104 protein-coding genes and 6 pseudogenes (2 of these 110 only partly in view) are annotated in these 115343 nt (G+C 37.0%); 92 read left to right on the top strand and 18 right to left on the bottom strand.

Annotation, left to right across the window (positions count from 1 at the left end):
• Both mnmE and EJF26_RS02985 read right to left on the bottom strand, forming a co-directional pair.
• On the bottom strand, positions 1–780 hold the 5' portion of the coding sequence (gene mnmE / locus EJF26_RS02990) for a tRNA uridine-5-carboxymethylaminomethyl(34) synthesis GTPase MnmE (protein WP_000632743.1). Its footprint begins 594 nt before the window's first position; the window shows 780 of its 1374 coding nt (coding positions 1–780); the start codon lies at positions 778–780; the stop codon falls past the left edge of the window.
• A 134-nt stretch (positions 781–914) separates the two neighbouring features.
• On the bottom strand, positions 915–1097 hold the full coding sequence (locus EJF26_RS02985; protein WP_001117394.1) for a 4-oxalocrotonate tautomerase: 183 nt from the start codon (positions 1095–1097) through the stop codon (positions 915–917).
• Between the two features lie 122 nt (positions 1098–1219).
• Between EJF26_RS02985 and EJF26_RS02980 the strand changes: the two genes are divergently transcribed.
• The 26 genes and pseudogenes from EJF26_RS02980 to EJF26_RS02855 all read left to right on the top strand — a co-directional run bounded on the left by EJF26_RS02980 (position 1220) and on the right by EJF26_RS02855 (position 24550).
• Positions 1220–1819: a thymidine kinase gene (locus EJF26_RS02980; protein WP_000068126.1), complete on the top strand. Its 600-nt coding sequence runs from the start codon at positions 1220–1222 to the stop codon at positions 1817–1819.
• On the top strand, positions 1809–2288 hold the full coding sequence (locus EJF26_RS02975) for a GNAT family N-acetyltransferase (protein ID WP_000151326.1): 480 nt from the start codon (positions 1809–1811) through the stop codon (positions 2286–2288). The genes EJF26_RS02980 and EJF26_RS02975 overlap by 11 nt, the downstream gene beginning before the upstream one ends.
• 9 nt (positions 2289–2297) lie before the next feature.
• The gene (gene prfA / locus EJF26_RS02970; RefSeq protein ID WP_001028815.1) at positions 2298–3377 is read left to right on the top strand and encodes a peptide chain release factor 1; all 1080 of its coding nucleotides are present in this window, start codon (positions 2298–2300) and stop codon (positions 3375–3377) included.
• Positions 3377–4213 carry a peptide chain release factor N(5)-glutamine methyltransferase gene (prmC, locus tag EJF26_RS02965; RefSeq protein WP_000761876.1) on the top strand — a complete coding sequence of 279 codons (837 nt, stop codon included), beginning with the start codon at positions 3377–3379 and terminating at the stop codon, positions 4211–4213. The genes prfA and prmC overlap by 1 nt, the downstream gene beginning before the upstream one ends.
• Positions 4197–4799 (top strand): L-threonylcarbamoyladenylate synthase, encoded by a 603-nt coding sequence (locus tag EJF26_RS02960; protein WP_000969281.1) that lies wholly within the window; start codon positions 4197–4199, stop codon positions 4797–4799. The genes prmC and EJF26_RS02960 overlap by 17 nt, the downstream gene beginning before the upstream one ends.
• A gap of 1 nt (position 4800) precedes the next feature.
• On the top strand, positions 4801–5232 hold the full coding sequence (locus EJF26_RS02955) for a GNAT family N-acetyltransferase (protein ID WP_000942940.1): 432 nt from the start codon (positions 4801–4803) through the stop codon (positions 5230–5232).
• Positions 5233–5286: 54 nt separating this feature from the next.
• On the top strand, positions 5287–6543 hold the full coding sequence (gene glyA / locus EJF26_RS02950) for a serine hydroxymethyltransferase (protein WP_000575551.1): 1257 nt from the start codon (positions 5287–5289) through the stop codon (positions 6541–6543).
• Between the two features lie 7 nt (positions 6544–6550).
• Complete coding sequence (locus tag EJF26_RS02945) at positions 6551–7525, top strand: nucleoid-associated protein (protein WP_000356109.1); 975 nt, start codon at positions 6551–6553, stop codon at positions 7523–7525.
• Positions 7525–8127 (top strand): lysozyme family protein, encoded by a 603-nt coding sequence (locus EJF26_RS02940; protein WP_000475526.1) that lies wholly within the window; start codon positions 7525–7527, stop codon positions 8125–8127. Before EJF26_RS02945 ends, EJF26_RS02940 begins: the two co-directional genes overlap by 1 nt.
• An 86-nt stretch (positions 8128–8213) precedes the next feature.
• The gene (locus EJF26_RS02935) at positions 8214–9188 is read left to right on the top strand and encodes a DUF1002 domain-containing protein (RefSeq protein ID WP_001227378.1); all 975 of its coding nucleotides are present in this window, start codon (positions 8214–8216) and stop codon (positions 9186–9188) included.
• 74 nt (positions 9189–9262) lie between these two features.
• Positions 9263–10624: a 23S rRNA (uracil(1939)-C(5))-methyltransferase RlmD gene (rlmD, locus tag EJF26_RS02930; protein WP_000914609.1), complete on the top strand. Its 1362-nt coding sequence runs from the start codon at positions 9263–9265 to the stop codon at positions 10622–10624.
• 208 nt (positions 10625–10832) lie between these two features.
• Positions 10833–11006: a hypothetical protein gene (locus EJF26_RS02925; RefSeq protein WP_000159609.1), complete on the top strand. Its 174-nt coding sequence runs from the start codon at positions 10833–10835 to the stop codon at positions 11004–11006.
• Positions 11003–11782, top strand: a complete 780-nt coding sequence (locus tag EJF26_RS02920) for a replication initiator protein A (RefSeq protein WP_000822773.1) — start codon at positions 11003–11005, stop codon at positions 11780–11782. The genes EJF26_RS02925 and EJF26_RS02920 overlap by 4 nt, the downstream gene beginning before the upstream one ends.
• Before the next feature lie 99 nt (positions 11783–11881).
• Positions 11882–13240 (top strand): DNA (cytosine-5-)-methyltransferase, encoded by a 1359-nt coding sequence (gene dcm / locus EJF26_RS02915; RefSeq protein ID WP_000668586.1) that lies wholly within the window; start codon positions 11882–11884, stop codon positions 13238–13240.
• Entirely contained in the window at positions 13224–13673 is a 450-nt protein-coding gene (locus EJF26_RS02910; RefSeq protein ID WP_000645895.1) for a hypothetical protein, read from the top strand. Before dcm ends, EJF26_RS02910 begins: the two co-directional genes overlap by 17 nt.
• On the top strand, positions 13666–14046 hold the full coding sequence (locus EJF26_RS02905) for a thioredoxin domain-containing protein (protein ID WP_000566547.1): 381 nt from the start codon (positions 13666–13668) through the stop codon (positions 14044–14046). The genes EJF26_RS02910 and EJF26_RS02905 overlap by 8 nt, the downstream gene beginning before the upstream one ends.
• A 12-nt stretch (positions 14047–14058) precedes the next feature.
• The gene (locus tag EJF26_RS02900) at positions 14059–14292 is read left to right on the top strand and encodes a hypothetical protein (RefSeq protein ID WP_000840776.1); all 234 of its coding nucleotides are present in this window, start codon (positions 14059–14061) and stop codon (positions 14290–14292) included.
• A gap of 2 nt (positions 14293–14294) precedes the next feature.
• Positions 14295–14882, top strand: coding sequence for a CPBP family intramembrane glutamic endopeptidase (locus EJF26_RS02895; protein ID WP_000821297.1), 588 nt, complete (start codon positions 14295–14297; stop codon positions 14880–14882).
• 333 nt (positions 14883–15215) lie between these two features.
• Entirely contained in the window at positions 15216–15515 is a 300-nt protein-coding gene (locus EJF26_RS02890) for a hypothetical protein (RefSeq protein WP_000869753.1), read from the top strand.
• The gene (locus EJF26_RS02885) at positions 15505–15993 is read left to right on the top strand and encodes a hypothetical protein (protein ID WP_000093677.1); all 489 of its coding nucleotides are present in this window, start codon (positions 15505–15507) and stop codon (positions 15991–15993) included. Before EJF26_RS02890 ends, EJF26_RS02885 begins: the two co-directional genes overlap by 11 nt.
• The gene (locus tag EJF26_RS02880) at positions 15993–17870 is read left to right on the top strand and encodes a VirD4-like conjugal transfer protein, CD1115 family (protein WP_004246150.1); all 1878 of its coding nucleotides are present in this window, start codon (positions 15993–15995) and stop codon (positions 17868–17870) included. The genes EJF26_RS02885 and EJF26_RS02880 overlap by 1 nt, the downstream gene beginning before the upstream one ends.
• Positions 17871–17890: 20 nt before the next feature.
• Complete coding sequence (locus tag EJF26_RS02875; protein WP_000627866.1) at positions 17891–18133, top strand: hypothetical protein; 243 nt, start codon at positions 17891–17893, stop codon at positions 18131–18133.
• 16 nt (positions 18134–18149) lie between these two features.
• On the top strand, positions 18150–19004 hold the full coding sequence (locus EJF26_RS02870; protein ID WP_001054258.1) for a VirB6/TrbL-like conjugal transfer protein, CD1112 family: 855 nt from the start codon (positions 18150–18152) through the stop codon (positions 19002–19004).
• A gap of 53 nt (positions 19005–19057) precedes the next feature.
• Positions 19058–19417 carry a PrgI family protein gene (locus EJF26_RS02865; RefSeq protein WP_001097585.1) on the top strand — a complete coding sequence of 120 codons (360 nt, stop codon included), beginning with the start codon at positions 19058–19060 and terminating at the stop codon, positions 19415–19417.
• A pseudogene (locus EJF26_RS02860) lies at positions 19368–21725 on the top strand (VirB4-like conjugal transfer ATPase, CD1110 family). Before EJF26_RS02865 ends, EJF26_RS02860 begins: the two are co-directional and overlap by 50 nt.
• Positions 21726–21736: 11 nt before the next feature.
• The gene (locus EJF26_RS02855; protein ID WP_000653452.1) at positions 21737–24550 is read left to right on the top strand and encodes a phage tail tip lysozyme; all 2814 of its coding nucleotides are present in this window, start codon (positions 21737–21739) and stop codon (positions 24548–24550) included.
• On the opposite strand, the gene EJF26_RS09755 is transcribed toward EJF26_RS02855, so the two are convergent.
• Positions 24535–24768: a hypothetical protein gene (locus EJF26_RS09755; protein WP_176605670.1), complete on the bottom strand. Its 234-nt coding sequence runs from the start codon at positions 24766–24768 to the stop codon at positions 24535–24537. The genes EJF26_RS02855 and EJF26_RS09755 overlap by 16 nt on opposite strands.
• A gap of 128 nt (positions 24769–24896) precedes the next feature.
• Between EJF26_RS09755 and EJF26_RS02845 the strand changes: the two are divergent.
• The 7 genes and pseudogenes from EJF26_RS02845 to EJF26_RS02815 form a co-directional block, all read left to right on the top strand.
• Positions 24897–25922, top strand: a pseudogene (locus tag EJF26_RS02845) (IS256 family transposase); the annotation flags it as partial.
• A pseudogene (locus EJF26_RS02840) lies at positions 25921–26397 on the top strand (transposase family protein); the annotation flags it as partial. The pseudogenes EJF26_RS02845 and EJF26_RS02840, both read left to right, overlap by 2 nt.
• Before the next feature lie 476 nt (positions 26398–26873).
• The gene (locus EJF26_RS02835; protein ID WP_143888987.1) at positions 26874–32933 is read left to right on the top strand and encodes a leucine-rich repeat protein; all 6060 of its coding nucleotides are present in this window, start codon (positions 26874–26876) and stop codon (positions 32931–32933) included.
• 192 nt (positions 32934–33125) lie between these two features.
• Positions 33126–33536: a thrombospondin type 3 repeat-containing protein gene (locus tag EJF26_RS02830; protein ID WP_000387506.1), complete on the top strand. Its 411-nt coding sequence runs from the start codon at positions 33126–33128 to the stop codon at positions 33534–33536.
• Positions 33537–33583: 47 nt separating this feature from the next.
• Positions 33584–39508, top strand: a pseudogene (locus EJF26_RS02825) (SNF2-related protein).
• A gap of 74 nt (positions 39509–39582) precedes the next feature.
• Positions 39583–39867: a DUF5962 family protein gene (locus tag EJF26_RS02820; protein ID WP_000969635.1), complete on the top strand. Its 285-nt coding sequence runs from the start codon at positions 39583–39585 to the stop codon at positions 39865–39867.
• Between the two features lie 13 nt (positions 39868–39880).
• The gene (locus EJF26_RS02815; RefSeq protein WP_000998892.1) at positions 39881–40177 is read left to right on the top strand and encodes a DUF5966 family protein; all 297 of its coding nucleotides are present in this window, start codon (positions 39881–39883) and stop codon (positions 40175–40177) included.
• 13 nt (positions 40178–40190) lie between these two features.
• On the opposite strand, the gene EJF26_RS02810 is transcribed toward EJF26_RS02815, so the two are convergent.
• Positions 40191–40388 carry a hypothetical protein gene (locus EJF26_RS02810; RefSeq protein ID WP_004246112.1) on the bottom strand — a complete coding sequence of 66 codons (198 nt, stop codon included), beginning with the start codon at positions 40386–40388 and terminating at the stop codon, positions 40191–40193.
• 159 nt (positions 40389–40547) lie between these two features.
• On the opposite strand from EJF26_RS02810, the gene EJF26_RS02805 reads away from it, so the two are divergent.
• The 12 genes from EJF26_RS02805 to EJF26_RS02750 all read left to right on the top strand — a co-directional run bounded on the left by EJF26_RS02805 (position 40548) and on the right by EJF26_RS02750 (position 50598).
• Positions 40548–41189, top strand: coding sequence for a hypothetical protein (locus tag EJF26_RS02805; RefSeq protein WP_000933089.1), 642 nt, complete (start codon positions 40548–40550; stop codon positions 41187–41189).
• Between the two features lie 9 nt (positions 41190–41198).
• The gene (locus EJF26_RS02800) at positions 41199–42284 is read left to right on the top strand and encodes a toprim domain-containing protein (protein ID WP_000401894.1); all 1086 of its coding nucleotides are present in this window, start codon (positions 41199–41201) and stop codon (positions 42282–42284) included.
• 50 nt (positions 42285–42334) lie between these two features.
• Positions 42335–42568, top strand: a complete 234-nt coding sequence (locus EJF26_RS02795) for a DUF5965 family protein (RefSeq protein WP_000152426.1) — start codon at positions 42335–42337, stop codon at positions 42566–42568.
• Positions 42565–42948 carry a DUF5945 family protein gene (locus tag EJF26_RS02790; protein WP_000159218.1) on the top strand — a complete coding sequence of 128 codons (384 nt, stop codon included), beginning with the start codon at positions 42565–42567 and terminating at the stop codon, positions 42946–42948. The genes EJF26_RS02795 and EJF26_RS02790 overlap by 4 nt, the downstream gene beginning before the upstream one ends.
• 36 nt (positions 42949–42984) lie before the next feature.
• Positions 42985–43257, top strand: a complete 273-nt coding sequence (locus EJF26_RS02785; protein ID WP_000495447.1) for a hypothetical protein — start codon at positions 42985–42987, stop codon at positions 43255–43257.
• Positions 43258–43326: 69 nt separating this feature from the next.
• The gene (pezA, locus tag EJF26_RS02780) at positions 43327–43803 is read left to right on the top strand and encodes a type II toxin-antitoxin system antitoxin PezA (protein ID WP_000579595.1); all 477 of its coding nucleotides are present in this window, start codon (positions 43327–43329) and stop codon (positions 43801–43803) included.
• On the top strand, positions 43803–44564 hold the full coding sequence (gene pezT, locus EJF26_RS02775) for a type II toxin-antitoxin system toxin PezT (protein WP_000512671.1): 762 nt from the start codon (positions 43803–43805) through the stop codon (positions 44562–44564). The genes pezA and pezT overlap by 1 nt, the downstream gene beginning before the upstream one ends.
• A 27-nt stretch (positions 44565–44591) precedes the next feature.
• The gene (locus tag EJF26_RS09885) at positions 44592–45683 is read left to right on the top strand and encodes a PHP domain-containing protein (protein WP_004245933.1); all 1092 of its coding nucleotides are present in this window, start codon (positions 44592–44594) and stop codon (positions 45681–45683) included.
• A 1-nt stretch (position 45684) separates the two neighbouring features.
• Positions 45685–47091 (top strand): Spaf_1101 family AAA-like ATPase, encoded by a 1407-nt coding sequence (locus EJF26_RS10010; RefSeq protein ID WP_260678631.1) that lies wholly within the window; start codon positions 45685–45687, stop codon positions 47089–47091.
• Positions 47092–48014: 923 nt separating this feature from the next.
• Positions 48015–48374: an SAG1252 family conjugative relaxosome accessory protein gene (locus EJF26_RS02760; RefSeq protein ID WP_000529548.1), complete on the top strand. Its 360-nt coding sequence runs from the start codon at positions 48015–48017 to the stop codon at positions 48372–48374.
• A gap of 9 nt (positions 48375–48383) precedes the next feature.
• Positions 48384–48749 carry a MobC family plasmid mobilization relaxosome protein gene (locus tag EJF26_RS02755; RefSeq protein WP_000263057.1) on the top strand — a complete coding sequence of 122 codons (366 nt, stop codon included), beginning with the start codon at positions 48384–48386 and terminating at the stop codon, positions 48747–48749.
• A complete protein-coding gene (locus EJF26_RS02750; RefSeq protein WP_000261789.1) occupies positions 48736–50598 on the top strand; it encodes an SAG1250 family conjugative relaxase in 1863 nt (620 codons plus the stop codon). Before EJF26_RS02755 ends, EJF26_RS02750 begins: the two co-directional genes overlap by 14 nt.
• 43 nt (positions 50599–50641) lie before the next feature.
• Here the strand turns inward: EJF26_RS02750 and EJF26_RS02745 are convergent, their stop codons facing one another.
• Positions 50642–51490, bottom strand: coding sequence for a helix-turn-helix domain-containing protein (locus tag EJF26_RS02745; RefSeq protein WP_000837481.1), 849 nt, complete (start codon positions 51488–51490; stop codon positions 50642–50644).
• Between the two features lie 383 nt (positions 51491–51873).
• On the opposite strand from EJF26_RS02745, the gene EJF26_RS02735 reads away from it, so the two are divergent.
• From EJF26_RS02735 to EJF26_RS02620, 22 genes and pseudogenes are all read left to right on the top strand, one after another.
• Complete coding sequence (locus EJF26_RS02735; RefSeq protein ID WP_000383001.1) at positions 51874–53064, top strand: MFS transporter; 1191 nt, start codon at positions 51874–51876, stop codon at positions 53062–53064.
• Between the two features lie 321 nt (positions 53065–53385).
• The gene (locus EJF26_RS02725) at positions 53386–54345 is read left to right on the top strand and encodes a D-alanine--D-alanine ligase family protein (protein ID WP_001028643.1); all 960 of its coding nucleotides are present in this window, start codon (positions 53386–53388) and stop codon (positions 54343–54345) included.
• Between the two features lie 551 nt (positions 54346–54896).
• Entirely contained in the window at positions 54897–55118 is a 222-nt protein-coding gene (locus tag EJF26_RS02720; RefSeq protein WP_000286247.1) for a helix-turn-helix domain-containing protein, read from the top strand.
• 490 nt (positions 55119–55608) lie between these two features.
• A complete protein-coding gene (locus tag EJF26_RS02710; protein ID WP_000069903.1) occupies positions 55609–57348 on the top strand; it encodes a recombinase family protein in 1740 nt (579 codons plus the stop codon).
• Positions 57332–57635 (top strand): annotated as a pseudogene (locus EJF26_RS10005) (hypothetical protein); the annotation flags it as partial. The gene EJF26_RS02710 and the pseudogene EJF26_RS10005, both read left to right, overlap by 17 nt.
• Positions 57636–57664: 29 nt before the next feature.
• A complete protein-coding gene (locus EJF26_RS02700) occupies positions 57665–61399 on the top strand; it encodes an nSTAND3 domain-containing NTPase (protein ID WP_143888986.1) in 3735 nt (1244 codons plus the stop codon).
• A gap of 298 nt (positions 61400–61697) precedes the next feature.
• Positions 61698–62306, top strand: a complete 609-nt coding sequence (locus tag EJF26_RS02695; RefSeq protein WP_000662943.1) for a Type 1 glutamine amidotransferase-like domain-containing protein — start codon at positions 61698–61700, stop codon at positions 62304–62306.
• A 177-nt stretch (positions 62307–62483) separates the two neighbouring features.
• The gene (locus EJF26_RS02690) at positions 62484–63227 is read left to right on the top strand and encodes a CPBP family intramembrane glutamic endopeptidase (protein ID WP_000134974.1); all 744 of its coding nucleotides are present in this window, start codon (positions 62484–62486) and stop codon (positions 63225–63227) included.
• Positions 63228–63380: 153 nt separating this feature from the next.
• The gene (locus EJF26_RS02685) at positions 63381–64187 is read left to right on the top strand and encodes an alpha/beta hydrolase (protein ID WP_000668459.1); all 807 of its coding nucleotides are present in this window, start codon (positions 63381–63383) and stop codon (positions 64185–64187) included.
• Between the two features lie 11 nt (positions 64188–64198).
• The gene (locus tag EJF26_RS02680) at positions 64199–64327 is read left to right on the top strand and encodes a hypothetical protein (protein WP_000900000.1); all 129 of its coding nucleotides are present in this window, start codon (positions 64199–64201) and stop codon (positions 64325–64327) included.
• 104 nt (positions 64328–64431) lie between these two features.
• Entirely contained in the window at positions 64432–65049 is a 618-nt protein-coding gene (locus EJF26_RS02675) for an SAP domain-containing protein (protein ID WP_000573125.1), read from the top strand.
• Positions 65050–65199: 150 nt separating this feature from the next.
• Positions 65200–65445 (top strand): annotated as a pseudogene (locus tag EJF26_RS10200) (phosphotransferase family protein); the annotation flags it as partial.
• Positions 65446–65630: 185 nt separating this feature from the next.
• Positions 65631–66059, top strand: a complete 429-nt coding sequence (locus EJF26_RS02665; protein WP_000923163.1) for a hypothetical protein — start codon at positions 65631–65633, stop codon at positions 66057–66059.
• Positions 66060–66189: 130 nt separating this feature from the next.
• A complete protein-coding gene (locus EJF26_RS02660; RefSeq protein WP_001071733.1) occupies positions 66190–66759 on the top strand; it encodes a hypothetical protein in 570 nt (189 codons plus the stop codon).
• 402 nt (positions 66760–67161) lie between these two features.
• Entirely contained in the window at positions 67162–67659 is a 498-nt protein-coding gene (locus EJF26_RS02655) for a hypothetical protein (protein ID WP_000054542.1), read from the top strand.
• 88 nt (positions 67660–67747) lie between these two features.
• Positions 67748–68593, top strand: a complete 846-nt coding sequence (locus EJF26_RS02650; protein WP_000639778.1) for a hypothetical protein — start codon at positions 67748–67750, stop codon at positions 68591–68593.
• Positions 68594–68844: 251 nt separating this feature from the next.
• Positions 68845–69273 carry a DUF6707 family protein gene (locus tag EJF26_RS02645; protein WP_000895892.1) on the top strand — a complete coding sequence of 143 codons (429 nt, stop codon included), beginning with the start codon at positions 68845–68847 and terminating at the stop codon, positions 69271–69273.
• 244 nt (positions 69274–69517) lie between these two features.
• Complete coding sequence (locus EJF26_RS02640) at positions 69518–71257, top strand: glycoside hydrolase family 13 protein (RefSeq protein WP_000423948.1); 1740 nt, start codon at positions 69518–69520, stop codon at positions 71255–71257.
• Positions 71258–71371: 114 nt separating this feature from the next.
• Positions 71372–71638, top strand: coding sequence for a hypothetical protein (locus EJF26_RS02635; RefSeq protein ID WP_001016252.1), 267 nt, complete (start codon positions 71372–71374; stop codon positions 71636–71638).
• 12 nt (positions 71639–71650) lie between these two features.
• Complete coding sequence (locus EJF26_RS02630; protein ID WP_000481652.1) at positions 71651–72205, top strand: DUF6892 domain-containing protein; 555 nt, start codon at positions 71651–71653, stop codon at positions 72203–72205.
• Between the two features lie 69 nt (positions 72206–72274).
• Positions 72275–72601: a hypothetical protein gene (locus EJF26_RS02625; RefSeq protein WP_000339852.1), complete on the top strand. Its 327-nt coding sequence runs from the start codon at positions 72275–72277 to the stop codon at positions 72599–72601.
• A 263-nt stretch (positions 72602–72864) separates the two neighbouring features.
• Positions 72865–74019, top strand: a complete 1155-nt coding sequence (locus EJF26_RS02620) for a hypothetical protein (protein ID WP_000765206.1) — start codon at positions 72865–72867, stop codon at positions 74017–74019.
• Positions 74020–74027: 8 nt separating this feature from the next.
• On the opposite strand, the gene EJF26_RS02615 is transcribed toward EJF26_RS02620, so the two are convergent.
• Entirely contained in the window at positions 74028–75050 is a 1023-nt protein-coding gene (locus EJF26_RS02615; protein ID WP_000505399.1) for a hypothetical protein, read from the bottom strand.
• A gap of 168 nt (positions 75051–75218) precedes the next feature.
• Here EJF26_RS02615 and EJF26_RS02610 point away from each other — a divergent pair, with 168 nt between their 5' ends.
• The 5 genes from EJF26_RS02610 (at position 75219) to EJF26_RS02585 (ending at position 78420) form a co-directional block, all read left to right on the top strand.
• Positions 75219–75713: a YfbM family protein gene (locus EJF26_RS02610; protein WP_000525335.1), complete on the top strand. Its 495-nt coding sequence runs from the start codon at positions 75219–75221 to the stop codon at positions 75711–75713.
• Between the two features lie 48 nt (positions 75714–75761).
• Positions 75762–76490 (top strand): HEAT repeat domain-containing protein, encoded by a 729-nt coding sequence (locus EJF26_RS02605; protein ID WP_000356610.1) that lies wholly within the window; start codon positions 75762–75764, stop codon positions 76488–76490.
• A gap of 379 nt (positions 76491–76869) precedes the next feature.
• Positions 76870–77328 (top strand): hypothetical protein, encoded by a 459-nt coding sequence (locus EJF26_RS02595; RefSeq protein WP_001162799.1) that lies wholly within the window; start codon positions 76870–76872, stop codon positions 77326–77328.
• 28 nt (positions 77329–77356) lie between these two features.
• Positions 77357–77917, top strand: coding sequence for a hypothetical protein (locus EJF26_RS02590; protein WP_000682109.1), 561 nt, complete (start codon positions 77357–77359; stop codon positions 77915–77917).
• A 74-nt stretch (positions 77918–77991) separates the two neighbouring features.
• Complete coding sequence (locus EJF26_RS02585; protein ID WP_260678630.1) at positions 77992–78420, top strand: hypothetical protein; 429 nt, start codon at positions 77992–77994, stop codon at positions 78418–78420.
• 147 nt (positions 78421–78567) lie between these two features.
• Here the strand turns inward: EJF26_RS02585 and EJF26_RS09750 are convergent, their stop codons facing one another.
• On the bottom strand, positions 78568–78753 hold the full coding sequence (locus tag EJF26_RS09750) for a hypothetical protein (RefSeq protein WP_185962789.1): 186 nt from the start codon (positions 78751–78753) through the stop codon (positions 78568–78570).
• 235 nt (positions 78754–78988) lie between these two features.
• Between EJF26_RS09750 and EJF26_RS02575 the strand changes: the two genes are divergently transcribed.
• From EJF26_RS02575 to EJF26_RS02525, 11 genes are all read left to right on the top strand, one after another.
• Entirely contained in the window at positions 78989–80008 is a 1020-nt protein-coding gene (locus EJF26_RS02575) for a hypothetical protein (protein ID WP_000532629.1), read from the top strand.
• A 105-nt stretch (positions 80009–80113) separates the two neighbouring features.
• Complete coding sequence (locus tag EJF26_RS02570) at positions 80114–80425, top strand: hypothetical protein (protein ID WP_025168934.1); 312 nt, start codon at positions 80114–80116, stop codon at positions 80423–80425.
• Between the two features lie 546 nt (positions 80426–80971).
• Positions 80972–82432, top strand: a complete 1461-nt coding sequence (locus tag EJF26_RS02565; RefSeq protein WP_000732154.1) for an aminotransferase class I/II-fold pyridoxal phosphate-dependent enzyme — start codon at positions 80972–80974, stop codon at positions 82430–82432.
• Complete coding sequence (speE, locus tag EJF26_RS02560) at positions 82433–83293, top strand: polyamine aminopropyltransferase (RefSeq protein WP_000366725.1); 861 nt, start codon at positions 82433–82435, stop codon at positions 83291–83293.
• Entirely contained in the window at positions 83290–84549 is a 1260-nt protein-coding gene (locus tag EJF26_RS02555; protein ID WP_000088779.1) for a saccharopine dehydrogenase family protein, read from the top strand. Before speE ends, EJF26_RS02555 begins: the two co-directional genes overlap by 4 nt.
• On the top strand, positions 84549–85676 hold the full coding sequence (gene nspC, locus EJF26_RS02550) for a carboxynorspermidine decarboxylase (protein WP_000764371.1): 1128 nt from the start codon (positions 84549–84551) through the stop codon (positions 85674–85676). Before EJF26_RS02555 ends, nspC begins: the two co-directional genes overlap by 1 nt.
• The gene (gene aguA / locus EJF26_RS02545; RefSeq protein WP_000969476.1) at positions 85673–86758 is read left to right on the top strand and encodes an agmatine deiminase; all 1086 of its coding nucleotides are present in this window, start codon (positions 85673–85675) and stop codon (positions 86756–86758) included. The genes nspC and aguA overlap by 4 nt, the downstream gene beginning before the upstream one ends.
• A gap of 8 nt (positions 86759–86766) precedes the next feature.
• Positions 86767–87642, top strand: coding sequence for an N-carbamoylputrescine amidase (gene aguB, locus EJF26_RS02540; RefSeq protein WP_001246709.1), 876 nt, complete (start codon positions 86767–86769; stop codon positions 87640–87642).
• A gap of 144 nt (positions 87643–87786) precedes the next feature.
• Positions 87787–88524 (top strand): TraX family protein, encoded by a 738-nt coding sequence (locus tag EJF26_RS02535; protein ID WP_000759198.1) that lies wholly within the window; start codon positions 87787–87789, stop codon positions 88522–88524.
• Between the two features lie 118 nt (positions 88525–88642).
• Entirely contained in the window at positions 88643–89341 is a 699-nt protein-coding gene (locus EJF26_RS02530; protein ID WP_000146572.1) for a response regulator transcription factor, read from the top strand.
• Entirely contained in the window at positions 89341–90219 is an 879-nt protein-coding gene (locus EJF26_RS02525; protein ID WP_001106752.1) for a sensor histidine kinase, read from the top strand. Before EJF26_RS02530 ends, EJF26_RS02525 begins: the two co-directional genes overlap by 1 nt.
• Positions 90220–90259: 40 nt before the next feature.
• On the opposite strand, the gene EJF26_RS02520 is transcribed toward EJF26_RS02525, so the two are convergent.
• From EJF26_RS02520 to EJF26_RS02510, 3 genes are all read right to left on the bottom strand, one after another.
• Positions 90260–91012: an ABC transporter permease gene (locus tag EJF26_RS02520; protein ID WP_000581967.1), complete on the bottom strand. Its 753-nt coding sequence runs from the start codon at positions 91010–91012 to the stop codon at positions 90260–90262.
• 10 nt (positions 91013–91022) lie between these two features.
• Positions 91023–91931: an ATP-binding cassette domain-containing protein gene (locus EJF26_RS02515; protein ID WP_000859686.1), complete on the bottom strand. Its 909-nt coding sequence runs from the start codon at positions 91929–91931 to the stop codon at positions 91023–91025.
• 139 nt (positions 91932–92070) lie between these two features.
• Positions 92071–92880 (bottom strand): Cof-type HAD-IIB family hydrolase, encoded by an 810-nt coding sequence (locus tag EJF26_RS02510; protein WP_000593597.1) that lies wholly within the window; start codon positions 92878–92880, stop codon positions 92071–92073.
• Between the two features lie 146 nt (positions 92881–93026).
• On the opposite strand from EJF26_RS02510, the gene EJF26_RS02505 reads away from it, so the two are divergent.
• The 5 genes from EJF26_RS02505 (at position 93027) to EJF26_RS02485 (ending at position 102128) form a co-directional block, all read left to right on the top strand.
• The gene (locus tag EJF26_RS02505; protein ID WP_000922391.1) at positions 93027–93488 is read left to right on the top strand and encodes a MarR family winged helix-turn-helix transcriptional regulator; all 462 of its coding nucleotides are present in this window, start codon (positions 93027–93029) and stop codon (positions 93486–93488) included.
• Entirely contained in the window at positions 93481–93900 is a 420-nt protein-coding gene (locus EJF26_RS02500) for an EVE domain-containing protein (RefSeq protein ID WP_001138490.1), read from the top strand. The genes EJF26_RS02505 and EJF26_RS02500 overlap by 8 nt, the downstream gene beginning before the upstream one ends.
• A gap of 106 nt (positions 93901–94006) precedes the next feature.
• Entirely contained in the window at positions 94007–97282 is a 3276-nt protein-coding gene (rexB, locus tag EJF26_RS02495; protein WP_000772322.1) for an ATP-dependent nuclease subunit B, read from the top strand.
• Positions 97279–100932 carry a helicase-exonuclease AddAB subunit AddA gene (gene addA / locus EJF26_RS02490; RefSeq protein WP_000844091.1) on the top strand — a complete coding sequence of 1218 codons (3654 nt, stop codon included), beginning with the start codon at positions 97279–97281 and terminating at the stop codon, positions 100930–100932. The genes rexB and addA overlap by 4 nt, the downstream gene beginning before the upstream one ends.
• A gap of 17 nt (positions 100933–100949) precedes the next feature.
• Positions 100950–102128: a hypothetical protein gene (locus EJF26_RS02485; RefSeq protein ID WP_001130893.1), complete on the top strand. Its 1179-nt coding sequence runs from the start codon at positions 100950–100952 to the stop codon at positions 102126–102128.
• A gap of 32 nt (positions 102129–102160) precedes the next feature.
• Here EJF26_RS02485 and EJF26_RS02480 read toward each other — a convergent pair whose 3' ends face one another.
• Together EJF26_RS02480 and mazE are read right to left on the bottom strand one after the other, a co-directional pair.
• Positions 102161–102517, bottom strand: coding sequence for a type II toxin-antitoxin system PemK/MazF family toxin (locus EJF26_RS02480; RefSeq protein ID WP_000125492.1), 357 nt, complete (start codon positions 102515–102517; stop codon positions 102161–102163).
• Positions 102501–102716 carry a type II toxin-antitoxin system PemI/MazE family antitoxin gene (gene mazE / locus EJF26_RS02475; protein ID WP_001098938.1) on the bottom strand — a complete coding sequence of 72 codons (216 nt, stop codon included), beginning with the start codon at positions 102714–102716 and terminating at the stop codon, positions 102501–102503. The genes EJF26_RS02480 and mazE overlap by 17 nt, the downstream gene beginning before the upstream one ends.
• Before the next feature lie 207 nt (positions 102717–102923).
• On the opposite strand from mazE, the gene ylqF reads away from it, so the two are divergent.
• The 4 genes from ylqF to xerS all read left to right on the top strand — a co-directional run bounded on the left by ylqF (position 102924) and on the right by xerS (position 107748).
• Positions 102924–103775, top strand: coding sequence for a ribosome biogenesis GTPase YlqF (gene ylqF / locus EJF26_RS02470; protein WP_000201288.1), 852 nt, complete (start codon positions 102924–102926; stop codon positions 103773–103775).
• On the top strand, positions 103762–104541 hold the full coding sequence (locus EJF26_RS02465; RefSeq protein WP_000207529.1) for a ribonuclease HII: 780 nt from the start codon (positions 103762–103764) through the stop codon (positions 104539–104541). The genes ylqF and EJF26_RS02465 overlap by 14 nt, the downstream gene beginning before the upstream one ends.
• Positions 104542–104557: 16 nt before the next feature.
• Positions 104558–106108, top strand: coding sequence for a ClC family H(+)/Cl(-) exchange transporter (locus EJF26_RS02460; RefSeq protein ID WP_000392523.1), 1551 nt, complete (start codon positions 104558–104560; stop codon positions 106106–106108).
• A gap of 569 nt (positions 106109–106677) precedes the next feature.
• Entirely contained in the window at positions 106678–107748 is a 1071-nt protein-coding gene (gene xerS, locus EJF26_RS02450) for a tyrosine recombinase XerS (protein WP_000817876.1), read from the top strand.
• 72 nt (positions 107749–107820) lie between these two features.
• Here the strand turns inward: xerS and EJF26_RS02445 are convergent, their stop codons facing one another.
• The 6 genes from EJF26_RS02445 to EJF26_RS02420 all read right to left on the bottom strand — a co-directional run.
• A complete protein-coding gene (locus tag EJF26_RS02445) occupies positions 107821–108810 on the bottom strand; it encodes a lipoate--protein ligase (RefSeq protein WP_000873978.1) in 990 nt (329 codons plus the stop codon).
• Between the two features lie 59 nt (positions 108811–108869).
• Positions 108870–110573, bottom strand: a complete 1704-nt coding sequence (gene lpdA, locus EJF26_RS02440; RefSeq protein ID WP_001162897.1) for a dihydrolipoyl dehydrogenase — start codon at positions 110571–110573, stop codon at positions 108870–108872.
• A gap of 46 nt (positions 110574–110619) precedes the next feature.
• Positions 110620–111663 (bottom strand): dihydrolipoamide acetyltransferase, encoded by a 1044-nt coding sequence (locus tag EJF26_RS02435; RefSeq protein ID WP_000752693.1) that lies wholly within the window; start codon positions 111661–111663, stop codon positions 110620–110622.
• Between the two features lie 340 nt (positions 111664–112003).
• Entirely contained in the window at positions 112004–112996 is a 993-nt protein-coding gene (locus EJF26_RS02430) for an alpha-ketoacid dehydrogenase subunit beta (RefSeq protein WP_000448711.1), read from the bottom strand.
• A gap of 16 nt (positions 112997–113012) precedes the next feature.
• Positions 113013–113981, bottom strand: coding sequence for a thiamine pyrophosphate-dependent dehydrogenase E1 component subunit alpha (locus tag EJF26_RS02425; protein ID WP_000105365.1), 969 nt, complete (start codon positions 113979–113981; stop codon positions 113013–113015).
• 178 nt (positions 113982–114159) lie between these two features.
• Positions 114160–115343 carry the 3' portion of an MATE family efflux transporter gene (locus EJF26_RS02420; RefSeq protein WP_000283628.1) on the bottom strand. Its footprint extends 157 nt past the window's final position, so the window shows 1184 of its 1341 coding nt (coding positions 158–1341); its start codon lies beyond the right edge, outside the window; the stop codon is at positions 114160–114162.

Raw genomic sequence — 115343 nt, 5'->3', positions numbered from 1 at the left:
ATCTCGTGTAGTACCAGCGATATCAGTCACGATAGCCTTGTCTTCACGTAGGAGATTGTTTAGGAGGCTCGATTTCCCAACGTTGGGGCGTCCGATGATGGCAGTTGAAATTCCCTCACGAAGGATCTTACCGCGACGAGCTGTTCTAAGGAGGTTGGTCAAGAGTTGTTCAAATTCCTTAGTTTTCTTACGGACAACGGCAGTAGTGGCTTCCTCAACATCGTCATACTCAGGATAGTCAATATTGACCTCAACTTGGGCAAGCGTATTGAGGATTTCTTGCCGAGTATTGTTAATGAGATCAGAAAGAGAACCGTCCAATTGCTTAACCGCAATGTTCATAGCCTTGTCAGTCTTGGCACGGATGATGTCCATCACCGCCTCAGCCTGAGTCAAATCCACACGACCGTTTAAAAAGGCGCGCTTGGTAAATTCACCAGGTTCTGCCAACCGAGCTCCTTCACGGATAGCTAGTTGGAGAATTTCGTTAGTCACCGCAATCCCACCGTGGGTGTTAATCTCGATAATATCCTCACGAGTGAAGGTCTTTGGAGACTTCATAGCCCCAACCATAACCTCGTCCATGACCTTACCAGTTTGAGGATCAACGATGTGGCCGTAGTTAAGAGTATGGCTGGCAACCTTACTCAAATCCTTGCCTTTAAAAATCTTTTGCGCAATGGCAAAACTGTCAGTTCCGCTCAAACGGACAATACCAATGGCCCCTTCACCTAGTGGAGTAGAGATAGCAGCGATGGTATCAAATTCACGTGTAATCATACTAATTCCTTTTGTAATTCTTTTCTTAGGATATGTATCCAAGCATCTCTTCAAATTGTAACAAATTTAGGTTATTTCTTCAATGGAAGCTACTTGGAGATTGAAAAAGCCTAAGCAATTCTGCTTAAGCTAGCTTATTTGGTGCGCATTTCCCCTTGTGGGAAGTAAGTTCCTTCTGGCATATCGTTGATGATGACATGGACAGCAGATTGAGGTGCTCCAGTATTACGGACAACAGCTTCCGTTACTTCCTTGGCAAGAGCTTTCTTTTGATCAAGCGTGCGTCCTTCAAATAAATCGATGCGTACAAATGGCATAATAGCTTCCTCCACTAGTTTTTGATTTCTTCTATTTTACCACATTTTGCCGTTTAAAGCTTCAGAAAATTATGATATACTAGAATGTAGCAAAAATTTAGAAATGGACGTGAAATAGAAGCATGGCACAGTTGTATTATCGTTATGGGACCATGAACTCTGGTAAGACGATTGAGATTCTCAAGGTGGCCTATAACTACGAGGAGCAAGGAAAGGGAGTTGTGATTATGACTTCGGCTCTGGATACGCGTGACGGTGTTGGCTATGTATCCAGTCGAATTGGTATGAAACGCCCAGCCATTGCGATTGAGGAAACGACGGATATCTTCGGCTATATCCGAGATTTACCTGAAAAACCTTACTGTGTGTTGGTCGATGAGGCTCAATTTCTCAAGCGTCACCATGTTTACGACCTAGCTCGTGTTGTTGATGAGTTAGACATACCTGTCATGGCTTTTGGTTTGAAAAATGATTTTCGAAATGAATTGTTCGAAGGTTCAAAATACCTCTTGCTCTTAGCAGACAAGATTGACGAAATCAAGACCATTTGTCAGTATTGCAAGAAAAAGGCGACCATGGTATTACGAACTCAGGATGGACTGCCCGTTTATGATGGTGAGCAGATCCAAATCGGTGGAAATGAAACCTATATCTCGGTTTGCCGTAAACATTATTTTGCGCCAATGATAACATCTAACAAGGAGCACAACTATGACAATTGAACTAAGAGATGTTACAATGGAAAATTATTTTGATGTTTTGAATTTGGATGTCAAGGAATATCAAAAGCAATTCATTGCAACCAACGCAATTAGTTTGGCTGAAGCATATGTCTACACTAAAAATGGAGATTTTGTAGCTCCATTGGCAGTTTATGATAAGGATGCAATTATAGGTTTTGTAATGATAGCTTATGATAAAAAGATCGGAATTAGTAGTGGAAATTATTTACTATTTCGTTTTATGATTGATAAGAATTTTCAAAATCAAGGATATTTTAAACCAATTATGGATAAAGTGCTAGACTATGTTCGAACAGCGCCAGCAGGTTTAGGCAATAAACTTTGGTTGTCTTATGAGCCAGAAAATGAACATGCAAGATCTTGTTACCTCAGTTATGGATTTAAAGAAACTGGGGAAATATTTGAGAACGAAGTAGTAGCAATCTATGATTTAACAATTGAGAAATAAGGAGAAAAAATGAACATCTATGATCAACTACAAGCTGTAGAAGACCGTTATGAAGAATTAGGAGAATTGCTGAGTGACCCTGATGTAGTATCAGACACGAAGCGTTTCATGGAGCTTTCAAAAGAAGAGGCTTCTACTCGTGATACGGTAACAGCCTACCGTGAGTACAAACAAGTCCTTCAAAACATCGTTGATGCCGAAGAGATGATTAAAGAGTCTGGCGGTGATGCGGATTTGGAAGAAATGGCCAAGCAAGAGCTCAAAGATGCCAAGGCTGAAAAAGAAGAATACGAAGAAAAACTGAAAATCTTGCTCCTTCCAAAGGATCCAAACGATGACAAGAACATCATCCTTGAAATCCGTGGAGCAGCTGGTGGTGACGAAGCGGCACTTTTCGCCGGAGACCTTCTAACTATGTATCAAAAATATGCGGAAGCCCAAGGCTGGCGCTTTGAAGTCATGGAAGCTTCCATGAATGGTGTCGGCGGTTTTAAAGAAGTGGTTGCCATGGTTTCGGGTCAATCTGTATATTCTAAGCTTAAGTACGAATCAGGTGCCCACCGAGTGCAACGTGTTCCTGTGACAGAAAGCCAAGGTCGTGTACACACATCAACTGCGACAGTTCTTGTCATGCCTGAAGTGGAAGAAGTAGAATACGACATTGATCCAAAAGACCTTCGTGTCGATATCTACCACGCATCAGGTGCTGGTGGACAGAACGTCAATAAGGTTGCAACTGCTGTTCGTATCGTTCACTTGCCAACCAATATCAAGGTTGAGATGCAGGAAGAACGGACCCAGCAGAAGAACCGTGAGAAGGCCATGAAAATCATCCGTGCGCGTGTTGCTGACCATTTTGCTCAGATTGCCCAAGATGAACAAGACGCTGAGCGTAAGTCCACAATCGGTACTGGTGACCGTTCAGAACGGATCCGTACTTATAACTTCCCACAAAACCGTGTCACAGACCACCGTATTGGCTTGACCCTCCAAAAACTAGATACCATCTTGTCTGGTAAATTGGATGAAGTTGTGGATGCCTTGGTTCTTTATGACCAAACGCAAAAATTAGAAGAATTAAACAAATAATGAAATTAGCTCAATTATTTTCAGACTTTGAAGAAGAGTTGATTAGACAAGGAGAGGAAGCAGAAAGCCTCTCTTTTGTCTATCGAAGTTTGAAAAATCTCTCTTTTACAGACTTTGTCTTTGCCCTTCAGCAAGAGGTAACAGAGGAAGAAAGACAATTTGTAGAAGAGATTTACCAGCAGTTAGCAGCTCACAAACCAGCTCAGTATATCATTGGTTACGCAGATTTTTATGGAATGAAGCTAAAAGTGGATGAGCGAGTCTTGATTCCCCGACCAGAGACAGAGGAGTTGGTAGAACTTATCTTGACAGAAAATCCTGAGACGAATCTTTCAGTACTTGATATCGGGACAGGAAGTGGTGCCATAGCTCTTGGATTAGCTAAAAACAGACTAGATTGGTCAGTGACAGCAGCAGACATTTCTCAAGATGCTCTAGATTTGGCATCTGAAAACGCTAAAGTTCAGAATCTACAGATATTTTTAAAAAAATCTGATTGTTTTACAGAAATTTCTGAAAAATATGATATAATTGTATCCAATCCACCCTATATCTCTCGTGAAGATGAGTCAGAGGTTGGTTTGAATGTTTTGCATTCAGAACCTCATCTAGCTCTCTTTGCAGATGAGGATGGCCTAGCTATTTACCGTAGAATTGTGGAAAATGCAAAAGACTATCTCACAGATGGTGGTAAGATTTACCTTGAAATTGGATACAAGCAAGGTCAAAGTGTTCCTGCGCTTTTTAGGAAACATCTTCCTGAAAAACGGGTACGAACACTCAAGGACCAATTTGGTCAAGATAGGATGGTTGTAGTTGATGATGGACAGGATTAGACAAGAGTTGGAAAAGGGCGGAGCTGTTGTTCTACCTACAGAGACGGTTTATGGTCTCTTTGCTAAGGCCTTAGATGAAAAAGCTGTCGACCATGTTTACCAACTCAAACGTCGTCCTAGAGACAAGGCACTCAATCTTAATGTCGCTTCTCTAGAGGACATCTTGTACTTTTCAAAGAATCAGCCAACTTATCTAGAAAAACTTGTAGAGGCCTTTTTACCGGGTCCATTGACCATTATTCTCGAAGCCAATGACAGAGTTCCCTATTGGGTCAATTCTGGTCTTGTAACGGTGGGATTTCGGATGCCGAGTCACCCCATTACACTTGATTTGATCCGAGAGACAGGTCCTTTGATTGGGCCGTCTGCCAATATTTCAGGTCAGGCAAGTGGAGTGACCTTTGCTCAAATTCTAGAGGATTTTGACCAAGAGGTTCTGGGTCTGGAGGACGATGTTTCTTTAACTGGACAGGATTCGACGATTTTGGATTTGTCTGGAGATAAGGTGAAAATCTTACGCCAAGGGGCGATCAAGCGTGAAGATATTCTTGCTCAGTTGCCAGAGATTTCTTTTGAGGAGGAATGAGATGCTAAGAGATTTGCAAGAAACAGATGTAAAAGCTATATGTGACATCAATCAAGAGACTTTGGGCTATACTTTTAGTCCAGAGGACACAGCTAGTCAACTAGCTAGACTATCTCAGGATTTACATCATTTCCTTCTTGGCTATGAGGATGAAGTCAGCCATGTCCTACTTGGATATGTCCATGCTGAGGTTTATGAATCCCTCTATTCCAAAGCAGGATTTAATATCTTAGGCTTAGCGGTTTCACCTCAAGCACAAGGGCAAGGTATTGGTAAAAGCTTAATGCAAGGGTTGGATCAAGAGGCAAAAAGACGGGGCTATGGGTTTATCCGCTTAAACTCTGCTGATCATCGTCTGGGTGCTCATGCATTTTATGAAAAAGTTGGTTATACTTGTGATAAAGTGCAAAAACGGTTTATTCGCATCTTTTAGTTTATTTTGTAAAAACAAACTAAAGGACCAGTCACACTATAAAGGAGAAGACCTATGATTTTTGACAAAGAAGATTTTAAAGCATACGATGCTGATCTCTGGAATGCTATTGCCAAAGAAGAAGAACGCCAACAAAACAACATTGAGTTAATTGCTTCGGAAAACGTTGTTTCCAAGGCTGTAATGGCTGCTCAAGGGTCTATCTTGACCAACAAATATGCCGAGGGTTACCCAGGCCGCCGTTATTATGGTGGAACTGATGTGGTAGATGTGGTAGAGACTCTTGCTATTGAACGCGCGAAAGAAATTTTCGGTGCTAAATTCGCTAATGTCCAACCACACTCAGGAAGCCAAGCCAACTGCGCGGCTTACATGGCCTTGATTGAGCCAGGTGATACCGTTATGGGGATGGATTTGGCAGCAGGTGGACACTTGACCCACGGAGCTTCAGTTAGCTTCTCTGGCCAAACCTACAACTTTGTGTCATATAGTGTGGATCCTGAAACTGAACTCTTGGACTTTGATGCGATCTTGAAACAAGCCCAAGAAGTAAAACCAAAACTGATCGTAGCTGGTGCTTCAGCCTATTCTCAAATTATCGACTTCTCAAAATTCCGTGAAATTGCAGATGCTGTTGGTGCTAAACTCATGGTCGATATGGCCCATATCGCTGGTTTGGTTGCGGCTGGTCTTCACCCAAGTCCAGTACCATACGCTCATATCACCACAACAACTACCCACAAAACCCTTCGTGGTCCTCGTGGTGGTTTAATTTTGACTAATGATGAGGAACTTGCTAAGAAGATCAATTCAGCTATTTTCCCAGGTATTCAGGGCGGTCCATTGGAGCATGTTGTTGCGGCTAAAGCTGTTTCCTTCAAAGAAGTTTTAGATCCAGCCTTCAAGGAATATGCAGCAAATGTTATCAAGAACAGTAAAGCTATGGTTGAAGTCTTCTTGCAAGACCCTGATTTCCGTATCATTTCTGGCGGGACTGAAAACCATCTCTTCCTAGTGGATGTCACTAAGGTTGTAGAGAACGGAAAAGTTGCTCAAAACTTGCTGGACGAAGTCAATATTACCCTAAATAAAAACTCAATTCCATACGAAACCTTGTCACCATTCAAGACAAGTGGGATTCGTATCGGATCTGCAGCCATCACTGCACGTGGATTTGGTGAAGAAGAAAGCCGTAAAGTGGCTGAACTCATCATTAAAACCCTTAAGAATGCAGAAAATGAAGCTGTCTTAGAAGAAGTGAGAAGTGAAGTCAAAGCGTTGACAGATGCCTTCCCACTATACGAGGACTAATACTTTTATGGACATTTATATTAAGAAAGCTATTATCCATCAGTTCAGCCCAGATGATACCGAGTTGTTCCTAGCGGATAAGTTTCTCAATATCACTCCAAAAATTGAAGAATACCTGCGCAAGAAAATCGAACGTGTGTATTCAGATGAAGCCAAGACTGGGATTTTCGAAGAAGAAAATCCCTTCTTCAATCACATCACGGATGATTTGTTGGAGACATCAGTAACACTGGCTAATCTCTGGAAAGAGGAGTTCAGCATTTCTGAAAACCTCAAGACCAATGACTTGGTTTTTGTTCAGTTTTCTAAAGAAGGTGTAGAACATTTTGCTTTCTTACGAATTGCCCTGCGTGAGACCTTGACTCACCTCGGTGGAGAAGTTGATAATCCAATTAAGCTAACTCAGAATAACCTGCCTGGATTTGGTACGGGGGCTGACGAGGCCTTGGTGGTCAATCTTCAAAGCCGCAAATACCACCTCATCGAGAAACGAATCAAGTACAACGGGGCTTTCCTGAACTATTTTTCAGATAATCTTCTTGCTGTCGCTCCTAAGATTTCGCCAAAAAAATCCATCAAGGAACTGGAAAAAACGGCCCAGAGAATTGCAGAGTCCTTTAACACAGATGATTTTCAATTTCAATCCAAGGTCAAATCAGCGATTTTCAACAATCTGGAAGAAAGCAACGAACTGTCTCCCGAGAAATTGGCTAACGACCTTTTTGATAACAATCTGACGGCTCGTTTGAGTTTTATCGACCAAGTTAAGGAAGCCGTACCAGAACCAGTCCAGTTCGATGAAATCGATGCCAGTCGTCAACTCAAGAAATTTGAAAACCAAAAACTTTCCTTGTCAAATGGAATCGAACTCATCGTTCCAAATAATGTTTACCAAGACGCAGAGTCTGTTGAGTTTATCCAAAATGACAATGGAACTTATTCTATTTTAATCAAAAATATCGAGGATATTCAAAGTAAATAATGTTTAAATTACTACGAAGAGTGCTAGTACTAGCAGTCTTCCTTTTCGCTGTCTATAAAGTCTATCATATACACCAAGATGTGAAGCAAGTCATGACCTACCAACCCATGGTTCGAGAAATCTTGAGCGAAAGAGATACTCCAGCTAATGAAGAGTTGGTGCTCGCTATGATTTATACCGAAACGAAGGGAAAAGAGCGGGATGTCATGCAGTCTAGTGAGTCTGCTAGTGGCGCTACCAATACCATCAAAGACGATGCTTCTAGTATTCGCCAAGGGATACAGACACTAACAGATAACCTCTATTTAGCACAGAGTAAAGGAGTAGACGTCTGGACCGCCGTTCAAGCCTATAATTTTGGACCTGCCTATATCGACTTTATCGCTCAAAATGGCAAGGAAAATACTCTGGCATTAGCCAAGCGTTACTCCCGAGAAACGGTCGCTCCAATCCTTGGTAATACCACTGGAAAGACCTATATCTATATCAACCCCATTTCTATCTTTCACGGAGCCGAACTCTATGAGAATGGTGGAAATTATTACTACTCGAGACAGGTTCGCTTCAATCTCTATATCATGAAATTCTTTAATTTCTTTTAAACATCTGGTTTGACCAGGTGTTTTTCACTATAAGTTTTCTTTAAGATTGTTTTATTACCCTAGAAAGGTAAAGGAGGGAATATCCCATGAGAAAGAAATTCTTTCTAACAAGTGCTGCAGTATTGTGGGCCGCAACAGCTATGACGAGCGTCCACGCAGCAACCGATGTTCAAAAAGTAATCGATGAAACCTATGTACAACCAGAATATGTCCTAGGTTCTTCTCTATCTGAAGACCAGAAAAATCAAACACTTAGCAAACTTGGCTATGATGCATCAAAAGACACCAAAGATATCAAAACTATGACACCTGATATCTATTCGAAAATTATGAATGTGGCTAATGATGCTAGTTTACAGCTTTATTCGTCAGCCAAGATTCAAAAGCTAGGTGACAAGTCGCCTCTAGAGGTCAAGATTGAAACGCCTGAAAATATCACCAAGGTGACGCAGGATATGTATCGTAATGCAGCGGTGACCTTGGGAGTAGAGCATGCTAAAATCACAGTTGCAGCTCCTATTCCAGTTACAGGTGAGAGTGCCCTGGCAGGGATTTACTATTCGTTAGAGGCCAATGGAGCCAAAGTACCGCAAGCCAATAAAGACTTGGCTCAAGAAGAGTTAAAAGCCTTATCCGATATTAATGCTGAAAATAAGGATAAATCAGGCTACGATGCCAATAAACTCAATGTTGCTTTGGCAGATATCAAGGCAGGAATCGCAAAGGCAAAAGAAGCCAAAGGCAATCTGACAGAGGAAGATGTCCGCAAAATAGTAGAAGACACACTAAAAAACTACAAACTCGATCAGGTTATAACAGGAAACCAGGTCAATATCATCATCAATTTTGCACTTAACCTCTCGAAGAGTGATATTTTGAACAATGCTGATTTCACTAAAACCCTAAATGACCTCAAGCAAAGTATTGTTTCCCAAGCTGGAGATAGTTTTAAAAATATCAACCTCAACTTTGATGCCAATAAAGCGCTAGAAGACGGTGGCAATTTCTTGAGTTCTCTTTGGCAAGCCATTGTCAACTTCTTCAAGAGTTTTGGTGCTTAGGTCATTTCATGATATAATAGATGGTAACAGAAATGTTGCCGTCTTTTTTTGACGGCCGATAGAAAGTGAAAAATATGTTAAAGAAAAATGATATTGTAGAAGTTGAAATTGTTGATTTGACCCATGAAGGTGCTGGGGTTGCTAAGGTAGATGGTTTGGTTTTCTTTGTAGAAAATGCTCTACCAACTGAGAAAATCCTCATGCGAGTCCTTAAGGTCAATAAAAAGATTGGCTATGGGAAAGTTGAAGAATACCTTACTTACTCTCCGCATCGTAACCAAGACCTTGACCTAGCTTATCTACGCTCAGGTATCGCTGATTTGGGGCATCTTACTTATCCAGAGCAGCTCAAGTTTAAAACCAAGCAAGTCAAAGACAGTCTCTACAAGATTGCTGGTATTACAGATGTAGAGGTTGCTGAAACGCTCGGTATGGAACATCCAGTCAAGTATCGAAATAAGGCACAGGTGCCCGTTCGTCGAGTGAATGGTATCTTGGAAACTGGCTTTTTCCGTAAGAATTCGCACGACCTCATGCCCCTTGAAGATTTCTTAATCCAAGATCCTGTCATTGACCAAGTCGTAGTAGCTCTACGAGATTTGCTTCGTCGTTTTGATTTGAGACCTTATGACGAAAAGGAGCAGTCTGGCTTGATTCGCAATCTCGTTGTGCGTCGTGGTCACTATTCAGGACAAATCATGGTTATTTTAGTGACAACTCGACCAAAAATTTTCCGAGTTGAACAGTTGATTGAACAATTAATCAAGCGTTTCCCAGAGATTGTCTCTGTCATGCAAAATATCAACGACCAGAATACCAATGCGATTTTTGGTAAGGAGTGGAAGACTCTTTATGTTCAAGATTACATTACCGATCAGATGTTGGGAAATGACTTCCAAATATCTGGGCCAGCTTTCTACCAAGTCAATACAGAAATGGCTGAAAAACTCTATCAAACAGCCATTGACTTTGCGGAGTTAAAAGAAGATGACGTGGTTATCGATGCCTACTCAGGGATTGGAACGATTGGACTCTCCGTTGCGAAACATGTCAAGGAAGTCTACGGTGTTGAAGTGATTCCAGAAGCAGTAGAGAATAGCCAGAAAAATGCTTCTTTGAACAATATTACTAATGCTCACTATGTTTGTGATACAGCTGAAAATGCAATGAAGAATTGGCTCAAGGAAGGTATTCAACCAACTGCCATTCTTGTTGACCCACCACGCAAGGGCTTGACCGAAAGCTTCATCAAAGCAAGCGCTCAAACAGGAGCAGACCGCATTGCTTATATCTCCTGTAATGTCGCAACCATGGCGCGTGATATCAAACTCTACCAAGAATTGGGATATGAGTTGAAGAAAGTTCAGCCAGTGGATTTGTTTCCTCAAACGCACCACGTGGAGTGTGTAGTATTGCTACAACGAACAAGAGGGTGAAAATCCTTGATTTTAAGCTATTTTACAAGCATTTTGTATTTGTAGATAAAGGCAATTTTGACGTTAAAAAAGTCCTAAAAAGGCACATAGATGTAAATGTATTTGTAGATGTCGTTTGCGTATCGGAAAAATGAATACAACAATAAATATTTATCTTAAGAGAGAACAATTGTATATTGTTCTCCTTTTTTTATTTTCAGGAGGGAAAATGACAAAAGAACTACAATCATCACGCTATATTGTCATTTCATTTTTAGTACGTGAAATGAGAATTGACATTGTTGAAGCCATCTCTCTTATGGCTGAATTAGAAAAAAGTGGCTTGGTTCGCTTGGAATCAAGTGGAGATTTAATACTCAAAGAACTTGGAGGCGCGCTATGAAACGAATTACCGCAAATCAATACCAAACTTCAGAACGGTATTACAAATTACCTAAAATTCTTTTTGAGGATGAGAAATATATGGATATGAAACTAGAAGTAAAGGTGGCTTATTCTATTTTAAAAGATCGTTTAGAATTATCTCTCAGTCGTGGTTGGATAGATGAAGAAGGAGCAGTCTATTTAGTATTTTCTAATTCTAAACTGATGAGGCTGTTAGGTTGTTCGAAGTCAAAATTACTGTCCATCAAAAAAACTCTTAAAGAATATGACTTAATTGATGAAGTTCAACAGTCTTCAAGTGAGAAAGGGAGACTTGCTAATAAGATTTATTTAGGGGAATTGTCTTCTACCCCAGTAGGTAATTCAAACAGGCCTAGTGTTAAAAAAAGACTAGGGCAGGTTGAAAATGAAACGTCCCCCGTCTCATATTCAGCCCCTAGTGAGACTGAAGTTAGTGAGACTAAATATAGTGAGACTGATTCTTTATTTATTGAGGATGAGGAGGATAGGAATACTCAACCTATCTTGAAAAGAAAAGTAGAAAAGGTCACAAAATATGATCGAGATTATATTTGGGGATTGGTACAAGATCAATTTAGACGAGAAGGTTTTTCTGAAACAGCTAGTGAAATTGCTATGACTGATTTTGAGAGAATCTATCAGTATGCTCTTGACAATGTTCACTTTGTTAGACGTGCGGAAGTGCTTGCTGAATTTGTATTTAACGGCTTGTATTCTGTTTGGAATAATCGTGTTAGAAAAGGAGGTGGTTAAAATGTCGCCAATCGAGTGGATATTAGTTATGCTCATTATCATTTCAAGTGGTGTGACACTTTGGACATTGATAGTAGATCAGAAAGGAGTAATCAAGGAATGAAATTTATTGATTTATTTTCAGGTATAGGTGGATTTCGACTTGGAATGGAAAGTGTCGGACACGAGTGTATTGGATTTTGTGAGATTGATAAATTTGCTAGAGAATCTTATAAGTCCATTTTTCAAACGGAAGGAGAAATCGAATTTCATGACATACGAGATGTTTCAGATGACGAATTTAAAAAACTTAGAGGGAAAGTCGATATCATCTGTGGGGGATTCCCTTGTCAAGCATTTTCAATCGCAGGAAGACGATTGGGATTTGATGATACTAGAGGAACTTTGTTCTTTGAAATTGCTCGGGCGGCCAAACAAATCCAACCACGTTTTCTTTTTCTTGAAAATGTTAAAGGCCTACTCAATCACGATAAGGGACGGACGTTCACCACAATTCTTACCACACTTGATGAGTTGGGGTTTGATGTTGAGTGGCAGGTGCTTAACAGTAAGGATTTTGGCGTTCCCCAAAACAGAGAGAGGGTGTTTATTATCGGACATTCTAGAAAGAAATGTACCAGACTCTTATTTCCTTTCAGACGAGAAGGTCAAGCAACTAACTCTGAGACTTTAAAAGCACTAGGAAATTTGAATCCATCAAAAAGAGGAATGAGCGGTAAAGTTTATTGTTCAGAAGGTCTTGCGCCAACCTTAGTTCGTGGAAAAGGAGAAGGATTTAAAGTTGCGATTCCTTGTATGACACCAGATAGATTAGAAAAAAGACAAAATGGTAGACGCTTTAAGGAAAACCAAGAGCCGATGTTTACTTTAAATACTCAGGATCGTCATGGTATTGTTGTTGTTGGAGATTTACCGACTAGCTTTAAGGAAACTGGTCGTGTCTATGGAAGTGAGGGCTTATCTCCAACATTGACTACGATGCAAGGTGGAGATAAAATTCCCAAAATACTGATTCCAGAATCAATCCAATTTTTAAAAGTTCGGGAAGCAACGAAAAAAGGGTATGCACAAGCAGAGATTGGGGATTCAATCAATTTAGAAAGACCAAGTTCTCAGTATCGTCGTGGTAGAGTTGGAAAAGGTATAGCGAATACGTTAACAACTAGTGGTCAAATGGGAGTAGTAGTGGCTAGCTATGAAGGAAAAGATAAACAAGTTTATCATGTAGCCGGTGTCTTGATAGATGGACAATTTTACCGTCTGAGAATTCGACGAATCACTCCTAAAGAGTGTTTTCGCTTGCAAGGGTTTCCTGATTGGGCTTTTGAAGCTGCTAGAAAAGTCTCTAGTAATAGTCAGCTCTATAAACAAGCTGGTAATAGTGTAACCGTTCCTGTGATTGCTGCAATCGCAAAGAAATTAAAAGAAATAGAGGAAAAAGATGAAAGCATTAAATAAAGAATCAATACTAGATTGTGATGAATTAGAAACAGAATTACATGATGCAGAAATCAGACAGCTGGATGAACAAATATTTTTGATGCCCAATTATCCATGTGAGTTTGAGGTGACATTTTTAGATGATTACCATGAAAAACATAATTACCCACTATTTTACGAATCCTATCTTCAAAACATTATGGAATTCCTTGAAAGTCAAGGCATAAAGAATGGGGTTGATGCCTTTGTAGATGATCATCAAAATCTTGTTTTTGTTTTATATGGACAAGGCTATCGAGCCGAGGGAAAAGAGGTAATACTTACAACCCAAGTAACTGTAAAAGCTTATGATGAAGACAAGCAACCGATTAACTTCGCAAATTTATTAGATTCCTTAATCGTTTCAGAATATCAAATAGAACCGAATCTTTGGGAGGTTTCCCATGATTGATCTCTATCTAAGTAAAAATAGCCAAAGAAATCAACTTCTTTTAGACTTCTTCCAAAACTATGGCATCGAGGTATCTTGTCATTCAGTTTCTGAAATGACAAAGGACAAATTAATTGAGATGATGAGCTATTCTTCAGATTGTTTTGAATTTTTATCTCCCAATTTATTACGATTTAAGAACCGTGACAATCTAAGATTAACGGATTTCATTGAAATGATATTAAAAAATCCTGAACTAACCATCAGGCTTCCTCTTGCGGTTTCAAATAAGCGAGTTTATCCAAATCTGAATCTAGAGGAGGCCAGAGCTTTATTACCTAGAGATACGAAACAATTGATTTACATGGAACAAACACATTATTTATCAAGTTAAAGGAGAAGCAATATGGCTGAACGATTTTGGGAGAACTTGTCCATTATTTTGGCTGAAAGAAATATCAGCTGGATTGAGTTAACCAGAAAAATGTTTGCGGGAGAGTTTCACTATCCAAGTGAATTGAATCGTTTGTATCAAAAGATTCGCCACTATAAGATGGAACAACGAATGCCTCAAAGTCCATGGGTAGAAAGGATTGTGCAGGTATTAGATTTAGATTATGAAGATTTATTTCGGAGGTAACTATGAAAAGAATAATTCCAGTTTATATATTCCAACAAGTAAATGTCCTATTGGTATCTTTATACTTACTGAAATTTCTTTGTATCGGTGAGTTAACTATACTACAGGTTCTCTATTGTGGGTCGCTCATTTCTTTTTTATGGATGTATGGTCAACGAAAACAAGTGGTCAAGGTCAATATGAAAATTAGGATAAAGTGGCTTGGTATTGGATTCGTTAGTCTACTGATTATAAGTCTATGTTTTAGTCTGATTCATGCTCAAGGAACCACGAATCAAGTAAACTTAATTGGGCTTCAACATCAAGTTCCTTGGTTTTCATTTTTATTGTTCTTAATCAATGCAAGTATGGTTGAAGAATTTCTGTATCGAGAAATTTTATGGAACTTAGTCAGAAAATTAGATATCAGAATTGCTTTGACAAGTGTTTTATTTGCCTTAGCACATCATCCAGGAACCATTCTAGCTTGGTTTTTGTATGTTTCACTTGGGATGTTTTTAGGGATGGTACGCTATAAATCTGATTTTTTGGGAAGTATGGGGCTACATTTGGTGTGGAACCTACTAGTTTATAGTTTGCTGCTTTTTTAGACCAAATTAGTTTGTTTTAGGGAAATGAAATACTAACATTATGTAACAATGTTAGTATTTTATTTCAAAGTCTTTGGTTAATATGAATTTAGCTCGACAGAAAAATAAGAAATGTGATAAAAATTTCAACTACTCTTATCTATAATAAAGCTACCTGTTCTTTGAAAATTGAATCCACTCCGTCTTGATTAGCGTGCCTGTGTAAGTAGGGACTGAGAGTATTTCCCTGTGAAGGGCAACTGGCACAAGACGTGTGTGAGAATTTTCTAACAGACACGGAGTTTATCGTTACCAGACTTAAACGATGCGACAAACTAGATAAAGGAGTTAATCATGAAGGTAGTAAACTTGTATGATTTGAAACAAATGGGAAATAAAGGTGGTTGTACCATCCAATTGATTCATCACTTTCCTTTTGGTATGGGCTTAGGACATCTCAAAAAAGACTACATTGAATTTAAACGTGTTGGTATCTTTGATGGGAAAGCAGTAGAAGTTACTCTTCGAGAACCTTATTCGAGAGATCTACTGCAGGTTGTCAAGTCGATTAAGCAACGTCAGAAATTGATAGCTTATCGTTATAAAGAGGGAAAGCTGCTATTTGTGAAGAAGGAGGCATCAGATGTCCTCTGAACAACAGGAACGAATGGCAGTTCAATATGCTGAGCGTAGTCTTTTATTTACTGTAAAAAGTCTCTTAAAGATTCTAGAATGGTCTAGACGTCAGGCTTTAGCACAGGATTCCGCTTATAAGATAGGAGTACAGAAATTAGAAGAATTGCTACAATCTCCTTATTCGATTGATACGATTAATCTGAAAAAAGATTTTTTAGACAAACCAATTGATATAGAGAAATTTAAAGCTTTTTTAGAAAAAGAAGAGATTCCTTTAGCCATTGCTTGGCAAGGGGATTCTCTGCATTTCTACACGAAAGACCGTTCGATTCTAGACAATCATTTAGACCATCTGTTAGAAAAAATGGTTAATGATCCAGAGAAATTAGCTGATTTTACCATGGATAAGTCATTAGACGATGCAATTGATGAGGCTAAATCCCAAATTACCTTTAGACAAGAAGGAGCCGTCAAACAGAAAGAGATGGTGAGATGATGTACAGTGGAAAGAAATTCCTACTATTCTCACTGTTAGGTATCTTACTAGGCTATCTTTTTCATCGTTTGACGCTTTTGTATGATTCCTATACTGGAAATACCTTAGATAAATGGACTCATCTTCTGATGGAAGGTCAAGATGAAGTTCTTCAGTCGCCATGGAATGTTTCTTTTACTGGAAAATCAAGTGCTTTTTTTCTACTAGGTTTTGTGATGATGTTACTGGTTTATCTCTATCTAGAGACTGGTAAAAAACAATACCGAGAAGGGGTAGAATACGGGAGCGCCCGTTTTGGAACTCTAAAAGAAAAGAAGCTCTTTTACGGTAAGGAATTTTCTCATGATACGATCTTAGCACAAGATGTTCGTTTGACATTATTAGATAAAAAACCACCTCAATATGATAGAAATAAGAATATTGCGGTGATCGGAGGTTCAGGAAGTGGGAAGACATTTCGCTTTGTAAAACCCAATCTGATTCAGATGAATAGTTCAAATATTGTCGTGGATCCTAAAGATCACTTGGCCGAGAAAACAGGCAAACTCTTTTTAGAACATGGCTACCAAGTAAAGGTGTTAGATTTAGTCAATATGAAGAACTCAGATGGCTTCAATCCTTTTCGCTATATAGAGACAGAAAATGATTTGAATCGCATGCTGACAGTTTATTTTAATAACACCAAAGGCTCTGGATCCCGTAGTGATCCATTTTGGGACGAAGCTTCTATGACTTTGGTACGAGCTTTAGCCTCCTACTTGGTCGATTTCTATAACCCACCTAAAACAAGAGAACAGCTCATTGAAGAGAGTCGTTTGAGTCAAACAGAATACCAAAACTTGTTGAAATGTCAAAAAAAAGAAGTGGAAGAGCGAAAAAAACGAGGGCGTTATCCAAGTTTTGCTGAAATCTCAAAACTCATTAAACACTTATCCAAGGGTGAAAATCAAGAAAAAAGTGTCTTAGAAATTCTATTTGAAAATTATGGTAAAAAGTATGGGACTGAAAATTTTACCATGCGAAATTGGGCAGATTTCCAAAATTATAAGGATAAGACTTTGGATTCTGTTATAGCTGTAACCACTGCTAAATTTGCCCTCTTCAATATTCAAAGTGTCATGGATTTGACCAAAAGAGATACCCTTGATATGAAGACATGGGGCAAGGAAAAATCAATGGTTTACTTAGTTATCCCAGATAACGATAGTACCTTTCGCTTTCTTTCAGCCCTCTTTTTTTCAACCGTATTTCAAACCCTAACAAGACAAGCAGATATTGATTTTAAGGGTCAATTGCCTCTTCATGTGAGAGTCTATTTAGATGAGTTCGCAAATATCGGAGAAATCCCAGATTTTGCTGAACAAACCTCAACAGTCCGTTCTCGAAATATGAGTCTCGTTCCTATTCTACAAAATATTGCCCAACTTCAAGGGCTCTATAAAGAAAAAGAAGCTTGGAAAACCATTTTGGGGAACTGTGATAGCTTAGTCTACTTAGGTGGTAATGATGAAGATACCTTTAAATTTATGAGTGGCTTACTCGGTAAACAAACCATTGATGTTCGAAATACTAGTCGTTCCTTTGGCCAGACAGGTTCAGGATCCCTTTCTCATCAAAAGATTGCTCGTGATTTAATGACACCTGATGAAGTCGGAAATATGAAACGGCATGAATGCCTGGTTCGAATTGCTAATATGCCTGTCTTTAAAAGCAAAAAGTACAATTCAACTAAGCATCCAAACTGGAAATACCTAGCCAATCAAGAAACCGATGAACGGTGGTGGAACTATCAGATCAATCCTTTGAATCAAAGACAAGAAAATCATCTTGAAGGCCTTAGAATTCGTGATTTAACTTTTGAATCTAGTTTAAAATAAAAATAGAAAAGAGGAAATAGATGATTACGCATTTTAAAGGTTTTGTTTATGGAGTAGACGCAAGTGCCATGTTTGCACAAGCTATGTATTTGTTGCAGAAGGGATTGATTGCGGTTGGTGCCTTTCTCGTTGTTGTGGGGATTGTCAATCTTGCAACCAACATTAAGGATGGTGGACCAGGTGTTCGGAATGCCATTCTTGAAATTGTCGGTGGTGTTATGGTCGGGGCTGCTGGAGCCTTTGTAACCCAGATTTCAATTTAGGAGGATAAACAATGACATGAATCTTAGTTTAGTCTCACCCTTTGTTTACCTTGCATCTGAAAAAATATCAGCTGAAAATTTATTTGAAGGATTTAATGTGGATTTACAATCTACTGTAGATCTGATTAAATCCCTATCTAGCTACAATCCAACCGTTTGGACTTATATGTCTAGTATTACTAAAAGTGTCATGCAGCCTCTTGGAGTTGCGATTTTATCAGTTGTTCTCATCTTAGAATTTTCGAAGATGGCAAAGAAAATTGCTAACTCAGGAGGAGCGATGACATTTGAAGCATTAGCGCCGATGTTGATTAGTTATATTATGGTCGCAGTTGTAATTACCAACACTACCGTAATTGTAGAAGCCATCATCGGGATTGCGAGTCACGCCATTGAACAAGTGGCTTCGATTGTGGCTCACGGTGGGGCAAAGTATGATACAATCTCTGGATTAAAAGGTTCAGGATTTATTGGCCGTATGATTGTGGGCTTTTTCGCCCTCCTCATTTGGCTTGTTCGGATAGTAAGTGCAGCCATGGTCAATCTTTTGGTATCCATTCGATTTATTCAGCTCTACCTTATGATTCCATTTGCCCCTCTTACGATTCCAACATTTTTAAGCGATGAATGGAAGTCTATTGGTATTGGCTATTTAAAAAATATTATGGTCTATGCGGTACAAGGGGTTCTCATTTTTATGATTGTCTCTCTTGTTCCTTTGTTTGAATCTGCTGGGAAAATAGCTGTTTCAAATGGTGCAGGAGTCTTGCAATCACTTGCGATTATGTTTGGTAGTTTGATACAAGCTATCTTACTGATTATTGCCCTCGTTGGTTCTCAACGTACGGCTCGCTCAATTTTAGGTATGTAATTAGATAAAGGCTAGGAAGTGATTGCTTCTTAGCCTTTTTAGAAAGGAAAGTCATGAATACACGTGTCTTTAAAGACATTTCAAAATACCAACACAGGGCTTGGTTAGGTTTCACCACAAGGCAAATCATCTTTGTTTTACCAGCCTTTATTGTCACAATTATTGTTTTGGGCTTGAATCTCTTTTTCTCGCAATTTGGAGATTGGTTTGTTTACGGTTTTGTGTTTGCCTTTACCATTCCCCTCATGCTTTTTGGAGTCTATAAACCCAATGATTTATATTTTGAACATTATTTGAAATACCGTCTTCATTTTGAATTAACGGTTCCCCTACGCACAATTACAGGAAAGAAAGGACCTGAACATGAAAAGAAAATCAAATACATTAAAGAAACAAAAAACTTCAATGACTAATAAAAAGGAAGAAGTTAAAGGGAAAAAAGAGGAAGTGTTACCCTCTACGGCTAATACTCTTTCCTATCAAGCCCTGTATCAAAATGGTCTGATGCAGGTAAAAGAAGATTATTTCTCACAAAGCTACTTACTTGGTGATGTCAATTATCAGACCGTTGGTTTGGAAGATAAGGGGGCAATCATTGAGAAGTATTCTGATTTGATTAACTCCCTAGATGACCAAACCAACTTCCAATTGACCATCTTTAATAAAAGATTGAATTTAGAAAAGTTTAGACAAAGTGTTTTGTATGAGGAAAAAGAAGATGGGTATGATAGCTATCGTAAAGAATTGAATCGGATGATGAATCAGAATTTAGACAGTGGTGAAAATAACTTTTCAGCTGTGAAACTGATTACCTTTGGTAGAAAGGATTCTAATCCCAAACAAGCCTATCGTTCCTTGTCTCAAATTGGAGAATATTTCAAGAGTGGTTTCTCAGAAATTGATGCTCGCTTTGAATCCTTGGCTGGAGAAAACCGTGTGAACTTGTTAGCAGATATGCTTAGAGGAGAACACCATCTTCCGTTTTCTTACCGTGATTTAACGAGATCGGGTCAGACAACTCGTCACTTTATAGCTCCTAACCTCTTGGATTTTAAAAACAAGAATTATCTACAAATCAATGACCGCTTATTGCAGATTGTCTATGTCAGAGACTACGGTATGGAACTAGGAGATCAGTTTATCAGAGACCTCATGCAAGGAGATTTGGAATTGATTGTGAGCCTCCATGCTCAAAGTTCGACTAAGGCAGATGCCATGAAGAAACTACGAACAAAGAAAACCTTGATGGAATCCCAAAAGATTGGGGAACAACAAAAACTAGCTCGTACAGGTATCTATTTGGAAAAAGTAGGCCATGTTTTAGAAAGCAATATCGATGAAGCTGAGGAACTCTTAAAAACCATGACAGAGACAGGAGATAAACTATTTCAAACAGTCTTCTTGATTGGTGTCTTTGGTCAGGATGAAGAAGAACTTAAACAAGCCCTAGACACTATCCAACAAGTGGCCGGCTCAAATGACTTAATGATTGATAAACTTCCATATATGCAAGAAGCAGCCTTTAATAGTTTGCTGCCATTTGGTTGTGATTTTTTATAGGGAGTATCACGGAGTTTATTAACGTCCAATATAGCAGTGAACTCTCCATGGACTTCAGTAGACTTACAAGACCGTAGTGGAAAATATTACGGTATCAATCAAATCTCAAGCAATATTATTACCATTGATCGCAGCCTATTAAATACACCGTCTGGTCTGATTTTAGGAACATCTGGAGCTGGGAAAGGGATGGCAACCAAGCATGAGATTATCACGACAAAAATCAAGGAATCTGGTGAAAATACCGAAATCATCATCGTTGATCCAGAAGCAGAGTACAGTGTCATTGGACGGGCTTTTGGTGGAGAAATGATTGATATTGCGCCCGACTCCCAGACTTATCTCAATGTACTTGACTTGTCTGAGGAAAATATGGATGAGGATCCTGTTAAGGTAAAATCAGAATTTCTTTTATCCTTTATCGGCAAGTTATTGGATAGGAAAATGGATGGAAGAGAAAAATCGATTATCGACCGAGTTACGAGACTCACCTATCAGTCATTTAAAGAGCCTTCTTTGAAAGAATGGGTCTTTGTCTTGAGTCAACAACCAGAAGAAGAAGCGCAGAATTTGGCACTTGATATGGAACTGTATGTCGAAGGTTCTCTTGATATTTTTTCTCATAAGACCAATATTCAGACAGGATCTAATTTCTTAATCTATAATGTTAAAAAGTTAGGAGATGAGCTGAAACAAATCGCTCTTATGGTAGTGTTTGATCAGATATGGAATCGTGTTGTTCGTAATCAAAAATTAGGGAAGAAGACCTGGATTTATTTTGATGAAATGCAGCTTCTCTTATTAGATAAATATGCCAGTGATTTCTTCTTTAAATTGTGGAGTCGTGTCAGAAAATATGGAGCCAGTCCGACTGGAATAACTCAAAATGTCGAAACCTTATTGTTAGATCCAAATGGTAGACGAATTATTGCAAATAGTGAATTTATGATTCTCCTCAAGCAAGCAAAAAATGACCGAGAAGAACTGGTTCAACTCTTAGGCTTGTCAAAAGAACTTGAAAAATACCTAGTCAATCCAGAAAAAGGGGCTGGACTAATAAAAGCTGGTTCAGTTGTCGTTCCCTTCAAAAATAAGATTCCTCAAGGTACTCAATTGTTTGATATCATGAGTACGGATCCTGATAAAATGGCTTCTAACTAAGGGGAAGGTAAATGAAGGATAAAAGAGAAATCATACGTGCCCGAAAGGCATTTAGAAGAAGTCTAAAAGATGAGAAGAAATTCTTGAAACAAGAAAAGAAGGAGGTGAGGAAACAGAAAAAAGATTCCGCTGTACTGGATGAAAAAGCATGGAAAAAAGAGATAAAGCAAAATCTAGAGGAGATGAGAGAGGCTTCAAAGGCTAGAGTAAAACAAGCAAATGAAGACTACAATCACATCCTTCAAAATAGTCCCCCATCTCTTTTGAATCGCAAAGAATTAAGAGGCAGACGGTTGCCTCATGCTAGGAAACGATTGAAAATAGCCAAGGAGCAATTTAAGAAAGCAAAGGCACAATCAAAAGAAGAAAGAAAAGAGAGTCGTAAAGAAAGAAAAACCAATCAAAAATTTCTCTACGGTCAGGAATCGAAACATAAATCTAATTTTTTCTTTCAAGGGAAGAGTTTAGAAGAATTAAAAGCTAAGAAAGAAGTCAAGGCCGCAAAAGAGAATTTAAAATCTACTAAACAAGCCTATAAGTCCAAAAAAGTCAGTAGGAAAGCCAAAACTTTTCTTTATGTCCTTGGACGTGAAGGTGGAGAGTTAACTTCAGAAAATGAAGATTTAGAAGGCTATCGCACACTTCAAGAGACCATTAGAAAAGGGAAACGTTACAGTCGGCTTTCTTATAACATTGGGAAAGCTAGTGTCAAAACAGGGCAAGCAACAGGTCGTTTTACCAAGAAAAGACTGACCAACACAAAAGAGCGATACCATCATTTTAAGGATGGAAAAGGATGGAAACTAGCGAAAGATAATCCAAGTTCCTTTAAAAATCGGTTTCGAAAATTAAAGAAACAAGGTCTTACAAGTGTCCGAAATATCTATCAAAAACTAAAAGCAGCCTTTTCCTTCTTTACATTTGCGGCTGGAAATCCTGTAACCTGGATAGTTGGAGGAATAGTCTTTCTTCTTTTACTTATGATGAGCTTCTTTTTAGGATTTTCATCTGCTAGTTTGATTCAACAAGATGAATTTGAATTAACAAAAGCTTATACCCACCTAACTTGGGAAGATGCAGAACATACTCGAACAAATGACAAAGGAATTACCTATTACACAAAAATTGATGATGTGATGGGGTATATGAACTTTAAATTCCATGACTATGAGTTACACAAACCAGTTCACTTATTTAGTTCAAAAACTTACAAGGATTATCTGTCTACTTTGTGGCATGATTTAAACGATGGGGATGATTTGAAATCCATGCAAGACCTCTATGAAACTCCTAAGTATAAACTATCGAGAGACGATCAAGAGGAAATAAAAGAACTAAAAGAAGAGGGTATGTATGCTTCCATGCAGGAATTGGACAATCCATTTGAGGGGAAAAGTAACGAAGATAATTTGACCATGACTTATCGTTATGGATACTATGATTTAGACGGAAAGCCTACTCTTCAGGAGTACATTCTACTAGAATCGAAGGCTCACCAAACGATTGTCGCACCAATGGATGGAGTTGTATCTCTAGATGGCGACAATGTTATTCTCACAAACGGAAAAGGAGAGAATGAGAGTCGATTGACCTTGTATTCTATTCATAATGGCCGTGCGATTGAGGGGACAAGAGTCCTAACGGGTGATGTTATTGGTGAAACACCAGACGATACAGGTTTGAAAGTTTCCTATCAAAAGTATAAGAACAAGAAAGAAAAATTGGTGTACGTCAATCCGCAATTTTATTTTCCAAAAGTCATTCAACTTCAGACAACTATCTTACCTGCCATTGGTCAGTTTGGTGGTGATGAGTTTGAACGAGCGAAACATATTTATGAGTTTTTGAAATCTCAAGGGGCAAGCCCCCAAGCCATTGCGGCTATTTTAGGAAATTGGTCGGTAGAGTCTTCTATCAATCCTAAACGAGCTGAAGGAGATTATTTATCTCCTCCTGTTGGCGCTACCGATTCCTCATGGGATGATGAAAGCTGGTTAGCGATTGGAGGTCCAGCCATTTATAGTGGTGCTTATCCTAATATTCTTCATAGAGGTCTAGGTTTAGGGCAATGGACAGATACTGCAGATGGGTCAACACGTCATACAGCCTTGTTAAATTATGCACGCACCCAAAATAAGAAATGGTATGATTTAGACCTCCAACTTGATTTTATGCTTCACGGGGATAGTCCTTACTATCAAAGTTGGTTAAAGGATTTCTTTGGAAATACGGGCAGTGCAGCCAATCTCGCCCAACTCTTCCTCACCTATTGGGAGGGAAATTCTGGTGACAAACTACTGGAAAGACAAACTAGAGCAACGGAATGGTATTACCAAATTAAAAAAGGCTTCAGCCAAACAAATGGAGGACAGGCAAAAAGTGACCCGCAATCCCTTGAAGGGGTTCGTGGGGACTTGTATGATCATTCTGTTCCTGGTGGTGGAGATGGTATGGCCTATGCCTATGGACAATGTACATGGGGTGTTGCGGCTCGTATGAATCAATTAGGCTTAAAATTAAAAGGAAGTAATGGAGAGAAGATTTCAATCATTAATACCATGGGAAATGGTCAGGACTGGGTTGCGACAGCTTCAAGTCTTGGTGGGGAAACGGGCTCTATACCAAGAGTAGGTGCTATTGTTTCTTTTGTAGGAGGTACACATGGCACACCAGCAGACTATGGTCATGTGGCTTTTGTAGAGAAGGTCTATGATGATGGTTCTTTTCTAGTTTCTGAAACCAACTATGGTGGCAATCCTAACTATACCTTTAGAAAAATCTCGCAAGCAGATAGTGCCATTAGTTTTGCCTATACGACCAAATAGAAGAGTTTACACTTGAAATTGAAGCTATTTAAAGATACAATATGTCTATAAATGAGTAGTCGGCTCATGGTCAATCTGATAGTAATCTTGTACATAAGGGCCAAGCGGTGGCGGACACCAGAACGAAATCCGATAGCAATCTTGGACGTAAGGGCCAAGCGGTGGCAGACACCAGAATAAACCGACTGACTAGGTGGCTTACAGGTTCTGTAAGTCATCTATTTTTTATTATTACAATAGTTTACTTGAAAAAATTTGGTAGTGTAAAATAAGTTGTGTAAACACAAAAAGGAATAAATCCGTTATAGTAGAGTTGCAACACATTACTAGAAAGAGATTTATTCCAATGACACAGTTTACCACAGAATTGCTTAACTTCCTAGCCAAAAAGCAAGATATTGATGAATTTTTTCGTTCTTCTCTTGAAACAGCTATGAATGACCTGCTTCAAGCAGAGTTATCAGCCTTTTTAGAGTATGAACCTTACGATAAAGTAGGCTATAATTCTGGGAATAGTCGTAATGGAACCTATTCACGGAAATTTGAAACCAAATATGGGACTGTTCAGTTGAGCATTCCAAGAGATCGTAATGGAAACTTTAGTCCAGCTTTGATCCCTGCTTATGGACGTCGAGATGACCACTTGGAAAAGATGGTTATCAAACTCTATCAAACCGGTGTAACGACTCGAGAAATTAGTGATATCATCGAGCAAATGTATGGTCATCACTATAGTCCTACCACAATTTCTAATATCTCAAAAGCAACTCAGGAGAATGTCGCTACTTTTCATGAGAGAAGCTTAGAAGCTAACTACTCTGTTTTATTCCTTGACGGAACCTATCTTCCATTAAGACGTGGAACCGTTAGTAAAGAATGTATTCATATCGCACTTGGCATTACACCAGAAGGACAGAAGGCTGTTCTTGGATATGAAATCGCCCCAAATGAAAACAATGCTTCTTGGTCCAACCTGTTAGACAAGCTTCAAAACCAAGGAATCCAACAGGTTTCTCTTGTAGTGACTAATGGTTTCAAGGGGCTTGAGCAGATGATCAGTCAGGCTTACCCGTTAGCTAAACAACAACGTTGCTTAATTCATATTAGTCGAAATTTGGCTAGTAAGGTGAAGCGATCTGATCGGGCAGTTATTCTGGAGCAATTTAAAATGATTTATCGTGCTGAAAATTTAGAAATGGCAGTACAAGCTTTGGAGGACTTTATCGCTGAATGGAAACCAAAGTATAAGAAAATAATGGAAAGTCTGGAGAATACGGATAATCTTTTAACTTTTTATCAGTTTCCCTACAAGATTTGGCACAGCATTTATTCGACAAACCTAATTGAGTCTCTCAACAAAGAAATCAAACGTGATTGTGGATGCAACAGAGGTAAAAATCAATCGTCCTAAAAAAATCAACTAGCCAATTATTCTGGTAAAAAGAAATGTCATGCTATGAAGGCTCAGGCGATTGTCACAAGCCAAGGGAGAAATGTTTCTTTGAATATTGCAGTGAACTATTTGCCACGATATGAAGTTGTTCAAAATGAGTCGCAGAAATATCGGACAAGCTGGTAAAATCTTGTCAGACAGTGGTTATCAAGGGATCATGAAGATGTATTCACAAGCGCAAACTCCGAGGAAATCAAGCAAACTTAAGCCACTAACTCTTTAAGATAAATCCTATAATCATGTGCTATCTAAAGAGAGTATCAAGGTTGAGAATATTTTTGCCAAAGTAAAAACGTTTAAAATGTTTTCAACAACCTATCGAAATCGACGTAAACGCTTTGGATTACGAATGAATTTGATTGCTGGAATTATCAACCGTGAACTAGGATTCTAGTTTCGCAGAAAGTCTAATAAAGCATTAAAAGGCGTAGCCAAAAAAAATGTAAACGTTTGCTAAAAACGGATTTTCATAAAAATCTTCTTTTTAAAAAGTAGAATTATGTTAAAATACTAAAGAGGTGTAAATTATCAGATTATTTCAGCCGTACAGTGTAATTTGTAGATATTTCATAATTTTACGGCCTTTCAAAAATAGGATTGATTTTATTTGTAAATAATGAAAAGTTTGAGAACAATTTAGTCACGTTCTACTTCAACGTATAAGTATTAGTTTAGGTGATGACAAAAATTAATTGTCCTACCATATTTGAATAGAGTTTTTTGAGAAATGGTTTAACCTTTACTTTGTATAGCACAGACTTTTCTGGAAAGGAGTATTAAGAAAGATTTTACGAAGAATAAATAATTTGATAATCAAAAAGACAGTCAAAGAGTAACTTGAAAGATATTATTGCAATAGGAGATATTTAAATGAAGGAAGTTTTAAAACTAAGAAAACGCAGAACAGGGCAATGGGTAACTGTTGCGGGTATGGTATTAATTGGTGCGTGTATGACAATCGGGAATACAGTGGTTTTTGCAGATGATACTCAAACATACCCGATTGAGGTATCAGATAGTAATAAATTTAATTTAACGGACTCCCCCTCTCCTTTAAGTAGTGAAAATTTAGGAACAAATAATCGAGGGCATGAAGTAGCTACTTTACCATCTACAGGACACGTTGATTCAAGTGCCAAAACCACACCAGAATATTTGATGAGTGAATCGTCAACTGTTTCTTTAGTCAAAAGTGATGTGGCGACTACAGAGACCTCAACCTCAGTATTGGCTAGTCTTTCTGAAGTCGCACCAACTAAGTCAACCGACAGCTCTGAAACACTAGTGCCCTCAACTTTATCGGAAGATCCAAAGCATGCATCAACTTCAGAGGGGGCAGCAGCTGAAGTTAAAAGCCACTCTGAAACACTAGTAGAACATTCTACTAATAGTAATAATGAGGAGGAAAGTGGTGATAATTTAATTTACGATATACACAATCAAGAAGTGACAATTACTGATATCAAGCGAAAAGAAACAATTAAAAAACTGATTATTCCTCAAAGAATTTCTAATTATAGAGTCACCGAAATAGGTTCTTCAGCTTTTTCAGGTTCTAGTTTGAAGGAAGTAGTATTACCAAGTACGCTAACACAGATAGGAAGTTCTGCTTTTAGTGGGACACAGTTGAAAGACATCACTCTTCCAACAAGTGTCACAACTATAGGAAGTGGGGCTTTTGGATCTATTGATAGTTTAAGCAGTGTTGTTATTCCAAAGAATTTGAGTAATGCTTACAGAGCTTTTGAGGGTTCACAACATCTCAAGACAATTCATTTTGAAGAAGGCATAACTAAGATAGCTGACGGTCTTTTTAAAGATTCAGGAATTTCGAGTATCACAATTCCTAAGACAGTCACTGAAATAGGTTACGAAGCTTTCCGTAATACAAGAATTACAGAACTTTATATTCCAGACAGTGTTACTAAGTTAGGTGCTAATTCCTTTGGCACTGACTATTATAACGATTTCAAAACTCTTACTAAAGTTAGCTTGCCATCAGAGTTGCAATCAACTAGTTCACCATTCTATGGACAGAAGAATCTCAAGGAAGTAGTGCTTCGTGGAAATTGGAAGACAATTCCAGGAGGATTGTTTTCTGGAACAGGAATTGAAAAACTAGTGATTCCAGAGGGTGTTACTGAAATAGGGGCAGATGCCTTTTCAGGTTCTAGTTTGAAGGAAGTAGTATTACCAAAAACGTTAACGAAGATAGGCGATTCTGCTTTTAGTGGGACACAGTTGACAAATATGTCGGTTCCTTCTAGTGTTAGGGAAATTGGCTCTTATGCCTTTAATAGTACGCCACTTGAGGTAATTAATTTACCTTATGGTTTGCAAGTAATCGGTAGTGGAGCTTTTCGAAACACCAAGCTTGAAACAATTGAGATCCCAGAAGGTGTGACTTATCTTGATGATTACACTTTAGCCAATATTCCAACACTGAAGTCTGTGTATCTTCCAAAAAGTTTGACAGCTTTCGTTCAGTCTTGGAATACACCTTCTGAAAGCGTAGAATACCATGTTTATCTGGATTCTTTTGCTTTAGAATATATGATTGAAAAACAACTTAACTTTAAACTTCGTGATGAAAATGTAGCAAATGATGACAGTAAAGTATTAGACAGCAGCAATTCTTACTATCTGACAACGACAACAGGTACTCGTCGACAAGGATATTTAGGTCTAGACCTAAAGTACGCTATAAAAAAAGATAAATCAAGTGATGATGGTAAGTATGTCCTTCACCTCAATATACCATCTACAACGAAAGTTTTTGAAAGTAAAATACGAGTAAATGGCCAAGATGTAACGGCAACAGTTTCTAATGGTTATCTTGATATTCCTGTTTCAGAAGAGATAGGTAAGATTAAGTTAATGCTGATGACAGAAAATAGAGAACTCACTAATGTTCGTTTATTTGCACAGTTTTCCTATCAAAAAGATAGAAAAAAAGTATCCGAAAATATTGGAGCTATCAATGTTAATATACCTGTCTTAACACTAACAGCTAATCAGGTAACGTCAAGGAGTTACTCTCGTATTAGTGGAATAGCCGACCCTAATGACCAGCTAATTGCTTATCTTGATGATATGGTTGTCGGTCAAGTCAAGATCAAGAAAGATGGAAGTTACACCTTTGATGTACCTCTAGTCACTCCTGTAGACAACAAAGAATATACAATCAAAGTGAAGGCTTTATCATCAGATGGTCGAGAAATCAGTGAGACAACAACAGTTCGCTATGAGAAAAATTATCCTGAGTTAGTGAACTTTATCATGCGTCATAATGGCTACACTTATAATTTGAAAGAGAACCAAGACAAAGTTCCAGTCATCAGTTTTAGACCTGGTGGAAAATTTGATTTTGAAGTTGAGTATACAAATACTGAACAGATAGAAAATATTTATTTGGTAAGTGTCAGAGAGGGAATCAAAAAGTATGTTCAGCTTTATTATGATGAAAATTTAAAAAAATATATTTATCATGGCTATTTTGATGAAAAAAATACTTCTTATGTTCCTGGAAAATTAGAACTTCAGATTATTAATAAGGAAAAACGCATCCCCTCTATTCTAATTGAATTAGAGGGTAAAAAGATTGACTATTTAAGCAGTGATTTTAAAGAAAAATATAAAATAATTGACGAGTTAAACCGAGATAAGTTTGTTACTCGAATTATCAATAGGGAAACACAGAAGGTTGTATTAACAGAAGAAATATCAATAGATATATTAAAAGAATTGTTTGATAATATTCAAAACAATTCGGAATCTCAACCTAAAACATCTTCAATTTTAGTTAAAGAGGAAGAAAATAATTTAGGATTTAGGTCTGCTGAAGGAACCAAGGGGGAACCTATATTAAATCTATTTTATGCTTTATTGTTGGAAGGAGCAGGAAACATTAATCTGAATCAATTTTTCAGTCCTGCAAAATTTGCACTCGAAGAATTATTCAAAATACCAGAATTAATTTTTAGAAAGTATGCAGGTCTTTCAAAAGATCTTTCTACCGTTAGTGACAGTGTGTTTGATGGTATTGTGGATAAACAACTTGGAAATAAAGCTATTAAAGATGAATTCGCAAAAGTTCCTGGTTTAGAAAAGGTAGTAAATAATATAGGGCTTTATCAAGAATTAGGAACTTTTGTGATGAAGTGGTCCATGTTAGAATTACTCGAACAACTTTTAGAAAATCCTAAACTAGTAATTCAAGGAAATTACAAATATAATGCACTTCAAACTATCAAAAGAGAGAAAAATAATTTTATTAATGCTTCAACACTGTCAATTGGGGTTAGCCTTGCTTCTAATAGTAAGCACGTAGCTTTAGGTGCTCTAATTTATGATTTTGGTGCAACATTTTATAATTTTATTAGAGGTATAGGTGGTAAGCTAGAGAAATGGGAACGCATTCCTACAGTATCGGGTCTCCCTGAGTCAATTTATGAAAATATTATTGATGATTTAAAAATTGGTGCTCCAACATTAACTAACTGGAAGGTAAAAACTCCTTCCAATAATACAAAGGAAGAAGATATAGGCACAAAAGCCTATTCTAACTCATTTGATGTCTCAAATTTATTTTCTGTAAGATACACTACACCCCATAATAATCTATCTAGATTTACCACATTTAATATACCAGCTTTTCAATTCGTTGTTGACCCATCAGGAATAGTAATAAATAATGTTTCAAAGAAACCAGTAACGGGAGCAACAATTAATCTTTATTATCAAGGAGAGAATGGTGAGGAGATTTTATGGGATGCAGGGGAGTATTCGCAGTTTAATCCTTTGCTGACGACAGTTAATGGTGAGTATGCTTGGGATGTGCCTGAAGGCTTCTGGAAAGTCAAGGTAAGTAAAGAGGGATATGAGTCTGCAGAGTCTGATTGGCTACCGGTACCGCCACCTCAGACAGAAGTACACTTTAACTTGAAACCATTGTCCTATAAGATAGCTTATAAAGTTGGAGATGGCATATTAAAGGAAGATGTTCCAAGGAGTTACCAAACTGATGTAGATACGGAGTTGCCTTATCCTGTTCGTAAAGGATACGTTTTTACAGGATGGTATTTAGATGATAATTTCTCAGGTGAACCTTTCTTTAATACATTGTTCGATAAAGCGGGTGACAAGGTGCTTTATGCTAAGTGGGAAAAGGACACAAAAATTCTAAGTGATGATGATAACGTTGTTACGGTGACAGTTTCTGGAAATGATGTAAATGTGATTGGCAAGGTTGTTAAAAAGGAAGTTACTAATGCTGATATCTTGGAAAAGGTTGGGGATCATAATAACCTTCTTATGGAAATTCAAGCTTTAGATGATGATGGTAATGTAGTATCCTTATCTGAAGACGCTGAAATTGAACTAGCAGTGATTTCAGGTCAAAAACCTTATAAGGTGTTACATTATGTAAAAGATAAGTCGACTTTTGAGGAGGTACCATTTAATTGGAATGAAAAGGACAAAAACATTTCCTTAACCACGTCAACTTTAGGGGTTTATTTGATTCAAAATAAATTGACAGAAAAACAAATGACTTCTAAGGTTCGTCAAGAAAGTCGAGTTCTTAAGACAGATAAGATTGAATATGTTGATGATTCAAGTCTCGATGCAGGCAAAGTTCGAGAAGTTGCAGCAATAAACGGAAAAGTTTTAGTAGAAATCACAGACGTATATGTAAATGGTGAGTTGCAATCAAGTACAGAAAAAGAATTATCACGTATTGAACCGCAAGCTAAGAAGGTTTATCGAGGAACAAAACAGGTATCTCACGTCCCAGATGTTGCACCAATGGAGAATAATAAACCAGAGGCTATTATTGAAACTAAGGTTCGTCAAGAAAGTCGAGTTCTTAAGACAGATAAGATTGAATATGTTGATGATTCAAGTCTCGATGCAGGCAAAGTTCGAGAAGTTGCAGCAATAAACGGAAAAGTTTTAGTAGAAATCACAGACGTATATGTAAATGGTGAGTTGCAATCAAGTACAGAAAAAGAATTATCACGTATTGAACCGCAAGCTAAGAAGGTTTATCGAGGAACAAAACAGGTATCTCACGTCCCAGATGTTGCACCAATGGAGAATAATAAACCAGAGGCTATTATTGAAACTAAGGTTCGTCAAGAAAGTCGAGTTCTTAAGACAGATAAGATTGAATATGTTGATGATTCAAGTCTCGATGCAGGCAAAGTTCGAGAAGTTGCAGCAATAAACGGAAAAGTTTTAGTAGAAATCACAGACGTATATGTAAATGGTGAGTTGCAATCAAGTACAGAAAGAGAATTATCACGTATTGAACCGCAAGCTAAGAAGGTTTATCGAGGAACAAAACAGGTATCTCACGTCCCAGATGTTGCACCAATGGAGAATAATAAACCAGAGGCTATTATTGAAACTAAGGTTCGTCAAGAAAGTCGAGTTCTTAAGACAGATAAGATTGAATATGTTGATGATTCAAGTCTCGATGCAGGTAAAGTTCGAGAAGTTGCAGCAATAAACGGAAAAGTTTTAATAGAAATCACAGACATTTATGTAAATAGTGAGTTGCAATTAAGTACAGAAAGAGAATTATCACGTATTGAACCGCAAGCTAAGAAGGTTTATCGAGGTACAAAATGGGTATCACAAGTTCCCGATGTTGCACCAATTGAGGTTAATAGAATCGAACGTAATAATATTACGAAAGAGCATCCAGGGGTTTCTATTGCGATAAATACTAAGTTAGAGCCAGTAGTGATGAATCAATCGTCTTCTGAACCTCTTTCGTCAAAAGAAACAACCATAAGAACTAAGGGTTATTTACCAAATACAAGTAGTGAATATAGTTATGGTTTTGAGTTGGCAGGTATTATTGCTTTAGCAACGGCTCATTTTGGAATAATCTCAAATAAGAGAAAGAAAAATATAAAAAACTAGTTATTAGTGATGGATTAACTCAACTTCAAGAATTATTCCACATTAAGACTAATGAGAAAGTTCTCAGAAGTGATATTCTTCTGGGGGCTTTTTCGATATTAAGAGAACTTAGAAAATTGTTGTGATACTTCTTTCAAGGAATATTTGGTAGGATTGGAGTGAAAAAAGATTAACTAGGAAAGAAGGAAGTATATGGAAGCCATTTATCAACGTGATTCGGATCAAGATGGATTAACTGATGCTCAAGAATTGGCGCTAGGAACCAATCCTCTTAGCGCAGATTCTGATGGTGATGGACGTTCAGATTTAGTGGAAATAGAAGAAGGAACCAATCCCTTAGAAAAGGATTTACAAGACATAGACCAAACAAGTATCATTGAACCGTCCTCAGTATTTATGGAAATGAAACAAAAGATTTCAGATATGATGGAGAGTCACTACAAGGAATTTATACAGGCTCTGATTAGTATTGAAACAGGGATTGAAAACCAACAAAACCTAGAAGACTTATATACTTACTACATGAGAACGGATGCCGTTTCTCTTTTATCTAGTGATTTAGAAATCAGTCCTCAAGAGGTTGAAATGGAGATAGAGTTGTAGGGGAATCATGTGATTCTCCTATTTTCGTATAGATGAAAGGAGCGAGTATGGAAGTAATGGAATTATTGGCTATGTTTCGTGGAACAATTCCAAAAGATAGAGAGAAAATGGACTTATTTCTTCGTTATCAAGCGCAACATTTTGATGAGAAATGGCAGGATTTGGTAGAGAGTTTTTTGACTGAAGAGGGCAAGATAGAAGAGATACCTCATGTCTATTCGTTTCATCAAGATATTATTTCTTTCCTAGAGGCCAGTTCTGAAAATAATGACCAAGATTTAGAAAGTTACACAAGAAATTTTGGACAAGCAGGTCTAAGTAAATTATCTCAATTAAGTAATTTTGAGAAAAACTTGGTGCTAGAAGTCGCAACCTATAATCTTTTCACTCGATTTTACATCCAATCTGAAAAAGAGAAGCTAACACCATTAAGTGAGCTTGTATTTCATCAGAATCAGGATGTCAATTTAGTCAATGTCTATCGGGTTGCGAATAATCTATCTGACCGCATTAGTAGAGATATAGAGGAGTTTCTTCTAATGGTTGATTCCAAAGAACTAAAAAAAGAAGTTCTTGAGATTCATTTTGAAGAAAAAGAAGGAGATGTTCTAGCCTATTTGGGTTCTGAATTGATGGCTACTTTAGATACAGTAACGGAACTTGTCCATCATGAAGAAAACTACCAACAACTCCCACTGACACAGAAGCTGAAGATTATTACTCATTTTGATGAAGTAAAGGCTTTAAGAGAAAAGTCTAAGCAAGTAGCGGAAGCGGTCTTACCTTTAGATAATATTGACCAGGTAGAAGAAAATGTGGAAGTTCATTCCCTATCTAAAGTAGATAAAACTGTAGAAGAAGCTTTGAGGGAATATCCAATCGGTTCACAAGTAAGTTATAAAGGACAAGTATTTCAGTTGGTTTCGATTGAAAATGCCCAGTTAAATGACTTAGTTCGCCTAGAACTATTCAATGATTCCAACCAGTTATTTGAAGAAAATCCTATCTTATACTTGAACAGTTTGGAAGAGATTGAAAAAGTATTGTCTCATGTAGAACTTGAAAAAGAAGATTCAGAGATTGAGATTGATTCATCAAGTGAAAGTCAGGAAATAGATTTGTTTTCCTATCTGGATGAAGAAAAGGAGAAGGAAACAGAATCACTACCACTTAGTTCAAGTATAGAAGGGTTGGATATCCCTGTTCAGGATTTTGTTTTTCCAGACGATTTAGAGGATTTTTATCCTAAGACAAATCGAGAAAAAGTCGAAACGAATATCGCCGCAATAGATCTTGTTAAAAGATTAGAAAAAGAGAAACGACAAGCGAACCCAGAAGAACAAGAACTACTAGCCAAGTATGTAGGCTGGGGCGGTCTTGCCAATGAATTTTTTGATGAACTCAATCCAAAGTATGAATCAGAACGTTTAACTCTCAAGAGTTTAGTAAGTAAATCAGAATACTCCGCCATGAAACAAAGTTCTCTCACAGCCTATTATACAGACCCAATGATTATTCGCCAGATTTGGCAAAAATTACTGGATGATGGTTTTGAGGGAGGGAGGATATTAGATCCTTCTATGGGGACTGGGAACTTCTTTGCGGCGATGCCTAGCAGTATACGAGAGAAATCAGAACTCTATGGGGTTGAATTAGACAGTGTGACAGGCGCAATCGCAAAACAACTCCACCCCAAAACCCATATTGAAGTGCGAGGATTTGAAGAAGTTCCCTATCAAAATAATAGTTTTGATTTAGTCTTAACGAATGTTCCTTTTGGAAATTTTCGCATTGCCGATAAAAACTATGATAAACCTTACATGATTCACGACTACTTTGTCAAACACTCACTTGATTTAGTAAGAGACGGAGGACAAGTGTCGATTATCTCATCTATCGGGACAATGGATAAGCGGACAGATAATGTCTTACAAGAGATTAAAACCAACACTCATTTTTTAGGGGGAGTCCGTTTGCCGGATACGGCTTTTAAAAGCATTGCAGGTACTCGAGTGACTACATATCTCCTCTTTTTCCAAAAGGATCAAGCAAAGAATCTTAATGAGGAGGAACTTGTCTTTAGTGGCTCTATTCCCTTTGAGGAGGATAAGCGTGTCTGGATCAATCCTTATTTTGATGGGAAATACAATACACAAGTTTTGGGTCAATATGAGGTACGAAATTTTAATGGAGGAACCCTCAATGTTAAGGGGGTATCAGATGACAGATGAGGAAGCACTAGATGTTTACAAGTCAGAAGAAGCGAGTAAAAGAGGGAAATATAAGGGACTGTTCAAAAAAACTGTCTTTTATGAAAGTTCCTTATCGGATAAGGACATTAGTCGTATTAAGGGCATGGTTGATTTGAGAGAGACCTATCAAGCCTTAATTGAAATTCAACGTCATCCAGATTATAGTCGGGCTGATTTTCAGGAATTGCTTGGCAAATTGAATCGTGACTATGACCGCTTTGTAAGTCAATTTGGATACTTGAATGCCTCCGTTAATCGGAACTTATTTGATAGTGACGATAAGTATTCCTTACTAGCAAGTTTAGAAGATGAATACATTGATTCTAAAAGTCAGAAAGTAAAATATAAAAAATCTTTAGCCTTTGAGAAAGCATTGGTTAGGCCGGAGAGAGATTACAAGATTTTCAACGGCTTTAGATGCCTTAAATTCCAGTTTATCGGATGGTAGAGGAGTTGATTTAAACTATATGGTATCAATTTATCCCGAACATAGCCAAGCTGCTATTTTAGATGAGTTAGGTGACCAGATTTTAATAGATCCAGAAAGCTATTTAAGAGGGGAAAGAAAATATCTTTCTAAGAACCAGTTTTTATCAGGAGACATTCTCAACAAGATAGAAGTAGTTCAACTATTAGTGGAGGAAAACAACAAAGAATATGATTGGAACCATGCTTTAGATTTGTTAGAATCTGTTCGCCCTCCAAGGATTCATCTGGCAGATATTGAGTTTAAAATAGGGTCACGTTGGATTCCTCAATCCGTTTATGGTAAATTTGCCTTTGAATGTTTTACCAATCGTGAATTTGAATTGTCTTCGCCTGATGTTGAACAAGTCATTGAAGTGAATCCTGTCGATGGCCAGGTTCATTTAAGGACATCATTTGCTTATCGCTATCCAAGTGCCAAAGATAGTAGTCTTGGAGTCAGTGGGTCACGTTATGATACAGGAAGAAAGGTTTTTGAGAATTTACTTAATTCGAACCAACCGACGATTACCATGACTGTTACGGAAGGAGAAAAGAAAAAGACCATCACAGATTTGGAAAAAACCTCTGTTCTAAGAGCAAAAGAGCAGCATTTACAAGAGCTCTTTCAAGAATTTGTATCACGGTATCCAGAAGTCCAACAAGTCATTGAGGAAAGCTATAATCGTCTTTATAATCGAACGGTTAGTCGAGAGTATGACGGTAGCCATCTAGTCATTGATGGCTTGGCACAAAACATCAGTCTTCGTCCTCACCAAGAGAATGCCATTCAAAGAATCGTAGAAGAAAAAAGAGCCTTGTTAGCTCATGAGGTAGGTTCAGGAAAGACCTTGACCATGCTTGGTGCTGGGTTTAAATTAAAGGAGTTGGGGATGGTTCATAAGCCCTTGTATGTGGTGCCCTCTAGTTTGTCTGCTCAATTTGGCCAAGAAATCATGAAATTTTTCCCTACTAAAAAGGTCTTTGTGACCACTAAGAAAGATTTTGTGAAGGCGAGAAGAAAACAATTTGTGTCACGTATTATTACAGGAGATTACGATGCCATTGTCATTGGGGATTCTCAATTTGAAAAAATCCCTGTCAGTAAGGAAAGACAGATGAATTATATCGAGGATAAACTCAATGAACTACGAGAGATTAAAACACATTCTGAAAATAAGTATACCGTTAAAGAAGCAGAGCAATCAATAAGTGGTCTAGAGAAACAATTGGAAGAACTCCAACGCTTTAATCGTGATAGTTTTATTGATTTTGAGAACTTAGGAATTGATTTTCTCTTTGTGGATGAAGCACATCACTTTAAAAATATTCATCCAATAACTGGACTTGGAAATGTAGCTGGGATTACCAATACAACCTCTAAGAAGAACGTGGATATGGAAATGAAGGTTCGACAGATTCAGGAAGAACATGATTTTAAAAATATTGTCTTTGCGACAGGAACACCTGTTTCCAATTCTATTAGTGAGTTATATACTATGATGAACTATATTCAACCAGATATCTTAAAACGCTATCAAGTTGATTATTTTGACTCTTGGGTAGGTGCTTTTGGAGAAATTCAAAACTCTATGGAATTAGCTCCTACAGGGGATAAGTACCAACCTAAGAAACGATTTAAAAAGTTTGTCAATCTACCTGAGTTGATGAAAATCTATAAAGAAACAGCCGACATTCAAACACAAGATATGTTGGATTTACCTGTTCCAGAAGCTCATATTATCCCTATTGAGAGTGAGTTAACTGAAAACCAGAAACTCTATTTAGAAGAATTAGTTATGAGGTCAGATATGGTCAAATGTGGAACAGTTGATCCGAGTCAGGATAACATGTTAAAGATAACAGGTGAGGCACGAAAACTAGCAATTGATATGCGTTTATTGGACTCTAGTTATAGTCTAGCAGACAATCATAAACTGCTTCAGGTAGTTGATAATGTTGAAAGAATTTATCGTGAGGGAATGGAAAATAAGGCTACTCAGATGATTTTTTCAGATATTGGGACACCTAAGAAAAAGGACAATGGCTTTGATGTTTATTCTGAGATTAAGGCATTATTAGTTGATAGAGGAATCCCTAGTAAGGAAATTGCCTTTGTACATGATGCCAATAGTGATGAAAAGAAGAATAGTTTATCTCGAAAGGTTAATGCAGGAGAAGTGCGTATCTTACTTGCATCAACTGAAAAAGGAGGAACAGGTTTAAATGTTCAGAACAAGATGAAAGCAGTTCACCACCTAGATGTACCGTGGAGACCAAGTGACATTCAACAACGCAATGGACGTATTATCCGACAGGGAAATGAAAATAAGGAAGTGGATATTTACCACTACATTACTAAAGGTTCGTTTGATAATTATCTTTGGGCAACTCAGGAGAACAAACTCCGTTATATTAAGCAGATTATGACTTCTAAGGAGCCGATTCGTGCTGCGGAAGACATTGATGAACAGACTATGACAGCTTCTGATTTTAAGGCACTAGCAACAGGTAATCCTTATCTCAAATATAAGATGGAACTAGAGAATGATCTAACTCTATTAGAAAATCAAAGACGTGCCTTTCAACGCAGCAAGGATCACTATCGTCATACAATCTCTTACTGTGAAGAAAATATACCCATTCTAGAGAAACGATTAAGCAAGTATGAAGGCGATATTCAACAGTCTGAAATATCGAAAGACCAGGCATTTTCTATGACGGTAGGTAAGCAAGCTTTTGATCAACGAGCTGAAGCAGGGGAATCCCTACACCGTCTTATCCGTCATAATCAAGCTGACAGCAAAGAATTTCGTACCCTAGCCAGTTATCGAGGATTTGATATTAAAATGCTTAGTCTTCCAACAAATCAACCTCTTCCTGAAACCTTCTCTGTTAAGATTGTAGGAGAAAATCTGTATTCTGTCAGTTTAGATTTGTATTCTCCTTTGGGGACAATTCAAAGGCTTGGGGACAATTCAAAGGCTCCAACATACGATTGATCACATTAAAGAGGACCAAGTGAAAACTCAGAACTTATTGGATGAATTAAAGGATAAATGGACTACTGCTAAAGTTGAAATTGAGAAAAATTTTCCAAAGGAAGAGGATTATCAAACTAAAAAGGCCGAATACGATGTACTCGCGCCATTGATTGAAACAGAAACGGATTTAGATATTATTGATCAGGCCTTAAGACAATTCCACGAAAAAGGAAAAGAAAAGCAGGAGCAACTTTCTTTTGAATTGGATTAAAAAATAGATATAAATAGCGGACAAGAAAAGAAAAGCGCGGTAGAATAAAGATAGAAAGAAACGAGGTAACGATTATGATGGAAGATACCTATTATCAATTAGAAGAGGCTTTGGTACAGGGATTTCAAACACCTGAAGAATACCAAGCCTACAAGGAGTTAAAGGAACATTATGAGGAAGTGACAGGCGATTACAGCTTTTCTATACGAGAACTTACTAGTCAATTGGAAATCGCTCTTCAGAATCATCGAGGTGTGGACTTTGAAGAACATGAGAAAGAGGAATATTTGGACTTAGTTCAAAAATTAGAAGAGTTTGATTCCTCTCTTGCCACCCATTATCGTCAATTGATTGACTAGAAAGGAGAAAGTCATGAATGATTTACTCCTTATCCCAGTAATTTTTTTAGCAGTAGGAGGAATTCTCATTCTTTTATGGAGACTCTTTCTTATTGCCAGTGGACTTTTCCTTATTGGTTTTATCAGTTTTCTTATTTTCGTGGAGGTCTATGGAATTTATCTGTTCTTTACTGAACCGACTTTATACTTTGATGATATCAGACAACATGGTTTAACTAGTTTTACGGCTGTGTACCTTTTCATCAATCTGATGTTGGTTCTAGGATTTAGTTGGCGCTTCTTTAACTTCATAAATAATAAAAAAATGTGAACTTTTTAGATAGTCAAAAGACTTTATCTGAATCTAAATTCGGATAAGGTTTTTTATTTGCCTTGATTCTTTCATATACTTCATAGCTAAATTGGAGTAATAATTTATGAAAATCATTATCCTCACTATTATTACCTGTATTTATGGCTTGTCTATGTCGTTCAATATGAGAAAGAGCTCTTCTCAAATTTTCTTCTTTTAATTTGTTCATATTTATATCATAAGCTGAAGACAGCTAGTTTTGATATTTTTCTCTGAACTGTACGATTTTGCTCCTGAAATGAAGGAATCACCTTTCGTTGTGGTGTGATAAAACTTACAAGTTCTTTTTGTTATTCTTGACCTAGTTCTTATAGAAAGAAGGTCTAAGATGTTAAATAAAGTCAAAACTAAAGCCTTAATTAGTGTTGGAGCAGTGGCTGCAACTAGCTTTATTCTCATGATGGGATATACTGTTGGTCAACATTCTACTGCTAAACAAAGTCGTAAAGAGATTGAATTGGCTGCAGCTAAACTTGTAGAGGACAAACAAGCAGAAGATAAAGCAAGTATTTTGTCATCTGATACTGTAAAAGAATTTTTGACTCAGTACTATACGAAAGAAAAGCTCGGAGAAAATAATACACGTATTCAACCTTATATGACTGAATCAGCTTATTCTCAAGAATTGTCAAGTCAAAATGATGCCATGAACCAAGTGTATAAGGATTATATTTTGGATTACCATTTTGAAAAAGCTGATATCTTTGTCAATCAGACTACGAATCAAGCCATTGCCATGGTCTCTTATAATCTAACCTATGTATCCGATTTAAAGAATGCCAACCAATCAAAGACCAATCAGACAGAAACAAGAACTGTTAAATTGTCCTATTCTAAACTACCTGGTAAGTTATTGGTTAATCAAGTGCAGGTTTGGAAATCTGGGTTAGATGATTTAGATAAGGCCACTCCTAAAACTTTAGAAGAATCATCATCAATACCATCACTGCCAAATACTACGACAAAATGATGATATTGTATGGAAATAGAAGAATGTAAGCAAATTTCAATTCTTGATGTAGCCAATCGTTTAGGTATCTCCTTTAAACAAGTTTCGAACGGTGTCTATGAGCATTCTGAACACGATTCATTTCGGATTTTTTCAACTACCAATACTTTTAAATGGTTTTCAAGAGATATTCAAGGTGATGTCATTGATTTTGTTCGACTTGTTAAGGGAATTTCCTTTAAAGAAGCTCTAGCATTTCTTTCTGAAGAACCTTTTCAAAAAGAAGCTGTTCAAGAAAAAAGAGAGAGACCATTTTATTATCCTTTAAAGAGTGTAGAAGATTCTAACTGCAGTCTGGCTAGATATTATTTAACAGAATATAGAGGAATCTCAGAAGAAAACATACAAAAGATGATTCAACAAGGTTTGATAGCACAAGCTAGTTGGAAAACAAATGAAACAGTTGAACCTGTTATCGTTTTTAAAAGCTATGATCATCGTCACAAGCTGCAGGCAGCAAGCTTACAAGGGATTTATAAGAATCACTCTCTTCCTAGAGAGAGGCTGAAAACGATTCTAAAAGGAAGCCATGGACATATTGGAATATCTTTTGATATTGGTAAACCAAATAGACTGGTCTTTTGTGAATCGTTCGTCGACTTGATGAGCTATTACGAACTTCATCAACAAAATCTATCTGATGTTCGTTTGGTATCTATGGAGGGATTAAAAAGGTCTGTAGTTGCTTATCAAACTTTACGACTGATAGCTGACGAAAATCAGAAATTGGAATTTTTAGATACAGTAATACCTTCAAAGTTATTCCCTTTAATCAATACAATTCGTGATACCACCAGCTATTTTGATAATCATCCTGATTTATTTACACTGGCAGTAGATTGTGATGATGCAGGTAAAGATTTTTCTGATAAGTTATCTCAATCAGGATTTCCTGTTTTACTGGATTTACCTGATAATGAATCTGGGAAAGAAAAAAGAGACTGGAACGATATTCTTCGAGAAAAGAAATCAGATTTACAATTGATGATCGAGACTACAAAAGAGACATTGAGGAATCAACCAGTAAGACAAACCTCTCAATGTTTAGAATTGTGATAACAAAATCAAGATGTTTTAGCTAATATTAGAATGAAGGAGGATCGTATATGACCATTATTGAACGCTTAGAAGAAAAGGTCACTAGGCAAGAGAGTAAGGTAGCAAGAGAGACAGAAAAACTCGCTACTTACAAAGAACAACTGGAGACAGCGATGTTTGCGACGTTCAAAAGGCGTCAAAGCATCAGTCACATGAGTTTTGAAGAAGCTCTTGACCATGCCTTTGGTAAAGAAAGACAATTCGATGATTCTGAATTTAGAAAGGATGAAATGAGTGAATGACAAAAGATTGGAATTTTAATCAACCATTAGAAAGTAAATCAGAAAATCAAGAAGATCCAGATAAAATTGCGGCCTTATTTGGAAATCATCAAGGAGGTAATGAAGTAAATTATGAAGCAGCTTTTCAAAAGCGCAAACAAGCACCTGTGACGGAATCAAATTCTAGTTCTAAACCCAAAGTTACAGAGGTTAGAACAGGAAAAGAGACAGATATCACTACAAGTTATCAGCAACATCTTAAAAGACTTATTGCGGATAACAATAGCGATATTCAAAGCAGTCAAAAGAAAATTGAAGAGCTACATACGTTGATTGACACAAAGAATAAAGACAATAAGAAATTGCAGTCAATTTATGATGCGATTTCTGAATTACACTAAGCAGTCCTGATAGGCTGCTTTTTTGAGAGGTTATAGATGTTTACAACATTTTTTAAGAAAAATAACGACAATAGTGATGTATTTAAAAAGCTGATTCATAGACTATCTGATATGTCTGTCCAAGATCTTGAAAAAATAGACCGACTACTAGATATCATTTTCACTCCAGATAAAGGATTAGAACAGATAAAAACAGAATCAACTTATAGAGAAGAAACGTTGGACGACACATTAAAGGAAGCTAAGAATCAACTTCATATGGAACAATTGGAGAAGAATTTAGAGAGATTTAGGAAAAATAGTCAATAACGCACCAAAAATGGTGCATTTATTTTTTCTAAATGTTATAATAGTGGTATCAAATAAAAGGAGTTTGCCATGATTGGAAAGAACATAAAATCCTTACGTAAATCACATGACTTAACACAACCTGAATTTGCCCGAATTATAGGAATTTCTCGAAATAGTTTGAGTCGTTATGAAAATGGCTCTAGTTCAGTCTCTACGGAACTAATAGATATCATCTGCCAGAAGTTTAATGTATCTTATGTCGATATTGTAGGAGAAGATAAAATGCTCAATCCTGTTGAAGATTATGAATTGACTTTAAAAATTGAAATTGTGAAAGAAAGAGGTGCTATTCTATTATCTCGACTCTATCGTTATCAAGATAGTCAGGGAATTAGAGTTGATGATGAATCTAATCCTTGGGTTTTAATGAGTGATGATCTATCTGACTTGATTCATACGAATATCTATTTAGTAGAAACTTTTGATGAAATAGAGAGATATAGCGGCTATTTGGATGGAATTGAACGTATGTTAGAGATATCTGAAAAACGGATGGCAGCCTAATGGGAATCCAAGATTATACCGATAGTCAATTTAAACAGGCTTTAGCAAGGAACATTCGCTCACTGACAAGAGGAAAAAAGTCCAGTAAGCAACCTATAGCGATTTTACTTGGAGGGCAAAGTGGTGCTGGTAAGACTACAATTCATCGTATTAAACAGAAAGAATTTCAAGGAAATATTGTTATCATAGATGGCGATAGTTTTCGTTCTCAGCATCCACACTATTTAGAACTGCAGCAAGCATATGGCAAAGATAGTGTTGAATACACCAAAGATTTTGCAGGGAAAATGGTAGAGTCTTTAGTAACCGAATTGAGTCATTTGGGATACAATCTTTTGATAGAGGGAACTTTACGAACAATTGATGTTCCAAAGGAAACAGCACAACACTTGAAAAGTAAGGGATATGAAGTACAATTAGCCATAATCGCAACAAAGCCCGAATTGTCCTATCTGAGCACCCTTATCCGATACGAAGAATTGTACGCTATCAATCCAAATCAAGCACGCGCAACTCCAAAAGAACATCATGATTTCATTGTAAATCATCTAGTTGATAATACACGACAATTGGAAGAACTAGCTATCTTTGAAAGAATTCAAATTTATCAACGAGATAGAAGTTGTGTATATGATTCAAAAGAAAATACAGCTCCAGCAGCAGATATTCTTCAAGAGTTACTGTTTGGGGAGTGGAGTCAGGTAGAGAAAGAGATGTTGAAGGTGGGGGAAAAGAGACTTAATGAATTACTTGAAAAATAAACAATTTATATTTTTAGGAGAGTAGAAGTGAGAGGGTTTAATAACAAGATAAAGTCTGTTTATCAAGAACTAACAAATTCCAAAGAGAAATTCGGTAGCTTTCACAAGACTTTAATTCATTTGCATACACCTGTTTCTTATGATTACAAGCTATTTTCTAATTGGACTGCAACGAAATATAGAAAAATTACTGAAGATGAACTATATGATATATTTTTTGAAAATAAGAAAATAAAAGTTGATAAGACAATTTTTTTTAGTAATTTTGATAAGGTTGTTTTTTCTAGTTCAAAAGAATATATTAGTTTTCTTATGTTAGCAGAGGCAATCATAAAAAATGGAATAGAAATAGTTGTAGTAACTGATCATAATACTACCAAAGGTATTAAAAAGTTGCAAAAGGCAGTCTCAATCATAATGCAAACTTATCCGAATTATGATATACATCCTCATATTTTACATGGAGTAGAAATTAGTGCAGCGGATAAATTGCATATTGTATGTATATATGATTATGAACAAGAGTCATGGGTTAATCAATGGTTAAGTGAAAATATTATAAGTGAGAAAGATGGAAGTTATCAACATTCACTGACTATCATGAAAGATTTCAATAATCAAAAAATAGTTAATTATATTGCTCATTTCAATAGTTATAACATTTTGAAAAAAGGTTCTCACTTATCAGGTGCATATAAACGAAAAATTTTTTCTAAAGAAAACATACGATTTATTGGTGTTAAAAATATAAATTCTGTTGAAGGTTCTAGAAAAAAACTATTAACAGATTTTAATTGTGAGCCCAATTTTCTATTAGATAATGATTCTCACGAAATTGATTCACTCGGGAAGAACAATCTGTGGTTGAAAGGTGGAAAAATTTCTTTCAAGATGTTTCAAGAAGCATTGTTTGATTATAATGTATCAGTTAGTTTATGTGAGCCAAGCTTTAAACAAAAGTCTTATATAAAAGGATTATATATAGAAAATCGTGGGGAAAATAGAAGTTTTCTTGCAGGTGATAAATTAAAAAAAGATAAAGACTTCTTTTTAACATTTTCACCATCTATGAATTGTTTAATTGGAGGGAGAGGTACAGGGGAAAAGCACATTAATTGATATGTTACAATTTGTACTTTCTCAAGATTGTGATAAGCAAAGCAAATTGGAATTTCTATGTAACCATGCAAATGCTTTTGTACTCTATGTTTTAGAAGAAACTGAATATATTATTGAAGTTAGTTTGCCAGATGTCAAACAAGAAAATAAGGATAATATTTTACAATATTATGGGCAAAATCGAGAGAATAGGTTTGGCTATTCTTATAGATTTAATTCTGACTCTATTAAAGAATGGACACGGTCTCAGTACACAAAAGTTTATAAAGTTGAAGGTAACTATTTTAGATTAGTTGATAAAACTAGAATTTTAGAGAAAATGTTTGATAGGAGATATTCTGTTAATGAGTTAGTTAGAACAGCTGACGGTGAAAAAATTACAGAATTTATTTCTAATTTAATGATTAAAAATAAAAAATTACCGAGACCAGACTATGGGCTAAGAACTCAGACACTCGAATCGTTTGAAGTAAAATTAAAGGAACTTGATGAATATTTAAAACAGCGGAAGCAATTAATACTCGAAATCATTGAGGATTTTAATGAAACTCAGATTGGTAAGTTAAGAATTTGTTATGAGCAAATTGATAGATGGGAAGAACCGCATTTCGAAAGTTATCTTTTCAAGAATAGTCGTTCTTCGTTTTATAATTATAGAATTAGTATGCAAGATGTAGCAGACGTTTTATATCTTATCTATCGGGAATTAGGAATGAAAGAATTTGTTAAAGTCATTGTAAGACAAAATATCCCTAATAAGTATTTTATGCTTTTAAAAAGTATCTCTGAAGATAATTTTGCAAAACAAGAAAATAATTGGAGAGATAAATCTGAAATTAATGAATACAACATTACGCATTTAAAAACGAGTATCTACTCTTTAATTGAGAATAGTAGTTTATTAAATGAGTTTAAAAGAGTTTTAAAAGCGCATGTAGCTAATGAAAGGTTATTTTTGGAATTTAATATTAACTCCAAAGAAACCCCACAACAACTTGATATTCTCTATAAAGAAGTTGGTGTATTAAGTTTGGGACAAAAAGTTGTAGCCATGCTTGATTTTTTATTAGCGTATAGTGATTATTCTAAAGACTTCAGACCATTGATTATTGATCAGCCTGAAGATAATCTAGACAATCGTTATATTTACAGGCATTTAGTTCAGCAGTTTAGAGATGTGAAAGCTCAACGTCAAATTATTTTAGCAACACATAATGCTACAATTGTAACAAATTCTATGACAGATCAAGTTGTTATTATGGAGTCAGATGGAGTTAACGGATGGATTGAATCACAGGGATATGTTAGTGAAAAATATATAAAAAATCATATCATCAATCAATTAGAGGGAGGGAAAGATTCCTTCAAGCATAAAATGTCTATATATGAGACGGCTTTATCAGAGTAGAGCCAGAAAAAGTAGGTTAGAAATTTAGCCTACTTTTTTCTTTGTTCGACAGGCATAGTGTACATCTGAGGTCCAAGTCCTCTGTGGATATCTGCTGCAGATGAAACCAATAGCGACTCCTAAGGGTGAATATCGTGAGGTAGGGGGGAGAGGAAGGAATTAGCGAAATCAAGGCTCTATAAACAGAATCGTGACTTGAAGCCATATAGCGGATGAGGAACTCTAAAATCCAAATAGGTGTCGTAACCTATATACGTAAATTACGAGAGTAAACTAGGAAAGATGTACGGCTTATTCCGTGAGCGTTTAGGACGTAGTACAACGAATCATGGGAGTCAGCTGAACCCATAGTATTGAAGAAATTTCTGTAATGGAAATGGAGCGAAGGGTGAACAACTAAATGAATATCTCTCTAATTAAATTTGTCAATCCTAATTTCTGGCCTGAAAAGACAGTGAACTGAAAACGTAAATGATGGAAGCTGATCATAAATATAGGACGGCACTGATAGAACGAATTGTAAAATGAGAAGATGAGTGAGAACAATGCTTTCGTTAAAACTTAGTTGGCCCGCTGTGTACCGAACGGTACGCACAGTGGTGTGAGAGGGGCTAGAGATTAGTCCCTAATCGATCTGTGATAACTTCTTCAAATAATCCTTGCTATCCTAATATCATCCTAAGAAAATCGATCCTCAAATTTAAACTGGGGGTTTGGGGGCGAAGCCACCAAGTTATCTTATCGTTGGCTGTCAAAACTAGAAGGTTTTGGTCGGCTGGCGATATGATTTTTGGGATATTGTGGACACAATATCTGAGCTCGCAAAGACCGAACAAGAACCAAGTGAGGTCTTTAGGAAGCGTACTGACAATGTGAGGTAGACTTACACTGTCAGACAAGTAGAATATTGAAGGGATATCAGAATGGGACAAGAAATTAAATCAATCCGAAAGCAATTTAGAATTACGAGACAAGAAGAAAAACAGATAAAAGAAATGATGAGGGAACAAAAAGTGGATAGTTTCTCAGAATTTCTTCGTCAAAATTTATTGAAAAAGAATTATCAGGATAGAATTTTTGAAAGTTGGTTCTCCCTTTGGCAGTCTCAAAAGTTTGAACAGATTAGTCGAGATGTGTATGAAGTTCTGGTTGTCGCAAGAGAAAATCATCAAGTGACTCAAGAGCACGTTTCAATCTTATTGACTTGCGTTCAAGAATTGATTGCAGAAGTGAATCAAGAGCAGCCACTCAGTCGTGAGTTCCGTAAAAAATATATGGGGTAGGAGGATGTAATGGTTTATCGCTATCGTACCAATCTCAAAAAAGTATTTCTAACTAATCCAGAATTACACCAATTGAATGAACGGATTGCTAAGAGCAATTGTCAAAATTTCTCAGTCTACGCCAGAAAAGTTTTGCTTAATCCCAATATGTCATTTGTCACGATTAACACGGATACCTATGAACAGTTAGTTTTGGAATTGAGACGGATTGGAAATAACATCAATCAAATTGCGCGTGCGATTAATCAAAGCCATCTGATTTCTCAGGACCAATTACAAGAATTGAGTAAAGGAGTCGGAGAGTTAATTAAGGAAGTGGACAAAGAATTTCAAGTGGAGGTGAAAAGACTGAAGGAGTTTCATGGTAGTTACTAAACACTTTGCGACACATGGTAAAAAATATCGTAGGCGTTTGATTAAGTATATCCTCAATCCCGATAAAACAGATGATTTGAAATTGGTATCTGATTTTGGAATGAGCAATTACTTGGACTTCCCTAGTCATGCAGAAATGGTAGAGATGTACAATGTCAACTTCACCAATAATGACAAGTTGTACGAATCCAGAAACGACCGACAAGAAAAACACCAACAAACTATTCATGCTCATCACCTCATTCAATCATTTTCTCCTGAAGATAATCTGACACCTGAAGAAATTAACCGCATTGGTTATGATACCATGATGGAATTGACAGGAGGTCGTTTTAAGTTTATCGTAGCAACTCACACAGACCAAGATCATGTTCATAATCACATCCTAATCAACGCTATTGACCGCAATTCAGATAAAAAGTTGATATGGAACTATGCCTTGGAACGAAACCTCCGTATGATTTCAGACCGTATTTCTAAAGTGGCTGGTGCAAAAATTATTGAGAAACGTTATTCCTATCGAGATTATAAAAAATATAGGGAATCTAGTCATAAGTTTGAATTAAAACAACGTCTTTATTTTTTGCTGCAGCAATCTAAATCGTTTGATGATTTTTTAGAGAAGGCAAAGCAGTTGCATGTTCAGATTGATTTCAGTCAAAAGCATAGCCGTTTTTTGATGACAGATAGAACGATGGTAAAACAAATTCGAGGTCGCCAACTTAGTAAACGAGATTTATATGATGAAGACTTTTTTAAAACATATTTTGCCAAACAAGAGATTGAAAGTCGTTTAGTATTTTTATTAAAGTATGTTCATTCACTAGAAGAATTGCATGTAAAAGCTAAAGAGTTGAATCTAACCATCGAGTTAAAACAGAAAAATGTGATGTTTACCCTAGAAGAAGATGGCAAAAAGATAAGCCTGAGTCATAAAAAAATTAGCGATAAGAAATTGTACGATGTTCAGTTTTTTAATCGTTATTTTGAAGATAGAGAAGTTAGAGATATTCAAGCATTAGAAAATCTTCAGGAAGATTTTCAGACTTTTCGAGAGGAGCTGCATAAGGAGAAAGTCTCCGCTGAAGAAATCGAGGAAGTCTTCAAGAAATACAAGGAAAAACGAGATGCTATCCATGAGTTTGAGATTGAACTTACGGATAATCAGATAGAGAAGTTGGTTGATGATGGTGTCTATATCCGGGTTTCGTTTGGTATCAAACAGAGTGGACTCATCTTTATTCCTAACTACCAGCTAGATATTTTTGAGGAAGACAATAAGAAAAAATATAAAGTCTACATTCGAGAAACGTCTTCTTACTTTGTCTATAATAAAGAAAACATGGATTATAATTTTTTCATCAAGGGTAGGACCTTAATCAGACAATTGAGCAACGATAGCCAAAAACTCCCATATAGACGACCAACTTTAAAAAGTATTCAAGAGAAGATTTCTGAAATTAATCTTATGATTGAACTATCTAACACGAACAAACAATACCAAGAAATCAAAGATGAGCTTGTATTAGAAATTGCAGAGATTGATATGAAGCTAGAAGAAACCCAAGAAAAAATCGCCACCTTAAACAAGATGGCGGAAGTGCTTATCAATTTGAAGAGTGAGGATGTGAGCAGTCGAAAGCTTGCAAGATATGACTTTTCAAAATTAAATTTGCCAGAATCAATTACAGTAGAACAAGTAAGCGAAGAAATAAGAGCGTTTCAAGAGGAGCTAGATCATTATCTTTATGAGTATGAAAGCTTAATAAAAAATCTAGAAATGTTTGTAAAAGTTCTGAATGATAAGAATTTTGATAAAAAATTTAGTATAGAAATACTATTGGAATAACAAGAAATAATCCTATGGTGGTTAAAGATTAACTACCTTTATGTTATTGATTAATATATTTGTCATAGTGCTCTTGGTACTGTGCTTTTATATTATGTTCTCCTAAAATTTCAAACACCTGAAGTGCTTGTTTCATCTTTTCGATTCCGTTCGCAGGATTGCGCTTAAATTCAAAATACCCACACGTATATAAGAAGACGGTTTGTTCATAATAGTTCAATTCATTGTTTAGTAATTTTTTTACTTCTTTGATTAGAAAACTACAATTTTGAAATTCTTCATTATCAATACTAACAATTAGGCAATTGACTGCTAACTGTGTAACAAGCCGTTTATTTGTCTTGTTCAAAGTTGAATAGAGATAATTTTTTAACATTTCTATAGTTAATAGGAAAAAGGAGTTATAATTAATTGTTCTTACACAGTTACCTAATAAGATAATTTCATAGTAACCCCAGTTTTCAACTTTAAAAAGATAATCTGTAAGCTGTAATAATTCCTCGTCCGAGGGGAGAAAATTTTTATTTGTGGTATAGAGAATCGATTTTACCATTGTCTTTTCATAAGGACCTAAGTTAAAACTTGAAGAGTTTGATAGTAATTCAATAATACTAGTAAAATTTTTTGAGGAGTAGTGTTTTCGAATATATTGCACCAAGTTAGCGAATGATCCAGTTCTAGTAGAATTATTGTCATGAAGAATAATAAATTCATCCAAAGTTATATGTAATTTATCTAAAATATTGATTAGTCGAATACAAGAGATTTCTGATTCTCCCCGTTCAAATCTAGAGATTTGAGATTTAGATAAATTACTATCAGCAATTGAACATAAACTGATTTGCTTTCCTTTTCGAATTTTTCTGAGTGTTATACCAAGTTTTGATTTCATATTTCCCATTTTCCCAACAAAATTTCAAAGGTTTTTTATTTATTATACAATAAATAAATAATAAAGGGATGTTCAGTATGAAAAAACTTTTAAAATTTACATGAATATTGTTATTGATTATGGATATTATCATTATAGTTGGAGGTTGAATCTTACCTGTACAGGTAAGTGTTTAGTTATAACTAAATACTTATTTTGGATTATTATGAAATAGACGGTATTTGTTATCTTGATTTTAGAGTATCTGGCGAGGATGTATATTTCATTGAGTTAGAAACTATGTATGGTTTAAGTGAAAATAGTGCGGTATCAACTCTTGCAAAGAGGTTTGTAATAAGTCTTACGTGATATTCATCGTGGTTTAACTAGAAAGAAGGGACATTTTGGATGTAAACAAGAAAACGTTTTATACAATAACTTTTGGTGAATTTATATCAAATATTGGAGATAGATTTCAGAAAATTGCTTTTCCAATCTTAATTTACCAAGAATTTCATTCGTCTTTTGCAATGGGAGGAATGGTGATTATTGAATTGCTACCTCAATTCTTCTTGGGATTTGTTATGGGTTACTTATTAGATAATTTCAATAAGAAAAAAATACTATTATGGTCTACATTAATACCTGCATTATTATGTAGTATAATACCGATATTATCTAAATATTCAGTTTCTATATTTTTTTACTATGTTATTGCATTTTTGATACCTTTATTTTCGACACTTTTTCAAACAGGATTCTCAGTCATTACTCCGGCCTTATTTGAGAAGGAAGAATTGCAAAAATATAATTCTCAGTTTCAAGGTGTCCGAACTATTTCAAAATTAATTTCTCCAGCTATAGCAGGTGTACTAATGTTAAAGTTTAATATTAATAGCATTTTTTTTATTAATAGTGCTTCTTACTTGTTATTATTTCTTTCAATACTAATTTCATATATTCCAGATCAAGAACACAAGGAGAATGGTAATGATGATATAAAAGAAATTTTTGTAGGTTTTAAAGAGAACTTTACAAATATTAAATTGAGCATTTCTTTACTCTTTACTATTGTTGTGAATATCGCTATGCTAGGTTTCAATGCAACGATTATTTTTTATTTACAGGATCAATTAAAATTATCAAATAGTCTTGTTGGGATTGTTTACTCAATTGCTGGATTTGGAAGTTTGATAGCAGTAACCTTTCTTTCTACTTTTTTGAATAAGAAGGATGCCTTTATCTTGATGAATATATCAATGGCAACCATCCCACTTGTCATTATGGCGAGTGGAATAGTAGAAAATTGGATATTTTTTGGAATTTGTTATTCAATTTTGAGTGGATTAATTACAATAGCTTCTGTTTCGATTACAACAATACAGCAACAAGAAAGTACTGTGTATAATATTGGAAAGATACTTTCTAGCTCTTTTGTAATAGCTACCATTTTTGCTCCTTTTGGAGGGATACTGGCTGCTTATTTTAATTGGCTTTTAAACCCGAGATTAAGTCTAGTTATTTTGGGATTACTAAGTAGTTTATTGGTTATTCTTATAAAGAGTTATGAAAAAAAATTAAGGGGAGATAAATAAGATGAATGAAAAATACCTATTTAATTATGAATAATCTAGGTATTAGCCTTTATAAAAGACAATTCTAAGATATAAATTCAAAAAAATATCACAATTATTTGCTAAAAACTATTAACAATAGTTTATTATAATGCTATGATCAATTTATGAGTAGTTTATCCAGGGTTGGCGAAATTGTTAAACGCGCCTATGATACAGGTAGGTTCGACTGAATGTCTATTGGAGGTTCAAGTCCTTCACCCCGCATATGAAATATTTTTAAATTGTAGTAATGCTTTATAATAAGTTTTACTGTTTTTTAATTTTATTGAGGTAAATCAAATGAATATTGTAGTTTTATATGGTGGTAGGAGTCCTGAGCGGTTAATTTCGGAAGTTTCTTCAGAACAAGTTGCTGAGGCGCTAACTACTGATAATGTAATAAGACTAAATTTAAATGGAATATATAATTTTGGTGATAAAGCCATAAAGAATTTTTCTCAAATCTATAAGTTGTATCAAGAAGGAAAGTTATCGGAATTTGATATTGATCAAGAATTGGAAATAACAGATTCAGTTATTGAAATTTGTAAATTAGCAGATATCGTCTTTTTATCTACACATGGAGGAATTGGTGAAAATGGGAAGTTGCAGGCATTGCTAGATATTTGTAATATAAACTATACTGGTAATGGATATCAAAGTAATGCTATAAGTTTAGATAAGAAATTATCAAAGCGACTTGTGAGTACAGTTGGAATTAAGGTACCCTATGAGTATATGGATGAAAATGAGTTTGTTTTTCCGTTAGTAATAAAACCGAATGATAGTGGTTCAAGTATTGGAGTTAGAATTATTAAAACTAAAGAAGAAATCCAACGGTATGATTTGAAGAATTACAATGTCGAAGAATATATAAATGGAAGGGAGTTTTCTATTGGAGTTATTGGTGAGAAAATTTTAGAACCAATTGAGATTGTAATTGAGAATGGTTTTTATGATTATCAAAAAAAATATACTCCTGGAATTGTTAAGGAAATTTGTCCTGCTAATATATCTGAAGAGCTAAACAAACGACTGAAAAAGTCTGCTAAAACAGTTCATGATTTAATGGGATTTGAAGTATATTCAAGGACGGATTTCATTGTCGATGCCAATGATAAAATTTATTTCATTGAAACGAATAGTATCCCTGGTATGACTCCGACTAGTTTGCTACCCAAGGAGGCTGAAGTAGATGGAATAGGTTTTAGTAATTTATGTAGGAGAGTAATCGAACTGAGCATAGAAAAATATCAGTAGTGAGAACTATATTTTCGTTTTTTTATCTTGTTAGATACACCATAAAATAATTCGGAAAAATTTATTTTTCTTTGGAAATATTATGTTGTTTTAAAATTTTAATAGTGATTGTAACCTTTTACTGACTGTTAAGTATTTAGTATCACGAGAAAATTATCTATTTTTATGGCTACATATATAGTCCCTTTATAAGTTCAAAAATCAATTAAATGCGTGTTTGGTGATGTTACAAAAAAGTTATTTACTTATGAATTTTTGAGTGGAACATACCGATATTTTGATAGCTAATTTTATCGCATTGCACCTATAATATCATGGTAAATATTTGTCAAAATAATAACAAAAACTTTTTTGAAGAGATCTATTCAAAATAGCATTCAAAAATCGAGTGAGTGTAGTTGAGAAAGCAATTATTACTTACTCTTTTTTTTTAAGAAAAATACATAAAAATATAAGTCTATATATAGGTTTGGGAATCCTGTTGTCCGATTTGGACAATATATTAAATATTTAAAAATTATGGTCTATACTTTTTCTTAGGAGAAAGCTAGATGTACAGACGTCTGAGAGATTTGAGGGAAGATCACGATTTGACCCAAAAACAAATAGCTAAAATACTTTCGTTTACAAACTCGGCTTATGCTAAAATTGAACGGGGTGAGCATGCCTTGACGGCAGATGTATTGGTAAATCTCTCAAACTTTTACGATGTCAGTACAGACTATCTATTGGGATTGACAGATTTTCCTGATAAAATTCGCTTTAGAAAATAATCTCCTCAATTTCATAGAGTGTGAAAATGAGGAGATTTTTTATTTGTTCTTTGACAATTGAATAGTCCAAAATGGTACTTTCCTCATTTGTGGAGCAGATTTGAATGGCTCGCCATGATAAGAGCGATCTTAAAACCATCAATAAAATAGAGCGATACTTTATATGCCATGATACAAATGATATACAATGATACTTCTGACCGTTCAGGCTGCCACCGTAAAAGAGCAGCAAGTGTAATTCTTATGATGACTTCATCAGTCATGCCATGGAGGAGATTGATAAAAGATAAAGGGGAAGTGATTTTTTGAAATCAAATTTAAAAAATTATATAGTCGAGCTAGAGATGTTAAATCTATTATTCTTAAAAAAACTTATTAGCGAAAAAGAATATGAAAAAATAAAGCTGAAACTGCGTAAAATATACACAAATTAGCTGACCTTTTTTATTGGTTGCGGTAAAATAAATGCAGAGAAATAGGAGGTTAAGCTATGTCAAATAACGTTGAAATTATAAAAGCAAATTCTTTAGTAACTAGAAGAAATGATAATAGTGGTTCTTTATCGAGGAGAGTAGCAGCATATTGTCGTGTTAGTTCCGATAGTGATGATCAAAAAAATAGCTATGATTCTCAAGTTCGTCATTATAGAGAGTATATATCACAGCACCAAGATTGGATTTTGGTTGACATTTATGCTGATGAAGGGATTTCAGGAACTCAAGTTGGAAAAAGACAAGATTTTCAAAGATTGATTTCAGATTGCCTTGATGGAAAAATAGACTATATCATTACCAAAGCCATTGCTCGCTTTGCTAGAAATACATTAGATACTCTCAAATATGTTCGTTTGCTCAAAGATAAACAAATTGGTGTATTTTTCGAAGAAGAAAATATTGATACTTTAACTATGGATGGTGAGTTACTATTGACGATATTAAGTTCAGTGGCTCAACAGGAAGTTGAAAATACATCTGCCCATGTTAAAAAGGGTTTAAAAATGAAGATGCAACGTGGAGAACTTATTGGTTTTCAAGGTTGTCTTGGTTATGACTATAATCAAGATACAAAGTCGATATCAATAAATGAAAAAGAAGCCAAGATAGTACGTTATATTTTTGAACGATACATTGATGGTATTGGGGGTAGGGCAATAGCTAGAGAACTTGATGAACTAGGTTATAAAACTCCGAGAGGTCTTGATCACTGGCAAGATACAACAGTTTTAGGAATTATTAAAAACGAGAAGTATAAAGGTGATATTCTAATGGGAAAAACTTTCACTGTTGACCCCATTAGTAAAAGACGTTTAATAAATTTCGGTGAAGAAGATAAATACTACATTAAAAATAATCATGATGCAATAATTAGTCCAGAAATTTTTACACAGGCGCAAGAAATTCGATTACGGAGATCAGGAAACAAAAAAACCATAGCAAATACAAAAGGTAAACGAGAAAGATATTCAAGAATGTACCCTTTTAGCAGTAGATTAGAATGTGGTTTTTGTGGTACTGTTCTGTCTAGAAGAAGTTGGCACTCTAGTTCAGAGTACAAAAAGATTATTTGGCACTGTACAACATCTATAAAGAGAGGTAAAAAGCATTGCACAATAGAGGAAAAAGCAATAGAAAATGCTTTTTTACAGAGCTACCAACAGTTGTTTTATGAAAACAATAACCTAACTGAAGACTTTCTTGAAATTATAAAAGAAGAGCTTACTGATGATACTTTAAAAGTGGAGTTGAATAAGATAGTTAGTAAATTAAATTCGTTGTACAAAAAAGAAGAAAAATTAGTTTCAATGAATCTAGATGGAAAAATAAGTGATTCTGTATATGAAGATAAATTCAATCAAATACAAATTGAGAAAGAAAAACTTTTAGAAGAAAAAGTAAACTTAGAAGTAACTTTAAAATCAGAAATTGATATAAAAAGTAGATTAGAGAATTTTAAAGAAATTTTAACTTCACAAAAGACTTTGACGGAGTTTGACAAGGACATTTTTGAAAGTATCGTTGAAAAAATAATAGTAGGCGGAATAAATTCTGATGGAGAAATTGATCCAGCAATGTTGACTATAATTTTTAAAACGGGAGATTCTTCGACTAAAGATGCAAAATCTTACAAATCTAAAAGAAAGAATGCTAAAATAGAAAACGATAAATTGTGTTTTAATGCCGTAACCGATGACGAAAAAAAGTGTACAAATAAAGGAAACAGCGCATGTTGAGACAATTGTGTTGATTTCCAAACTAGATTCTAAGAAATATATTAGTGTGGAACTTCCGAACGAGTGCTGAAAGTAAGGCAACATATAAACAAATTCAAAACTATGTTTTTGAAACGTTTGGGTTTAAAGTATCGACACTTTATATTGCACAAGTGAAGAAAACGCATGGTTTAGAGGTTAGGGAACACTATAATATTTCAAAAAATGAGAATCAGAAAGTTCCACAGTGTCCAATTGAAAAGGAAGAAGCTATTTTGGATGCGTTGAAGCATTTTAAAATGTTGTAATATTAAAACAATAGGGGGGATTATAGACAGTGGCTAATATTGAAAGTATTAAACAAAAAATACTACAACTGGATGCAGGTTCATTTCAAAATCTTTGTGATTCTTATTTATATAAAACGGGCTATCCGAGTATAGTATCTCTTGGTGGAGAAGCAGGTACACGAAAGACCACTTTAGGTACACCTGATACATATTTTATTGCATCAAATGAAAAGTATGTTTTTGTTGAATACACAACTCAAAGGACAAACTTATTTGCAAAAATTAGGGATGACCTTGAAAAATGTCTTGATACAGCAAAGACAGGTGTTCCATATGACAAAATCTCTGAAATTATTTATTGTCATACTTCATCAAACCTTACACCCTTTCAAGATAGTGAAGTAAAAAAACTGTGTGAAGATGTTGGAGTTAAGCTTGTAATTATTGGAATTGATAAGCTTGCAGAAGATATATATCTTTTCCATCATAATCTTTCACGTGATTTTTTGGGAATATCAATAAGTACAGATCAAATTCAATCATATGATGAATTTATTAATAGTTACAATGCAAATAGAATGGCTGCTCCAATTGACACTAAATTTCTATTCAGAGAAAAAGAATTTCAAGATATTATCAATGCTTATCTTAAAGTGGATGTTGTTATACTTAGTGGTTCATCAGGTACGGGGAAAACACGTTTAGCTTTGCATTATGTAAAAAATCATGCAGATGCTAAGAATGAAAAGACTTACTGTATTCATAGTAATGCATTACCAATATACGAGGATTTAAAACTTTTTTTAGATAAACCAGGAGATTATTTTCTTTTTATTGATGATGCCAATCAATTGTCAGGACTGCAGCATATTATCCGATACGTTAGTATGAAACCAGAGGGATATAATGTAAAAATACTTATTACAGTAAGGGATTATGCACTTCAAAAAGTGATAAACGATGTTCGAGCAATCACTTCTTATGAAATTGTGAATGTAAATGTATTTTCAGAGAATGAGATTAAGGAATTACTTGAAGCTTCATTGGGCATTTTGAATTCAGACTATCAAGAACGAATTATAAGAATTGCAGAAGGAAATGCTCGTATTGCTATACTTGCTGGGAAAGTAGCATGCAGTTCAAATCGTTTGGAGTCTATTGATGATGTGTCACAATTATATGAAGATTATTATGGTTCTAATTTAGAAAATAATCAATTTTTTATAGACAAAAATCTGTGTATAACTTCTGGTATAATTGCTTTTCTTGAAGCAATTCATTTAGATTATATTGATGCACTTTTACCAATTTTACAGGAAAAAGGGTTAAATCGAGATAGTTTCATTGAAAATATCCGTATGCTTCACGAGCGGGAGATTGTCGATATTTGTAATGATAAAGCTGTTCGTTTTTCTGATCAATGTTTGTCTAATTATTTGTTAAAATATATTTTCTTTGACAAAAAATTACTTAGTTTGTCGAAAATGATTAAAGCTTGCTTTTCAAGTTACAGAGAGAGAACTGTATCTTCTGTTAATACGTTACTTAATATTTTTAAAAATAAGGCACTTTTAAATTTTGCTGAGAAAGAAATAAAGTTATTATGGGATGAATTATCAACAGAAAAATCGCCAATCTTCTTTGAATTTGTAAAAGTCTTTTTTCGCATTAATCCTACGGAAACACTTTTGCTTTTGCAAAATGAAATTGAATCTGAAGAAAGAGTGATTTGTGAATGGATCGATATAGATACTGAAAAAAGAAAAAATTATCAACATGTGGAAAATGATATCATTAAAATTCTTGGTGGATTTGCAGATATGACTGATTTGCCAACCGCTTGTGATTTGTTTTTTCAATATTATCTAAAGCGACCAGATTTATTTATGGAATTTTATCATGCAGTCAATATATATTTTGGGATTCATAGGGATTCCATGCGGTATGATTTTTACACTCAAATAACATTTTTTGAAAAAATAAAAGAATATTCAGATGACTGGAAACAAGAATTTATAGTTAGTCTCTTTTTACAAATAGCAGAAGAATTTTTGAAATTGTATTTTTCACCAGCGGAGGAAGGACGAAAAAATAAATTAACCATATATCAAATTCCATTAGTTATATCTAAAGGTGTTGAAAAATATCGAAAGTTAATTTGGGAATATTTATCTTCTTTAAGTAAAAATGAAAAATATAGAGCAAAAGTGAAGGAAATCCTCAGTTCTTATGGTGGTACTATCGACGATGTGAGCATTCCTGTTTTACAATTTGATTTAAAATATATTCAATCGATTTTGAAGTCCAATTTTCTGCCAGATAAATTGACAAATTGCCTTTTAGCAGACAAAATAGTGCAAGTTCTCAGTAGAATGAATTGTTCTTGTGCATCCCAGCTTTCTGAATATTTTGAAGGAGAGAGTTTTCAATTATATTGTCTTCTTAAAGGACCAGATTATAAAGAAACTGGTTATGAAGAATATAGAAAACGAAAGCAGCAATCAATTAATCATTACACTTTGAATTGTGATTTACAAATGTTTAAGAAGTTAATCGATGTTTGTAGCAGTATTTCTGGGACAGATAACCATTCATCTTGGAAGGTCGGTGAAGGATTGGGCATTGCCTTTGATTCTATTTCCGATAAAACAGATTGGTATGTTGATGTGATTAAATATTATATCAAAAACGATACACCAAACAATTTACATCCATATCATTTAGTAGACGTTTTATTTTCATTATTATCCGATTCAGAAGTGTATGAAATTATTATTAGTGAAGAATATAGTCAGAAAAATGCTTGGACATATGCATATTATCATGAATTACCACTAGAATTAATTACAGAAAAGCACTTACAAGAGCTTTATAATTTTTTGAAAGATACTTCTGACAGATATATTACCTCATCATCAATGCGTGATGTAGATTTTCTTGAGAAATATAATGTAATAGATGAATTGGCATTGATAGAAGGTTGCAAAATTATTTTAGATAAAAAAGAGTATTCCTCCTTTATCGTGGATATTTATTTTGGTTTGTTATTTAATTATCATCATAATACACCAAAGGAAGTGATTCAAAAATTTAATTGTAATTTAGAATTGCTTGAAGAAATATACTATGCTATGTTGTCATATGATAAACATCATGATTATGACGGACAATTTTTGAAGGAAATATATTCGGTTAGACCTTCTATATTGGACAAGTATATAGATTATTTAATAAATATTGACTCTTTTAGCGACCATCAGGAAAAGCATTGTTGCTTTTTTGATTTGGACGATTTTGTAGAAATATATAATAAAATCGTTGAGCAGTTGATAAGAAACCGTCAATATTCTAGGTTGTCAGTACCTTATTTTTTGGAATCTTTATTATTGCCAAAGCAAAATGAGAAAAAGCTGTTAGAAAGACAAGATATGTGGATTCGGCAATGTATTCAACGATTCTGCTATGATGAAGAAAAAATGTATTGCCTATTTTCAGTTGTGTCAAAATTAGAGTTCAAAAGAAAAAAAGAGTATATATTGCTCTTTCTTGAAAATAATCCGTTGTTTGAATATTTTGAAAAAATACCATTAACACCTACTTCTTGTAGTTGGTCAGGTAGTGCAGTACCTATGTATTCAGCTTGGATTGAATTTCTCGAATCATTGTTACCAAATTTTATAGGTTTAAAGTGGATAAAACATAAAAACTATATTGAAACAAAGATTGATGATTTACAAAAACAAATCGAAGCGGAGCAGATAGACGGGATTTTAAGAGGATGATTTATAAATACAAAAAGACTGTATAAATATATAAGTAAAACTACCTGTGAATTGACATTTCATGATGGTTTAACCTACAAATAAATTTATCTAAATCTTATTTAAGGTTTAAAAAATATTATGGATGTTGGAGATGTTATTAAGACTGGCTTGGACAATGATGATCAAGTTGAATATGTAGGATTGCTGGTGCGATCTTAGTCAGTCGATAATAAAATGATATGTTTAAAAAAAAATTATAATTTTGAAACGTGAATAAACTTGTTAAACTTTATGTATCTTTAGAAAGTGTGTTAACTTGAAAGAACAAATCTTTTTGATGGGTGGGAATCCCCCAATAACGAAATATAGCATTGTTGATAAAATTGTATTATCAAGCAAGATTGAAAGAATTGTTATTTTTACAGTTTTTCGATATAATTGGCAACTCTATATGAAAAAGTACACGGAAGTTTTCCAAAGTCAATTTCCTAATCTAAACACTGATTACTTACTTTTGGGCACTGAGCAGATTGATTTTGATAGCTATTTAGATGCTGATCTAATCATCATTGGTGGAGGAAATACGGAAAAATATATAGCTACTTATGTCAATCAGGAGTTCAAAAATTATATCGATCATATGCTTAATAAAGGGGAAAAAGTTATAGGGTTTTCTGCAGGAACCCTATTATTAGGAGAAAAAGTCTATGTCTCACCTAATGATAATTCAGATCATCAGATAAAGATAAAAAATGGATTAGGACTCTTTAGTCAGTTTTTAATTAGTGTCCATTATGATTCCTGGAATGATAAAGCTAATAAGGATAGAGCAGAAGAACTCGTTAGTGTTCCCATAATTCCACTAAATGTTCATTCCTGTCTTGTATTGGATAAACTTGGAAACATTATTGAGAAAATTGACTAGTTTTAATCATGCGAATCTGAATCTACGAAACTAAAGTATTGACGAAATGAATAGTGAAAAGCCTTGATTGTAAGGCTTTTTTGTGTTTTTATGATAGAATATAGGTAGTTATAATCGATAGCAACTAAGAAGCAGTAAAAATATTATTCATAAAATAATCAAGATTAGGAAGAAAAAATGACAGAAATTGATAAAAGGAATTTAAAAAATTATCTTTGTTTTACATTTGGAATTACTTATATAGCTTGGGGGCTTCTTGCCATCTTTACTCAATCTTATATTTTGGGATTAGAAACATTTATAGGGAGAATGTTACATATAGTAGGTGCACTTGGTCCAGCTATTGCAAGTGGCTTTTATTTGAAAAGGAATAATATAAAATTTAAACATTTTGTATTTACTAAAAGAAAAAGTAGTAGTATTTATTTCATTATTCATTTGTTAGCAATTTTGATACTATTTTCTGTATCTTCCTTAGAATTAAATGAAGTATCAATTTATCTGATGCCACTATTCTTTATTCAATTAATTTTTTTTGGTGGCGGACATGAAGAATTAGGATGGAGAGCAATATTACAACCTTTACTTGATAAAAAATATACTTATTGGCAATCTAATTTGATTGTAGGATCAATTTGGGGAATATGGCATCTGCCTTTATGGTTTATAGTTGGAGAAAGTCATCAAGGATTTCCTTTTATTTTATTTTTTATATATACATTATTTTTAAGTTTTGTTTTAGGGCTTCTTTACCGTCAAACGAAATCTGTGGGATACTGTGTATTATTTCATGCATTCGCAAATTTGTTAAATCTCTATTTTGTGTTAAAAATTAATCTTATTTTTATTATCATTTTTATTGGTTATTTGATTTATACTATATTGGCGAGTAATAGAATTAGTAAGGAAACAACATTTTAAAATTTAGATCAGGATATCCATTATTGAAAGTAACGTGTGGTCATTCTAGATAATCAATGTTAGAGACTTTTCTATTTGATGAGACATCACTACTTGTTCAAACAGATTAACAAGGTTGTAGCTGGTGAAAGTCCTACAGTAAGGAGTTTAAACATGAAATTCCATGAATTTGGTGATAAGAATTTGCCTCCTATTTTACTGATACATGGTGGTGGCAGTTCTTGGTGGAATTATCTTCGTCAAGCACGAATCTTGTCAGAAGAATACCGTATTATTCTACCCACTTTGAATGGCCACGGCGAGGAATATCAACTTGATTATGTTTCTACTGAAGATTCTGCTTTGGAGATTCTAGATTATATCAAAGCAAACTGTGGTGGGAAATTGTTTGCAATCGGTGGTGTTTCACTTGGTGGTCAAATTGCCATGGAGCTTTTGTCTTTAGACAGTGAAATTGTTGAGAAGGCCATCATAGATGGAAGCCTCTGTATTCCTCAACCAGGCTTAGCTAAAATCAGTATCTTTCTAGTATCTCTATTTGGTAAATTGATGTTCAGTAAATTCTCTTGTAAACTTCAATTAAGCATGATGGACAAAATCTATCCTAAACTGGCTTATCCAGTGGAGATAAAAACTTATTATTTGAAGGATTTGCCAAGGACACCTATCAAAACATTGGTGACCATTTACAAAACATATATGGGGCGTTACAAGCTGAAGGACACGATTTCTGCTAGCAAGGCGCAGGTTCTGTATATCTATGGTGAAAGTGAATTGAATTGTGTGAAAGCATCGGCGAAATTATTTCAGCAGCTACATCCCAATACTATTCTGTATGAAGCAAAGGGCTATAATCACGGCTATTTATCAGCTTACCTGCCTTATGAGTGGATTGATTTGGTGGTGCCATTTTTAAAGAGTGATTCATTAGAAATGTGTAACGAATCTGATATGCCATAAGGAGGAATACCATGCTAGGAGCAATTATTGGAGATATTGTAGGTTCAGTTTACGAATGGAACAATATCAAAACGAAGGATTTTCCTTTATTTTGTGAAGATTGTTTTTTCACGAATGATACGGTAAGTTCGGACCGCTGAGTGTGTGAGTTTGTTAGTGAAACATTGCTAATCCTCAAAATAAAGAAACTAAAACTCCATTATTTTGAGATGACAACCTAAACTGTTTTTAAGGAGGTGTTATATTGATAGAGAGCAGACCTGAGTTTGATAAAGTCACATCCTTTGATGAATTTAATAAATTCTATTGGTATCGGGATGAACTTTCACAGATATGCAAGTCATTAGGGCTTGAATATAGAGGTACAAAACAAGAACTCAATCATATTATTGAGCAGTACTTTAAGGGTAATTTGATTAAAAAATCATCAGTAAAAAGAAATAAGAAACGAGTAGAAGTCGTTGCCTTAGATACGCCCTTACTTGAATGTGGATTCTCCTTTAATGCAGACTTTAGAGAATATTTCTCAACTTTAACAGATGTTTCGCCCTTTAAATTTACTGCTGATATGGCTACAGCTTGGAGAAAAGTAAAAAGAGAAAATGATTTGAGTTTTACAATCCAAGATATGCTAAAAGTTTATTATGGAAATTCAGATTATGCCAAGTATGATCATTCGGTTTGTCAATGGAACCAATTTTTAAAGGATTTCTGTGCAGACGAAAATAGTGGCAACTACTCGAATAAACTAAAAGTAGCTTCTATTCTTTGGAAAGAAGTTAGAAATTCAAGTAATGCAAAAATTTATTCAAAGAATCTTTTGACTAAATATGCTGATAAAGTAAAAGAGTATGGCAAGTAGGAATGTCAGTATAAACCAATAGTTCACAGGGAGGAAGTTTATGCTATGCGTGTTTCTGATAAAGAGAAGCTAGATTCTAAGAAAATTGAATTTGATTTTATGGAAAAAGTTGCTTCTCTTGGAGTTCGTAAATTTTTAAAAGATAGACCTCAAGTATCTTCCTCTTTTGCATCTGGTATGATAGATGGATATTTTGATGATGAGGTTCCGAATTTATTTTAGAAACTTCTTGCAATTTACATTCTAAGCAACCTAGTTGGAACCCTTCCATGGGCTGTTCCTTATGGAGAAGAGGAAGTAGCAGTAATGCAAAATCAAGCTAAGAAAATTTTAGAATGGTATCACTATATGAACCGAATAATCCCAAGTTGGTATCTGAACAAGAATAATGAATAATAAATGTTATAATCATAAGAGAATAGGATGGATAATTTAACGTTTAGATAGAAAAATATAAAGAATATTGAAATCATTTGTTGTAACTGTGTAAAAGATAGTTTAGTATTTGCTGAGATAAAAACGAATGCAATCATGTGACTGAAAAGATAACATAACAATAAAAATTTGAGGAGGAATGTAGGATGTTGTTGGATGATGAAAGATATGCAGAGGTTATTGCTTATGGTAAGGAAGCTGTAACCAAGATAGGCGAAAACAAGTTCGAGGAGGGATTCGTTCTTGCAGAACAAGGTTGGAACTCTTTTCCAGAGTCGGGAGCAAAATGGAATCAGGGATACAACTATGCGAAAAGCTTTTTCAAGCATGCGATCAGAAATAGAGATATGGTGATAGCAAAATCTTGGTTGGACAGAATGATCGAAAACAATGATGAGCTGCACTTGTTTGATTCTGAGGTTGAACACATGAAGGCAAAGTATGAATTTGAACTTGGAAACTTAGACGAAGCATTTGAATTATGGAAGAATCTGCTCAAACAAAAAGGTGTAGGCAACCGATATTTCCAGTCTGACGATCCAAAGTATAAGGAATTCTATCAATCAAGAAAATAATTTTATTCAGCAAATAGGAAATAAAAAACAACTAAGAGAAATTAATCTTAGAGAGGGATTGTGACATCTGTATAAGGAATTGTTACAAAAAGACGAATCAACATAAGGAAAAATAATTGCTGGAGGAACTATGAACCAAATTGAGAAGTATCGAATATTGAGTGCAGTAAAAGCATTCGGTCACCGTGCCAAAATTGCCTTGGTCTTGCTTGATAGCAGCACAGCTTATGAAGAATTAAAAGAAGAAGCCGCACAAAGCATGGTTGCTGGAAGTTATGACTGTGTAGGTGGAGATCCGGCTGTAATACTTGAAAAAATAGCAATAGAATTGATATGTCGTGACACCCGTAATACATGGTATTTACCTGATAATGTAAAATTTTGGGATAAGCGTTTCGGCAGTTTGTTTGAAAATAAGTTTTTTTGCTATGACGATGATATAGAAACATGGAGCAAGATACTTTACAAATATTTTGTAAAACTGCAGTGGATGCCGAAAAGAGAAGATTATACTTCAACAAGGAGCTATAATAATGTTTGGGGATATTTTGCAGAACTTTTAGCAGTTGTAAAACAAAATAATCATCCTGAGTTTGATAAGTATTATGAAATTGCAGTTCAAAATGGAATGAATCCAGTGGTTTTGGAAAGAAAGTTACAAGAACTGTCTGAAATCAAACAACAATTTTCTGTAATTTAACAGGTAGTCACTCAGTTTAGAAAAAATGTGACAAAAAATGAATCAATTTATATTCGAAAGGAAAGAATTACAGATTTTATATCCTTTGAAGCCGTTGTATGTGCAGTGTAGTAGCTGCCGACGATATAATCTAGCTAGCCAATCGTTTCATAAGCAGAAGAAGCCTAAAACAAGGCCTTAGAATAAAAGCCACAATTCTCTGGTTCTATAATTGCAAAAAATAATGTCGAATCAGCAAATCTTTTATATTTGCTGATTTTTAACTATCAAGGCAAGCGATTCATCTTTTTACTTAGATTCTATGACTTGTTTTTCGAATTGAGATTATTGAAGATTTTTAATATAATAAAGTAGAAATAACGAACATTTAGATGAAATTAACATTTGAGGTTTAGAGTAAACATGAGTCTATTATTTGAAGAATTTAAAACCATTTGTTTCCATTTAAACCAAGTCGGAATTACACCGACACTGATGGGTTCTTTGGGATTTGAATACCGTTCAAATGAAGAATGGGAGCCATCTGACATTGACATTCATGTCCCTGGAGATCCTAGAGGATGGGAAGCGCCTGATCATCTCAGGATTTATGACTGGGACAAGATAATGAAAGTGATGAACCACTTAGGCTACACCTTAATAGATCTTCATGAGCATGAATTCCAAAAGGAGGGCGTGAGTGTGGAATATGGAAGTATCGATTCCTTACCTGATTTTGCAGGAGTTTCGGAATCGGATATAGAGCTTATTCATCTTGAGAACATCACTTTTCGTGTTCCAAGTCTGGAACAGTATCTAAGTATTTACAAAGTTTCTTCTCAAGACTCCTATCGAAACAATCAAAATAGCAATAAAGATTTTAAGAAGATAGAATGGCTGGAAAGACATCTAAAAGTTTAGTTTGCTTATAAAAGAGTCTGTGAATGTAATAAAATACCTATGGTTTACTGAAAAATGAGTTTCACATACCTTATGGAGGTGATTAAAAGTGATTTATCTTCGTCATTATACAAAAAGTAAAGAAAATTTTTTGATAGAAGAGAATAAGCAAGATAGTATAGAATTCGGGTGTAAAGTAGCCGAAGAAGCTACTCTACTTGGATGGCACGAATCGTATGCAAAAAGTTTAATTTGGTTTGCTTATCGAAAAAGTGAGAAAGTGATTCGGATTGTGGTTATGAACAATAATAAGAATCGGACTACCCATATAGATCTGGAAGATGACTTTCTTGATTCGGAGATAACTTTTGTGAGCTTGCCTGATGAACATAGAATAATTGTATCATTGACGGCGGGACAGGATGGTTCTCAAGATTATTGCCTGGCATTTCTTAAAAATAAGCTAACAATAACACATACATTTCCTAAGAATCTGACATATACTTTCGGTATTGATGAGGAAGATTCTTTGATGGTGGATTTTTATACAGCTGACTTTTACAAAATATCCAATCATGATTTTCAGATAAAGTTTAGCCAAAGCTACTCTGTATTTGGAAATGATGCCTTATCAAATGTTTGGCAAATTAACGATTCATTTGGTATATTTTGTACAACGGAAGAACGATGGTATGTGTTCAAATTAAATACACTGGAGTTAGTTGATCAGTTAATAATTGAAGATAACATCGATACCTGCCATGGAGATTATTGTGGGATGAATTCACTATATCAGACAGGAAATGAATTGATTTTCAGATGTTATGACTACAAAAATGGAAAAGAAGAGATTGATTGGATTCATGTGAATAAAATTTATCTAAATAAACTGATTGGGGATTGGCTAAAGGATAAAGAATCTAAGTATTGCCCCCTTGCAGACATATCAAAATAGTTTAACAAACAATACACAGTCTTTGGCTATTAATCCAATTGTTGTGTCTCTTTTTTAGCGTGTGATAATCGCCTAAGAGCTTGAGCCATCGCACGAAATCATAATATAATTAGATGTAAAAAATTCAGAAACAGTTTACGAAGATTGATGAAAGTAGCAAAGATTCTATAGCTTTCTTTAAAAAGGATATACTATTAGTAATTATTTGATCAATTAAATTGGAATGTTTAAGAATACTGGAGGACGGAAATATGTTATTTGAAGAAGTTATGATGGATCATACAGATCAGAAAATCACCAATCTTTGTAAGAGATTAATCACGAAGTCTTCATTAATGAGAAGTGCTGATGTTACCAACTTGTGTGAGCTAGCATATCGGCTATATGTTATAGGTGATAGAAAAAACTCTTTAAAGGTTTGTGAATATACCAATATAGAAATCCCTAAAAAGATTAATTACAATGTATGGGACTTCATACTATGGATTTGGGGCTTAGAGGCATATATTTACAATGAAGATGGGAGAAGTGCTGATAAGAGTTTCAGAATTGAACAGATGAGAAAAGTTTGGTCAACTCCTAAAAATAGTAATGACACAGAAGAAAAAGCTTGGGCATTTGCACAGAAACTAATGAATAGACAAACCTTCATAGTAGGCAATGATATAATCATAAGGTAGTTAATAAAAAGCAGGTTTTGTGCATAAGATAGTTGACCAAAAAAGTATTGACGCAATATTAATGAACTGTTGAGTGTGTAGGAAAATATGCAAAAATGAGAACCTTTTCTTTACATATGAAAAGGTTCTCGGTATTAACCAAGAAGAATAACTTGCAAATAAAATTTTAAAGTAGTATACTAGAACCACGATTGTGAAAACGTTTGCGGTATAAGTGAATTAAAGTAAATTAGGAGACAAAACAATGGAATTAACAGCCATTTACCATAGACCAGAGTCGGAGTATGCTTATCTTTATAAAGATAAGACAATGCACATTCGTATCCGGACCAAGAAAGATGATATTGAAAGCATCAACTTGCATTATGGAGATCCTTTTATCTTTATAGAGGACCATTATGAAGCAAGCAAGGAGATGACCAAAGTCACCTCCGATGCCATATTTGATTACTGGCAAGTGGAAGTTACAGTTGGCTATGCCCGACTCCAGTATCTCTTTGAACTCAAGAATAAGCAAGGTCAGAGTATTTTGTATGGCGATAAGGGATGTGTTGAAAATACAGTAGACAACCTTCATTACGAGGGAAACGGCTTTAAAATTCCTTATATCCATGAGATTGATGCTTGCTATGTTCCTGACTGGGTGGCTGAAACGGTATGGTACCAGATTTTCCCAGAAAGATTTGCAAATGGCAATCCTGAAATTTCACCAGAAGGGGCGCTAGCTTGGGACTCGTCTATCACACCTAAAAGTAAGGATTTCTTTGGTGGGGATTTACAGGGTATTATTGATCATCTGGATTACTTGCAGGACTTAGGGATTACAGGACTTTATCTCTGTCCGATTTTTGAATCTCCAAGCAATCACAAGTACAATACGACGGATTATTTTGAAATTGACCGTCATTTTGGAGACAAGGAATCCTTCCGTCAACTGGTGGATCAAGCCCATCAGAGAGGCATGAAAATCATGCTGGACGCTGTTTTCAACCATATCGGAGACCAATCTCCACAGTGGCAGGATGTTCTCAAACATGGTGAAGATTCAGTTTACAAAGACTGGTTCCATGTTCAAGAGTTTCCAGTGACCAAGGATAAGCTAGGTAATCCGAGAAAACTCCCTTATCACACCTTTGCCTTTGAGAGCTATATGCCTAAGCTCAATACGGCAAATCCTCAAGTAAGAGACTATCTATTGAGCGTTGCGATCTACTGGATTGAAGAGTTTGATATCGATGCTTGGCGCTTAGATGTGGCAAATGAAGTCGACCACCAATTTTGGCGAGATTTCCGTAAGGCTGTCTTGGCTAAAAAACCTGACCTTTATATTCTTGGAGAGGTCTGGCACACTTCTCAGCCTTGGCTAAATGGTGATGAGTTCCACGCAGTCATGAACTATCCTCTCTCCGACAGCATCAAGGATTATTTCTTGCGAAGGACTAAGAAAACACATCAATTCATCAATGAGATCAATAGCCAGTCTATGTACTATAGACAACAGATTTCGGAAGTGATGTTCAATCTTTTGGATTCGCATGATACGGAGCGTATTTTGGCTACTGCCAAGGGAGATAGCCAACTGGTTAAGTCTGCCCTAGCCTGCCTCTTTTTACAAAGAGGCACACCATGTTTCTACTATGGAACGGAGTTGGAGTTAAATGGAGGACCAGACCCAGATTGTCGTCGCGTTATGCCTTGGGAACGTGTTTCCGATAGCACTGACATGCTCGATTTCATGAAGAAGTTGATTCAGCTTCGTAAAGGAGTTGCGGACATTATTCAACATGGAACCTACAACCTGAAAGAAATCAAGTCGGACGTGCTTGCTCTCGAATGGAATTATGATGGACAAAAAATCCAAGCTATTTTTAACCAATCAGCTGAAAACTATCTTGTAGATATTGATGCTGTAGCGTTAGCAAGTCATTGCCAAGAACTAGAACAGCAACTGGTGATTTTGCCAAAAGGATTTGTCATTCAATAAAAAATATGATTAAAAAGACTGTAATGATGGGGGACCATTCGTTTTAGTCTTTTTTCTATTTATGTAGTATAATAAAGGAAATACCAGAGGCAAACTCTTAGAAAAAAGAGAACGATGAACCATCTAGTCCAATCTTTAAAAGAAAAGATCACTGACCAAATGTCCTTGGTTCGACAGGCTCCTAATGACGATGAAGAATTTTATCAAGTCCATTTAGATATTTTCTATAAGCCGACTAGTGAGAATGCAGAGTTTAGAGAGTCTATATGGGACGAAGATCCTGATGAGAATATCTTTGACTATATTCGAAACTCTGAGGTCTTTGCCGATGCTAAAGACAAGGAATACCTCAAAGTAAAAATTTATTTAGATGAAACTTAGTAAGGAGAAATCATGTTTAATTTTTTTAAGCGAAAAAGAAACAAGCGGTTCAATCAGGAGTCGCATGACAAGGTTAAAGAAAATCAGACTGTTTCTGAAAAGAAACTTGATTTAGAAAATGATGAAACAAAGGTGGATTCTGGACAAATCCTCCATTTTGATCATTTGAATTTTAAATTGACCGTCATTCAGGTCTTAATGTACGATTTACAAGTATTGAAACCATCCTTTGATATATATACTTTTGCTGATCAATACAGTGAAGAAGAGATTGATACTGAAAGCATGGAAGTTATAAGGCCTGCTCTTGAGTATTTTGAAGCATTATCTATTCCTAAGAAATATGCTGAAGAGGTCAAAGAAATTTACATGGATGGTGGAAATGAGATTTATATGAATATCATTCCACAATGGGATGGAGAGGATGAAACATTTGATTTGAATGAGCTCAGTTTATCCGAACTGCAACAATTTCCAAACTTGAAAGAATCAACTATTTTAAGCAGCAATTTTGATAGCGTGAAAGAAATCTTCGATGCGGCTGGTATTGAAGTCGAGCTATTGTAATTTTAGTTATCAAGTCAATTTATGTTAAAACAATAATTGGGTCACGCTTTAAAAGGAGTATGAAAATCAATGGATGCCAACACACTTAGAGTTGTGAAAATAGACAAAGAAGCACTTTATGAATTTATCTATGAAAACTTTATAGCACAGCAGAAAGAATTGTTAGACATATCCAAATCTGAAGTGATGAATAATTTTGCAATAGATTGGGAAAAAGGGGAGTTTCTATTTACTGCGCATAGACAGGAAAACATGACTGAAGAATTGATTTCCTTACCACAAGGACTAAATGCGGAAACATTACTGGAAAACTTGCCTGTTACAACTGATTCTGTACTTAAACCAAATCAAATCTATAAAGATTATTCATTTGACGATTTGAGCAAATTTATTTGATGAGAGTATTTTATATCGCAGAGGTTGTAGATGCTAGAGTGCGGTGAGTTACAGTTAATTATAAGAGAAAAGTGTGAAAAAATACAATTTTTACTCAATCTAGTGTAACTTACTCGAATTTAAATAGTCGATCTAGTGTTGAAGAAGTGAAGAATTTATTATCCACTCATACTATCATTAGAAGGAAGCAAGTCAAAGAATTCAACTTATAAAAGTCCCTTTATCGTAGAGAATATTGATTAGATAGCAAGGAAGAGGAAAATATGAAACTATTTAAAAAAATTTCCTGTCTATTTATTATTATAGTTGGCGCCTTTCTACTAAGTGCCTGCACCTCGCAAAAAGAAGACAAAGAGCGACTAGTTCGATATCTCAATAAGGTCTATGGAGAAAATACTTATGAGATGAAAGAAGATCCCAGGCATTCCCATTATTGGTTTGTGACATTGAAGGATTATCCAAATATTCCCTTTACTTGTAGTGTGTCCCATGATTGGCTAGCAATGGGATCACCTTTTATTCATTCTGATTTTGAAGAAACATTCTGCACAAGAGCTCTTGCGGAATATAAGGAAAATCATAATCTAGGTGATGATCTCCTTTCCTATCTGCATCCCGTAAATTTTGTCTATTCTACAGAAGTAACAAATTTAGATCAGCTAAAAGAATCCTATGACAAGATATTGGACTTTATCAACTATACTAGCCTGAAGTATCCTATTTTAGTAGAAACTGATTGTTTCGGGGTACGAATGGATATCAGTGGTATTCGATTAAAGAGCTCGAGGAGGAATCTTGATGGTTCAATCGATACCAGTATTTATCGACAAATTTGCAACGCAGAAAATGGGAAATTAAACATAAGACCTTTTGAGAAAATTCGTCAAGAATTGGAACCCCAACTACGAACACACCCTGAGAATTCAAAGGGATTTGTATTTATAGTAAACACGACTTCCTTTGTACTGGGGAGCGATACACTCGATGATTGCTTATATAAGCATTTCGAATTATCATCTACCACAGTAGAAGAACTTCAAAAGATCAAGTTGCAACCTGGAGAAAATAGCGAAAACTATATATTGTCTAAAGACTATAATGATAATAGTTTAGAGTATTATACAAAAGTTACAGTGCAGGTGAAAAATCTAAGTGATAAGGAATGTTCTGTTTTAGATGGAACGTTGGTGAAGGCTGTCATCTCTGATCCAGCAAGTATGTATATTGGAGATGTCTATTTTGAATTTGATAAAAGAAAAGAATTAACTGCTGATTTGTATGATATGCTTGGAACAAAAAGGCCCTCCACTAGTGAAGAGGAGAGCGACGGAGTTCCCTATAAAAATATAAGAGTTTTATTTAAGATGAAGAGCTATTTCAAAGAGATAGACAGCGTTACATTATCCTATCAGGAGTAGGGATTTTCTCACTCCCAGATTGTATGCTGGACTCTTACACCGTATCGATAGGGGGACTGATCACTATTGAAATTCGCCACAAAATGATAGCTATTCCATAGCACATAGTCAGCAGTTTGCAGTCTCAGACTGAAGTAGGTGTCCTGTTTCACTTCTTTAGCGTCAGCAGGTTTCAGTGAAAAGATATCTGTTAATTTCTTTGTTTTAAAGTCATTGATTGTAAGTTTGGAGAGGTCTTGGTTATTGATGTTAACTTGGGAGAGTTGCGGGCTCTCTGCTGAGATTTCATAGTATGTAACCACGCAGTTCGCGAGTTTATCAGTGTCTTTCCACTTTGGTGTAATGCTCATAAGACCGTAAGATTTACCATCTCGAACTATTTCAAGCAGTTCTCCGTAGTAGAAGTGGTCATTGCGTTTGTTCACAATCTCGCTCTCAGGATTTTTTCCGGTAAAGCTGAACCCCTGATCCAGTAGTTCTGAAGCCCTTGTTTCTCCGACCACCACATTGGTCTTATCGATTTGTATTCCAAAAGGTTGAGCAGGAAAGCCAGTAATGAAGATGCAAAAAGTAAAGATGAAAGTAGTCAAAAAGACAGCACCAACAACCGCATTAGATGATGAATAGCGGTGATGGTTTTTCCTTGGACGCTTTACTATAAATAACATTAAGTTGATAAGGCTTCTAAACAGCATACTTGCTACAACAATGGCAAATTGAGCCTTTAAACAAGTATAAAGAGCTGCTGAAAAATTGTCCATTTTAACATACAGTGCCACTAGAGTGATGATATTAGCCAGAACAAAATAGAAAATAAATAAGTTTACTTCTTTGAGAGCGTTCCTATTAGTGATATCTTCATATTCAATATGGTAGCGTCCTTGAAAACCTTGCCCAAACTGATACATCCACTTAGGAACTTCTTCGCCGGCGCTAACGGCATTCGCCAGTTTAAAATAGAGATAAATCGTACAGACTAAGAATAGGAAGAAAATAAAATAAAAAGTCAAAGCAAATATAAAAAAGCCCATCGCTATTCTCCTTTTTAAACTATAATCCACATTTTAGATACACCTTTATTATAACACTTTATAGGGAAAACATCTGAGGATACAATAAATCAGGCAAAAACTAAACCTGGGCGAAATTGAGCTTATATAAAAATGTCATTCAACATAGAAATTTTGGAGGAAAAACAAATGGGAATGATTGCTAATTATAGATATATCAATGATCAGTATTTACATCAAATGAAAAGTTTTAATGCTGAAGAAGAAGATCAATTTGAGATAGTAGAGGAAGAAGAACTTCTACTTGATATAGATAAAATGTGGGATGTTCTTCATTTTGTGCTTACAGATGTTGGTACTTCAAACCCCAGTCGGAATGATCCTTTGAGCGTGGCTATTTTGGGTGTGACGCCACTTGAAAATGTCGCAGAATATATTACTTATACAGAAAAAACAAAAGTAGCAGAAATTTATTCAGCATTGGAAAACTTTGATATGGAAGAAGCCATGGCGCATTTTAGTATGCAAGCTTGTAAAAATGCAGATCTTTATCCTGATATTTGGGATTATGATGAAGAAGAGGAAGAGATTGAAGAAGAAATCTGCGAGTATTTCCAAGCAATGAAAGATTTTTACAAGAAAATTTTAGAGCTCAATGGTAATGTCATGGTCACTATTTGTTAAAAGGTTTATCAAACGTTTCTAAAAGAATAAAATAGCTTGAGGCAAAAAATGGATAAAGAAGATTTACAAAAAGCATATCTTGACTTGGAAAAAGAAAGCTTTCCTTCTGGTAAAAGAATCAAATTTGTAGCTAATTTGGGTAGTTCCCAAGAAATCGCATATCATTATGAACTGATTTGCAAAGATTGGAATGAAGGTAGAAACCTGCATTTAGAAGGTAGCTTTGATAAACATGGAAGAGATGGATTAGAGTTTCTATTTGAACAGTTGGATGAAGTTAAAGATGAAAAACAAAGTGTATTGACTGCGTATCTTATAGCGGAAATCCTTTCTAAATCAAAGCATCGAGATTTTTATTGGTCGCTTTGTGACCAACTGATTCCTATTCTCATTTCACTTTTAGATATAAAGAATACTATTCTTCGTCAAAAGGTGGTCATAGCTTTAGGTTGGGTAGGAACAGAAAAAGAAATTGGTCTTTTGACAAGACAAATGCTAGGTGATGGAGATGCTTTTTGTCGTGCATGGTCTGCGGCAAGTCTCATGCAACTGTCCTTTCATAGAGTAAAAGTAGAAATCATATCCAAAGAAGTAAAGACCAGTTTTATTCAAGCTATTACCGAAGAAAAAGACCTCTATGCTTGCGGTATGATGATAGAAGCAGCTCAAATATTATTTGGCAAGAGATGGATACCATCTTCTGCAGTAGAAAATATGGACCTTGAAAAAATAGAAAAGGCTCAAAAATCTGCTATTAGATTTCTAAGTAAGCATTAGACACCAATCATATAGAAACATTTGAGAGTTATTTGATAGATAAGTTTCTGCATCTCTAAAACTACAAAGGAACATATTATCAATATCAGCACCTGAAATGTATGAATGTTGTGGTCATCATTGTTTCTTTCTACATAGTAAGCCTGCAGTACACTGAAACTACAGGCTTTTGTCGTTTAAGTGGTATAATAGAAGAAAAACGAGAAGTATTTTATATATAAAGAGTTTCAAGATCCAATATTAATCGAGGATGGTAATAGATCCGTTTGTGGCTATCTATTGAAATGTCTTGACTGTAAAAAATATCATCTCTGGGTAGATGCGGATTAGGAAACTAGTGTAAGCTGGCCAAGAAAGGTTCAAATTATAAGAGAGGATGATGGCATTGGAGAATTTAGAGATTTTTGAAATTGCATCTAAGTATTTTCTAGGACAAATGACTGGGTTCAAAGACTTATTAGCTATTAAGATCAATCAATTGGATAGTATTGATTGGGTTCATAATAAAGGAAGCGTAAAAACTTGCAAAGCTGATGAAACGGGTCGAAAGATGAGATGTAAGGTTGGATTGGGATATGGTCTAAAAGTCGAATTATCGCTTAATGAGGTTGAGCTGATTTGGGAAGCGTTTCAGAAATTTTTTAAAGAAAGCTATTTCGAAAGGATTGAAAGAAATAGAAACAATGAAGAATTAGGAAGATACGAATTTATTGCAAGGACTCCTAAAGGAGATGAAATTGAATGCAGGATTTACCTAGCTAATGAATGGAATATTCCTCAGATTTCGATTTCAGGCTTTGTTTCTTCTCGCTATAAGAATTGCGATTTTAGCAAGTAATGGAAAAGATGGGTAGAAAAGGTGAGATATGAAGCACTTATACCGGGACAATATGCAAAAAAGCCTTGAGGCCTTGTATGTTTTGGATGATTATTTAACAGATCCTTCAAAAGACTATTTGAGATTGATACGAAAGAAAGTAACGGACTTCACTAGCCGATACAGCATTGATAACGGTGCTGGGGATTCTTTGGATGTGATTTTTACAGAAGAAGTGGTCTTGATAAAGGGATTTGATCATGAAAATAGTCTCAATCAGTTTGCAGCTGACCAATGGAATCAGAACATTATCGACAGGATTTATGAAGGTATTGATGAAAAATGGCTGAATCTTTTAACTTTAAAAGAAAGAGAAGAAACAACATTTTGTATCTGGTATGATGGTACCATTCATCAAAATAACATTGAGAATAATAACGGCGGAACTTGGTTATTGGGATACACCTTTGATACATACGATAGGTTTAAAGAATTTGTGATAGAATATTATTCTTTTGAATTTGATGATAAGTTGTTGAAAAAACTCTATACTGATGGTAGTCTGTCTGATAGAGAATTGGCAGAACTGACACATGAATATCGAGGTTAGAAGATAATGGAACTGACGTTAAAAAGCACCCCAGAAAAATACAAAAAAATGGTAGATGAACTCTTACATTCTTATTGGAATTATTACAGAAATTAACCTTTTTGGAAGAAGGAATCTATGAATACAACAAGGAACTCGATGCTGAAAAAAGGCTACTCAAGATACCTTCACATCAGATTCATCCCGAATGGAAGAAACTGATGGACGAATACCATCAACGCTATCTGGCTCTCCTGGATGGCTGTGTAAGCGAGAAACTCTTATTAAAAGGGGCTAGGAACTCCTATGGCCATCCAAGTGAGTATTCGTATTTACGAGGCGAGAATTTTTCCGTTTGGTTTACCATGCGAAAAAGGGATCTGGCAACGGTCATACTATACTATGAGGAAGCTTTGGAAATGAAACATAAGTTTGTGCTTAGGTTGATTGATGGCAAATGGTTGATTGATGAGAAATTCTATGGATTTGGCGATGAAAAAACATGGTATGTTGATATGCTCTGAAAAAAAAGCCCTATGTACCCTTCTGCAATAATCACAAATTATCTAGACTGCAATTCCTTGAATTAGAAGATTTTTAATTTGTTCTCCAAGCTTTAGACGAGGTTTTATATGAAAGGCGATATGCGAAAGGATTACCTCTATCGGTATCTACTCTACAGATTTGAAAAAGAAACTTGCAAGAATAGTGCTCTGGAAGGGTTTGATCAAGAGGCCAAAGAAAGAATCTGTCAACAGGCGACAAAGACCACCAGACGGATTAGTGTATTTGTCGGTTTGGTCTACTTGATTCTGTTTTGCTTGATAATTATCTGGCTGAATGCGAATTGCTCCCAAAATCCATTCTTCCTATGGTATCAAGGCTACATAGAATCACTATTTCCATTGATCAATGGTGATTGGGGGAGTAGTTGGATTGAGAAAAAAGGGACGATATTATGGATTGCTATCAAGGCTTTCCCCATATTTGTTCTTAATGGAGCGCCCTTTCTTTTGCTTGTGCTACTGATTGCGAATAGAACCTTGAAAAAGAAATTAAAGGTTGAATGTATTAACTAAGGAGAAAATTGAGATGGGTAGAATAATTGTAATCAGTTCGCTAACTTTTCTTGCATTGGCATTTTTGGGGATTGGACTCGGAATGTATTTCTTCCTCAAAAGGCTGGTAGTGAATGGGAAATCCGTCTTAGATGAGCCAGTAAATGAACAAACTCGTACAGACAAGATGGGGTTTGGCGAGCTTTTGGTTTATTTGTCGATGATTGCGATTGCTGGTGTTTTTGTAGTCCAAATAATGAGTAGGGGTGGAACTGGTAATGCTATCTTGGCCAGAATTGTCATCCTACCGCCGATTATGGCACTTTTTAATGCCAGAAAACGCACGGGAAAAGCGATGATTGCACTTGTGGTTTCTTTTATGATGGCTTTATTTCTTATGATAGCCTATGGTCAGATAGGGTTGCCACCAAAAGCACCAGAATTGACGATAGATGACAAGTCGATCACGCTAACACAAACAAGTGTGAGCGACCTTCTAAAAGCAGGTTTTGACATTTATATCAGGGGGGAGGATAGCTTTAGTAACGATTATGATGAGGCTCTTTCTTCGGGGAAAATCAAAAAATATCAGGCTGATAAGAGTATTTTTATCGAAAAAGGTTTTCATCAAGATAGCAATGCTGTGTCGTATGCTCCCTATCTTCTTGGCAAAGATGGTTTAATCCTTGGAAGTATTTCCTTATACGGAGATGAAACAAAAGAAATTGCTTTAGAGGACTGTAAAATTATCCAGTTTAAGCTAGATGAAGATCGTATCAAAGCAGCAAAATCAAAAGCTATCTCCTATAAGCTAGATGGTGTGGATTTACTGACTAGAATTGAAGAAGGAACCATGCGAACAACCTTTGGTGATAAATTATGGTCAGTTCCGCCTGCACATCCTGTAGACTCGACCCAACTATGGTATGGTATCCAGTGGAAAAGTCCCAGTGACCACCTGTTTTGGAATGAGTATTTTTCCTTAATTCGCTTGGATGAAAACTACCATATGATAGATTTTGAGCTAGTTGGAGAAGTAGCGCGTGATGATTAGTGAAATGAAGACCTACTAAGTTTTTTTGATGTTATTCTATTTGTACTTTGGTCAGGATTAGTATATAATCTACCATAGAGTCATTTACTAACTAGGAGAAGAATCATAGAATTAAAAGATTTTACTGAAAAAGAACAGGAAATGATAAAGCAGGGACTGATAACATCTGAAATTAGCGATAAGGAAACTGCTGCGAAAATCCTTGCCCTAGTACCTCAGGAATGGATCAAACGCATCCCATTTTTTGTGAGAAAACACGCAACAACTCGGACAATAAAGCGAATTTCCATCGAACATCCAGAGCTCTATGCAGCTGCCAAGAGAAGTGGTGAGATTCCTGAGAAGGAACGAGAAGAATTGCGCCAAATCATTACAGAAATTTTCCAGGAAAAAATGGATAAGCATAAGATTAAATAATCTTGAAAGGAACTAAAAAATAGTTCCTTTTATAATCGTTTCCAGTTCGTTGAACATGAACTTTTTGGTAGCAATTCAACTATTTACGAACAAAATTTAAGTAAATTCAAAAAAAGTACTTTACAAGCTCTTGTAAACATGATATAGTTATAAGGCTTAGAAAATGAGAAGATGTTTTCTAGCAAATATAAACCCGAGTAAAAAATGCCTACGGACAGGCAGGGTTGAATGCCGAAGCGTGGTTGAAAAGCCACATTATTGATAGGGTTAAAAGCCTACTTTTATAAGTTGATGTTAGGACGCTTGTCCTAATTCATAAATTTTAGTGTGGTGAAAGCACACGTCATCTTGTGAAACGATCAATAAAGTACGTAATATTTGCTACTAGAGAGTTAGGAAACATCAGGAACAGACATACTCAACAGAAACCAAAATAAACACGTCAGAAGATTGCAGAGCAGGTGAAAACCTGCTCTTTTTTCATAAGTCAACCTTTGGTCTCCCTCATCATTTTGAGGAGCTAAAAATACGGTAAAGGAGTATGTCTTGAAAAAGTTAGATCAAAATCAGGCCCCTATTTATGAAGGTCTGATTAAGCTAAGAAAGAAACGGATTGTTCCCTTTGATGTACCAGGTCACAAACGCGGACGGGGAAATCCAGAACTTGTTGAATTGTTGGGAGAAAAATGTGTTGGCATTGATGTCAATTCTATGAAACCCTTGGATAATCTAGGCCATCCCATTTCGATTATTCGGGATTCAGAGGAACTAGCAGCTGATACTTTTGGAGCAGCGCATGCCTTTCTCATGATTGGTGGAACAACATCATCTGTTCAAACCATGATTCTTTCCACCTGCAAGGCAGGAGATAAGATTATTCTGCCACGTAATGTCCACAAATCTGCTATCAATGCGCTGGTTCTATGTGGTGCCATTCCCATCTATATCGAGATGAGTGTAGATCCTAAAATCGGCATCGCTTTAGGTCTTGAAAATGACCGTGTTGCACAGGCCATCAAGGAACATCCGGATGCTAAAGCTATCCTAATCAACAATCCTACCTACTATGGGATTTGTTCAGACCTTAAAGGTTTGACGGAAATGGCTCATGAAGCTGGCATGCTTGTTTTAGTGGACGAAGCCCATGGAGCTCATCTGCATTTTACAGATAAATTGCCGCTATCTGCTATGGACGTTGGCGCTGATATGGCAGCGGTCTCTATGCATAAGTCTGGTGGGAGTTTGACCCAAAGCTCCATTTTACTTATTGGGAATCAGATGAATCCCGAGTACGTTCGTCAGATCATCAACTTGACTCAGTCAACATCAGCCTCCTACTTGTTAATGTCTAGTTTGGATATTTCACGTCGCAACTTAGCTCTTCGTGGAAAAGAGTCGTTTGAGAAAGTCATTGAGCTATCCGAGTATGCTCGTCGTGAAATCAATGCTATTGGTGGTTACTATGCCTACTCAAAAGAGTTAATAGACGGTGTGTCAGTCTGTGATTTTGATGTGACCAAGCTGTCAGTGTACACTCAGGGGATTGGGCTAACAGGGATAGAGGTTTATGACCTCTTGCGAGATGAATACGATATTCAGATCGAGTTTGGGGATATTGGGAATATCTTGGCCTATATTTCCATCGGTGACCGCATCCAAGATATCGAACGTTTGGTCGGTGCTTTGGCTGATATCAAGAGACTCTACTCAAGAGATGGGAAAGACTTGATAGCTGGAGAATATATCCAACCAGAGTTAGTGCTGTCTCCACAAGAAGCCTTCTATTCAGAAAGAGAAAGTTTATCCTTGGCTGATTCTGTTGGACATGTCTGTGGGGAATTTGTCATGTGCTATCCTCCAGGGATTCCAATTTTGGCTCCTGGTGAACGTATTACACGAGAAATTGTAGACTATATCCAATTTGCCAAGGAACGTGGTTGCTCCCTCCAAGGGACGGAAGATCCAGAGGTCAATCACATCAACGTCATTAAGAGAAAGGAGAACTAGATGGATTTATGGTTTTCTGAAGTTCATACTCCAGATGTGAAATTGTCCTTGAGAACTGCCAAGCAACTCTATGCTGGAAAAAGTGAATGGCAGGATATCGAAGTCTTGGATACGCCAGCTTTTGGGAAAATACTGATTTTAAATGGTCACGTCTTGTTCTCAGATGCGGATGATTTTGTTTACAACGAAATGACCGTTCACGTTCCCATGGCTGTGCATCCCAATCCAAAGAAAGTCTTGGTTATTGGGGGTGGTGACGGTGGTGTTGCCCAAGTATTAACCCTCTATCCTGAACTTGAGCAAATCGATATTGTGGAACCAGATGAGATGTTGGTTGAGGTCTGCCGTGAGTATTTCCCAGACTTTGCTGCAGGGCTAGATGATCCTCGTGTTACCATTTACTACCAAAATGGGCTACGCTTTTTGCGAAACTGTGAAGATGACTACGATATTATCATCAACGATGCAACAGATCCATTTGGACATACGGAAGGGCTCTTTACCAAGGAATTTTATGGAAACAGTTACAGAGCTCTCAAAAAAGACGGCATCATGATTTATCAGCATGGTAGTCCTTTCTTTGACGAAGATGAGTCAGCTTGCCGAAGTATGCACCGTAAGGTCAATCAAGCCTTTCCAATCAGTCGGGTTTATCAGGCGCACATCCCAACCAGTCCTGCTGGTTATTGGTTGTTTGGATTTGCATCGAAAAAATACCACCCGGTCAAAGATTTTGATAAGGAAGGCTGGAAAAAACGCCAGCTTTTCACAGAATACTACACTGCAAACTTACATGTGGGTGCCTTTATGTTGCCCAAGTATGTTGAGGATATTTTAGAAGATGAGGAAGGGAAAAAATGAGTCGTTTATTAGTCATTGGATGTGGGGGCGTTGCCCAAGTTGCTATTTCAAAGATTTGTCAAGATAGCGAAACCTTTACAGAGATTATGATTGCTAGCCGTACAAAGTCAAAATGTGATGATTTGAAGGCTAAATTAGAAGGCAAAACAAGTACAAAGATTGAAACAGCTGCTCTTGATGCTGATAAGGTAGAAGAAGTGATTGCTTTGATTGAAAGCTACAAACCAGAAGCCGTTTTGAACGTAGCTCTGCCATACCAAGACTTAACTATCATGGATGCTTGTTTGGCGACAGGTGTCCACTATATAGATACTGCCAACTATGAGGCTGAGAATACAGAAGACCCTGAATGGCGTGCTATTTATGAGAAACGTTGTAAGGAACTTGGATTTACAGCCTACTTTGACTACTCATGGCAGTGGGCTTATCAGGAGAAATTCAAAGAAGCTGGCTTAACTGCTCTTCTTGGTTCTGGTTTTGACCCAGGTGTGACTAGTGTCTTTTCAGCATATGCCCTCAAACATTACTTCGATGAAATCCACTATATCGACATTTTAGACTGTAATGGTGGAGATCACGGTTATCCATTTGCGACAAACTTTAACCCAGAAATCAATCTCCGCGAGGTTTCTGCGCCAGGTTCTTACTGGGAAGATGGAAAATGGGTCGAAGTTGAAGCTATGTCTATCAAGCGTGAGTATGATTTCCCTCAAGTTGGACAAAAAGACATGTATCTCCTTCACCATGAAGAAATTGAATCATTGGCCAAAAACATTCCTGGTGTCAAACGGATTCGTTTCTTTATGACCTTTGGGCAATCTTATCTAACACACATGAAATGCTTGGGAAATGTCGGACTCCTTCGTACGGATACCATTAACTTTAACGGTCAAGAAATCGTACCAATCCAATTTTTGAAAGCTTTGCTTCCAGATCCAGCCAGCCTTGGTCCACGCACAGTTGGTAAAACCAATATCGGTTGTATCTTTACAGGTGTCAAAGACGGTGTTGAAAAGACCATCTATATCTACAATGTTTGCGACCATCAGGAATGTTACGCAGAGGTTGGTTCACAAGCTATTTCTTACACAACAGGAGTTCCAGCTATGATTGGGACAAAATTAGTGATGAACGGTACTTGGAAACAACCTGGAGTTTACAACCTTGAAGAGTTGGATCCAGATCCATTCATGGAAGCATTGAATGAGTATGGTTTGCCTTGGGTTGTGGTTGAGAATCCGCAAATGGTGGACTAATGAAGCTAGAACAAGTACCAACACCAGCTTACGTCATTGACTTAGCAAAGTTAGAAGCCAACTGTCGCATTTTACAATATGTACAAGAAGAAGCTGGTTGCAAGGTTTTGCTTGCCCAGAAAGCATATTCCCTCTACAAAACCTATCCCTTGATTAGCCAGTACCTATCTGGTACAACTGCAAGTGGTCTCTATGAAGCGAAGCTGGCTAGAGAAGAATTTCCGGGGGAAGTCCATGTTTTTGCGCCAGCTTTCAGGGATGTGGACTTGGAGGAATTGCTTGAGATAACAGACCATATCGTCTTTAACTCGGAGAGACAGTTGCGTAAACATGGTCCTCGTTGTCGAGCGGCTGGTATCAGTGTCGGTTTGCGTATCAATCCTCAATGTTCAACCCAAGGAGATCACGCGCTCTATGACCCTTGTTCACCAGGTTCTCGTTTTGGTGTGACACTTGATAAAATTCCTAGTGATTTGTTGGATTTAGTGGACGGACTTCATTTTCATACCCTTTGCGAGCAAGGTTCAGATGATTTAGAGACAACTTTGAAAGCAGTAGAAGCGCAGTTTGGTCCTTATTTACATGAGGTGAAATGGCTCAATATGGGTGGCGGACACCACATCACAAGAGAAGATTACGATGTGGATTTGCTGATTTCTGAAATCAAGCGTATCCGAGAAACTTACAATCTTGAGGTCTATATCGAGCCGGGTGAAGCCATTGCGCTCAATGCGGGTTATCTAGCAACTGAAGTATTGGATATTGTAGAAAACAGTATGGAGATCTTGGTTTTAGATGCCTCCGCGACCTGCCATATGCCAGATGTACTTGAGATGCCCTATCGTCCACCTTTGAGAAATGGATTTGAGGCTCAGGAAAAAGCCCATACCTATAGACTTTCTTCCAATACTTGTCTGACGGGTGATGTGATTGGCGACTATAGTTTTGAAAATCCAGTCCAAATCGGTGACAGACTCTATTTCGAAGATATGGCTATTTACTCCTTTGTCAAAAATAATACTTTTAACGGTATTGGCTTGCCAAGTCTCTATCTTATGGACGAGCAGGGAGACTGCAGTTTAGTCAAAGCCTTCGGTTACCAAGACTTTAAAGGGAGATTATCATGATGGACAGTCCAAAGAAATTAGGCTATCGTATGCCAGCAGAGTACGAACCACATCATGGAACCCTCATGATCTGGCCGACTCGACCAGGTTCATGGCCCTTCCAAGGAAAGGCTGCCAAAAAAGCATTTAGCCAAATTATCAAGACCATAGCAGAAAGGGAAACTGTTTATCTTTTGGTGGAGCAGGATCATCTATCTGAAGCCCAATCCTATCTAGGAGACAAGGTTGTTTATTTAGATATTCCGACAAATGATGCCTGGGCGCGTGATACTGGTCCGACCATTCTCCTCAATGATAAAAGGGAAAAGTTGGCAGTAGACTGGTCTTTCAATGCCTGGGGTGGTACAGTCGATGGTCTTTATCAAGATTATGAAGAGGATAACCAAGTAGCTAGTCGTTTTGCTGAGGCCTTGGAAATGCCTGTTTATGATGCTAAACCTTTTGTACTAGAAGGCGGTGCAATACATAGCGATGGTCGAGGAACGATTCTCGTGACTGAAAGTTGCTTGCTTAGTCCTGGTCGCAATCCTCATCTAAGTAAAGAGGAAATCGAAAATACCTTATTAGATAGCCTTGGAGCTGAAAAAGTTATTTGGCTTCCTTATGGTATTTATCAGGATGAAACCAATGAACACGTTGACAATGTTGCAGCCTTTGTAGGTCCTTCAGAGCTTGTTCTAGCTTGGACAGACGACAAAAGCGATCCTCAGTATGCCATGTCTGCAGCCGACCTTGAGCTTTTAGAAAAGGAAACGGATGCAAAAGGGCGTCCCTTCACCATTCATAAATTGCCTATCCCAGCGCTTCATCAAGTTGTAACCGAAGAGGATTTGCTAGGCTATACCTATGAAGAAGGTGAAGAAGAGCGTTATGCGGGTGAACGTCTTGCAGCTTCCTATGTTAATTTTTATATTGCCAACAAGGCTGTCCTTGTTCCCCAGTTTCAAGATGTCAATGACCAAGTTGCCTTAGATATCCTCAGTAAGTGTTTCCCAGACCGTAAAGTTGTCGGAATACCAGCCAGAGATATTCTCTTGGGTGGTGGTAATATCCACTGTATTACCCAACAAATCCCAGAATAGGAGAAAAAATGAGAAATGTAAAAGTTGCAGCAATCCAGATGCAATGCGCCAAGGATGTGGCAACGAATATCCACTCTGCAGAGCGTTTAGTACGTCAGGCTGCAGAACAAGGCGCACAAATTATTCTCTTACCCGAATTGTTTGAACGTCCCTATTTCTGTCAGGAACGTCAGTATGACTACTACCAGTGTGCCCAGTCGGTGACAGAAAATACAGCCATTCAGCATTTTAAAGTGCTTGCTAAGGAACTACAAGTTGTTTTACCAATTAGTTTTTATGAAAAAGATGGCAATGTCTTATATAACTCTATTGCTGTCATTGATGCAGATGGGGAAGTGCTGGGTGTTTATCGGAAAACCCACATACCAGATGATCATTATTATCAAGAAAAGTTTTATTTTACGCCTGGTAACACTGGTTTCAAGGTCTGGGATACTCGCTATGCTAAGATTGGGATTGGTATCTGTTGGGATCAATGGTTTCCTGAAACAGCGCGCTGTCTTGCTCTGAATGGTGCTGAATTGCTCTTTTATCCTACAGCCATTGGTTCAGAACCAATTTTGGATACAGATAGTTGTGGTCACTGGCAACGTACTATGCAAGGTCACGCAGCAGCGAATATTGTCCCAGTCATTGCAGCCAATCGTTACGGTTTGGAGGAAGTCACTCCTAGTGAGGAAAATGGTGGACAGAGTTCCAGTCTTGACTTCTACGGTTCCTCCTTTATGACGGATGAAACAGGAGCTATTCTAGAAAGAGCTGAAAGACAAGGTGAAGCTGTTCTGTTAGCAACTTATGACCTTGACAAGGGAGCAAGTGAACGCCTCAACTGGGGACTGTTTCGTGATAGAAGACCAGAAATGTATCAACGAATTACGGACTAGAAGGTTAATTTCATAATAATTTTTTGATATTCACGCCTGTCTTACAAAAATGTAAGATAGGCTTTTTAAATGTAAGACGGGTGTACGATTATACGTGGAAATATATGCTATACTCTATGTAGATCAAAAAGAAAGAGGTTTATTATGAAAAAATGGAATGCGACACAGTTGAAGTACCTGATGGCTGCAGCAATGGTTCTAGACCATATCCCTCATATCACAGGGATCGTTTCTCCTCTGTGGGAAGGTATTTTCCACGCTATGACCCGTTGTGTGGGAGTTTGGTTTGCTTATATGGCTATGGAAGGGTTTATCCATACAAGTAATGTAGAAAACTATCTCCTACGTTTATGGTCTTGGGCCACTATGATGTTTCTTGGAAATACTTTACTCAATGTACTTTTTGCCTCCAAATCTGTAATGGTACATAACAATATTTTCCTGACTCTGGCTATCGGTGTTACCATGCTTTGGCTTGGCTTTCCCAGAAAAGAGTTGGATAAAAAGGAGAAGTTGTGGCGTCGGATTGGAGTTGCTGGGCTCTTGATTTTCGGTTGTCTTTTTACTGAGGGTGGTATCACCATGCTACCATTTCTCTTGATTAGTTACTCTTGTAGAAATCGTAAGGGATTGCGAAATCTCCTCTATACTCTACTTTGGGCCTTCCTGTTAGTGACTTCTATCCATACCTATGATACTTGGTACCAAACCTTGGAAATGATGCTTTACAATTCTGATTGGCTCTTTATCACCGTATTTCCTTTTATGGCCTTGTATAATGGACAGCGAGGAAAAGAAACCAGTTGGAGTAAATATTTCTTTTATATTTTCTACCCAGCTCATCTATGGATCATAACCTTAATTGCTTATTTGGTTAAGTAGTTTAAATGTTCATTAGCTCCTTCTTGAGCTCCTTCTTGCTTAAAATGTGAGAGGAGTTTTTCTGTATCTGGAATTCCTAACAAAACATGTTATAATAGTTTTAGAAAGGACGAGGTTTATGGCGAGCATTCTTGTAATTGAAGATAATAATGAAATCCAGGAAATTTTAAGAACCATTCTTGCAGAGGAACACGAGGTGATTCAAGCATTTTCTGGCACAGAAGGTATCATGCAATTTGACAAAGGTGGCATTGATCTTGTTTTGCTAGATATCATGCTTCCAGGGAAAAATGGCGACCAAGTCTTGCAAGCCATTCGACAAACTAGTCAGACTCCGGTCATCATGCTCACTGCTTTGGGCGATAAAAAGCTCATCAGCCAATATCTCCTAGATGGTGCCAATGATTATGTAGTAAAACCTTTTGATTTAGATGAAGTTTTTGCTAGAGTCACTGTGCAATTACGCCAAAGTGGTGAACATCAGTCAGAAAATCGAAGAGAAATTGATAACCTCGTAAAAAACTTTAAAAATATCCAGTTCGATGCGGATAGTTTTGAAATAAGCAATTCTACTGAAACCATTCGCCTTGCAAAGAAAGAGTGTCAGATTCTTCAAATGTTGCTCCATCATCCTAAAAAAATCTTCACCAAGGAAGAACTCTATGAATTGATTTGGGAAGAAAGTTACCTGCCTGGAGACAATACGCTCAACACCCATCTAAGCAATCTCCGTAAAAAACTGCATCAACTGGATCCAAATCATGAGTACATTGAAACCATTTGGGGAGTTGGTGTTCGATTAAAAGGAGACAAATAATGAATTACATTTTGATATCAATATTACTCCTTACTAACATTATTTTAGCGATTTCTTTGATTCGCTATCATATGGCAATTAGAGATTTAAGCAGACAAATCGAAGAAAAGATTCGCTCTGGTAGCATGAAGAGGATCGGGGTAAACTTCTTTTCAAAGACCATTTTACGTCTACATAACCAAATTGAGAATCTATTTCAAGAAGTGGAGCAAAATCGGCTAATCATGAAGCGTGAAAAACACACCCTAGATATGGCAATCAGTAACATCGCTCATGATATTCGGACACCTTTGACAATCGCTTCAGGATATACTCAGCAACTAATAAAACATCCCGATAATAGTCCAGAAACCTTAAACAAAATAGCCCATCATCTTGATTTGGTTTCCAAACGTTTGGAGGCTCTCCTCGAATATCGTCATTTGATGGAAGGAGCAGTCAAACCGAAACTGGAAGAACTTGATTTATCAACTTTTATAACGAAGAAGACTTTAACTTATTACGACGTTTTTCAATCTTCACAGATTGTTCTTGATTTTAACGTTGAACCAGGATTGAAAACGACGACTGATGAGGATTTGCTTGATCGAATTATACAAAACCTCCTTGGAAATGTTCTCAAGCACGGCAAGGAGAAGGCTCGACTTTCTTTGAAAAAGGAAGAAAATAGGCTTGTTTTGGAAATTGATAACCTAGTCAAAAAACCTATCAAGAATATAGACAATCTCAGTAATCGTTTTTATTCTGAAAATATGTCAGATACTGAAGAATCCTCTGGCTTAGGTCTCTATATTACCGAGGAATTAGTTCATCTTCTTGGAGCGGATATGAAGCTAAGCACAGATGGTAAATGGTTGTCGGTTTTCATTTACTTTTAACGAAAAGAAACCTCCTCAGTAGTCTAGAGGAGGTCATTTTTTATAGACTTTTCTTCTTGAAAACGGTAAGGCTGCTGAGAGAGAAGAAAAGTATGACAGAAACGCAAACCGTGATGGTATAGAGAATAGATTGACTATTACTAGTCATAGCATAGGCAAAATCTAGGATTAAATATCGTAGAATTTCAATGTCTGGGAAAACAAGCATTGGCATAGAAAGTAAGATAGAGCTGACCAAATAACCAATAAATACCGCAAGATAAGAATGACTAACATAGAGAATGAAGGAAACAATTGAAAGCCAAGCGAGAAGGCAGAGAAATTGAAGGAAAATGGTTACAAGTAGATTGCCGATAAAGCCATCAGGCATCGTACCAAGTCCGTTTAGTATAGTTGCTGGAATAAAGGCAATAACAAGGCTAACAATAAGTTGTAAGAAAGCGATACTTGCTAGTACAAAGGATTTAGCAAGGAAAAACTCTGTACGAGAAACGCCAACAGTCAAACTATTTTTATAGAGCTTGCCGATTAGATCAACTCCGAGAACGAGACATGCTAGAACAATGCAGAGAAAAACGAGGTTTGAACCATTGCTAGACGCGTTGATTAGAGCTTCTATCCCATTCCAACCATGGGTAGGAGTCTCTGGTGGTGTTGTATTTACTGCCATTAGATGTCCTGTAGCACCAATAGTAGCACCCAGTAACATAAGTACAAAGAGAATGAATTCTGTAATCCAGAATCCTTTGGAGCGGAAAAGACGGTAAAAATCTGCTTGAATGGTATGTATCATGATTTTTCTCCTATTCTACCAATTGGGTGAAGTATTCTTCTAGGTTTTGACGGGCAAAGTAAATCTCATCAATAGCAACATCGGACAAAGTTAGTTGCTTGAGAATCTGTTTGACATCTTGTTCATTACCAAAGATATGGATTTCATTTTCAGGATTGACAACCTTAAACTGGAGTTGGATTTGTTCTTTCAATACCTGACAAGCTCTTTCTTTATCGCTTGTTTTAAGAACAATATAATCCTCACTCAGTGTTTCAAACTCGGCTTTACTGATTTCACGGATAATCTTACCTTGATCCAGAATACCAAAGCGATTAGCTAAGAGATAGAGTTCTGACAAGATATGGCTAGAGATGAGGATAGTTATGCCTTTTTCTTGATTGAGTCGCTGAATCATCAGACGAAATTCTTTGATTCCAATCGGATCGAGACCGTTAATGGGTTCATCAAGAATAAGGAAGTCAGGTTTGGATAGGAGGGCAATGGCGATGCCAAGTCTTTGTTTCATTCCTAGTGAGAAATCACGAAAGACTTTTTTCCCTGTATCTGACAAGCCAACATAGTCCAAGGTCTCATGAATCACCTTATCAGCATTTGGGATATGACGAATCATACAATAATATTTCAGATTTTGATAAGCTGTTAAATGATTATGGGCTACAGGTGATTCGATAACAGAACCAACTCGAGATAAAGCCTTGGTCCACTCATTTTGTCCTTGACTAGAAAAGAGGGAAACTGTACCTTTGTCCGCAAACAATAATTGTGTAATGATTTTAATAAGAGTAGTTTTACCTGCTCCATTTTTTCCAATTAGACCATAAATATCTCCCTCTTTTATGATTAGACTAAGATCTTGAAGAATAGCTTGTTTACCAAATTGTTTGGTCAGTCCTTGAATTTCGAGTACTGTTTTCATGATTTTCTCCTTTTGATTTATTTTTCTAACTTTAGTATAAGCTATAGAAATCAAAGAAAGTTCAAGTAATTCTAAAGAGTTTCTAAAGTTTTATGATTCTAAAAAACAAAACCCAGTTGATATGAACTGGGCCTCTCAATTATAAAATATACTTCTCAATGGCACGCGCAACGCCGTCTTCTTCATTACTGGCTGTAACGTCATTAGCAAGGGATTTGACATGGTCACTAGCATTTCCCATAGCAATGCCAAGTCCTGCAAACTGAAGCATTTCGATGTCGTTATTGGCATCGCCCATGGCCATGATTTCTGAGGAATCAATCTTCAAAATATCTGCTAGTCGAGAAAGAGCAGTAGCCTTTGTCGTACCAAGTGGCATAGCTTCATAAATGACAGGCTGCGAACGAACACCGCTAAATTGTTGGCAAAGCTCCCCAGCAAAACGATTCTCAAAATCGTCTGTTTGCTCTTTTGTTCCCAAAAACATTCCTTGGAACATACGATATTTACCACTGGTGGCTTCCTCAAGGGAAATTTCAGTCAGGTCTGAAAAGACGAGCTTGGCATCATTTTGAACGATTTGATTAGGCTTACCACCGAGAACAAAATAATGTTCTTCATCAAAAAGAGTCAACTGGACGTCGCTTTTTTCAGCCAGGTCATAGAGGTATTCAATGTCAGCTGGACTGAGTTCTTGCCAGTCAACTAGACTCCAGTCACTGGTCTGGTGAGTTGAGCAACCGTTATTGACAATGACATACTCGTTCTGGAGATCAAGACCCAGTTTTTTGTAATAAGGAAGAACACCGAAAAGCGGTCGACCCGTACAGAGAACCAATTTGACGCCTTTTTCAATAGCCTGGTGAATGGCAGTAATGTGGGCTTGTGGGATTTCCTTGGCTTCATTAAGGAGGGTTCCGTCCATATCCAAGGCTAGTAGTTTAATCATAAGACTTCCTTTTCTAGGTGTTTTGCTTTTATTATAGCATATAGACTATAAAATGTCTGACAGAATTGTAAAATTTGACTTTCATTTTCTTGAAAAACAAAATAAATTCTTATATAATATGTATACTTAATATTTGAGGAGAAAAAATGTTAAAGTATAAGTTTAATTCAATTTACAAAAATGATGAAACAGAATCTACAGGTCTTCTTTTCATCAAAGTTTACAACAAGTGGGAAAGCAACTTAAAAAGAGTTTTAAAATCAGTTGGTCTCACTTTGCCTCAATTTATCGTGTTAACCTCTCTCTTGTTTCTGAGCAATAGAGAGGAATATGTAACGCAAGTTGATATAGCTCGGTTCACCGGTATGGATGTCATGACGGTTTCCCAGATTGTTAGGCTACTGGAGAAGAAAGACTACATTAGACGCGATCAACACCCAAAGGATAGTCGGGCAAAACTTGTCTCAGTGACGAAGTCTGGCGCGGAGAAGATCAATCAAGCTTTACCCTTAGTAGAGGGAATTGATGAAGAATTCTTTGAAAAACTTTCTAACGATAGAGAAAGTTTTAATCGCATGTTAGCAGTATTGGAGGATAAAAATGCCTAGATATTGGGTCGGAGTTGTTTCAAAGAACCATGTTTTAAGAGGAGTTGAGGGAAATTTTTGTCAGGTCTGTCATGGAAAGGGCGGCCCCTTAAATCGTATGAAAAAAGGTGACTATCTTTTATACTATAGTCCAAAATACGATATGAATGGTCAAGATAAGTTACAGGCTTTTGTGGCCGTAGGTAAAATTATAGATGACAAAGCCTATCAAGTAGAGCAATTTGAAGGATTCTTTCCCTTTAGACGAAATGTCGAGTATTATCTACCAGTCAAAGATTGTTCCATAGAAATAGCCAGACAACATCCTGAATGGAGAGACTATACTTCTCGACTTCGTTATGGACATTTTGAAGTTTCCAAAGACTTTTTCCTCTATATCTTTCATCATATGAAAGTGGATGATGAAGTATGATTGATTTGCTAGTTAAATGATTATCAACAAGAATTTTGGATTTGGACTGTGAAGCGAACTTTGCTATAATAGAGTAAGAAACTTTGATAAAGCAAACGAGGCTGAGATGAAATTACTTTATACTGATATTCGGACTTCTTTGACTGAAATTCTAACCAGAGAGGCAGAAGAGCTAGTTGCTGCAGGCAAGCGTGTTTTCTACATCGCACCCAACTCTCTTTCATTTGAAAAGGAACGCGCCGTGCTGGAATGCTTGTCCCAGCAGGCTTCTTTTGCGATTACCGTCACGCGTTTTGCTCAGATGGCTCGTTACCTGGTCTTGAATGATTTGCCAACTAAGACGAGTCTAGATGACATCGGGCTTGGGATGGCTTTTTATAAATGCCTTGCGGGACTCGATTCCAAGGATTTACGTGTTTATGGCGCGATTAAACAAGACCCTCAATTTATCCAGCAGTTGATTGAACTTTATCACGAGATGACAACTGCTCAGATGAGTTTTTTAGACTTGGAAAGTTTGACCGATGAGGACAAGCGGGCAGACTTACTCTTGATTTTTGAGCAAGTGACTGCCTATCTCAATCAAAGCCAGTTAGCTCAGGGAAGTCAGTTGTCCCATTTGATTGAGGCTATTGAGAATGATAAGGTAAGTAGTGATTTCAGTCAGCTGGCTTTGGTTATCGACGGTTTTACCCGTTTTTCTGCCGAGGAAGAGCATGTGGTGGATCTGCTCCATCGTAAAGGTGTTGAGATTGTCATTGGTTCTTATGCAAGTAAGAAGGCCTATACCAGTCCGTTCGCTGAAGGCAATCTCTACCAAGCCAGTGTAGAATTTCTTCATCATTTAGGTGCTAAATACCAAACGCCTGCTCAAGACCGTTCTCAGACTCATGAGAAAATGGATAGTTTTGACAAGGCCTCTCGTTTGCTGGAGTCTTCTTATGACTTTTCAGAACTCACTTTGGAAGTCGATGAGAATGACCGTGATAATCTGCAAATCTGGTCTTGCTTGACGCAAAAGGAAGAGTTGGAGTTGGTAGCGCGTAGTATCCGTCAGAAATTACATGACAATCCAGACTTGAGTTACAAGCATTTTCGTATTCTGTTAGGAGATGTGGCTTCTTATCAATTGTCCTTAAAGACCATTTTTGACCAGTACCAGATTCCATTCTATCTAGGTAAAAGCGAATCTATGGCCCACCATCCCTTGACCCAGTATGTGGAGTCAATTTTACGTTTAAAACGCTACCGTTTCCGTCAGGAGGATTTGATTAATCTTCTCAGAACAGGCTTGTATACTGACCTCAGTCAGGCAGAGATTGATGCTTTTGAGCAATACCTCCGCTATCTTGGTATCAATGGCTTGCCAATCTTTCAGCAAATCTTCACAAAATCCCACCATGGAAAATTTGATTTGGAACGCTTGAATGCCATTCGTTTGCGTGTTTTGGCTCCTCTTGAAACCTTATTTGCCAGTCGGAAACAGAAGGCTGAAAATCTTTTGCAAAAGTGGAGTGCTTTTCTAAAAAACGCTGCTTTAAGCAAGCAGATGCAAGGTTTAACATCCACTATGGAAGTCCTAGAGCAGGAAAGGCAAGCTGAAGTTTGGAAAGCTTTCTGTCATGTTTTAGAACAATTTGCGACAGTTTTTGATGGTTCACAAGTTAGTCTGGAGGACTTCTTAGCCTTACTCCACTCTGGGATGAGTTTATCTCAGTATCGCACTATTCCAGCGACAGTGGACACCGTTCTGGTGCAGAGTTACGATTTGATTGCACCACTGACTGCTGACTTTGTCTATGCCATTGGACTCACTCAGGATCATCTACCAAAAATCGCGCAAAATACTAGTCTTTTGACAGACGAAGAAAGACAAAGCCTAAACCAAGCGACAGAAGAGAGAGCGCAATTGCTGATTGCAAGCAGTGAAAACCTCAAAAAAAATCGCTATACCATGCTTTCTTTAGTCAATGCCGCTCGTAAGCAGTTGATTTTGTCAGCACCAAGTCTTCTCAATGAAAACGAGAGCAAGGAATCTGCCTATCTTCATGAACTGGTGAGTTTTGGATTTAGCAGAAGAGAAAAGAGAATGAACCATAAAAATCTTAGCAAAGAAGATATGGGTTCTTATCACAGTCTCTTGTCTAGTCTGGTGGCTTATCATCAGCAAGTGGATTCTAGTGAAAATGAACAAGATGTGACCTTTGTCACTGTCTTGGCGCGTGTCATGGGGAAAAAACTTGACCAAAAAGGCCTTTCAAATCCTGCCCTTCCAACTAGTCCAAGTAGCAAGCCATTAGCAAAGGATACCTTACAAGCTCTCTATCCTGCTGACAAGGAGTTTTACCTGTCTACCTCTGGTTTGACAGAGTTTTACCGAAATGAATACAGTTATTTCCTCCGCTATGTCTTAGGTTTGCAGGAAGAATTGCGCCTGCGCCCAGATGCTCGCAGTCATGGGAATTTCTTGCACCGTATTTTTGAACGTGCCTTGAAACTGCCTGCTGAAAATCCGTTTGATCAACGTCTGGAGCAAGCTATTAAGGAAACCAGTCAAGAACGCGAATTTGAAGCCATTTATCAAGAAAGTTTAGAAGCCCAGTTTACCAAGGAAGTTCTTCTCGATGTCGCTCGGACCACTGGCCACATCCTTCGTCATAATCCAGCCATCGAAACCATCCAAGAGGAAGCAACATTTGGAGGCAAAGATCAGGCCTTTATTCAATTGGATAATGGTCGCAGTGTCCATGTGCGAGGCAAGGTTGACCGCATTGACCGCCTGAAAGCTGATGGAGCACTAGGAGTAGTAGACTACAAGTCTAGTTTGACTCAGTTCCAGTTTCCTCATTTTTTCAATGGACTTAATTCCCAACTGCCAACCTATCTTGCCGCCCTTAAAAAGGAAGGGGAACAGAACTTTTTCGGAGCTATGTACTTAGAAATGGCAGAACCTGTCCAATCTCTGTTGACCGTTAAAAGTTTGACTGGAGCAGTAGTAGAAGCCAGCAAGTCTATGAAATACCAAGGGCTCTTTTTAGAGAAAGAAAGCAGTCACTTGGGGGAATTTTACAATAAAAATAAAGCCAACCAGCTGACAGATGAGGAATTTGAGCTCCTACTGGCCTACAATGCTCATCTTTACAAGAAAGCAGCTGAAAAGATTTTAAAAGGCCAGTTCGCCATCAATCCGTACACAGAAAACGGCAGTAGTATTGCCCCATACGTCCAGCAACATCAAGCCATTACAGGCTTTGAAGCCAATTACCATTTAGGTCAAGCTCGTTTCCTAGAAAAGTTAGACCTAGCTGATGGCAAACGACTGGTGGGAGAAAAACTCAAGCAAGCTTGGTTTGAAAAAATGAGAAAGGAGTTGAACCGATGAAGTCCGTTTCCTTTTTAACTGAGGAAGAGATTCAAAAATTGCAAGAAGCAGAAGCGAGTTCAAGCAAGGAACAGAAGAAAACAGCCGAGCAAATCGAAGCCATTTATACTGCTGGGCAGAATATCCTAGTCTCAGCGTCTGCTGGTTCTGGAAAGACCTTCGTCATGGCAGAGCGTATTCTGGACAAATTAGCACGTGGCGTGGAAATTTCTCAACTCTTTATCTCAACCTTTACTGTCAAGGCTGCGACCGAACTCAAGGAACGCTTGGAGAAAAAAATCAGCCAGCAAATCCAAGAAACCGATGATGTTGATCTCAAACAACACTTGGGACGACAGTTGGCTGATCTGCCAAACGCGGCCATCGGAACCATGGACTCCTTCACACAAAAATTCCTCGGTAAACATGGCTATCTGATTGACATCGCACCAAATTTTCGTATTCTACAAAATGAAAGCGAACAGTTAATCTTAAAAAACGAAGTTTTTCATCAGGTGTTTGAAGAGCATTACCAAGGTGAAAATAAAGAGAAGTTTAGTCGTTTAGTTAAGAACTTTGCAGGGCGTGGCAAGGATGAACGTGGTCTGCGCCAGCAAGTCTACAAAATTTATGACTTCCTCCAATCCACCAGTAATCCGCAAAAATGGCTGAGTGATTCTTTCCTCAAAGGCTTTGAAGAAGCTGATTTTACCAGTGAAAAAGAAAAACTAACTGAGCAAATCAAGCAGGCTCTTTTGGATTTGGAAAGCTTTTTCCGTTATCATCTGGATAATGATGCCAAGGACTTCCCCAAAGCTGCCTATTTAGAAGCTGTGCAACAGGTTTTGGATGAAATTGGCTCCTTAAATCACGAGTCCGAGAGTCAGGCTTATCAAAAAGTTCTTTCACGTGTTGTCGCTATCTCGAAGGAGAAAAATGGTCGGGCTCTTGCTAACTCTAGTCGAAAGGCTGATTTGAAGCCATTTGCAGATGCTTATAACGAGGAGAGAAAAACCCAGTTTGCAAAACTTGGACAACTAGCAGACCAGATAACGATTCTCGACTATCAAGAACGTTATCATGGAGACACCTGGGAGTTAGCTAAAACTTTCCAAAACTTTATGAGCGATTTTGTGGCGGCTTATCGTGAACGTAAACGACAGGAAAATGCCTTTGAATTTGCTGATATCAGTCATTATACCATCGAAATTTTAGAGAATTTCCCACAAGTCCGTGAGGCATATCAGGAGCGATTCCATGAAGTCATGGTCGATGAGTATCAGGATACCAACCACATTCAAGAACGGATGCTGGAATTGCTGTCGAATGGCCACAATCGCTTTATGGTGGGAGATATCAAGCAGTCCATCTACCGTTTCCGTCAGGCAGATCCACAGATTTTCAATGAAAAATTCCAACGCTATGCGCATAATCCTCAAGAGGGCAAGCTGATTCTCCTCAAGGAAAATTTCCGCAGTAGTTCAGAAGTGCTATCAGCAACCAACCATGTCTTTGAACGCCTTATGGACCAAGACGTTGGTGAAATCAACTACGATAGCATGCACCAGCTTGTTTTTGCCAATACCAAACTGACTCCCAATCCTGAGAACAAGGCAGAATTTCTCCTTTATGACAAGGATGAAAGTGAACAAGAGGAAGAAGAGAGCCAAGTAGAAACAAAACTAACAGGTGAAATGCGCTTAGTCATCAAGGAAATCCTGAAGCTCCATCAAGAGAATGGTGTAGCCTTTAAAGAAATCGCCCTTTTGACTTCCAGTCGCAGTCGTAATGATCAGATTCTCCTTGCCTTGTCTGAATACGGGATACCTGTAAAAACAGACGGAGAACAAAATAATTACCTCCAATCCCTAGAAGTGCAAGTCATGCTAGACACCCTTCGTGTCATTCACAATCCTCTGCAAGACTATGCCTTGGTTGCCCTTATGAAGTCTCCCATGTTTAGCTTTGATGAGGACGAGTTAGCACGTTTGTCCCTTCAGAAAGCAGCTGATAAAGTCCAAGAGAATCTTTATGAAAAACTGCTTCATGCTCAAAAACAAACAACTGAGCGGAAAGAGTTAATTCACAAAGCTTTAGCGGAAAAACTAAATCAATTCATGGATATCTTGGATTCTTGGCGCTTATATGCCAAAACCCACTCCCTCTATGACTTGATTTGGAAGATATACAACGATCGTTTTTACTATGATTATGTTGGAGCCTTGCCTAACGGTCCTGCCAGACAGGCCAATCTCTATGCTTTAGCTTTGAGAGCAGACCAGTTTGAAAAGAGTAATTTCAAAGGCTTGTCTCGTTTTATTCGAATGATTGATCAGGTTTTGGAAGCACAGCATGATCTCGCAAGCGCAGCCGTTGCACCACCTAAAGATGCAGTGGAACTCATGACCATTCACAAGAGTAAAGGTCTGGAGTTTCCTTATGTCTTTATCCTCAACATGGATCAGGACTTCAATAAGCAAGACTCAATGTCTGATGTTATTCTCAGTCGTAAAAATGGGCTTGGTGTCAAATACATTGCCAAGGTAGAAACAGGAGCAGTAGAAGCTCACTATCCTAAAACCATTAAACTCTCCATTCCTAGCCTTACTTATACGCAGAATGAAGAAGAACTGCAACTGGCTAGCTATTCTGAGCAGATGCGTCTGCTGTATGTTGCCATGACACGGGCTGAGAAAAAGCTCTATCTTGTCGGTAAGGGCTCTCGTGAAAAGCTGGAAGTTAAGGAATATCCAAGATCTGAAAACGGAAAACTAGATAAACATACCAGACTTCAAGCCAAGAATTTCCAAGATTGGATTTGGGCTATCACTAAAGTGTTTGCTAGAGACAATCTCAACTTTAGCTACCGTTTCGTTGGTGAAGACCAGCTGACCAGAGAAGCTATTGGAGAGTTGGAAAACAAGAGTCCTCTACAAGATAGTTCTCAAGCAAGCAATCGTCAGTCAGAGACCATCAAAGAAGCTCTTGAAATGCTAAAAGAGGTAGAAGTCTATAATACTCTTCACCGTGCGGCTATTGAACTTCCTAGCGTCCAAACTCCTAGCCAAATCAAGAAATTCTATGAACCAGTGATGGATATGGAAGGGGTACAAATTGCTAACCAAACCAAATCACCAGAGAAGCAAATCAGCTTCGATTTACCAGATTTTTCAACTAAAGAAAAGGTAACAGGAGCAGAAATTGGTAGTGCAACCCACGAACTCATGCAGAGAATCGACCTCAGTCAGCAACCAACACTTGCTAGCCTGAAAAATACTCTCAAACAAGTTCAAACTAGTCCAGCTGTTAGAGATAAAATCAATCTTTCTAAAATCCTAGCTTTCTTTGACACAGCACTTGGTCAGGAAATTCTCGCCAATACAAACCATCTCTATCGAGAGCAACCTTTCTCCATGCTCAAACGAGACCAAAAGAGCCAAGAGAACTTTGTTGTCCGTGGAATCCTAGATGGATATTTACTCTATCACGACCGAATTGTCCTCTTTGACTATAAGACTGACCGTTATGATGAACCAAATCAGCTTATTGAACGCTATCGTGGTCAGTTAGCCCTCTACGGAGAAGCCTTATCACGAGCTTATTCGATTAAAAATGTTGAAAAATACTTGATCTTACTTGGTAAAGACCAGGTTCAAGTTGTAAAAGTATAATCTAGAAAGGAGACCTCATGCCACTTCCAGTTAGAAAATCCCTGCATGACGCAGTTATACAAGCTTCGCAAGCAAATACTTGGGATCAAGCAACCAAGGAATGGAATGAAGTTTCCTTGATTTTTAATGGTATTGGGCGCAGTAACTGTATCTGCGGAAATGCCATTAAGTACGCTTACGAACTCTTAAATAATGTCACAGGCCAACGCCTCTTTCCAATCGGAAGCGACTGTGTTCGCCATTTTCATCGTATTAGCCTCGATCAGCAACTGGAAGAAGAAGAGAAACTTCTCAGAAAGCTTGAAAATCTAACTAGAAAAGTCAAGAAAAAGGAAAAAATCAAAGTCAATAAAAGCAATTTTGACGAACGACTTCTAAAATGGTTTTGGGAAAAAGGTGTTTTCAAAGCCAATCGTGGCAATCAATTTGCACCTGAGAAAGATTACCAGCTTTTCCTAGAAGTCTTTCAAGGTGGAAGTTGGACCAAGGCAGAGCCAAAAAAGAAGGCTCGTCTGGAAGAAGTCCTTGAAAAGTGTATCAAACCCTTTCTACTTGGTAAGTCTGATGATCAACTATACCTTATCAAGCTAGGTAAGGAGAAAATAGACTACGAGCAACATTTACGGATCCAGGCAGAGAAAGAACGTAAGAAAAGAGACAAAATCGCCAAGCAATACGCTGACAATCTCATTCTAGCCATGGGGCCTGCTGAACGCGCCTATCAAGATTACTTTGGCTTTACAGAAACTCTCACACCAGAAGAACGAAAATGGGAAAAAATCCTTTTTGGAAAGAATAGGGAAGAGCGGGCCATCAAGGCAAAGCAAAATCAAAAAGAGCTTGAAAAAGACCAGAGAATTGTGAATCAAGATCCTCTCGAGAGAAAGCAAAAGCAGATTTGGCTTCTCAATTCTTATTTTCGTGATTTGCCTGATGAAAAAGCCAAATTTTCTCGACTCTTACTAGAATATCGAAAAACTGGAGAAGTGCCCTTTTCAGAGGATTACATGTCTGATCATTTAATCGACTTTTTCTACAAGATGAAAGCCTTTGAGTTTGAAATTGCTCCAGATCAAGTTGCTGAATTCTTAAAAGAATGTCTAGAAGCGGACCACCTATCTTCAGCTCAATCAACTTGGATTAGGGGGATTTTGACCAACTGCCTTCAACCATTTTTAGAAAGATTAGTCATATAGAAAAATCCTACCTTGTCTATACATGGTAGGATTTAAGTATCTTCAAAGATATATTGATACAGTTGAACCACTTTCTGAAAACGTTGCGTATCCATTCTAGTTATTTTTTGAGCATTGCGCATTCGAAAATCAAAGGTATAAAGTTGAAATGGGTTGACAGCACCATCTACCTTATCCGACGAGACAGGAACGAGCAGGCCTTTTTCTGCTAAATGCTGCTGACCATGGGTGATGGGACAGACAGCAACAAAACCAGTTTGCAAGGCATATTCTCTCCTAGACACAACCAAGGCAGGGCGCCGTTTTTGAATTTCCCGACCAACTGATGGATCAAAGTCGAGCCAAATGATATCTTGTTTTTCAGGAATATAATCACATTTCGCTGTCAATGATTTTTACCCCTTCAAAATCATTTGTCATTCTTAAATCAGCAATCCCATCAAAAGGATCTTTTAGTTTAGGAGCCAAGACAATGACTCCATCAATTCCCTTATAGACAACCATTTCTTGACCTTCTGTCATACCCAAATTTTTAGGAATGGTCACTGTGAGAGAATTTCCCACCTTCCGAGTCTTTACTGTATTCATCACTCTACCTCCACGAAACTGTATATACAAAGTATATACCAAACAGCACATTAAGTCAAGCAAACACTATAGTACATAAATTAAGTTATGTACTATAGTATGATTTTATTTTAGTCAAAGCCTGTGCAAAAGCACCTAATTTATGATAGAATAGATGTGAGAAAGAAAACGTTTTATCACGTTTTTTTAGTCGGAAGGGGAATTATTATGGCTACTATTCAATGGTTTCCGGGCCACATGTCTAAGGCTCGGCGACAAGTTCAGGAGAATTTAAAATTTGTTGATTTTGTGACGATTTTGGTGGATGCGCGTCTTCCTTTATCTAGTCAAAATCCTATGTTAAACAAGATTGTGGGTGATAAACCCAAACTTTTGATTTTAAACAAGGCAGACCTAGCTGATCCAGCAATGACAAAAGAATGGCGTCAGTACTTTGAATCACAGGGAATTCAAACACTGGCTATCAATTCCAAAGAGCAAGTTACTGTGAAAGTTGTGACAGATGCAGCCAAAAAGCTTATGGCAGATAAGATTGCCCGCCAAAAGGAACGCGGTATCAAGATTGAAACCTTGCGTACCATGATTATTGGAATTCCAAATGCTGGAAAATCAACCCTGATGAATCGTTTGGCTGGGAAAAAGATTGCAGTTGTCGGCAATAAACCAGGTGTAACCAAGGGGCAACAATGGCTCAAAACCAATAAAGACCTTGAAATTCTAGACACACCAGGGATTCTATGGCCTAAGTTTGAAGATGACACTGTCGCACTTAAACTAGCCCTAACTGGAGCAATAAAAGACCAGTTGCTTCCAATGGATGAAGTGACCATTTTTGGTCTCAATTATTTCAAAAAACATTATCCAGATAAGCTAGCTGAACGCTTCAAACAAATGAAAATTGAAGAAGATGCTCCTGTGATCATCATGGATATGACACGCGCCCTCGGTTTCCGAGACGACTACGACCGTTTTTACAGTCTCTTCGTGAAGGAAGTTCGTGATGGAAAACTCGGTACCTACACCTTAGATACATTGGACGACATCGATGACGACGATTAAAGAAATCAGAGAACTTCTTGCTACAGTCAAAGACTTAGACAATCCCCTGTTTCTTGAACTGGAAAAAGATAGCCGAACTGGAGTTCAAAAGGAAATCAGCAAGCGGAAAAAAGCCATTCAAGCTGAACTCGAGGAAAATATTCGTCTAGAAAACATGCTTTCCTATGAAAAAGAGCTTTATAAACAAGGCTTAACCTTAATTGCAGGTATTGACGAGGTCGGCCGCGGTCCTCTTGCTGGACCTGTAGTCGCTGCAGCGGTAATCTTACCTAAAAATTGTAAAATCAGAGGCCTCAACGATAGTAAGAAAATCCACAAAAAGAAACATTTGGAAATTTATCAAGCCGTTCAAGAACAAGCATTGGCAATCGGCATTGGAATCATGGATAATCAAGTCATTGACCAAGTCAATATCTATGAAGCAACTAAGCTTGCTATGAAAGAGGCAATCTCTCAGCTAAATCCACAACCTGAGCACCTCTTGATCGATGCCATGAAACTGGAATTGCCGATTTCCCAAACAGCCATTATCAAGGGAGATGCTAACTCGCTCTCTATCGCAGCCGCGTCCATAGTTGCCAAAGTGACACGGGATAATTTAATGAAGGATTATGACAACCAGTATCCTGGATATGATTTCGCTGCCAATGCTGGATATGGAACGACAAAACACATAGAAGGTCTTGATAAACTAGGAGTTACCCCAATTCATCGTACCAGTTTTGAACCTGTCAAAACACTGGTTGTAGCAAATAAAGAAAGTTAAGTTGGAGGAAATGATTATGGAGGAACAGTCAGAAATACTCCGATCCAAGAAAGAATTTGCCTTTGCTTCAAGTACCATATTATCCCAAGTTGGGCGAGGAATCATCGTCGGGCTAGTTGTCGGGCTAATTGTTGGATCCTTTCGTTTCTTAATCGAAAAAGGCTTCCACCTGATACAAGGGCTCTATCAAGATCAAGCGCACCTAGTGCGCAATCTTTTTATCATTGGCCTATTTTATTTAATAGTTTGCTGGCTCAGTGCCAAATTAACTCGCTCAGAGAAAGATATCAAAGGCTCAGGAATCCCACAAGTTGAAGCCGAACTAAAGGGACTGATGACTCTTAGCTGGTGGAGTGTCCTCTGGAAAAAATATATTCTAGGGATTCTAGCTATTGCAAGTGGACTCATGCTAGGTCGAGAAGGGCCAAGTATTCAACTTGGAGCGGTCGGTGGTAAAGGTATTGCCAAGTGGCTCAGATCCAGTCCAGTAGAGGAACGTTCCTTGATTGCAAGTGGGGCTGCTGCAGGACTAGCAGCTGCCTTTAATGCACCAATCGCAGGTCTCCTCTTTGTTATAGAAGAAGTTTACCACCATTTTTCACGCTTTTTCTGGGTCTCCACTCTAGCAGCTAGTCTCGTAGCAAACTTTGTTTCGCTACTCATATTTGGTCTAACGCCAGTATTGGATATGCCTGACAACATTCCTCTCATGACCCTAGACCAGTATTGGATTTACCTCCTTATGGGAGTTTTTCTCGGGCTATCTGGTTTTTTCTATGAGAAAGCTGTACTTAATGTTGGTAGAGTTTATGATTGGCTTGCTCAAAAAATCCGTTTAGATAGAGCTTATTATCCAATTCTGGCCTTTATTCTCATCATACCAGTCGGAATTTTCTCACCACAGATCCTTGGTGGTGGAAATCAGCTAGTTCTTTCCCTAACTAAGCAAGATTTTAGTTTCCAAATTCTATTAGTTTACTTTTTGATCCGCTTTATCTGGAGCATGATTAGTTATGGAAGTGGCCTTCCAGGAGGAATTTTCCTACCAATTTTGGCCCTTGGTTCCTTACTTGGTGCCCTAGTTGGCGTCATTTGTGTTAATCTTGGTCTTGTCAGTCAGGAACAATTTCCAATATTTATCATTTTAGGAATGAGTGGCTACTTTGGAGCGATATCCAAGGCTCCCCTAACAGCCATGATTCTTGTAACCGAAATGGTAGGAGACATCCGAAATCTCATGCCCCTCGGACTTGTGACCTTGGTAGCCTACATCATCATGGATCTACTCAAGGGTGCGCCAGTCTATGAGGCTATGTTGGAAAAAATGCTGCCTGAAGAAGCGACAGATGAAGGAGAAGTTACCCTCATTGAAATTCCTGTATCAGACAAAATCGCTGGAAAACAGGTTCACGAACTCAACTTGCCACATAACGTACTCATCACCACCCAAGTCCATAATGGCAAGAGCCAAACAGTTAACGGCTCAACTAGAATGTATCTGGGTGATATGATTCACCTAGTGATTCCAAAAAGTGAAATTGGAAAAGTCAAAGATTTGTTGCTGTAGGTTTTTTACATAATTTATATTGTGTAAAAATTTAATTAAATACATTAGAAAACCGATTCTCAGAAATGAGATCGGTTATTTTTTGCAGATAAAATATTTTACATACAAATAATTGAACTTGGGTAAAAATAAGACTATAATTAAGTTAGAAATGATAAAGCATAAAGCTAGAAAGGAGTTTACTGTATCAAATCTGTACAGTAAGATTAAAATCATGAAAAAGAAAACAATAGCAATTATACAATGTATTTTGTATCTCATAGCTCCTTATATAGCTCTTCAGTTATGTAGAATGAACAGAAGTATCGTTACTGATAATCTCTTTTTTATTTTCCTTATTCTGCTGACTATTTCATTCTGGTTTAGTATTTGGAAACTAGAAAAAGCACTATATAATAATTCACAATAGAAAAAAGACTTAGGTCTGTATTTCATAGATCTGAGTCTTTTTTCTATTTTATTCCTTTCTTTAAAAGCTCCTATAACATCTTTCCGAAAAACTATAATTTTCTTGAAAAACATATAGATCTATGCTATACTACTAGTAGACTTAATTATGGAGAAAATACATGAAACGTGAGATTTTACTGGAACGAATCGACAAACTAAAACAAATCATGCCCTGGTATGTTCTGGAATACTACCAATCAAAGCTTACTGTTCCCTACAGTTTTACGACCTTGTACGAATACCTCAAGGAATACGATCGATTTTTTAGCTGGGTTTTGGAGTCTGGCATTTCAAACGTTGATACAATGGCCGATATCCCCTTATCTGTCTTAGAACATATGACAAAAAAAGACATGGAATCCTTTATCCTATATCTACGAGAACGACCTTTACTGAATGCCAATACAAGCAAACAAGGCGTTTCGCAGACAACCATCAATCGGACCTTATCAGCCCTTTCTAGTCTTTACAAGTATCTGACCGAGGAAGTTGAAAACGACCAGGGAGAACCCTATTTCTATCGTAATGTAATGAAGAAAGTTTCAACTAAGAAAAAGAAAGAAACCCTTGCTGCCAGAGCTGAAAACATCAAGCAAAAACTCTTTCTAGGTGATGAAACAGAAGGTTTTCTAACCTATATCGACCAGGAGTACCCACAACAACTCTCAAATCGCGCTCTCTCGTCATTTAATAAGAATAAAGAACGTGATTTGGCCATTATTGCCCTTCTCTTGGCATCTGGTGTTCGCTTATCTGAAGCTGTTAACCTGGACCTAAGAGACCTTAATCTCAAAATGATGGTCATTGATGTCACTCGAAAAGGTGGCAAACGTGACTCGGTTAATGTCGCGGCATTTGCAAAACCTTATCTAGAGAATTATCTAGCCATTCGAAATCAACGCTATAAGACGAAAAAGACGGATACAGCTCTCTTTCTGACCTTATATCGTGGTGTTCCCAATCGTATCGATGCTTCTAGCGTTGAAAAGATGGTTGCTAAGTACTCTGAGGACTTCAAAGTCCGTGTAACTCCTCACAAACTACGCCATACCCTGGCAACTAGGCTCTATGATGCTACTAAATCGCAAGTTTTGGTCAGCCACCAGTTAGGGCATGCTAGTACACAAGTCACTGACCTCTATACCCATATCGTCAATGATGAACAAAAGAATGCTTTGGATAGTTTATAGAATACATAAAATTATTTATGTAAAATATCACTCATAAAAAGAAGCTGCTAAAACAAGCAACTTCTTTTTGATTTATTCTACTACTGCTTCAGCGATTTCTTCACGACTAATACCAGCAAAGTAGCGTGTAATATCAATAGTTTCTAAGGCCTTAAGAACATCTTCGCGTTCGTATTTCACTCCACGGAGGACATCTTCTACTGCAGCAACGTCCTCGATACCAAAGAAGTCACCATAAATCTTGATGTCTTGGATTTTTGATTCAAGAACATTGGCAAAGACTTCTACCTTACCACTAGTGAATTTTGTTCCACGACGGACGTTAAATTCAGGTGATTTACCGTAGTTCCAGTCCCAAGTTCCAAACTTAGTATCTTTGATGCGATTGATTTCAGCCAATTCTTCCTCAGAAAAAACGTATTCAGTCATCTCTGGATACTCTTTTTTCATGTATTCCAAGAGCAAATCGCGGAATTCTTCAACTGTGATTTTTTCTGGTAATTCATCGATGATATTGGTTACACGGGCACGGACGGATTTCACACCTTTTGATTCAAATTTATCTTTTGAAACCTTGAGGGCATTAGCAAGGACTGACAAATCAACGTCAAAGAGCAAGCAACCATGGTGCATAATACGTCCATTAATATAAGCTTGGGCATTGCCACAGAATTTTTTGCCATCAATCTCAAGGTCATTACGGCCTGTGAACTCAGCTTTAACGCCTAGTTGAGCCAAGGTATTGATAACTGGAGTTGAGAAGCTCTTGAAGTCAAAGGCCTTGTTTTCATCTTCTTTTGAGATAATAGTGTAGTTGAGGTTGTTTAAATCGTGGTAAACAGCTCCACCACCACTGATACGGCGGACTACCTCAATACCATTTTCTCGAACATAATCACGGTTGATTTCTTCAATAGTATTCTGGTGACGCCCGACAATGATAGATGGTTTGTTAATCCAAAGTAGGAAGATTTGATCCTCATCCAAAAGGTGTTTAAAGGCATATTCTTCCAAGGCAATATTAAAGGCAGTGTCGTTTGAATGATTGATAATATATTTCATGATATCCCTTTATACGATAGAGACTGGAAAATACCTTTCCAGTCTAATCTATCTTCGTTTTATTTTTTCTTAGGGGAATGGATGGCCATTCCTAGTACATCTGCAAATGCTTCGTACATCACTTCAGAATAGGTTGGGTGGCCGTGGATGGTCTTCAGCATTTCTTCAACAGTGATTTCCATTTCGATAATGCTTGATGCTTCGTTGATCAATTCTGCAGCTGCAGGACCGATGATGTGAACACCAAGAATTTCTCCGTATTTCTTATCTGCAATGACTTTTACAAAACCTTGAGCTGCATCTGATGCAATGGCACGGCCGTTAGCTGCAAAGTTGAATTTACCGATGGCCACATCGTATTTCTCACGAGCTTGTTCTTCAGTTAGACCTACTGCTGCTACTTCAGGAAGAGTGTAGATAGCTGCAGGAGTCAAGTTCAATTTGGCAACAGCATGATTTCCTTTAAGGGCATTTTCAGCGGCAACTTCACCCATGCGGAAGGCTGCGTGCGCCAACATTTTAGTACCGTTGATGTCACCTGGTGCGTAGATACCTGGAACAGAAGTTTCCATATATTCGTTGACCTTGATGCGTCCACGATCCAATTCAAACTCAACATCGCCAATTCCTTCAAGGTCTGGCACACGGCCAATTGAAAGAAGAGCTTTGCTTGCGATGATATCGTCTTTTCCTTCAACCTTGATACGAAGTTGACCATTTTCCTCTATGATTTCTTGGAGTTTAGTATCAGTTAAGATGGTCATTCCTTTACGTTCAAGGATCAAGCGAAGATTCTTAGAAACTTCCGCATCCATAGCTGGTACGATACGGTCCATCATTTCGATAACAGTCACTTTTGAACCAAATGTCATGAAGGCTTGGCCGAGTTCGATACCGACAACGCCACCGCCGATGATAACAAGGCTTTCTGGTACTTCTTTCATTTCTAGAATGTCATCACTGGTCATCACAAGTGAAGATTCCATACCAGGAACGTTTATCTTGCTGACTTTTGAACCACCAGCAAGGATGATTTTCTTGGTTTCAAGCAATTCTGAACCATTTACCAAGACATTCTTGTCTTTAGTAATAGTACCAACACCCTTATGTACAGTAACTCCGTAGCTACGAAGAAGACCTGCAACACCACCTACCAAGGTATTGACAACTTTAGATTTAGTTTCTAAAAGTTTGTCCATATCTACAGTGAAATTTGGATTTTCGATGACGATACCACGGTTTGCTGCATGACCGATGTTTTCGATGATTTCAGCATTGTGAAGGTATGTCTTAGTTGGGATACAGCCACGGTTCAAGCACGTCCCACCGAGTTCAGATTTCTCAACAAGGGCAACCTTACCACCGAGTTGGGCTGCTTTAATAGCCGCTACATATCCAGCAGGTCCACCACCAATCACAACGATATCAAAGGCATCATCACTCTTGCCGTCGTCGTTTGAAGCACTTGCTGCAGGCGCTGGGCTAGCTTCTGGTGCTGTTGCTCCAGCTGTTGGGATATTTTCACCTTCTTCTCCAAGGTAACCGATAACTTCTGTAACCGGAACTGTTTCCCCATCTCCTTTGAGGATGGCAATCAAGTAGCCATCTTCTTCGGCTTCCAATTCCATGCTGACTTTGTCAGTCATGATTTCCAAAAGGATTTCTCCTTCTTTTACAAATTCTCCGACTTTTTTATTCCATTGGACGATTTGTCCTTCTGTCATATCCACGCCGGCTTTTGGCATAATTACTTCTAAGGCCATGTCTTACTTCCTTTATCTATATCTCTAAAAATAAATACTGTATTTTTTAAACCAACATTGAGATTGGGTTCTCAATCAAGGCTTTCAAGTCTTTCATAAACTTAGCACCAGCCATCCCATCTACGACACGGTGGTCAATCGTTAATCCAAGGCTCATGATAGGGCGAATGACAATCTCACCATTGACAACTACAGGTTTCTCAACTGTTGAGCTAACCCCGAGGATAGCTGAGTTGGGTTGGTTAATAATAGGACCAAAGGACTGAACACCAAACATTCCTAAGTTACTAATTGTGAAGGTTGAATTTTGGAGTTCGCTTGGAGCTAATTTACCATCCAAGGTACGACCAATCACATCCTTGAAGGCTACAACCAACTCTGAAAGACTTAATTTTTCAGCATTATAGACAACAGGTGTCATCAATCCGTTATCCATCCCAACCGCCATCGCAAGGTTGACATAGTTGTGCGTGATAATGGTCTTGCCGTCTTCAGTCAACGAAGCGTTGATGTAAGGGTGTTTCATCAATGTCTTCACAACCGCAAGAGAAAGCAAGTCAGTAACCGTGACTTTCTTACCAGTTGCTTCCATGATTGGATCAAGAACCTTCTTACGAAGAGCCAACATTTCTGACATATCGACATCGTAGTTGAGTGTGAAAGTTGGCGCAGTTAGGTAAGATTCAACCATACGTTGCGCGATAACCTTACGCATTGGTGTCATTGGAATACGCTCAATCTCACCATAAGGTGTAACATTATCAGGAACTTCTTCCACTTTTTCGATCTGAGCAGGAGACTTGATGGTATCGTTTTCGATATTTTCAGGAAGGAAGGCCAAAACGTCCTTCTTCATAATCTTGCCACGATGGCCAGTTCCTTGGATTTCCTGCCAAGCAATGTTATGTTCGAGGGCAATTCGTTTTGCAAGTGGCGAAATGCGAACCACGTTTGTGTCTTTATAAGTTTCCACGTCTTCTTTGTGGACACGACCGTTTGCACCTGAGCCAGAAACGTCGTAGAGGTTGATACCTAGATCATCCGCTAACTTTCTAGCCGCAGGAGTCGCTCTTAGCTTGTCATCAGCCATGACCTCTCCAATTCTAATTATGATACTAAGGGCGTTAAAAGTCAAAGTGAAAATAGGAAACTTGACGAAGAAACTTTAGTTTCTAGGAAAGTTTATCTTTTTCACACAGACTTTAGCCCGTGTTCAACTCTACAAGTAACTTGGACACGGAATGTGTCTCAAGTTACTACGGTTGCCGCTATATAGCGACCAACCTAGTAGACTTACTAAGTGTTTTTTGCCGAATATTATCGATTCGTCAAAAAACTGTCGCAACTTTACATACAACTTGGATACAACACGTATCTCAGGTTGCTAAAGTTAAAAACTACGTTCTTTACATAATTTATCTTATGCACTTTTATTCTTTGTTATAGGTTTTACGGATGGCATCTTTGATGCTTTCAACTGTTGGAATCATTGCATTCTCTAGGTTTTGTGCGTAAGGCATTGGCACATCTTCTCCGGCGCAACGGCGGATTGGTGCATCTAGATAGTCAAATGCTTCTGATTCTGAAATAATTGCTGAAATCTCTCCGATATAGCCACTTGTTTTGTGAGCATCGTTGACAAGAACCACCTTACCAGTCTTCTTCACTGAGTTAATGATGATATCCTTATCAAGTGGAACAAGGGTACGTGGATCCACAATTTCAACTGAAATCCCCTCTTCTGCCAATTCTTCAGCAGCTTGAACCACACGGCGAAGCATTTTTCCATAAGTAATGACTGTTACATCTGTACCTTCACGTTTGATTTCACCAACTCCAAGTGGGATTGTGTAGTCTGGATCAACTGGCACTTCCCCTTTTTGGTTAAATTCTGACTTGTACTCAAGAATGATAACAGGGTTGTTATCACGGATAGAAGACTTGAGCAGTCCTTTCATGTCCGCAGGTGTTCCTGGAGCTACAACCTTAAGTCCAGGAATGTGAGTAAACCAAGACTCTAGAGATTGCGAGTGCTGAGCTGCAGAACCGACACCGTTACCAGCTGCACATCGAACTGTCATTGGAACCTGACCTTTACCACCAAACATATAACGTGTTTTAGCAGCTTGGTTGACGATATTGTCCATGGCAATAACAGAGAAGTCCATAAAGGTCATATCAACGATTGGGCGAAGTCCTGTCATGGCTGCTCCTGCTGCTGCTCCCGAGATAGCAGCTTCAGAAATCGGACAGTCACGAACACGTTCTGGACCAAATTCTTCGAGCATTCCAACAGAAGTTCCGAAGTCTCCTCCGAAGACACCGACGTCTTCTCCCATCAAGAATACATTTTCATCGCGACGCATTTCCTCAGACATAGCAAGGATAATGGTGTCACGGAACGACATTGTTTTTGTTTCCATTTTTATCTCTTTCTCCTTAGTCTGCGTAAATATCTTCAAATGCGGATTCAAGCGGTGGGAATGGGCTTTCCTCAGCAAATTTAACAGAAGCTTCTACTGCTTCCTTGACTTGTGCTTGGATTTCTTCCAATTCTTCGGCACTTGCTAGCTTGTTTTCCAAGAGGTAGTTGCGAAGGTTTTCGATTGGGTCTTTTTGTTTCCACAATTCCACTTCTTCACGTGTACGATATTTACCAGGGTCAGATGATGAGTGACCGAGCCAGCGATAAGTGACACTTTCAATCAAGACTGGACCATTACCACCACGAACATGGTCTACAGCTTTCTTAAATCCTTCATAAACGTCGATGACGTTGTTGCCATCTTCAATAAACATTCCAGGAATACCATATGCTGCGCTACGGTGATGGATATGTTCTACATTGGTCATTTTTTTGATGTCCGCAGAGATACCATAACCGTTGTTAATGCAGTAGAAAATCACTGGAAGGTTCCAGATAGAAGCCATGTTCACTGCTTCGTGGAAGACACCTTCGTTGGTCGCGCCATCTCCAAAGAAGCAAACGACGATTTTTCCAGTGTTCTGCATTTGCTGACTGAGGGCTGCACCAACAGCGATTCCCATACCACCACCTACGATACCATTGGCACCAAGGTTACCAGCATCAAGGTCAGCAATGTGCATGGAACCACCTTTTCCTTTACATGTTCCAGTGTATTTCCCAAGGATTTCAGCCATCATGCCATTGAGGTCAATTCCTTTGGCGATAGCTTGACCATGACCACGGTGGTTTGAGGTGATTAGATCATCTGGATTGAGGGCCAGCATAGCTCCGACGTTAGCAGCTTCTTCTCCGACAGAAAAGTGAGTCATACCAGGAACTTTTCCCTTTTTCACTAACTGAGCTATTTTTAAGTCCATGCGACGGATTTCTTCCATCTTACGGAACATCTCTAGCAAAAGATTTTTATCTAAAGTTGACATAATCTTGCCTTTCTAACATTGTTCTTACTTTACCATTTTACCGTTTTTAGAAAACACTGTCAAAGTATATGACCGATAAAATTTCACAAGGTAAAAAAATAAATCCCTGTTTTAACAGGGATTTTCTTTGGTTAGAGTATTTTTTCACAAAGTTATTTTTCGGGATATTTTCTAAAAATTAGCTCAACCTTTTCATTATGGATTTCAAACGCCATTGATACAAACAACCAGAAACAATCAAGCTGGCAATTAACCCAATCCAGTAGGCATATGCTCCTAAGTCAGTTGCCTGATCTAGTAGATATCCTAGAGGTATCGCTACTCCCCAATACCCGATTAATCCAAGATAGAAAGGAACGATAGTGTCCTTGTACCCTCTTAAAATCCCCTGGAGCGGTGCCGCAAAGCTATCTGCTAACTGGAAGAAGAGACTGTAAGTCAGAAATACAGCAGTTGTTTCAATGAACTGAGGGTCATTTCCATATAGACTTGCTACACGATCTCTAAAAATGTAGAGAAAGGACAGGGTGAGACCTGCAAAAATAAGGGCTGTTATTCTCCCCAAACGAGCATAGGTTTTTGCATCCCCAAAACGTTTAGCCCCCACCTCGTAAGACACAACAATTGCCATAGCAGAGGATATACTCATGGGAAAAGCGTACATGAGACTCGAAAAATTCATAGCTGACTGGTGACTGGCGATGATGAGCGATGAAAATTTAGCCATGATTAGTCCCACCACGGAGAAAATAGCCACTTCCGCAAAGACGGTTCCCCCAATTGGTAGACCTAACCGAACACCTTCCTTGATTTTATCTATATTGAGCGGGATACGTTTTTCAAGATGTAATGCTTTTAATCTTTGATGTTTGAACAAAACAAGCAGGGAAATGCCCAATAAAACCCAATAGGCTAACGAAGTTCCCAGCCCTGCTCCTGCTCCACCTAACTCTGGAAACCCAAAGGCACCGTAAATTAACAAATAGTTAAATCCACAATTTAAAGGTAGCAATAAGAGCATGAGGTACATAGATAGCTTGGTCAGACCGAGTGAATCAAGTAGCGATCGGATAACACTGAAAAGCAACAAGGGAATAATTCCGATAGACAAATACCAAAGATAAGAAACCGAAACTGCTGCCACTTGTTCTTCTAGTCCAATATGGTTTAAAACGGGGGGCGCTAAGAATATTACCATCCCAAGCAAAATCAAAGACAATACAAAAGCCAAATAGATAAATTGGTAAAAGTCAGATGCTACTTCTTCCTTTTTACCTCGTCCTAGATGATGGCCGATGATAGGAACCATAGCCGAAACAATCCCTGTTAAAAAAGTGAAGAAAGGATTCCATAGACTCGTTG

This window comes from Streptococcus oralis subsp. dentisani, assembly GCF_007475365.1.
In the GTDB taxonomy this organism is placed as follows: domain Bacteria; phylum Bacillota; class Bacilli; order Lactobacillales; family Streptococcaceae; genus Streptococcus; species Streptococcus mitis_AX.
This window is presented reverse-complemented; position numbering and strand designations above follow the sequence as displayed.

What these genes read in the sequence shown, in the direction of transcription:
- EJF26_RS02985 (WP_001117394.1), bottom strand. Translation starts at nt 1,097, where the DNA reads ATGCCATTTGTACGCATCGATTTATTTGAAGGACGCACGCTTGATCAA.
- EJF26_RS02980 (WP_000068126.1), top strand. Translation starts at nt 1,220, where the DNA reads ATGGCACAGTTGTATTATCGTTATGGGACCATGAACTCTGGTAAGACG.
- EJF26_RS02975 (WP_000151326.1), top strand. Translation starts at nt 1,809, where the DNA reads ATGACAATTGAACTAAGAGATGTTACAATGGAAAATTATTTTGATGTT.
- prfA (WP_001028815.1), top strand. Translation starts at nt 2,298, where the DNA reads ATGAACATCTATGATCAACTACAAGCTGTAGAAGACCGTTATGAAGAA.
- prmC (WP_000761876.1), top strand. Translation starts at nt 3,377, where the DNA reads ATGAAATTAGCTCAATTATTTTCAGACTTTGAAGAAGAGTTGATTAGA.
- EJF26_RS02960 (WP_000969281.1), top strand. Translation starts at nt 4,197, where the DNA reads ATGATGGACAGGATTAGACAAGAGTTGGAAAAGGGCGGAGCTGTTGTT.
- EJF26_RS02955 (WP_000942940.1), top strand. Translation starts at nt 4,801, where the DNA reads ATGCTAAGAGATTTGCAAGAAACAGATGTAAAAGCTATATGTGACATC.
- glyA (WP_000575551.1), top strand. Translation starts at nt 5,287, where the DNA reads ATGATTTTTGACAAAGAAGATTTTAAAGCATACGATGCTGATCTCTGG.
- EJF26_RS02945 (WP_000356109.1), top strand. Translation starts at nt 6,551, where the DNA reads ATGGACATTTATATTAAGAAAGCTATTATCCATCAGTTCAGCCCAGAT.
- EJF26_RS02940 (WP_000475526.1), top strand. Translation starts at nt 7,525, where the DNA reads ATGTTTAAATTACTACGAAGAGTGCTAGTACTAGCAGTCTTCCTTTTC.
- EJF26_RS02935 (WP_001227378.1), top strand. Translation starts at nt 8,214, where the DNA reads ATGAGAAAGAAATTCTTTCTAACAAGTGCTGCAGTATTGTGGGCCGCA.
- rlmD (WP_000914609.1), top strand. Translation starts at nt 9,263, where the DNA reads ATGTTAAAGAAAAATGATATTGTAGAAGTTGAAATTGTTGATTTGACC.
- EJF26_RS02925 (WP_000159609.1), top strand. Translation starts at nt 10,833, where the DNA reads ATGACAAAAGAACTACAATCATCACGCTATATTGTCATTTCATTTTTA.
- EJF26_RS02920 (WP_000822773.1), top strand. Translation starts at nt 11,003, where the DNA reads ATGAAACGAATTACCGCAAATCAATACCAAACTTCAGAACGGTATTAC.
- dcm (WP_000668586.1), top strand. Translation starts at nt 11,882, where the DNA reads ATGAAATTTATTGATTTATTTTCAGGTATAGGTGGATTTCGACTTGGA.
- EJF26_RS02910 (WP_000645895.1), top strand. Translation starts at nt 13,224, where the DNA reads ATGAAAGCATTAAATAAAGAATCAATACTAGATTGTGATGAATTAGAA.
- EJF26_RS02905 (WP_000566547.1), top strand. Translation starts at nt 13,666, where the DNA reads ATGATTGATCTCTATCTAAGTAAAAATAGCCAAAGAAATCAACTTCTT.
- EJF26_RS02900 (WP_000840776.1), top strand. Translation starts at nt 14,059, where the DNA reads ATGGCTGAACGATTTTGGGAGAACTTGTCCATTATTTTGGCTGAAAGA.
- EJF26_RS02895 (WP_000821297.1), top strand. Translation starts at nt 14,295, where the DNA reads ATGAAAAGAATAATTCCAGTTTATATATTCCAACAAGTAAATGTCCTA.
- EJF26_RS02890 (WP_000869753.1), top strand. Translation starts at nt 15,216, where the DNA reads ATGAAGGTAGTAAACTTGTATGATTTGAAACAAATGGGAAATAAAGGT.
- EJF26_RS02885 (WP_000093677.1), top strand. Translation starts at nt 15,505, where the DNA reads ATGTCCTCTGAACAACAGGAACGAATGGCAGTTCAATATGCTGAGCGT.
- EJF26_RS02880 (WP_004246150.1), top strand. Translation starts at nt 15,993, where the DNA reads ATGTACAGTGGAAAGAAATTCCTACTATTCTCACTGTTAGGTATCTTA.
- EJF26_RS02875 (WP_000627866.1), top strand. Translation starts at nt 17,891, where the DNA reads ATGATTACGCATTTTAAAGGTTTTGTTTATGGAGTAGACGCAAGTGCC.
- EJF26_RS02870 (WP_001054258.1), top strand. Translation starts at nt 18,150, where the DNA reads ATGAATCTTAGTTTAGTCTCACCCTTTGTTTACCTTGCATCTGAAAAA.
- EJF26_RS02865 (WP_001097585.1), top strand. Translation starts at nt 19,058, where the DNA reads ATGAATACACGTGTCTTTAAAGACATTTCAAAATACCAACACAGGGCT.
- EJF26_RS02855 (WP_000653452.1), top strand. Translation starts at nt 21,737, where the DNA reads ATGAAGGATAAAAGAGAAATCATACGTGCCCGAAAGGCATTTAGAAGA.
- EJF26_RS09755 (WP_176605670.1), bottom strand. Translation starts at nt 24,768, where the DNA reads ATGACTTACAGAACCTGTAAGCCACCTAGTCAGTCGGTTTATTCTGGT.
- EJF26_RS02835 (WP_143888987.1), top strand. Translation starts at nt 26,874, where the DNA reads ATGAAGGAAGTTTTAAAACTAAGAAAACGCAGAACAGGGCAATGGGTA.
- EJF26_RS02830 (WP_000387506.1), top strand. Translation starts at nt 33,126, where the DNA reads ATGGAAGCCATTTATCAACGTGATTCGGATCAAGATGGATTAACTGAT.
- EJF26_RS02820 (WP_000969635.1), top strand. Translation starts at nt 39,583, where the DNA reads ATGATGGAAGATACCTATTATCAATTAGAAGAGGCTTTGGTACAGGGA.
- EJF26_RS02815 (WP_000998892.1), top strand. Translation starts at nt 39,881, where the DNA reads ATGAATGATTTACTCCTTATCCCAGTAATTTTTTTAGCAGTAGGAGGA.
- EJF26_RS02810 (WP_004246112.1), bottom strand. Translation starts at nt 40,388, where the DNA reads ATGAACAAATTAAAAGAAGAAAATTTGAGAAGAGCTCTTTCTCATATT.
- EJF26_RS02805 (WP_000933089.1), top strand. Translation starts at nt 40,548, where the DNA reads ATGTTAAATAAAGTCAAAACTAAAGCCTTAATTAGTGTTGGAGCAGTG.
- EJF26_RS02800 (WP_000401894.1), top strand. Translation starts at nt 41,199, where the DNA reads ATGGAAATAGAAGAATGTAAGCAAATTTCAATTCTTGATGTAGCCAAT.
- EJF26_RS02795 (WP_000152426.1), top strand. Translation starts at nt 42,335, where the DNA reads ATGACCATTATTGAACGCTTAGAAGAAAAGGTCACTAGGCAAGAGAGT.
- EJF26_RS02790 (WP_000159218.1), top strand. Translation starts at nt 42,565, where the DNA reads ATGACAAAAGATTGGAATTTTAATCAACCATTAGAAAGTAAATCAGAA.
- EJF26_RS02785 (WP_000495447.1), top strand. Translation starts at nt 42,985, where the DNA reads ATGTTTACAACATTTTTTAAGAAAAATAACGACAATAGTGATGTATTT.
- pezA (WP_000579595.1), top strand. Translation starts at nt 43,327, where the DNA reads ATGATTGGAAAGAACATAAAATCCTTACGTAAATCACATGACTTAACA.
- pezT (WP_000512671.1), top strand. Translation starts at nt 43,803, where the DNA reads ATGGGAATCCAAGATTATACCGATAGTCAATTTAAACAGGCTTTAGCA.
- EJF26_RS10010 (WP_260678631.1), top strand. Translation starts at nt 45,685, where the DNA reads ATGTTACAATTTGTACTTTCTCAAGATTGTGATAAGCAAAGCAAATTG.
- EJF26_RS02760 (WP_000529548.1), top strand. Translation starts at nt 48,015, where the DNA reads ATGGGACAAGAAATTAAATCAATCCGAAAGCAATTTAGAATTACGAGA.
- EJF26_RS02755 (WP_000263057.1), top strand. Translation starts at nt 48,384, where the DNA reads ATGGTTTATCGCTATCGTACCAATCTCAAAAAAGTATTTCTAACTAAT.
- EJF26_RS02750 (WP_000261789.1), top strand. Translation starts at nt 48,736, where the DNA reads ATGGTAGTTACTAAACACTTTGCGACACATGGTAAAAAATATCGTAGG.
- EJF26_RS02745 (WP_000837481.1), bottom strand. Translation starts at nt 51,490, where the DNA reads ATGAAATCAAAACTTGGTATAACACTCAGAAAAATTCGAAAAGGAAAG.
- EJF26_RS02725 (WP_001028643.1), top strand. Translation starts at nt 53,386, where the DNA reads ATGAATATTGTAGTTTTATATGGTGGTAGGAGTCCTGAGCGGTTAATT.
- EJF26_RS02720 (WP_000286247.1), top strand. Translation starts at nt 54,897, where the DNA reads ATGTACAGACGTCTGAGAGATTTGAGGGAAGATCACGATTTGACCCAA.
- EJF26_RS02710 (WP_000069903.1), top strand. Translation starts at nt 55,609, where the DNA reads ATGTCAAATAACGTTGAAATTATAAAAGCAAATTCTTTAGTAACTAGA.
- EJF26_RS02690 (WP_000134974.1), top strand. Translation starts at nt 62,484, where the DNA reads ATGACAGAAATTGATAAAAGGAATTTAAAAAATTATCTTTGTTTTACA.
- EJF26_RS02685 (WP_000668459.1), top strand. Translation starts at nt 63,381, where the DNA reads ATGAAATTCCATGAATTTGGTGATAAGAATTTGCCTCCTATTTTACTG.
- EJF26_RS02680 (WP_000900000.1), top strand. Translation starts at nt 64,199, where the DNA reads ATGCTAGGAGCAATTATTGGAGATATTGTAGGTTCAGTTTACGAATGG.
- EJF26_RS02665 (WP_000923163.1), top strand. Translation starts at nt 65,631, where the DNA reads ATGTTGTTGGATGATGAAAGATATGCAGAGGTTATTGCTTATGGTAAG.
- EJF26_RS02660 (WP_001071733.1), top strand. Translation starts at nt 66,190, where the DNA reads ATGAACCAAATTGAGAAGTATCGAATATTGAGTGCAGTAAAAGCATTC.
- EJF26_RS02655 (WP_000054542.1), top strand. Translation starts at nt 67,162, where the DNA reads ATGAGTCTATTATTTGAAGAATTTAAAACCATTTGTTTCCATTTAAAC.
- EJF26_RS02645 (WP_000895892.1), top strand. Translation starts at nt 68,845, where the DNA reads ATGTTATTTGAAGAAGTTATGATGGATCATACAGATCAGAAAATCACC.
- EJF26_RS02640 (WP_000423948.1), top strand. Translation starts at nt 69,518, where the DNA reads ATGGAATTAACAGCCATTTACCATAGACCAGAGTCGGAGTATGCTTAT.
- EJF26_RS02635 (WP_001016252.1), top strand. Translation starts at nt 71,372, where the DNA reads ATGAACCATCTAGTCCAATCTTTAAAAGAAAAGATCACTGACCAAATG.
- EJF26_RS02630 (WP_000481652.1), top strand. Translation starts at nt 71,651, where the DNA reads ATGTTTAATTTTTTTAAGCGAAAAAGAAACAAGCGGTTCAATCAGGAG.
- EJF26_RS02625 (WP_000339852.1), top strand. Translation starts at nt 72,275, where the DNA reads ATGGATGCCAACACACTTAGAGTTGTGAAAATAGACAAAGAAGCACTT.
- EJF26_RS02620 (WP_000765206.1), top strand. Translation starts at nt 72,865, where the DNA reads ATGAAACTATTTAAAAAAATTTCCTGTCTATTTATTATTATAGTTGGC.
- EJF26_RS02615 (WP_000505399.1), bottom strand. Translation starts at nt 75,050, where the DNA reads ATGGGCTTTTTTATATTTGCTTTGACTTTTTATTTTATTTTCTTCCTA.
- EJF26_RS02610 (WP_000525335.1), top strand. Translation starts at nt 75,219, where the DNA reads ATGGGAATGATTGCTAATTATAGATATATCAATGATCAGTATTTACAT.
- EJF26_RS02605 (WP_000356610.1), top strand. Translation starts at nt 75,762, where the DNA reads ATGGATAAAGAAGATTTACAAAAAGCATATCTTGACTTGGAAAAAGAA.
- EJF26_RS02595 (WP_001162799.1), top strand. Translation starts at nt 76,870, where the DNA reads ATGGCATTGGAGAATTTAGAGATTTTTGAAATTGCATCTAAGTATTTT.
- EJF26_RS02590 (WP_000682109.1), top strand. Translation starts at nt 77,357, where the DNA reads ATGAAGCACTTATACCGGGACAATATGCAAAAAAGCCTTGAGGCCTTG.
- EJF26_RS02575 (WP_000532629.1), top strand. Translation starts at nt 78,989, where the DNA reads ATGGGTAGAATAATTGTAATCAGTTCGCTAACTTTTCTTGCATTGGCA.
- speE (WP_000366725.1), top strand. Translation starts at nt 82,433, where the DNA reads ATGGATTTATGGTTTTCTGAAGTTCATACTCCAGATGTGAAATTGTCC.
- EJF26_RS02555 (WP_000088779.1), top strand. Translation starts at nt 83,290, where the DNA reads ATGAGTCGTTTATTAGTCATTGGATGTGGGGGCGTTGCCCAAGTTGCT.
- nspC (WP_000764371.1), top strand. Translation starts at nt 84,549, where the DNA reads ATGAAGCTAGAACAAGTACCAACACCAGCTTACGTCATTGACTTAGCA.
- aguA (WP_000969476.1), top strand. Translation starts at nt 85,673, where the DNA reads ATGATGGACAGTCCAAAGAAATTAGGCTATCGTATGCCAGCAGAGTAC.
- aguB (WP_001246709.1), top strand. Translation starts at nt 86,767, where the DNA reads ATGAGAAATGTAAAAGTTGCAGCAATCCAGATGCAATGCGCCAAGGAT.
- EJF26_RS02535 (WP_000759198.1), top strand. Translation starts at nt 87,787, where the DNA reads ATGAAAAAATGGAATGCGACACAGTTGAAGTACCTGATGGCTGCAGCA.
- EJF26_RS02530 (WP_000146572.1), top strand. Translation starts at nt 88,643, where the DNA reads ATGGCGAGCATTCTTGTAATTGAAGATAATAATGAAATCCAGGAAATT.
- EJF26_RS02525 (WP_001106752.1), top strand. Translation starts at nt 89,341, where the DNA reads ATGAATTACATTTTGATATCAATATTACTCCTTACTAACATTATTTTA.
- EJF26_RS02520 (WP_000581967.1), bottom strand. Translation starts at nt 91,012, where the DNA reads ATGATACATACCATTCAAGCAGATTTTTACCGTCTTTTCCGCTCCAAA.
- EJF26_RS02515 (WP_000859686.1), bottom strand. Translation starts at nt 91,931, where the DNA reads ATGAAAACAGTACTCGAAATTCAAGGACTGACCAAACAATTTGGTAAA.
- EJF26_RS02510 (WP_000593597.1), bottom strand. Translation starts at nt 92,880, where the DNA reads ATGATTAAACTACTAGCCTTGGATATGGACGGAACCCTCCTTAATGAA.
- EJF26_RS02505 (WP_000922391.1), top strand. Translation starts at nt 93,027, where the DNA reads ATGTTAAAGTATAAGTTTAATTCAATTTACAAAAATGATGAAACAGAA.
- EJF26_RS02500 (WP_001138490.1), top strand. Translation starts at nt 93,481, where the DNA reads ATGCCTAGATATTGGGTCGGAGTTGTTTCAAAGAACCATGTTTTAAGA.
- rexB (WP_000772322.1), top strand. Translation starts at nt 94,007, where the DNA reads ATGAAATTACTTTATACTGATATTCGGACTTCTTTGACTGAAATTCTA.
- addA (WP_000844091.1), top strand. Translation starts at nt 97,279, where the DNA reads ATGAAGTCCGTTTCCTTTTTAACTGAGGAAGAGATTCAAAAATTGCAA.
- EJF26_RS02485 (WP_001130893.1), top strand. Translation starts at nt 100,950, where the DNA reads ATGCCACTTCCAGTTAGAAAATCCCTGCATGACGCAGTTATACAAGCT.
- mazE (WP_001098938.1), bottom strand. Translation starts at nt 102,716, where the DNA reads ATGAATACAGTAAAGACTCGGAAGGTGGGAAATTCTCTCACAGTGACC.
- ylqF (WP_000201288.1), top strand. Translation starts at nt 102,924, where the DNA reads ATGGCTACTATTCAATGGTTTCCGGGCCACATGTCTAAGGCTCGGCGA.
- EJF26_RS02465 (WP_000207529.1), top strand. Translation starts at nt 103,762, where the DNA reads ATGACGACGATTAAAGAAATCAGAGAACTTCTTGCTACAGTCAAAGAC.
- EJF26_RS02460 (WP_000392523.1), top strand. Translation starts at nt 104,558, where the DNA reads ATGGAGGAACAGTCAGAAATACTCCGATCCAAGAAAGAATTTGCCTTT.
- xerS (WP_000817876.1), top strand. Translation starts at nt 106,678, where the DNA reads ATGAAACGTGAGATTTTACTGGAACGAATCGACAAACTAAAACAAATC.
- EJF26_RS02445 (WP_000873978.1), bottom strand. Translation starts at nt 108,810, where the DNA reads ATGAAATATATTATCAATCATTCAAACGACACTGCCTTTAATATTGCC.
- lpdA (WP_001162897.1), bottom strand. Translation starts at nt 110,573, where the DNA reads ATGGCCTTAGAAGTAATTATGCCAAAAGCCGGCGTGGATATGACAGAA.
- EJF26_RS02435 (WP_000752693.1), bottom strand. Translation starts at nt 111,663, where the DNA reads ATGGCTGATGACAAGCTAAGAGCGACTCCTGCGGCTAGAAAGTTAGCG.
- EJF26_RS02430 (WP_000448711.1), bottom strand. Translation starts at nt 112,996, where the DNA reads ATGGAAACAAAAACAATGTCGTTCCGTGACACCATTATCCTTGCTATG.
- EJF26_RS02425 (WP_000105365.1), bottom strand. Translation starts at nt 113,981, where the DNA reads ATGTCAACTTTAGATAAAAATCTTTTGCTAGAGATGTTCCGTAAGATG.